Consider the following 96,499-nt stretch of genomic DNA (forward strand, 5'->3'; position numbering starts at 1 on the left):
CCCCGAAGGCATCCAGTATGTGCAGGACAAAATGCCGCAGTGTCACCTCTGGCTGGGAGCCATCGATCAGCGGCTGGATGCGCATTATTACATCATTCCCGGTTTGGGCGATGCCGGTGACCTGGCCTTTGGCGAGAAAATCTGATCAGAACCCTTCTTTTTTCTCATCAGCTTTTTCCTTTTTCTTTTCAACCACTTTTTTAGGCGCTTCTTTTGCGCCAGCCGCAGCTTTTGGTTGCGGTTTGGGCTTTTCTTTGGTTTTGTACTGATCCATGTACCGGTCCGTAAACTGCGTTTTTTCGAACACGTCCGCAGCAATGATGGAAATGGCCTTGCTTCCCGCTTTGCCGCCCGCCATGATGCGGTCGTTCAGTTCCTGATCCGACGTCAACAGCGCCAGTTGGGCCGTTGCGCCCCCCGACGATTTGTAATCCCAGTAGTACCAGACATCCGGCGAGGCTTCCAGATAAATCGTCGCTTCATCGCCCCCGTCGCTCTTCCGAATTTCGACAAAACCCTCCATTTCTGCGTTGATATCGACGTTATCAATATTGGAAACCCCAATCGGCCCGGTGCTGTAGAGTGCATTGTATTTGTCGGACCAGCGCAGATTGACATTCGAAAGCACCAGCGAAGCCACAAATTTGGGTGCAGCCTGCGTAATCGAAACGTGCTGGTTTTGCGCTTTGGTGCGGTACACATCCGTCGCTTTCTGACCGATAATGGCGGCCAGTTTAGCAGTTAACCGGTCGAGGTCGTCGTCGGCGGGTTCGTCGTTCTTTTCGTCCAGATTGGCTTTCACCATCTTTTCGGCAATGGCCGCGTTCACCGGCTGTGGAATGGGCAGCGCAAAACCGACCAGCGCATTCAACCGCAACGTCGAACTATCGACCTGCGCCCGGCCGGTGCCCGCGGCAAAAACAAAGTTGTTCGGCACCGAGCCCGTCATGCCGGTATTCATGACGTTAACCGGTCCCTGAAAATTCATTACCCCCGTGGCATCGTTGAACGTAAATGCCCCTTCGACATCTTCCAGCCCGGCGGCATCCTTCTTCACAATCCGGAAGACCTTGTCTTTCTCGTCGTAGGTCATGACACCGGTTGCCCGGTATAAATCATCATCCTTATCGCTTTCTTTCATCGATAAAAATGTCGGATACAGCCCGGCGGTGCCCCCACCCCGGAAATGCAAACCGGCGGTCAAGGGCTGATTGCCGTCATTTTTGAGCGTTTGATCGACTTTGATGCTGAAGGTTTCGCCAATTTTCTCCTTCATTGGAATCCAGTCACTGACCAGATTGGCCCGTTTTTTCAGCGCAATTTTAATCGCCCCTTCCAATTTCAGATCCTGCTCAGGCGCCATCATCGTGATGCTGCCTTTGAACGCTACCTTGGGAGCCAGCGTTACATTATCCCGTTCGTCGACGTCGGCGCGGGCCACGGTATAATACGTTTTGGCCAGTTCATTGCCATTTTTTCCTTTTCGTCCGACACTTCGGGTATTCGATGCCAGCGCCACCGGAGCGGCTTCTTTCAGTTCAAAACTCCCCATCTTGATGCTGGCTGTGTCGCCTTTGGCAGCAGCGAACTGATACACGGCTTCCCCGGAAAACCGGGTGCGTGATTGCACCTGAATGTTACCGCCTTTCAATTTGTGGAACAGGCTGGTCGTGTCCAGTTCCAGCCGGGCATTCTTGAGCGGCAGCATCTCCCCGTTCCGTTTGATGGTAATCAAGCCTTTTTCCGGGTAAATCCGGGCGTCGGCGGAGGTTACGTATGGCACCCCGCTGATGTTCAGCGTCGCTTTTTCCACATCATACACCGCCGATGTGGCATTGAACGTCAGTCCTTCCTGTTCCTCCGCGGTAGCCGTAAAGGTGGATGTTTTGGCTGCTTTCATCGTGATGGTTTTGGCCGCGATGTTCCACTGCGCTTTGCTGATCGACGTTTTATAAGCGGCATTCGGGAATTCCAGACTCGACAGCAGGGTGTCGCTGAACGAGGTTGTCGCATTGTTGGTGGCGATGGTCACGACGCCTTTCACCTGATTGAAATCCAGATCGACCTTCGTGCCCAGCAACATGGATTTCGTTGCGGTTCCCTGCTTATCGGCCACGACGCGGAATTGCGCATTGCCCGCCGTAAACCCTTCTTTGTTAAACTTGATGTTTTCAGACTGTGCTTCCGAATCCGCCCGTTTCACCGTGCCTTTTCCAAACAAACCGGCTGACCGAACCAGCAAATCGCCCTGCAAATTTGTCGTTCCGTTGTAAAAGCTAAAGTGGTCGGCTTTGGTGGAAATTTTCATGCTGTCGGCTTTGGGAAACCACTTCATGACGTAGTTTTTTAGGTTAACCGCCGGGAAATAGGCTTTTCCCACCAGCCCTTCTTTGATCTGTCCCGACTCGCCCGACGCCAGAACGGAATCCGGGGTCATCAGAATATCTTTGGCCGGTAAGGATGCGTTCAGGTGCGAAATAACGCCTTCGGCCCGCAACCCTTTCCGGTCCATCACCAGTTTACCGGTAAACTTCAGGTTGCCTTTTCCACCATAAAGCGGATAACCGGCCGCCGGAGCCGCGTGTTCGAAGCCCAGCGAATTGTCTGGCATCGATTTCAGCGTGGTTTTGATGGGCGGGAAAATCCCGTCGGAGAAGAACGTCCCGTCGAACGCAATGTCGCCTTTTCCCAGGCTGTCGTTGTCCACCGCCGGGACTTTGAAGTAGACATTTTTGTTGTAAATCAGATTTCCCCGGTTCGGCTGGTTAAAATAAACCGTCATCCCTTCCGGCATCAGCAGCCGTTGCGTGGTCTTTTTGTCTTTCTGCCGCCCCGATTTATTGCCTTTGTCGGCCAGGAAAACCGTACCCGGTTTTTCGTACTGAATATCACCGCCAATCTCCTGATTCTTCCCTTGTGGCGTGAAGGTAATCGAGTCGATTTTGGTCATGTTCATCGAAAACTGGTCATAATTGAACCCCAGTTCCTTGCCCGTATACCGCATGTTGCCGGATTTCAGTTGCCCAGTTAACGTAAACGCCCGGTTTTTACCAATCCGCAGGGTTTTGTCCGTCGGAACAGCGGTAATTTTCAATGAATCACTGATGCTAAACCGTTCAACGCCCCGAATGGTCAGGTATTTATCGTTCAGATTAATCGTTGCGTTGGTTGTGCTGTCGTTAGAAGGGTAGGTCGAGCGGATCAGGAAGTTGTCGTAATCTTTCCGGCGCGCATTCGCCAGAACATACAGAACACCCTTCCGGCTCAGGCGCATTTCTTCAGATTTGGGGTCCATGTCGATGTAGCCCAGTGCCACCATGCGATTCAGCACGTTGCGCATCACCGGCGGGCTAATCTTGGAATAGGTGGCCAGATCATCGGCAAAAAACGTCTGGGTTTTCTTGACCGTAACGTAGTTGGCCGCCAGTTGGAGCGGATGAAAGCCGAAGTCGGCCGACATCCCGGCATACCGCTCGGGATAGAAAAAGTCGAACGATTCAAACCGCACCGGCACTTCTTTTTTGGCACCAAGCTGGTAGAAATCAACCTTTTGACGCGGCAAATCCCAGCGAACAATTTCGGGCTGGATGTAGAATTTGTGGTAGCTATCGCTGAAATAGGTGTCGGAATACCCCGATTTTTCGGCTTTGCTCAAACGGGCAATACCGGTTTCGCGGTCATACCGGAAGGCGACACCGGGGTGATACAATGTATCGACTGCATCAATATAGCCGGTAAACGAAACCAGCGGACTGGAAATTATCGAATCGGCGAACTCAAACCGGCGGCTGCTGGCCTTGAACGCCGGTTTTCCCTTGTAACTGACTTGCAAAAGTGACGATTGCCCATTGGCCGCCGAACCGTATAATTTCGTTCCCGCCAGTGCAATACCGCCTTTGTAGGTGATGCCATTTCCCAGGTTGTTCAGCACGACGTCGTTGGACCACGACATAAACCGGGGGTAGGTCGGTCCTTGCCGGGCCACCCGCTTTTTGCTGTCAAACTCAAAGGTTCCTTTGATCGGTTTGGCGAGGGGCTTGTAGGTTAGCGTCACGTCATCCGCCGTGATTTTGGGATTGCTAACCATAAAACTGTAATCGGCCAGCGTCACAAACGTCTCCGGTTGCCCCGCCGATTCCCACGAAAACATACCGCCTTTCCCGACCCAAACACCGTCTTTCAACAGCAAGGCACCATCGGTTTTCTTCAAAACGACAGAGTCATTTGCCGTCGTCACGATCAAATCCGCGCCCTTGATTTCCAGAACCGGCCCGTTCAGCACCGGAATCGGCTTTCGCTCCGACCACGACATGAGCGGACTTGCCTTGCCGGTTGAATCCAGCGGCAAATCCCAGCCGTCGGAATCGTTCGGTTTGGTGGGTTGCGGCTTTTTAGACGAAGCAATCGTGTCGGCGGCTGATGTGGATGCGTTGCCGTTTGGATCGGCTAAACGAAGCGTGAACGTGCCGCCGTTGGCGTAAAGTTTGTTGTAGTTATTGATGTACAGAAACCGCTTTTCGGCAAATAACCGGACGGTTTCCAGCACTTTTGTCAGGCTTTTGGCATCGTATTTTTCAAATGATTTTTCAGCAATCGTCAGGTAATTGTCGACTTCGGCCGGGCTCACCTGCTGGGTAACGATGAGTTGGTACAGTGCTTCGTAAAACGGCGCAAACTGCTGGGCTGCCTGATAGCGTTTGGTGTTCATTTTCCGGCTCAACGCCATCACGCGCTCTTTCTGCGGAGCCGACAGCCGGTTTTCGGTGAATAACGTTTCGAGATTTTTTTCGACCTTTTGGGAATAGGCTCCCCCCGCGTTCATCAGTTTCTGTAAATCCGGCAGAAACTGCTCGGGGTTGTCCGACAGTTTAAACGTTTGCGCCGTTGCCGCCGTTGCCAGCAGGAGAAATATCGCTAAAATGCTGTATACCTGTCTCATCATTCCCGTACGGCACCCGGAACCTAAACGGGATCGACCGCCGGTCCGTGGGTACTTTTGATAAATCGTAGTGAAACCCACTTATTTTGGGACAATTGCCCGATTTTCGTCAACCCTTCGGCCAATCCTTTTTCCTCGATATCCAGTGCGTCCTGTTCGTAAAAACCGCTCACCAGCAACGTACTCTCCGGTTTCATCAGCCGGACGTAAACCGGTATATCCTCCAACAACACATTCCGGTTGATGTTGGCCAACACAATGTCGAACCGCTCTGCCGGATCTACTTCATGAATCGTGCCCTGAAAAACGTCGATTTGCGAACAACCGTTCAGTTCGGCATTTTCGCGGGCGTTTTCAATGGCCCACTCTTCAATGTCAAACGCGATCACCCGTTCAGCACCCTGCAAAGCCGACAAGATCGCCAGAATGCCGGTGCCGGAGCCAACGTCCAGCACGGTTTTTCCGGCCGCATCGACGCTCAGTTGATGTTCGAGCATCATCGCCGTCGTTTCGTGGTGGCCGGTTCCAAACGACATTTTCGGATTGATGACGATGTCGTACTGAAAACCGGCATCGGGTTCGTGAAACGACGCCCGAACGCGAATCCGATCCTGCACGTCGATGGGCTGGTAATTCCGTTCCCACTCTTCGTTCCAGTTCTTCTTTTCTAACGAATTGATCTGATAGGCTATTGCGGTTTGATTGGCGTATTTATCGATAACCGACTGGACCGCAGTTTCATCAAAATCAGATTCAGAAATGTAGGCATTCAGGCCTTCGTCGGTTTCCACGAAGGATTCAAAGCCTAATGCGCCCAGTTCGGCCATGAAAATGTCGGTATAATCGGCAGAAAGCGTCAGTTGTAGTTCCGTGTAGTTCATTCGGTAAAGAAAATAAAAAAGGACAAGCTTCCTGCCTGTCCTTTGTAAAACCTGTCAGGTCTTGAAGACCTTGCAGGTGTCTGTTGGTTTCGGTTAGCAATGAATTATCAGCGCACCAGTTCCATCAAATCCTTGTCGTTTACCTCTTTTCGAACATCGGCCATGTCGAGGAAACGCGTGTAGATGGTGTCCAGGGTTGGTTTGTCATACCGATAACCCAGCAATTCAAGCCGGTGTTTCAGGGCGTGACGACCACTGCGGGCCGTCAGCACGATCGACGATTCGGGAACGCCGACATCGTGCGGATTCATGATTTCGTAGTTTTCCGAGTGTTTCAGAAAACCGTCCTGGTGAATGCCCGACGAGTGGGCGAAGGCATTGCGGCCAACAATGGCTTTATTGGCCTGCACCGGCATATTCATCATTTCTGACACCAACTGGCTCACCGGGAACAACCGCTTGGCGTTGATATTGGTCTCAAAACCCAATTCTTTATGCACCTGCAACGCCATCACGACTTCCTCCAGCGACGTATTTCCGGCCCGTTCGCCGATGCCGTTGATGGTCACTTCCACCTGTCGCGCGCCTTGCTGAATCCCGGCCAGCGTGTTGGCCGTTGCCAGACCGAGGTCGTTGTGGCAATGAATGGAAATAATGGCTTTATGAACGTTCGAAACGTGTTCGTATATATATTTGATCTTATTTCCGTACTCATCCGGCAGACAGTAACCCGTCGTATCCGGAATATTCACCACTGTCGCTCCGGCGTTGATCACCGCTTCGGTGAGTCGGGCCAGAAACGCCAGATCGGCCCGACCGGCATCTTCGGCGTAAAATTCCACATCTTCCACATACGTACGGGCGTGTTTGACAGCCGCAATGGCCTGTTCCACAATCTGATCGCGCGTGCTGTTGAACTTGTTCCGAATGTGAATGTCTGACGAACCAATGCCGGTGTGAATCCGCTTGCGTTTGGCGTATTTCAGTGCTTCGCCGGCCGCATCAATGTCTTCTTTTTTGGCTCGAGAAAGCGCGCAGATCACCGGTTCGGTAACCGCTTTCGAGATTTCAACAATGGACCGAAAATCGCCCGGGCTCGAAACCGGAAATCCCGCTTCAATAATATCGACGCCGAGACGCTCCAGTTCTTTCGCCACCACGATTTTTTCTTCGGTAGATAATTGGCTACCCGGCACTTGCTCGCCGTCGCGCAGGGTGGTGTCGAAAATATAAATCCGTTGGCTCATGGTTAATAAGAGTAAATTGGGATAGAGTGTTCTCGCTGAATCAAAGTTTGGAAAGTAGTTGCTTTCCCATGGCTTCCGTACCTAAAATAAGGTCGGCAGCAGTGTTGGAATCCGCAATGTCGCGGGTCCGGAAACCGGCTTTCAATACCTGATCGACGGCATCGACAACGGCTTCGGCTTCGGCTTTCATACCAAACGAAATCTCCAGCATCAGAGCCGCCGACAACACCGACGCCAGCGGATTGGCAACGCCTTTGCCCGTAATGTCGTGCGCGGAACCGTGAATGGGTTCATACAAGCCCGTGGTGTCGCCGATGGACGCCGACGCCAGCATCCCCATCGAACCGGCAATCTGTGAGGCTTCATCGGTCAGAATATCACCAAACAGGTTGCCCGTCACGACCACGTCGAACCGGCGCGGATCTTTGATGAGCAACATCGCAGCGGCATCGATAAACTGGTGTTCCACTTCCACTTCCGGATACCGTTTGGCCACTTCCTGCACCACTTCGCGCCACAGTCGCGACGATTCCAGCACATTGGCTTTATCGACCGAGCAGAGTTTTTTACGGCGCGTCATAGCGGCATCAAACGCCTTGACAGCAATGCGTTCTACTTCGTAGCGGCTGTAGATCATCAGGTCATACGCGGTATCTCCGTCGTCTTTCCGTCCTTTTTCGCCAAAATACACATCGCCCGTCAGCTCACGAAAGAACAGAATATCAGCACCTTGCAGAAATTCCGGTTTGATGCTCGATGCCTGTAGCAGTTCGTCGAACAACTTGATGGGCCGCAGGTTGGCATACAAACCGAGTGCTTTCCGGATACCCAGCAAGCCTTGTTCGGGCCGGACTTTCGCCGATGGATCGTTGTCGTATTTCGGGTGGCCGACCGCGCCAAACAAAATGGCGTCCGACTGCTTCGACTTGGTGATGGTTTCTTCGGGAAGCGGACTGCCCGTGGCTTCGATGGCCGCGTGACCAATCAGCGCTTCGTCGTACGTGAATTCGTGGCCGAACTTCTCCGCAATGCGATCCAGAACCTGTTTCCCAACGGTGGTTACTTCCTGACCAATGCCGTCGCCGGCGATGACTACAATGTGTTTCTTCATTCCTCTTTCAATGAGCGAATGAGTGAATGAGCGAATGAGTGAATAGCTCCGCCAATACCTGCTTCCCGCGAAGCTATTCACTCATTCACTCATTCACTCATTAGAAATTAGCATGGGCTAGATCAAATTTTTTAACTTCTGAACTTAAACTCAACAGGTAATCGATGTCATCGTACCCATTCATCAAACACTGTTTTTTATAGGCATTGATGGCAAATGATTCTTTCAAACCGTTTTCCAGCACAATCTCCTGGTTCACCAGGTCGATGGTAATCTGGGTTTGCGAATCGGCTTCGATGGCTTTGAAGATTTCTGCCAGAAATTCGTCCGAAACCTGGGCGGGCAGCACGAAATTATTCAGGGAATTATTTCTGAAAATGTCGGCGAAAAAGCTGGAGATGACGACTTTAAAACCGTAGTCATGAATTGCCCAGGCGGCATGTTCGCGGCTGGAACCCATCCCGAAGTTTTTCCCCGCAACGAGGATTTTGGCACCGGCGTAGATTGGGTTGTTCAGCACGAAATCGGCTTTGGGCGTATTATCGGCCGTATACCGCCAGTCGCGAAACAGGTTGTCGCCAAAGCCTTCGCGCGTGGTGGCTTTCAGGAACCGCGCCGGGATGATCTGATCCGTATCGATGTTCTCAATCGGCAGCGGAGCCGCCGTCGAGACGAGTTTATGCATGGTTTCTTTGCTCATTCTGAATTTCTATTACACCAGTTCTCTTACATCCGTCACTTTCCCGGTCACTGCTGCGGCAGCCGCCATGATCGGGCTGGCGAGGAATGTCCGTGCACCTTGCCCCTGACGACCTTCAAAGTTACGATTGGAGGTCGAAATGCAGTATTTACCCGCCGGAACTTTGTCTTCGTTCATCCCCAGACAGGCCGAACAACCCGGTTCGCGAAGTTCAAAACCGGCGTCGATAAACACCTGATCCAGTCCTTCAGCTTTGGCCTGATTCGAGACCTGCACCGAACCCGGCACGATCCAGACCTCCACACCTTCGGCTTTGGTCTTGCCTTTCACAAACTCAGCCACCGTCCGCAGATCTTCGATCCGGGCGTTGGTGCAGGAACCGATGAAGACGTAATCGACCGGTTTTCCGATCAGTTCCATGCCCGGTTCCAGGCCCATATACGCCAGCGACTTCGTGTAAGACGCTAGTTCACTTTGTGGTATTTCGCTCAGGTTTGGTACGTGACTGTCCACAGCAATCCCCATTCCGGGGTTCGTTCCGTAGGTAATCATCGGCCCGATGTCTTCGGCTCTGTAGTTCAGTTCCACGTCAAATTCGGCACCGTCGTCGGTTTTCAATTTCCGCCAGCGTTCAACGGCCTGGTCGAAGGCTTCGCCCTGGGGGGCAAACCGCCGGCCGCGAATGTATTCGAACGTCGTTTCATCGGGGGCAATCAGTCCACCGCGCGCACCCATTTCGATGCTCATGTTGCAGATCGTCATCCGGGCTTCCATCGACAACCCGCGAATCGTATCCCCCGCGTATTCAACGAAATAACCGGTGGCTCCACTGGCCGATATTTGCGCAATGACGTAGAGAATAATGTCTTTCGACGTTACGCCTTTGCCCAGTTGTCCGTTGATATTGATCCGCATCCGCTTCGGCTTGTATTGCAGAATACACTGCGTGGCCAGAACCTGCTCCACCTCGCTGGTTCCGATCCCGAACGCGATGTTGCCCAACGCACCGTGGGTGCTGGTGTGGCTGTCGCCACAGACGATGGTCATGCCCGGCAGGGTCAAGCCCAATTCGGGACCAATAATATGAACAATGCCCTGGTATGGATGCCCCAGATCGTATAGTTCTATGCCAAAATCGGTACAATTTTTCCGCAATGTTTCCACCTGATGGCGCGAAAGCGCTTCCTTGATGGGCAGATGCTGGTCTTTCGTCGGCACGTTGTGGTCCGCCGTGGCCGTCGTCCGCGCAATGTTGAAAACCCCGATGCCGCGCTTCCGCAACCCATCGAAAGCCTGCGGGCTGGTGACTTCATGGATAAAATGGCGATCGATAAAAACGGCATCCGGTCCGTCATTCATCGCCTTGACGACGTGGGCGTCCCAGATTTTATCAAACAGTGTTGTGGGCTGGTTCATAAGGTACTTTCTTCTTGCTCGATAATAAAATCTATCCAGGCTTTATTATCTGGAATTTCATTTTGGATAGCATCCCAGATAATTTCATAGTCAATCCCCCAGTATTGATGAATAAGTCGATCTCGCAGCTTGGCAAAACCTGACCAATCGAATTCACGGTACGTATACCGTATTTCATCAGGAATATTTTTACAGGCTTCTCCGACAATTTCAAGACTTCGGACGAAAGCTCGGGTCAAATCGTCGTTGTTAATAAATTCGTCATACGACAGGTTTTCAGACCGATTCAGAATATAAGTCAATTCTTGCTGAATATGTCGTAGAAATTCAACCGTTGAACGGGACATATTCGATCTCTTTTTCTACTTCCTTCCTGACAAAATTGGCCATTCCTTCCCAAGTCAGTAAATCAACTTTTCGATTTAGTAACAATTCCAGATAATCAGCCAGTCTCATAAAGTTTCGAAACGTTTTTTTGCCTTCCTGAAACTCAACAACAAAGTCAATATCGCTATCGTCTTTCTGCTGGTTACGGACAAATGATCCAAATAAGCCTAAACGAGCGGCTCCAAACTGTTTCAGAGCCGATTGATGGGACTCAATTCGTTCTATCGCTTGCTCTTTAGTCTGAACGGTAGTTTTCATCTTGAATCGATTTCAAATCAAAAACTCAAACAAATCCGGCTTGTCGTTCAAATATTCAAACTGGATTTTGGCTTCGCGCATGCGTTCCAGCAAGGCCGCAAAATCCGCTTTGTGTTTTAGCTCGATACCGACCAGTGCCGGCCCCCGCTCGCGGTTGGTTTTCTTGGAATATTCAAACAATGTAATGTCGTCGGTTTCGCCCAGCACATCACTCAGGAATTCGCGCATCGCCCCGGCCCGTTGCGGAAACCGGATGATGAAATAATGCTTCAGCCCTTCATACAGCAGCGACCGTTCCTTGATTTCCTCCGTCCGGGTAATGTCGTTATTTCCTCCACTAATCAGGCAAACGACGTTTTTACCTCTGATTTCGTCTTTCAGAAAATCCAAAGCGGCAATCGTCAAGGCTCCGGCAGGTTCGGCCACAATGGCATCTTCGTTGTAAAGTTGCAAAATCGTGGTGCAAACTTTGCCTTCCGGTATCAGAATAACCTGGTCGAGGTTTTGACGGCATATTTCAAAAGTCGTGTTGCCAGGACGTTTGACGGCTGCCCCATCGACAAATTTGTCAATTTCGTCCAGGGCGACGATATGCCCGGCGTCGATCGATACTTTCATGGAGGGTGCTCCCAGCGGCTCGACGCCAATCAGTTTGGTTCTCGGACTCAACTGCCGAAAAACCGTCGATACGCCGGACGCCAGTCCGCCCCCGCCAATGGCCATCAGCAGGTAGTCGATTTTGAAATTGGAATCCTTGAAAATCTCCAGTCCAACGGTTCCCTGCCCTTCCATGACCTGCAGATCGTCGAATGGATGCACGAAAATGCTCTCGTGCGTATCGACGTATTCCATCGCGGCATGGTAGGCATCGTCGTAGGTGTCACCAATCAAAACCACTTCCACAAACTCTTTCCCGAACAGTTTGACCTGTTTTACTTTCTGATTGGGCGTGGTGGTGGGCATGAAAATAATCCCCTTGACGGCCATCTTTCGACAGGCATACGCCAGCCCCTGCGCGTGGTTACCGGCACTGGCGCAAACCACGCCTTTTGCCAGCGATTCGGCGGGCAGGCTGGCCATTTTATTATACGCTCCCCGAATCTTATAAGACCGTACGACCTGCAAATCTTCCCGTTTCAGGAAAATGGTGGCACCGTATTTATCGGACAGATTCAGATTTTCCTGCAAAGGCGTGTGCGCGATGACACCCCGCAATCGCTCAGCCGCCAGATAGATGTTGTCTACGTCCGGAAAGGTGATTGTTTTCTCCGCTTCTACCACGTTACAATAAGTTAAGACCGGTTTTCCGGTAATTTAAGAGTTTGGGTCGGGCCGCCCTTTTGCGGTTTGAAACCAGGTATTAAAGTTACGCAAGAAAGGGAGAATACGTCCCCTCCATGTCAACCACAAAAAAGTAGCCCGGCCCCAAAATCCTTAAATTTAGTTTCTTTCCGGACGCAGACTGCGAACGGCCGTACCAGCGCGCCACATTTCCGACTCGCGCAATTCTTTCAGTTCTTCTTCCAGTTTTTCGCGGTAATCAGACTGCGAGTTGCGGGTGATCGAGATGTTCGCCTGCTCACCGGCTTTCACAGAATTGTACAGTTGTTCAAAAACCGGCTTAGTGGCATCCCGGAACGGTTTCCACCAGTCGAGCGCACCGCGTTGGGCCGTGGTCGAGCAGTTGGCATACATCCAGTCCATGCCGTTTTCGGCAACGAGTGGCATCAGCGACTGCGTCAGTTCTTCCACCGTTTCGTTGAATGCTTCGGAGGGGGAGTGACCGTTGGCGCGCAACACGTCGTACTGAGCGGCAAAAATCCCCTGAATGGCGCCCATCAGTGTTCCGCGTTCGCCGGTCAAATCAGATGTTACTTCTTTATAGAAATTCGTTTCGAACAGGTAGCCCGAACCCACGCCGATACCCATGGCGATGGCCCGTTGGCGGGCTTTGCCGCTGGCATCCTGATAAATGGCGAAACTAGAGTTCAAGCCTTTGCCTTCAACAAACATCCGGCGCAGCGACGTTCCGGAGCCTTTCGGTGCCACCAGGAATACATCGACATCATCGGGAGGAATAATACCGGTCTGGTCTTTGTAAGTGACGCCGAAACCGTGCGAGAAATACAGTGCTTTGCCGGCAGTCAGGTATTTTTTAACAGTCGGCCAAAGCTCAATCTGAGCGGCATCCGATAGCAAAAAGCAGATAATAGTCCCTTTTTCGAGGGCTTCTTCGATTTCAAACAAGGTTTCGCCCGGCACCCAGCCATCACGAACGGCTTTGTCGTAGGTTTTACCTTTCCGTTGGCCAACGATTACATTGAAACCATTGTCGCGCATGTTCAGCGACTGACCCGGACCCTGAACACCGTAACCGATGACGGCGATGACTTCGTCTTTGAGGAATTCTCTGGCTTTTTCAAGAGGAAATTCTTCGCGGGTTACGACTTCTTCTTCAACTCCGCCGAAGTTAATTTTTGCCATTGCTTGACTGGTTTATTTTAAATTAAAATTGATTACTGCTTTATGGAAAACTAATTGAATACATCAGCGAAATCACGGCACTGCTCAGCAACACCACCCGCAACTGACTGCTTGTCAAATACCGGTGCAGAATGGCCAGCGCGAAAAAGAACGCCATGAAGCCAAACGACAGCGACCGCGTTCCGTCGGCCACCAAAACCGCCACGACCATCGTCAGCAGCCAGGCTCCTCCGAGCAACACCAGTTCCAGCCACTGCCGCCGAACGGCCAACGCCCAGAACGCCACCAGCAAAATGAGCCACATGCCTTCCAGCCCCCGCGCCATCTTGTCGCCCACGTAACTCATGCTCCAGGCCAGCGTGCGGGCCGACCAGGATGCGTCGTGGCCGATTTTCATGCCGTAGGTCAGTTCCAGCCATTTGCGAATACTGCCGTAGATGACCACACTTACCACCAGCGCCACCAGTGGAGCCGGAATCTGCCGAATGTCAAACTTCCGGGTTTGAACCACGGTTTTCAATATCGGCAAGGCATACCACAAACCGATGTACGACGAGTTGATCAACGCCCGTTCGTCGCACCAGAACGCTAGCTGCGTGAATAAAATGACCAGCAGCGGATTCCGGAAATACACGGCTAAGGCCATGAAACAGAACACATACCCGTCGCCGTGGCCAAAATAGTTGATAAAAAACGCGATCCCGGCATAAATAGCCGTAAAGCCCGTCAGGAAATAAAACGTCAGGACTTTATCCTGTAAAATTTTATAAACGATTCCGGTTACCGCCCACAGAAAAACCAACCCGAGCACAACCTGCAACAGATACAGCTTGGCAACGCCCAGCCGGAAAAAATGCACCAGCAGCGGAATCGTCAGCCGAAAGGTCTGGTTCGCTTCGTGTGTTCCAGGTTCATACGTATTGGGTTCGAACAGATGGCCGCTTTGCCGGATGATATCATCCCAGAAAAACCCATCCAATAGCCCCGGACGTCGTATTTCTTCGTATAAATACCGAAACCCGCGGTCGATAAAGATGCTGTTCAGCAGTAGCAGACTACCCATCGAAATCAAAAGAGCCAGGCTTACCAGTCGTATTTTCCAAAACCGGTTATCGAAAAAAACAGAAAGCCGTTGCTCAAGCTGATAAATCGGTGCCGCTAAAGAGGGTGGTTGCTGCTGCATGAACGTGCGTTAATTCGGCCGCAAATATCGCATTTCTACAAATAATATTCCCACTCATACTCAGGCAAATACTCGACCAGTCCCTTTTCGGTTTTACCAACCGCCACCCGGCCCGACCGCACGAACTCCAGAATACCGTGGGGTTTGATGTAACTGAAAAATTCAAAAATCTGCTTTTCCGAACCGGTTTTCTCAATCACGACGTAATCCAGTTGCCAATACACCACCCAGGCATTGAAATTCTTGTTGATGTATTCAATGTCCAGCGGTTTGGATCCCAGTGGCGTGGCAATCTTGAAAAGAGCGATTTCGTTCGACACGATTTCGTCGTTCAGGTATCCGAAAACCGCCATGACTTCGATGATTTTCCGAATCTGGCGTACTAATTTTTCAACCGCTTCCCGCGAGTCGTGCTTGATAACGATGGTAAAGCGCGAAACGCCCATTCGTTCGGTTTCCGAAACCGTCAGACTTTCGATGTTAATCCGCCGACGGGTAAAAATGATGGTAATCCGGTTGAGGAGACCAATCGTATTTTCGGTGAATATGCAAATGGTGTATGTATTCATATTTCGTTTAAACTTTAAACCGCACCGGCGGCCCGGCTCAAATGATACCTCATTCCAACCGAATATCCGCAACACTCGTCCCGGCGGGAACCATCGGGAATACGTTTTCCTCCTGTTCAACAATGATTTCCAGCAGATATGGGGTTTCGGAGGCCAGCAGCGTATCGAGTGATGCCGACAAATCTTCCCGTTTAGCGCACGTATGCCCCACAATGCCGAAGCCTTTCGCAATCGTGATGAAATCCGGATTCTGCAATTCCACGAATGAATACCGGCGTTCGAAAAACAACTGCTGCCACTGACGAACCATTCCTAAATAGTTGTTATTCAGAATGATAATTTTCACCGGGAGTTTATTCTGAGCAATCGTGCCCAGTTCCTGAAGCGTCATCTGGAAACAGCCGTCGCCGATAATGGCAATGACCTCGCGGCTCGGATCGCCCACTTTAGCACCAAAAGCCGCCGGAAGCGCAAATCCCATCGTTCCTAAACCGCCGGAGGTAACCAGACTGTGCGGTTTCTTAAATTCGTAGTAAGCCGACGTCATCATCTGGTGCTGGCCCACATCGGCCACCATCACGGCTTCGCCATTCGTCTTTTTCGACAGCAGGTTAATGGCTTCCGCCATCTTTATTTTTTCGGTCGTCGGAGCCAGTGCGGGCTGCGTAACCTTCTCCTCTTCAATGTCGTCGTATTTCCGAAACTCGTTGCGCCAGGCCGTATGGTCGTTCTCGTTCACCAGTGGCATCAGGCGGTTCAGCACCTCCTTCACGTCGCCAATCACCGGGGCATCGGCCTTGATCACTTTGTCGATTTCCGCCGGATCGATCTCAATATGAACCACTTTGGCCTGCCGGGCAAACAATTCGGCGTTGCCCGTTACACGGTCATCGAACCGCATACCAATGCCAATCAGCAGATCGCACTGGTTGGTCATCACGTTGGAACCGTAGTTGCCGTGCATACCCAGCCAGCCGGTATACAACGGATGGTCGTCCGAAAGCGCCGACTGACCCAGCAAGGTGGTAGCTACCGGAATACCGGTTTTTTCAACAAAAGCGAGCAGTTCTTTTTCGGCTTTGGAAATCAGCACCCCGTGCCCAACAAGCATATACGGTTTTTTGGCCTTGTTGATCAGCTCGGCGGCTTTTTCGACCTGGTCCTGTTTCGGTATCAACCGCGGGCGGTAGGTGCTTACTCGCTCACACTTTTTGTAGTGGAAAGACTTGGTCATCAATTCCACCTGCGCGTTCTTCGTAATATCGATCACCACCGGCCCCGGACGGCCCGACTGGGCGAGGTAAAAGGCTTTGGCAATAATCTCGGGAATTTCGTCGGCGCTGGTGATCTGGTAATTCCACTTCGTAATCGGCATGGTGACGCCAATGACATCGGTTTCCTGAAAGGCGTCGGTTCCCAACAGTTTCATGGCCACCTGACCCACCAGACAAACCATCGGCGTCGAATCGATCAGTGCATCGGCAATCCCCGTCACCAGGTTGGTCGCGCCCGGCCCCGAAGTCACCAGACAAACGCCGGCCCGACCCGTCACCCGGGCATAGCCTTCGGCGGCATGGGCGGCCCCCTGTTCATGACGCACCAGAATGTGGTTCAACCGGTCCTGATAATCGTACAGCGCATCGTACACCGGCATGATGGCACCACCGGGATAGCCGAAGATGGTTTCTACACCCTCTTCCACCAACGCCTGCATGAGTGCTTCGGCACCCGTCAGGGGTTTTAGCAATTTAGCAGACGGAACAGCCGGTTGCGGTTTTTCTGCCGTTAATTCAATGACCGTCGTATTCATCATATTGTCTGTTTATATTCAGTCGGTTAGCACGACTATTTGTTGATTTCTATTCGTTATTATTCATCCGTCACACACCCTTCACTCGCCGAGCTGACCAACTTCACATATTTACGCAGCACCCCATGCGAAGCGGCTGCCTCCATCGGCGGAACGGTCCAGTTGGCCCGGCGTTCGGCCAGTTCTTCGTCCGAAACGTGCATGTGAATCACATTATTGACGGCATCGATCGTGATTTTGTCGCCATCGTGAACCAGTGCAATGTTGCCGCCGTCCTGCGCTTCAGGCGTGATGTGACCCACCACAAAACCGTGCGTTCCACCCGAAAACCGTCCGTCGGTAATCAAAGCCACTTTATCGCCCAGGCCCAGACCCATAATAGCCGACGTTGGTTTCAACATTTCGGGCATTCCGGGACCACCTTTCGGGCCTTCGTAGCGAATGACCACCACGTGACCTTCTTCAATCTCTCTTTTCTGGATAAACTCCAGCAATTGCTCTTCCCGATCGCACACTTTGGCGATGCCTTCAAACCGTTCGCCTTCTTTGCCGGTAATTTTAGCAACGGCGCCCTGCGTGGCCAGGTTTCCGTACAGAATCTGGATGTGACCGGTTTTCTTGATCGGATTGGAGAAAGGACGAATGATTTGCTGGGTTTCGAAGTTCAGATCCGGAGCGTCTGCCAGGTTTTCGGCGATGGTTTTACCCGTCACCGTCATGCAGTCGCCGTGGAGATACCCCGCGTTATACAGATACTTCATCACCGCCGGAACCCCGCCAATCGCCAGTACATCCTCCATGTAGTATTTACCACTCGGTTTCAGATCACCCAGATACGGCGTCCGGTCGCTGATTTCCTGAATATCTTTCAACGTCAGCGAAACCCCGACAGATTTGGCAATCGCGATATAATGCAAAACCGCATTGGTCGAACCGCCGAGGGCCATCACCACCGTCATGGCGTTTTCAAATGCCTTTTTGGTCATGATTTCGCGGGGCGTGATGTTCTTCTCCAGCAGGTTCATCATGGCCGCTCCGATTTTGCGGCACTCTTCCTGCTTGCCTTCGTGCGTCGCCGGATACGAGGAACTGTTGGGCAGACTCAAACCCAGTGCTTCCATCGACGACGCCATCGTGTTGGCCGTATACATGCCCCCGCAGGCTCCTGCGCCGGGAATTGAATTCTGGATAACGCCTTTGTAATCTTCTTCGCTGATGTTGTTGGCAACTTTTTTTCCGTAGGCTTCAAATGCCGACACAATGTCCAGCTTTTGGCCTTTATAACTGCCCGAGCGAATCGTACCGCCGTAGACCAGAATGGCGGGGCGGTTAATCCGACCAACGGCCATCAGGGCACCCGGCATATTTTTGTCGCAACCCACCACGGCGATCACGCCATCATACCATTGGGCGTGAACCACCGTTTCAATCGAATCGGCGATCAGGTCGCGGGAAGGCAGTGAGTAAGACATGCCGTCATTCCCGTTGGTCATCCCGTCGGAAACACCAATCGTATTGAATACCAACCCGACTAACCCACTTTCGTTGACGCCTTTTTTCACATAAGCCGCCAGACCGTTCAAATGGATGTTGCACGGATTGCCGTCGTAACCGGCACTCGCAATGCCGATCTGGGGTTTTTTCATGTCATCTTCCGTCAGACCAATGCCGTAAAGCATGGCCTGCGCAGCCGGGTTGCTGACTTCCTGCGTCAGGGTGGCACTGTACCGGTTCAACTGGGTTTTGTCGGGGGCTATAGTAGTCATAATTTCAATTAGCGAAAATTCGCTGAAAGCGTAATTTAAGTCAAAGGAAAAAAAATGAAATGAAATACGCAAGACTTTTTGACGGATTTTTTAGCATTTTTTTTCACTATGCGTAGATACTATAGAATTGATTGTACTTTTGATAGACATAAAATAGAACTATACAATGATTACCGAAAACGCATCCCACTACGATCACCTGGAGCAAATGTCCGTGCAGGAACTGCTGACCAACATCAACGCGGAAGATAAAACTGTTCCTTTGGCCGTTGAGCAAGCCATTCCGCAAATTGAAGCCCTCGTAACGGAGATCGTCAAACGGATGAAAGAAGGCGGGCGGTTGTTCTATATTGGTGCCGGAACGAGCGGTCGGCTGGGCATTGTCGATGCGTCAGAGTGCCCGCCTACCTACGGGGTTTCGCCCGATCTGGTCGTCGGTTTGATTGCCGGTGGCGACCGCGCCATTCGCAGTGCCGTCGAAAACGCCGAAGACGATTCCGAACAGGCCTGGAAAGATTTGGCACCCTTTCACATCGACCCACTGGACACGCTCATCGGTATTGCCGCATCGGGCCGGACGCCTTACGTCATTGGCGGTTTACAACAGGCCCGCAAAGCCGGTATTCTGACGGGCTGCGTCGTTTGCAACCCCGGATCAGCGGTAGCCCAAGCCGCCGAATTCCCGGTCGAAGTGGTGGTTGGGCCGGAATTTGTGACGGGCAGCACGCGCATGAAATCGGGAACAGCGCAGAAACTGGTTCTCAACATGATTTCAACCTCGGTGATGATTCAACTGGGCCGGGTGAAAGGCAACAAAATGGTCGACATGCAACTGACGAATCACAAACTGAAAATCCGGGCCGCCAACATGGTGATGAGTGAAACCGGTGTGACGCGGGAACGCGCCGAGGAATTACTGGCAAATTATGGAAGTGTTCGGAATGCGATTTTGAATTCATCTCTATGAAAGCCATTATTCAAACTACGCTTCACCAACCGGCGCAATACGTTGACGTTGAAACGCCCGTTGCCGGACCGGGCGAAGTGATCGTGCAGATCAAAGCCGCTGCGATTAATCACCGGGACGTTTTTATCCAACACGGTTTGTACCCCAAAATGCAATTGCCGGTCATTCTGGGCTCCGACGGGGCCGGCGTCGTCATTGAAACCGGCGAGGGTGTCGATCCGGCCTGGCAATCGCAGGAGGTCATCATCAATCCCGCGCTGAACTGGGGTTCGAACCCCCACTTTTATGGCCCGGATTTCAAGATTCTGGGTATGCCCGACAACGGTACTTACGCCGAATATCTGAAAATTAAAGCCCACTACCTGCACCGGAAACCGGCTCATCTCACCTTCGAACAGGCAGCCGCCCTCCCCCTGGCGGGTTTGACTGCCTGGCGTACTTTGATGACCCGCGCTACCCTGCAACCCAGTCACCCGGAGCGGGTTCTCATTACCGGCATCGGCGGAGGAGTGGCTCTAACGGCCCTGCAATTCGCCGTGGCCGTTGGTGCGGAAGTCTGGGTGACGTCCGGTTCGGAGGAAAAACTGCAACGGGCGCTGGATTTGGGCGCCACCGGCGCAGTAATCTACCGCGATGCGGATTGGGCAAAAACACTGCTGGCCAAAACCGGGAGCGGCAAGGGCGGTTATTTCGACGTCATCGTTGACAGTGCCGCCGGGCCGGGGTTCGCCAAACTGGTCGATGTGGCCGCGCCGGGCGGACGGATTGTTTTCTACGGCGGCACAACTGGCAACATCACGGATGTGGCTCCCTCCAAAGTCTTCTTCAAACAACTGAACATCTACGGAACGACAATGGGCACCGACGCCGAATTTGCCGATATGACCCGGTTTGTCGACACAAATCAGTTGGTTCCCGTGCTGGATGAGGTGTTTCTATTGGCCGACGCCGAACAGGCGCTCCGGAAAATGGAAGCGGGGAAACAATTCGGAAAGCTGGTTTTGCAAGTTTCCTGAGCAAAGATTCAACGCCGGGTCGACTCCCGGACGATCAGCCGGGCCGGTAAAATCACCTCCTGAGCTTCGACGTTTTTCCGGGTCATGTGTTTCAGTAACAATTCACAACTGATTTTTCCGATCTCGAAAGCTGGTTCGGCCACAGTCGTCAGGGTTGGGGAGATAATCTGCGACATGGGGTCATTGGTAAAGCCGATGACGCCCACCTCTTTTCCAATCTGAACCTTGCGCTCTTTCAATGCCAGCATGGCGCCAATCGCTTTTCGGTCGTTGACGGCGAATAAGGCATCCGGTTTTTCGGCCAACTCCCATAACCGGGCCACATCTTCAAAACCGCATTCCTGCGAGAAACCGGAGTGAATAATCCAGTCGAATTGAACCGATAACCCGCTGTTTGTCAACGCATCTTCATAGCCTTTCCGGCGTTTGTGGGTAAACGTCAATCCATCGGGGCCGGCAAGGTGCGCAATCCGCCGATAGCCCTGATCGATCAGATGCTGCGTGGCTTCGTAGGCCCCGTGGTAATCGTCCTGCATGACTTTGGAAGTCAAAACCGCATCGGCAACCCGGTCAAAAAACACCACCGGGATTCCATTTCGGATCAATTCTTCAAAATGCGCATACGAATCGGCCTGGGACGATACCGACACCAGCAAACCGTCCAGACTGCTCAGGGAAAGATCCTGAAGAATCGCCTGCTCGCGTTCCGCCGAATCGTTGGTAATAAACACAATCAGGTTGTAGCCGTTGGCGTTGGCCACCTGTTCGATCCCGGTAAAAACCGTCGAAAAATAATAGTTGGTGATGGCGGGCATCAACACGCCAATGTGGTGCGACTGGCTTTGCACTAGCCCAATCGCGTTGAAGTTGGGCTTATAATTCAGTTCCACCGCCTTCGCCAGGACCTTTTCCCGCGTCTTCGGATTGACATCGTACGCATCCCGCAAAGCGCGCGAAACCGTCGACACCGAAATGGCCAATTCCCGGGCAATGTCCTTGATGGTAATGTAATGGCGTCGCATCAGTGGTTTTCGGTAACGTTCTCGCTACTTTATCCGGCAAATTAATTGATTCCGCCAACGAATTCTACTTACTTCGATTCCTGACTGATTCCGCTAGACCCTGATACCCATGAACAAGAAACGCCGGGATTTTCTGAAACTGACCGGATTGGCCGGTGCCGGACTCTCCACCGCGCCGTTTAGCTACGGTTTGCCGACCGTAACCCAGGCCCCGCGCCCGCCCAAACAGACGTTTAACATGTGTGGCTACAGTGCCCCAAAAATCGATACCGTTCGGATCGGTTACATTGGCGTTGGCAACCGGGGCGCCGGGGCGTTGCAGCGCATCGTTCACCTGGACAACGTAGTCGTTCAGGCGGTGTGTGACATTCGACCGGAACGCGTCGAGCAAGCGCGGAAGTCATTGGAAAAAACCGCCCACCGTCCCACCTATTACAGCGGGAAAGCTGATAGCTGGAAAGCCCTTTGCGACCGGAAGGACATTGACCTGATTTACATCTGCACACCCTGGAATCTGCACACGCCGATGGCGTTGTACGCGATGGAGCAGGGCAAACACGTGGCCTGTGAAATTCCCATTGCCACGACGGTCGACGACTGTTGGAAACTGGTGGAAACCTCCGAACGAACCAGGCGGCACTGCATGATGCTGGAAAACTGCTGCTACGATTTCTTCGAACTCCTTACGCTGAACATGGCGCGGCAGGGCTTTTTCGGGGAACTGGTTCACGTGGAAGGCGCGTATATTCACGACATTTTCGACTCCTTCTTTGATAAAAGCAAACGCTATGACCTCTGGCGGCTGAAAGAAAACCAGCGCAACGGCAATCTGTATCCGACGCACGGTTTAGGCCCGATTGCGCAGGTGCTCGACATCAACCGGGGTGATCAGATGGATTACCTGGTGGCGATGTCCAGTCAGGATTTTATGATCAGCAAAAAAATCAACGAGTTGGCGGCACAGGATGCCGATTTTAAGCAATTTCAGGGCAAATCATTTCGGGGTAACATGAACACGACCACCATTCGGACCAAAAAAGGCCGGACCATCATGTTGCAGCACGACGTCAGTTCACCCCGGCCATACTCCCGGCTTCACCTCGTCAGCGGGACGAAAGCCACTGCCCAGAAATATCCCCTGCCGGGCCGGATTTCGACGGGCCATGAGTGGTTGTCGGAAACCGCCTATCAGGAACTGGAAAAGAAATACCAGCCGGAAATCGTCAAACGTGTGGGCGAACTGGCCAAACAGGTCGGTGGCCACGGCGGCATGGATTTTCTGATGGACTGGCGACTCATCGACTGTCTGCGCAACGGCTTGCCGCTCGATCAGGATGTCTACGATGCCGCGCTCTGGAGCAGCATCGGGCCGCTCAGCGAATGGTCGGTTGCGCATCGGTCCAACTCCATCGACGTGCCGGATTTCACCGGCGGTTCCTGGAAAACCAATAAACCGGTCGACATCAGCCTGACCACGGGCGGCACCACCGGTATCAAAGGTTTGTAGACCGGAGGTAATGACGCCCTTCAAAACGACTTTTCTTAAACCCGAACCCCAAAAACCGTATTCCATCGTATTTATGAACATTCTGATTTCAAAAACCAGCGAAGAGCTTGGCACCATTGCGGGAAAGGAAACCGCTGATATCATCCGCCAGGCCATTGCCGACCGGGGGCAGGCGAACATCATCCTGGGAACCGGAACCAGCCAGTTCGCAACGCTCGAACAACTGATTCGGGAGGACATTGACTGGAGCCGCGTGGTGATGTTCCACCTGGATGAGTACATCGGTCTGCCGATTTCCCACCCGGCCAGTTTTCGCAAATACCTGCAGGAGCGGTTTCTGGCCAAGGTTTCACCCTTAAAAGCCAGCTACCTGATCGACGGCGAAATTGACCCTCAGGAAGAAATCCGGCATTTGGGTGACTTCATCCGTTTGCACCCCATCGACGTCGCCCTGGTCGGCATTGGCGAAAACGGGCATCTGGCCTTCAACGACCCCCCCGCCGATTTTGAGACGGAAGAACCGTATTTGATCGTCGATCTGGACACGGCCTGTCGACGCCAGCAGTTCAACGAAGGCTGGTTTCCGTCGCTGGAAGACGTTCCTGCTCAAGCCATTAGCATGTCGGTTCGGCAAATCATGAAATCACGGCATATCATCTGCTCAGTTCCGGATGCGCGAAAAGCCCAGGCGACCAAAGACACGCTGGAGCAACCCATCAGTCCACTTTTTCCGGCCAGTATTCTGCGATCTCACCCGGCTTGCTCTCTGTATCTGGACGAGTCTTCGGCCCACTTGCTGGCGGTAGAAACCGGTCAAAAGGAAGGCTGATCGAGACACGCGACACGCTCCCCGGATGGTTTGTTTCGAGGCAAATCCATCATTTGTACACCCAAACACAACCCTTTGATAATCAGGCGATCAGGCGCTATTAAATACCCCTTTTCTACAAAAAAGCTAAAACAGAGCGACTTATCCACATTCTCGTGTGGATAAGTCTTGATTTCATCCCATTTGTCCACATCGTTTTTCATCACCAGCTTCCTGATTACCTTTGTGAATAATCTGAGAATAAGGTGATAAGAGCGGATACTGCGGTACTGGAATTGCTGGAAAAACGTCGGGAAGCCGGGCTACTCCGGCGTTTGAAAAAGCCCGAAAACTTACTTGATTTTTGCTCCAATGATTACCTCGGACTGGCGCGGTCAGTGGCCTTGCGCGACGCCATTGCCCAGGCCGTTGCGAGCCACTCGGTCTTGCTAAATGGGGCCACCGGTTCGCGCTTACTGGCCGGGAATTCGGCCCTGGCCGAAGAGCTGGAAACCGAAATTGCCGCCTTTCACGACGCCGAAGCCGCCCTGATTTTCAACTCCGGTTATGACGCCAACATTGGCCTGCTGGCCAGCTTACCCCAACGGGGCGACACCCTGCTGACGGATGAGTTGATTCACGCCAGCATGATCGATGGTGCCCGACTGAGTGTTGCAAATCGCTTTAAATTCCGTCATAACGACCTGGAAGATCTTGAAAACCGCTTAAAACGCGCTACTGGCACGGTTTACGTCGCCATTGAATCCGTCTATTCCATGGACGGTGATCTGGCTCCCTTAACCGAAATCGTTGACTTGTGCGAACGCTACGAAGCCGCGCTGATTGTGGATGAAGCCCACGCAACGGGGGTTTTTGGTGTCAGAGGGACAGGGTTGGTGCAGGCACTCGGTTTGCAAAACCGGGTATTTGCCCGGGTTCATACCTTTGGCAAGGCGCTGGGTGTTCACGGGGCGGCTGTGGTCGGATCGGCGGCATTACGCGATTTTCTGATTAATTTTGCCCGCTCGTTTGTGTATTCGACGGCTTTGCCCCCGCACAGTTTGCTGGCGATTCAAAGTGTTTACCGGTTTTTGCCGCAAAACCAGCCGCTGATTGACCGATTGAAGGTCTTGCGGACCTATTTTCAGCAACAAATTCGGGAACGACTACCACACACGGAATGGACTTCGGTTGAAAGCCCGATCTTGGGGTTGATCGTGCCGGGGAATGACGCGTGCCGGGCAGTAGCCACGCAACTCCAGCAAGCCGGTTTTGACATCCGGCCCATCGTGAGTCCGACGGTTCCGGTGGGGCGCGAACGGCTGCGGATTTGCCTCCATACGTTTAATTCGGAATCAGAAATTGATTCGTTGGTGCAGACGTTAAAACATAGTAGTGGATAGGAACACGGATTGAACGGATGAAACAGATAAAAATCCGCGCCAATCTGTTCAATCCGTGTTCCTATCTCAAACCCTGGTAACATGCATAACCCGTTAAAACTGATCGTGGCCGGTATTGGCACTGAAATCGGCAAAACTGTGGTGTCGGCCATTGTTGTGGAAGCGCTGCAGGCTGATTACTGGAAACCGGTACAATCCGGTGCGCTCGAAGATTCGGATCGCGAAACCGTCCGGCGGCTGATTTCGAATCCCGTTAGCCAGTTCCATCCGGAAACCTACCGGCTGCGGGAACCCTTATCACCCCACGCGGCTGCAGCTATCGACGGCGTTGACATTTCGCTGACAGCCTTTGAATTACCTCAAACCACCAATCACCTGGTCGTTGAACTGGCGGGCGGTTTGATGGTGCCGCTGAATGACCAGGATTTGATAATCGACCTGGTGAAACAATTGAATCTACCGGTTTTGCTGGTTTCCAAACACTATTTGGGCAGCATCAATCATACCCTTTTGTCGGTAGAAGCGTTGCAAAACCGCTCTATTCCCATTGTGGGAATCGTTTTTAACGGCCCCGAAACCCCGGCAACCGAAGATTTCATTTTGAACTACACGGGCTTGACAAGTTTTGGGCGGATTGAGTGGGAAACGGAAGTTACGAATGGGTTTGTCAGTCGGAATGCGGGTAAAATGAGAACGTTATTTGAAAAATACGATGCCGGTTTATGATGAAGATAAAATAAAGCCGTCAGGTCTTCAAGACCTGACGGCTTTGAACTTGGGGGAATTGGCCGAACGCGACAAAGCCGTTATCTGGCACCCGTTTACGCAGATGCAAACCGCTCCGCTGCCGATTCCGATTGTTCGCGGCCAAGGAACGCTGTTGTTCTCGGCAGACGGAACGACGTACATCGATGCGGTTTCGTCCTGGTGGGTCAACACGCACGGACATAGTCATCCCTACATTGCGGAGAAAGTAGCGAAACAACTTCACACACTCGAACACGTCATTTTTGCCGGTTTTACGCATCAGCCGGCCGTTCAACTGGCCGAGCGGCTCTTGCCGATTTTACCGGACCATCAGAAGAAAGTTTTCTATTCTGACAATGGCTCGACGGCGGTGGAAGTGGCACTCAAAATGGCGTTTCAATACTGGCACAATGTGGGAAAACCGCGTCGGAAGGTCATTGCGCTGGAGGACGCCTACCACGGTGATACGTTCGGGGCCATGGCGGTTAGCGGACGAAGTGCCTTCACGGCCCCCTACGTACCGTTTTTATTCGATGTTGAATACATTCCTACGCCCGTTCCGGGACAGGAGCAGGCGGCTTTGGATCAAATGCAAGCGTTGCTGAGCGACGATGTGGCGGCTTTTATTTTTGAACCACTGATTCAGGGCGCGGGCGGGATGGTGATGTATCGACCGGAAATTCTGAGTCAACTCATCGAAATGGCCCGCAGCCACGGCGCGCTAATTATTGCCGACGAGGTGATGACCGGTTTTGGCCGGACGGGGAAATTATTTGCTTCGCATCATCTCAGCCACCAACCCGATCTGATGAGTTTGTCGAAAGGGCTGACCGGCGGAACGATGGCACTGGGTGTAACGACCTGTACGAACGCAATTTACGACGCCTTCAAATCCGAAGATAAATACAAAACGCTTTTCCACGGCCACTCGTTTACGGCCAATCCGCTGGCATGCACGGCGGCCCTCGCCAGCCTCGACCTCCTGCTTTCGGACGAAACCCAGGCATCCATTCAGCGAATCAGCCAGCGGCATGTAGTTTTTGCGGAACAACTTGGCCATAAACCGGGGGTCAAAAACGTTCGGCAGCGGGGCACCATTCTGGCGTTCGATCTGGATACCGATGGTCAAACCAGCTCCTATTTCAGCAATATCCGCGACATAGCGTATCAGTTTCTGCTCGAACAGGGCGTTTTGATGCGGCCGTTGGGGAACGTGCTGTATATTCTACCACCCTATTGCATAACCGATGAGGAGTTGACGACGGTTTATTCGGCCATCGATAAATTGCTTCACTATATCACCCAAAATGACCCGTCTCTACGGGACTCATCCCCCAATTAACGAACATATTTCCTACAAAATGGTCCCTCCCTACGGGAAGGATGGTAAAACCAGGCTTCCACACGAAAATCAAACAATCCCGTAGGGATGATCCATTTTGTAGAAACCACGTACACAGAATACCCAAAAATCCCGTAGGGATGACCCATTGTGTTGGCACGAAATAAACCGTCCCTACGGGCTTCCCCTCTATAAACGGACACGGTTGCTACAAAATGGTTCTTCCCTACGGGAAGGATGGCGCAACCGGGCTCATGGGTAAACCTAGGCAAGGTAAAATGGAAATCGAGGTTAGATTACAACGCGTACCACCGAATCAGCAAACCGCCCAAAACCGCTCCGATTATTGGCCCGACAATCGGTACCCAGGCATAGCCCCAATCCGACGACCCTTTTCCGGGAATCGGCAACAGGGTGTGCGCAATACGGGGTCCCAGGTCGCGGGCGGGATTGATGGCGTAGCCGGTGGTGCCGCCCAGCGAAAGGCCAATACTCCAGACCAGCACGCCCACCAAATACGGGCCTAAACCGATGGCGATGGTGCCAAGGGCTTTGGCGGAAATCCCGGCAATGCCGATGATGAGCGCCAGCGTGCCGATGGTTTCACTGATGACATTCCCCAGGGGATGGCGGATGGCCGGATCGGTGGAAAAAACCGCTAGCTTGGCCCCCGGATCGGGCGTGGCCGCCCAGTGGGGTAAATATTGAAGCCAAACCAGCACCGCACCTAAAAATGCGCCGATGAGTTGCGCCGGGATATAGGTCGCCATCTTGCTGAAATCACCGGTGGCCACGGCGAAAGCCACGGTAACGGCCGGATTCAGGTGTCCATCGATGCTGCCGAAGGCCTTGGCAACGAATACGCCCATCGTGACGGCAAAAGCCCAACCGGTGGTGATTACAATCCAGCCGGATGATTCACCCTTGGTTTTCTTCAGGACGACGTTGGCAACAACACCGTCGCCCAATAAAATTAAGATCATGGTTCCAACCAATTCACCAAGGAAGGGAGAAAGTTGCATACAAAAAAGGATGGGTTTAGGAGTACGGCGAAAAGCCTTATTAAGTCAATAAAATATTCGTTCTGTCATAAAGCCGCCAATATACAGGAATTTTACTTATTCTGGAGAGTGGTTTCGGGCGGTTCCGTTAACTTTGCGTTTTCTTTTTTACCTATGCAACTTTCCGCGCTTACCGCAGTATCCCCCCTCGATGGCCGTTACCGCCGTCAAATTGAATCGCTGGCTCCTTATTTTTCCGAATGGGGGCTTATCCGTTATCGCATTCGAATTGAGATAGAGTACTTTATCGAACTCTGCGAACTGCCCCTGCCCCAGTTGAAAGACATCGATCATGCGGTTTTTCCGAAATTACGGGGGTTGTACGAGAATTTTTCGGAAGCGGATGCGCTGCGGGTGAAAGAAATTGAACGCGAAACCAACCACGACGTCAAAGCCGTCGAGTATTTCATCAAAGAAAAACTCGCCGATCTGAATATCTCCGACCACCTGGAGTTCATTCACTTTGGCCTGACGTCGCAGGACATCAACAACACCGCCACGCCCCTCCTCCTGAGCGATGCGATGGCCAATGAAATCGAGCCGCAATACCGGGAAGTATTCATGAAATTGCAGGAGCTGGCGGAGAAATGGAAAAGCATTCCGATGCTGGCCCGCACCCACGGTCAGCCAGCCTCGCCGACCCGGCTGGGGAAAGAACTACTGGTTTTTTGCGAGCGGATCGAGAAGCAGCTTTTCATGCTATCAACCATTCCGGTATCGGCTAAATTCGGAGGTGCCACCGGCAATTTCAATGCCCATTGTGTCGCCTACCCGAACATCGACTGGAAATCGTTCGGCGATGATTTTGTGGAAAAACTGGGACTGGAACGCAGTCAGCACACGACCCAAATCGAGCATTACGACATGATGGCGGCTACGCTAGATGCCTTCAAGCGCCTGAATACGATTCTGATCGATCTCAACCGGGATATGTGGGCATACATTTCGATGAACTATTTCAAACAGCAGATCAAAGCGGGGGAAGTGGGCTCGTCGGCGATGCCGCACAAAGTCAATCCAATCGATTTTGAAAATTCAGAAGGGAATCTGGGGATTGCCAATGCGGTTTTTGAACACCTGTCGGCGAAATTACCGATTTCCCGGCTCCAACGCGACCTGACGGACTCAACGGTTTTGCGCAACCTCGGCGTTCCGTTCGCGCATTCGCTGATTGCCTTGAAATCGCTGCTGAAAGGCCTGGGAAAACTGCAACTGAACGAAGCCGCCATCCACGCCGATCTGGAAGAGAACTGGGCCGTGGTGGCCGAAGGCATTCAAACCATTCTCCGGCGCGAAGGCTATCCAAAACCGTATGAAGCCCTGAAGGACTTAACCCGGACCAATGAAAAAATCACGGCGGACACCATCGCCCGGTTTATCGACGGACTGAATGTGGCGGAAAATGTGAAAGTGGAATTACGGGCGATAACGCCATATAGTTATACGGGGATTTAACCCTGACAGCGGCCAGAGGCCCTGTCAGCGGTTTAAATCCCCGTCAATTACAAACCGCTGACAGGGCCGCTGGCCGCTGTCAGGGTTTGCTCAATTCCGTGGCCCGGAACTGGGCGGCTTTGATGCCCGCGATCAGCGTATCCGACAAACCGCCTTCTTCAAACCGTTTCAGAGCCGCTTCCGTTGTGCCGCCTTTGGAGGCCACGGCTTTGATCAACTCGTCCAGGGATTTATCGGCGGTATTGATCAAATGGAAAGCGCCGAGCATGGTTTGTTTCACCAGCAACGAAGCCACCGAATCATCGAAGCCCATTTGTTTCCCGGCTTCAATCATCGATTTTACGAGGTAGTAAAAATACGCCGGGCCGCTGCCACTGAGGGCCGTAACGGCGTCCAGCAAGGCTTCATCTTCCAGGAAAATGGACCGGCCCGTCGCATTGATCAGGTTTTCGACTTTCCGTAAATTGCTTAAATCCACTTCTTTGGCTGCCGTAAAACCGGTAATGCCCATGCCCAGCATCGCGGGCGTGTTGGGCATAGCCCGAATCACCAGCCGGTGATCGAGTTTTTCCTGAATGGTCGCAATCGGAATGCCCGCCATAATCGACAACACAACCTGTTGTGGTCGGATGGTCTCCCGGAGTGCTTCCTGTAAACTGTTAAAGTCCTGGGGCTTGACGGACAAAATAATCAGATCAACCTCGGAAACCCGGGAACTGACGGTATCGGCCACCACGCCGGCTTTCTCTGCTTTTAAGGCTTCGGAACGTTCTGCGCTTTTCTCGACAAGCAGCAAATCCTCTTTTTTTACCAGATCATATTGCAAAAAAGACTTGGCAAAAGCCATGCCCATGTTGCCGCAACCGACGATCGCAATCTTCATAATTAATGAGTTTACGGTTTTCGGTTTACAGTTTTCGGTGGCTGACGCATTCTTACCTGTGCGTGCGTCAGCCACCGAAAACTGTAAACCGTCCGTTATTTGTCCAGAATACTTCCCAGCTTTTGTACCAGTGCCTCACCCCGCAGGTTTTTGGCGATGATTTTCCCTTCTTTATCCAGCAGATAGGTGGTGGGAATAACCTGAACCGAATACTGCTGAGCAACCGCCGAACTGCCATTTTTCTTGCCTAAAACGTTGGTCCAGACCATACCGTCGGCTTCAATGGCTTTCAGCCAGGCGTTTTTGTTGTCGTCAAGCGAGATGCTGTAAATCTCAAAGCCCTTTTCCTTGTATTTATTGTACATCCGGACCACGTTCGGGTTTTCCTGACGACAGGGACCACACCAGGACGCCCAGAAATCGATCAGCACATACTTCCCGCGCAACGAGGACAGGCTCACCACCTGACCTTTCGTGTCTTCCAGGGTGATGTCCGGTGCCATCGCTCCTTCTACCACGGCAACCTGCGTGGCCTGGGCGGCCATTTCGCTCTTGGCCATCGTCACAAAGTTGATGAAGGCTTTGGCCTGTTTACCGGTCAGATTGGCTTTCTGCATCTGGTCGGCCAGCGATTCATACAGGGGGAAATGCTCTTTCGGGTCCAGGTATTTGAGCGCAATCATGGCCACACTGGACGTTCCCATTTGCGGAATCAGCGCCTTGATGGTGTCGATGACCTGTTTGTTGGTCGCCATCACTTCCCGATCAATCGCTTCGCCTTTCTTGAGGTCGTTTTTTTCGGCAGCAGCGGCCGCCTGCTTCTGCCACTCTTTTGATTTTTTCAGCATCATGGCATCGATGGCCACGATTTTGGGATAAAAATCCATGTTAACCGAGCCTTTGACCAGAAGCTTGTCTTTATTTTTCAGATCGGCCGTCACGGTCAGGTTTTCTCCTCCTTCCACCAGCAAGCTCGTGAATTGCTCATTGGCCAGGTTCAGTTTGTAAAAACTCCCGCCGTTCATTTCGTTGCCTTTCAGCGAAAAGCTCCCGCTGGCGTCGATCTGGGTGGAGTCAATCCGCTTCGACACTTTCTCGTTCGTTTCCAAATAGGCTTTGCTACCCGGTTTGGCGTTTTGAACCGTACCTTTTACGGTAAATTCTTTCCCGGCAGTCTGGGCAAAAGCCGCCAGTGGCAGGGCTAAACCGACTAAAATGACGAATCCGATCCGATTTTTTTTCATTTTACCTGTACGTTATAACGGAGAAGACAACGATTTTTGAAGCAACTCATTGGTCAGTTTGGGATCCGCGCTGCCTTTCGATTTTTTCATCACCTCACCCACAAACAGGCCCAGCAACCCTTTCTTACCCTTTTTGTATTCTTTGACTTTATCGGGCCAGGCTGCCAGCACCTCATCTACCAACGCTTGCAACGTATCGGTATTGCTGTTTTGCACTAAATTCTGCTCCTGCGCCACTTGTTCCGGCGATTTCTCCGGGTGTTCGATCAACACCGGAAAAATCCGCTGGCTGGCGGTTGAGAAACTGACTTTCCCCGAATCGACTAACGTAATCAATTCTGCCAGTTTTTCGGCCGATAGCGGAAACTGGCCATCCCGCAGCGATTTTTCGGACAACTGGGCTTTCACCGGCCCCATAATCCAGTTGGAAACCGCCTTATAATTCGTCGTTAACTGACTCACGGCTTCAAAATAATCCGCCAGTTCTTTTACGTCGGCCAGCAGGGCCGCATCGTATTCCGGTAAACCGTAGTGATTCAGCAGCTTATCATGACGTTCTTTCGGTAGTGCGGGCATGTTGGCGCGGATTTCGGCCAGCCATTCATCCGATACCAGAACCGGACTCAAATCCGGGTCCGGAAAATACCGGTAATCGTTCATGGTTTCTTTCATCCGCATCCCGTGGGTCAGGCCGGTTGTGGCGTCGAACATGCGGGTTTCCTGAACGATGGTGCCGCCGGTTTCGATCGTTTCCACCTGCCGCCGTAACTCGGACTCAATGGCCCGCTGGACGTTGCGGATGGAGTTCATGTTTTTGATCTCGACTTTCGTACCGAACTCCTCCTCGCCCCACAACCGCACCGAAACGTTGACGTCGCAGCGCAGCGAGCCTTCTTCCATGTTGCCGTCGCAAATATCCAGATAGCGCACGAGCCGCCGGACTTCCGTCAGGTACGCAGCCGCTTCTTCCGCACTGCGGATCACGGGGTCGGTCACCATCTCGATCAGGGGCGTTCCGGCGCGGTTATAATCCAGAACCGTATGCCAGTCGCCGTCGTGAATCGATTTGCCGGCGTCTTCCTCCAAATGAATGTGATGCAGAAAAACCGTCTTTTCAACCACCTGCCCGTCAGCATCCTTGAATTTCACCGGCACTCCGCCCCCCACGCAAATCGGGGTTTTGTCCTGCGATAGCTGATAGCCTTTCGGCAGGTCGGGATAGAAGTAGTTTTTACGGGCAAAAAGATTGTAGGACGTAATCGCCGACTGACAGGCCAATCCCATCCGAACCGCCAGTTCGACGGCTTTGCGGTTGAGTTTGGGCAAGGTACCCGGATGCCCCAGCGTGATGACGCTGATGTTGGTATTGGGTTCGCTGCCAAACTGATTGGAATCGGCGGCAAAGATTTTCGTCGCCGTCAGGAGCTGGCAGTGAACTTCCAGACCAATTACCAGCTCGTAGTTGGCCAGCACCGCAGCGGATACCGTCTTTTCAGCCGTTTCAGAAACCATGAAGCTATGTTGTGGTAAGATTTATGGTTTCCAGTTTACGGTTTACGGTTTACGGTGGCTCACGCGTCCTAATCGTGCGTCAGCCACCGCAAACCGCAAACCGAATACCGTAAACCGTTACTCTGCAAAGATACGGTTTAAATCTCATTTCACTATTCAGGGGACTACTTGTAAAAAACCGCTTTTTGTTGAACAATTTCGATACAAACGATCATTATAAAAACAACTTTTTCAATCCCTATTTGGCACTAATGTATTGTATACAAATAAGTTATAAATTTATTATCGAAATATTATGAATGCCATAAAAGCAATTTGCAAATTATTGAATTGTACTTTGTCCATTTATCAAAACATAATACAACCATGAAAAGGAAAATTTACAAGCACATGAATCTAAAAAAAGCCTTGCTGATGCTGGCACTGGCGGGCGGTTTTTCCCTGAATTCGGCGCAGGCTCAAACGCTGGAAGATCTGCCCCGGACGGCGAAGGAGGATCCGGCCTTGCAGTTGGCATTTCGGGAAGTGAGTAATCTAAAGTTCCGGATTGAAGTCACCCAGCCGTTCCAGCTTCTTCACGATGCCGTCAGCGTGTTTATTCTCAGCAACGACCGGCAAATTTTATTTGCCAATACGTATTCCCACCACGCGCTGAGAATCACGACGTTTGATCTTTCTACCTTACAGGATGGAACGTATGGATTTGAAGTGCGCTCGGGCAGCAAACGGGTGACGCAGTTGTTTGATATCAAAACCAAATCAAAACGGGTGGTTCTGGCCCGGAATAACTAACGTCTGGAGTACAAAATCGGCTCAATGCAAGGCAATTGGGCCGATTTTTACTGCCCGCTCCACCGAAACCGCACGTAGGTCTGGGCCAGCAGCGCGATTTTTTTCATGTCCGGCACCCGGATGCGCTCCTCCTGGATCCGGGAAGCGGGAATTTGCTTGATTTTGTTGAACAGGGTCTGGTAGTAGGTATACGCCAGATGAACGCCCATCCGGGCTCCGCGGGGGAGGTTCAGAATACCGGCGTAGGCTTCGTCAAAATCCTGCTGAATGTCCTTCTCGATGAGCCGCTTGGCATCTTTCGTAAACTCGCTGAAATTGACACCCGGAAAATAGACCCGTCCCCGGTCGATGTAATCGTCTTTCAGGTCGCGCAGGAAATTGACCTTCTGAAAAGCCGCCCCCAGCTTGCGCGCCGGTTCTTTCAAGCGGTCGAACATCGCCAGGTCACCTTCACAGAACACCCGCAGACACATCAACCCTACCACTTCGGCCGAGCCATAAATGTATTCCTGATAGCTGTTGTCCGTGTATTGGTTAACATACAGATCCATTTCCATGCTTTTCAGAAAGGCGTCGATCAGTTCCCGGTCAATGCTATATTCCCTGACAACCCACTGAAACGAGTGTAAAATGGGATTCAGACTGATGCCGTCAGCAATGGCTTCGTAGGTATCTTTCTTGAATTTTTCCAGCAAGTACTTTTGGTCGTAGTTGTAAAACGTGTCCACGATTTCGTCGGCATACCGGACAAAACCGTAGACGGCATAAATCGGAAAATGGAATTTACGGTCCAGGGTTTTAATTCCCAACGTGAATGAGGTGCTGTAATGTTCGGTGATCAGCTTGCTGCACTCTAACGCGGTTCGATTGAATAACTCGATCATAAGGGTTCGTTGGTGGGCTGTACCTCTTCTGACAGACGCAGGAACAGCTAGTCGTTCGTATTTTTTTAAGTCAAGCTCGTTGCCCGAATTCTTTGGTGACTTCCTCTGCCACCACCAATCCGGAAATCAGCGAAGGCGGGACGCCTGGTCCCGGAACAGTCAATTGTCCCGTGTAAAACAGGTTGTTAACGCGTTTACTCTTCAATCCCGGCTTCAAAATAGCCGTCTGCCTCAGCGTGTTTGCCAGTCCGTAGGCATTGCCCCGGAAGGCATTGTAGTCGGCGATGAAATTGCTGTGGGCGTAGCTGCGTTTGAAAACGACGTGATCCCGAATGGTTTCACCCACATACGCTTCCAGCCGGTCCATCACCAGGTTGTAATAATATTCCCGCGTTTCTTCGGGGTCGTTCAGATCCGGGGCCACCGGAATCAGGATGAACAGATTCTCCATGCCCGCCGGTGCCACACCCGGGTCGGTTTTCGACGGGGCCGAAACATAAAACAGCGGTTTCGTCGGCCACTGCGGTTTTTCGTAAATTTCGTGGGCATGTAACCCAAAATCTTCATCGAAAAACAGGTTGTGGTGCTGCAAACGCGGTACCCGCCGGTCAACACCCAGGTAAAACAGCAACGACGATGGCGCCATCACCCGGCTTTTCCAATACCGGTCGTCGTAATTTTGATAGCCGGGTGTCAGCAATTTGCTGTCGACATGCTGATAATCAGCCCCGGCCACCACCACATCAGCCTCAAAAGTTCCCTGGTAGGTTTCAACTTTGTTGGCAATACCATTTGTTACACTAATTTGTTTGACCGGATGGTTCAATAAAATTTTCACGCCTTTCTCCTCGGCCAGTTTCACCATCGCCTTCACGATTTCGTGCATGCCGCCCATCGGATACCAGGTTCCCATCGTTATTTCGGCATAGTTCATCAGGCTGTACATCGCGGGCGTGTTGGCCGGCGTTGCTCCCAGAAACAAAATCGGGAATTCCATCAACTGCAAAAGCCGCTCGTTCGTGAAATATTTACGGACGTGGCTCGAAAACGATTGAAACACATCCAGCCGCATCACATCCTGCAATAACTTCAGGCTCATGAATTCCGACACCCGCCGACTCGGTTTCCAGACAAACTGATTGATCCCGACATCGTACTTATAAGCCGCCTGCTCCAGAAATTCGAGCAACCGCCGACTGGCCCCCGGCTCCATTTGTTCAAAAACCGCCTGAATATTTTCGACACCTGCGGGCAAATCGACGGCATCGTTGGCCCCAAAAACGACGGTATAGGACGGATCGAGTCGCACGAGGTTGTAATAATCCGACGTTTTTTTACCAAAACGCCCAAAATACGTTTCGAACACGTCGGGCATCCAATACCAGCTTGGCCCCATGTCGAACCTAAAACCGTCTTGCTCAAACATCCGGGCGCGACCACCCGCCTGGCTGTTTTTTTCCAGAATCGTAACATCAAACCCTTTGTCGGCCAGACTCGTAGCCGCCGACAAACCGGCAAAACCGGCTCCTATCACAATGACGCGTTTTGACATGTCTAAAAGTTTAGCTCCCAACCTATCTACTAAAGACCGGGCGGGGGTAATAAACGCAAAAAAGACGGATTGAAAAATCCGTCTCTCGCTCTAACCAAAAAAGTTAGACGGAAACCATCTAACTTTTCGGAACCTTCCTCTTTTTTAACCAAAAACTACTCAATCAAATGTCTTTTGAGATGTTAGAAGATAGACAAGAGAGTAAAGACCTGTTCTATTTACTTGATTCCTTTTGTCTTTACTCTCTTGTCTATCCTCTTTACTCTAGCTCACGCCTGATACGCGTAAACTTTTAATTTATCTTTCAGCTCTTTACGAGCGATGTGGATGCGGTTTTTAACAGTTCCGATGGGAATATCCAGACGGGCTGCAATTTCGTGGTATTTAAAACCCCGGAAATGCATCATAAACGGTGTCCGGTAGGTATCATCCAGTGCATTGACGGCCCGGTTGATGTCGTCCTGTGCAAAAGACGAATACGCGGTGTTGTCGGTGCTACTTTCCATCGAATTGATGTAGTGCAGATTGTCCGTCGTGTCGATGAACGTATTTTTCCGCACCATTCTCTGGTAGTTGGTGATGAACGTATTTTTCATGATGGTATACAACCACGCTTTCAGGTTTGTACCATCCGTATATTTATCGCGGTTCGTAAAAGCCTTCAATAGAGTGTCCTGCAATAAGTCGTTTGCATCTTCAACATCCTTCGTCAAACGCAGAGCAAATGGCTTCAGCGACTTTGAAACTTTGCCGATGTTGTAGGTAAATTCAAGTGCTGTCATGATCTATAAGTCGTTTTTTGTTGAATCAATTCTGTATATCCAGTAGACAACAATGTAACCAAATCTTACTTTTTTTTGATTGACCAGCGATCCAACAATTTAACCAACTGAAATACAGTATTTTACATATACCGAAACGAGTAAACGGGTAACCATGCCAAACGATGTCAAAGAACAAACTGTAGAAAAAACACCACAGTGTGTGGAATCGCACACCACACTTTGTTTAATCTTTCCCAAAAATAGTTAAACAAAACTTACAAACAAGGTTTTTGTCCACTTTCTCAGCATTTCATTTGAACTAGCGACCGTAGAATTAACCAGTCTGTATATTGCAACGCAGTTGCAAAAAATGTAATTTTGCAACTTGCAAGAATTTGTAACTCTCTGAAAGTGAATCGAAACCAGTATAGATACTTTCGCATAACACTTACATTTCTGTGGGTGTGCATTTTACGCCCCACTTTCGCACAGGATCCCTGCGATTGTTTTATCAAAGGCGTTGTGCTCGACCGCGAAAGCCGCCAGCCCATTCCGGGTGCGGCCGTTTTTATTAAAGAATTGCAGAAAGGAACCGTTACCGATGCCAGCGGACACTACCGGATCGAACCCTTGTGTCAGGGAACCTATACGCTGGTCAGCCGCATTCTGGGCTACCAGGAAGTCACCCAATCGGTTGTTCTGGTTCACACCTCGGAGCAAAATGTGCTGCTGACGGAAGACGATATTCACTTGCAGGATGTCAACGTAACCGCTCAACGCGCCAATGCCCTCACCAGCCAGACCATCTCACAACTGGAAGGCAAAGCCCTCGATCAGACCCGTGGCCAATCGCTGGGCGATGCGCTCCGCACCATGACGGGCGTGACCACCCTCCAAACCGGTTCGTCGATCACGAAACCGGTTATTCACGGTATGCACAGCAACCGCGTTTTGATCCTGAACAACGGCATCCGGCAGGAAGGCCAGCAGTGGGGGTCGGAACATGCGCCGGAAATCGATCCGTTCGTAGCCAATCGCCTGACCGTGATCAAGGGCGCTGCGGGCGTACGGTTTGGCTCCGATGCCATCGGAGGTGTCATTCTGGTCGAACCAGCGCCTTTGCCGACCCTCAAAACCGTTCACGGTGAACTGAATCTGGTGGGCTTTACCAACGGACGGCAAGGCGTTGCATCGCTGCAAACCGAAGGCGGTTTTGGGAAAGGCTTTGGCTGGCGGGTGCAGGGGACGCTGAAACGGGGTGGCAACGTTCGCACGCCAAATTACTTTCTGGACAATACCGGCATTTCGGAGCAAAACTTCTCCGGGTCGCTGGGATACCGCTCCACCCGGTTTCGGTCCGAAGTGTATTACAGCCGGTTTTCCACCAAACTGGGTATCTTTTCCGGTTCACACATCGGTAGCCTGACCGACTTGCAAACGGTTCTGGACAATGGCGAACCGCTGATCAAATCCGGCTTCAGCTACGCCATCCGCCGACCGAATCAGCAGATTGCGCATGATTTACTGAAATGGCGAACCGCCTGGAAACCGGCTTCCGGCGGTGACCTGAGCCTGACGCTGGCCCGGCAGTTCGACGACCGGAAGGAATATGATTTGCACCGCCCCAGAAACGATTCCGTGGCGGCTTTGAACCGCCCCGAACTGCGGTTCCGGCTCACGACCTACACCGGCGATCTCGTTTTTGAACACAAACCCGTTGCCAATAAACTGACGGGGAGCCTGGGCGTCAGCGGTTTTTACCAGTACAACATCATGAACGGGCGGCCGCTGATTCCGAACTTCCGGACTTACAACGCCGGGCTTTTCTGGATTGAGAAACTGAAAGTCAACCGCTGGGAGTACGAAGCCGGGCTGCGTTACGATTACCGGCACATGCAGGTGTTCCGCTATGAAAAACAGGTGCTGGAAAAACCGCTATTTGTGTTTCAGAATTTTTCGGGAACGCTGGGCGCGACGTATTCCCTGTCCGACCAGTGGACCACCCGTTTCAACGCCGGAACCTCCTGGCGCGCGCCCAACGTGAGCGAATTGTTCAGCGACGGGGTTCACCACGGCGCAGCCGCTTACGAACTGGGCGACCGTACACTCCAGCCCGAGGTAGCCTACAACCTGAATTTGAGTACGGAATACACCGGCAAAAAAGTACAGGCCGAGGTCGGTTTTTTCTACAATACCGTTCGGAATTACATCTATCTGAAACCGCAGGCCGAACCCATTTTGACCATTCGGGGCGCATTTCCATCCTTTAAATATACCCAAACCGACGCGCTTTATGCCGGGCTGGACGCCAGCGTTCAGGCGGTTTTGTTGCCCAAACTGAGCGGAACTTCCAAGTTGTCGTTGCTGTATGTGCAGGATTTGGCGCTCGATCAACCGATTGTGATGACACCGCCCAACCGCTGGGAAAACGGGCTGCGGTATGATGTGGGCAAGTGGAACAAATTGCAGGAGTTTTTTGTGGGCATCGGAAATTTGTGGGTCGCGCGGCAAAACCGCGTCCCGGAAAACAGTGATTTTCTGCCTCCTCCCCCTGCCTATTCGCTCTGGAACCTGACCGCCGGTTTTGCGCTCCCGGTGTCGGCCCATCATCAGATTGATGTAGGCTTCACCCTGACGAATCTGTTCAATACCGTGTACCGCGATTACCTCAACCGGTTTCGGTATTACGCCGATGATCCGGGCCGGAATGCGTCGGTGCGGTTAAAATGGAAATTTTAAGGAGCATAATAAAACGCCAGCGGATCAGGATATTGAAAAGAATATCCTATTGTCTTGATCAACTTTTCCGGACTGATGATTTTAAACGGTGACGGTTCCGACGGTTCTGCAAAGGTCGGGGTTTCGTAGCCAAAATCGTCGCAGTTTTTCCGGTATACCGCTTCGCGCGTCGGGTGTTCGGGCGCAACCACGCTGAAGGTTTGGCCCGGCTGCGGATGGTTGACCAAAGCCCGGATCACGCCAATGCCATCATCGCGGTGAATGTAATTGACGGGAACCGAGCCCGTTGTCAGGTCTTTTTTCCCGGCCACATAACGCCCCGGAATACGGTTATAGCCCAGCAATCCGCCAAATCGCAAAACCGTTGAATTTTCCAACCCCAGAATGAGTTGCTCGGCTTCGACAAAAGCCGGAGCCACAGCTTGATCAGGCGTTACAACGTCGTTCTCCACCACTTCGCGGTTCAGATCCGGGTAAACGGAGGTCGAACTTACATAAATTGTATACGGTATTTTCGCCCCCGACTGGCGCAAGGCATTGACCACCGCCTGAATCTGTTGCGGATGAAACCCATCGCCCAGTTTGCCAGCTTTGGGCGGAATGTTAATAATCAGCACATCGGCTTCCAGAAAATCCGCCAGATCGTCGCCCGCCGGTTCCGGATTGAAATGTAATTCGTAGGGTTTGATCCCCACTTTCCAGAAACCCGGCAGTTTATCTTTGGACGTCGTACTGCCTTTCACGATGTAGCCCTCATTCAGAAACGGCTCGGCCAGTGGAAAACCCAGCCAGCCACAGCCTAAAATACTAATGGTTTCGACGCTCATTTGGTGTTTTGTTCAGCGAGGTTGAGAAATCCGGCGGTGAGTTCTTCGATGGGTGTCTGGCTGTTGGTCAGCAGAATCACGGCGGTTTGGCGCGACGGGTTGAAGGCGACGTACGTCACAAAACCGCCCGTTCCGCCCTGGTGCCAGAACCACGGGCGAGACGTTTCGGTTCGCCGATGCCAACCCAAACCGAGGGTCGTGGCTCCGTTTACAAAGGTCGTTTCCTGCGTTTTTTTCATCGCTTCCGTGATCTTTTTGGGTCCTTTGCCCAACTCCGCTTTTACGAATTGAAACAAGTCGTTAACCGACGAGCGAATGCCGCCCGCGCCTACCAGTGCCTGAAACTCCCAGGATGAAGCCGGGTTTCCTTTCCCATCATTCCCCTGCGCGAATACTTTTTTGTCGGCCTCGCTCAGCGTAATCACGGTATGCGCCATGCCCAGCGGTTTGGCAATCCGCTCCTGAATCAACGCTTCATACGATTTCTTGTTCACCGTTTCCAGAATCGTGCCCAGCAGCCCGACCGCCAGATTGGAATAGTCGTATTCTTTGCCCGGCTGACGCAATAAGGCAGCGGTTTTGAGATAAGTATACAGCAATTTCCGGTCGTAGTGTTTGTAGGGGTTGGTCACATCCGTCGCCGTCGAAAACAAATTGGACGGAAGCCGGGGCAAACCGGAGGTGTGGTTAGACAAGGTTTTGAGCGTCACCGGAACCCCATCTTTCTGCAAAGCCGGAATCGAGTCGGGCAGGTATTTATTGACCGGATCATTCAATTTGACCAGTCCGCGCTGAACGGCATCAGCCAGAAGCGTCGCTGTGAAGGTTTTGCTGATCGAGCCAATTTCAAAAAGCGTGTTGGCATCCGGAATTCGACCGTTGCCTTTGGCAGTTTCGCCGTAGCCGTAGGTAAACAGGCTATCGTTTCGCAGAATGCCAAGGCTCAGGCCGACGGTATTTTGTTTTTTGATATACGCCTGGGCCACCGCATCGACCTGCTTATCAAAAGCCGTCCGCAACGGATTGCTGGTTAAAACCGGCGCGGTTTTGTCGGCGACATCGGCTTCGTAGGGCTTGAAAAGGAAGGTATAAATTTTGCCGACTTTATCCCGGCTGATGTAGAAGTCGATTAAACCGTTGTCGAAAACCGCTTTGTACCGCGCAACGCCATCTTTAACGCTTCTTCGCTCCGCAGATTGCCACTGGCCCAGTTGCGCTTTCAACCCCTGCGAAATCTGGGTAAACTGGGTGGCCGAAATCTGGACGTGAAACGCTTCCCCCATCAGGGCATACAGCGAGTCGGGTTGCTGGGCATTCAAATACCGCTTGGAACGCTCCGTCAGCGAGTCGAGGGGGACGGTTTCGGGCGTTTGCGCCACCGCCGACCAGGTAACCAAAAGGAGAAGAAGGATACTGTATTTCATAGCAAGAGGACGTGGAATCACCAAAAATAGCACATCCGGGCGATAACGCTGGAATAGGGCTGGGAATGAATTCGTTAAACGAAAGTCAATAGTAGCCAAAATGCTATTTTAACGACATTCGAGACGCATTTTGAATCAAAACAATTAGCTATACAAAAGCTAATAAGCGGAAGAATCATCTTTATTTTAAGAAAAATATTTGCTTTTTATGGTATGAAAACTATATTCACAAACAAATCTATCTTAGTAGCCTATTATACTAATCTTTATAAGTTTATAAACCCACCGTAACGATTTATTAATTATGAAAGAGGAAGTGGCGCTAATACCGGGCATTTACAACTATTGCGATTCTTGGTGTGAACGTTGCCCGTTTACGAAACGGTGTCAGAATTTTGCGTTACAATATCCCGACGGACTGAAGCAGCCGAACATGGACGCGGAAACGCTGGTGAAACGGCTCATGGAAACGCTGGAACTGACCAAATCCTACGTTGACAAAGCCCGTCAGCAACGGCTGTTGCCCGAACACCGGGCCGTTGAACAGGAAACCAAAGCCGTTACATTCCAGACGGAAGGATCGGTTCGGAATCCGCTAACGGCCTTGTGTGACGAGTACCTGCGCCAGACGGCGGAATGGCTGAAGCAGGAAAAAGATCTGCTCGAACAAGCCGGTCACCAACAAGCCTTTGAAACGAATCTGGGCTTGCGGACGGAGGCCGAAGTAACGTTGCTACTGAAAACGCTGAAAGATGCCTGGGAAACCCTCAAATGGTACCGAACGCTGATTCCGGTCAAAGTGGTTTCGGCTTTGCAGATCAATAACGGGATGACGCCGGATGCGGTTCTGAGGGCCTATTTCAACGGAAAAGCGAAACTGGTGTTGGTCAGCATCGACTACTCGCTGAAGGCCTGGCACACCCTGCTGGAAAATTATCCCGAAAAAACCGATGATGTGCTGGACATGCTGATTCTGCTGGATCGCATCCGGCGGCAAATGGAAACCACCTTCCCGGAAGCCCGGCATTTCCGGCGACCGGGGCTGGATTAACCGGTTAATCATTCCGGCTTCACAACCCGCCGAATGTCGCACTTGTACAATACCGGCACCGGGCAGACTGCTACTTTTGACTCGTCCATAAACTTCTGTATGACGATGAAAAAGCTGGTATTTCTGTTCTTCCTGGGTGTTCTGAGTGCTTTAATAGCCGACGAGCCGGTTAGCAAACTCAATGGTGCTTACCGCCAAACAACGTATAAATTCGGAAAAATGACCGACTGGCGCACCCGCGACTCGGTCACGGTGATCAAGGTTTTTAAAGACGGTTACTGGTTTTCGGGCTGGTATGATGACAAACGGCAGGGACGAAAGGCGTTCGATGGCGTCGGCGGAGGTACGTATGCGTTGAAAAACGGCAAATATCTGGAGAAAATCGCCTATTACTCTTGGGATTCAACCGCCGTGGGCAGCGTGCTGGCGATGGATTATCAGGTTGATTCAAAGGCGTTTAAACAAACCGGCTTTCTGAACTCTGAAAAATATAAAAACTACGAAGTCAGTGAAATCGACGAACGAATAACCCCCAAAGAACCCCTGAAAAATAACGGACTGGAAGGCGTTTGGCTCATGCAGGAAGGAACCTGGGGCAAAACCCGCCTGGGAGAAGGACCGTATAAAGGCATCAGCGTCGTGAAGATTTTCAGTTATCCCCTGGTCGTGTATGCCTATTATAATCCAAAAACCGGCCAGTTTAACGGGGCAGGTGCCGGAACGTACCAGTACGATGGGAAGGTTTTGACCGAAACCAATGAATTTTTCTCCTGGGATCAGAGCCAGAAGGGCGTGAAAAACGAATTCAAGGTTACGAAGCAAGGCGAAACCTACCAGCAGGAAGGCTGGAAAGGCACGCTGCGGGAAGTATTCGCCCGAGCGAAGTAACCGATTCAGGGTGCGCCGGAACGCCCTAGTGATGATTGCAGGGAAGTAGGCCCCACTTTGAATAGAAAGTACTACTTTTGCCGTGTCTTTTAAGGCGTGCTTTTAAGATAATAGAGGACGACCTCACCATTGTGGGAAACGGATTCGGGACGGCCCGGTTTATAAACAAAGGTTAAAGTATGTCCTGGATTTATTTAGTTTTCGCTGGGCTGTTAGAGGTCGTTTGGGCCTACTCCATGAAACAGTCGGATGGTTTTACCCGCCTTATTCCATCCTTCATTACCATCGTTGCCATGATTGCCAGTTTTGGTTTGTTGGCCTTAGCAATGCGAACGTTACCACTGGGAACGGCCTACACCATCTGGACAGGCATTGGGGCCGTTGGCGCATTCATTCTTGGAATAGCCTTTCTGGGTGAACAGGTGAGCGTTACGCGCATCGTAGCCGCCGTGTTGATTGTGGCCGGACTCGTTCTGATGAAACTGTCTTCGGGCCACTAAGAACTGAAAACCAGCCAGATACCAAGCGACTGTCCTGGGTCTGGCTGGAAATAAAATTCAAACGGAGACACGACCCCAATTCCCGGCTTATTCCTGCGGTTTTCCGCCCGATAACTTGCCCGCTTTCGGAGCCACACCGGGCTGCGTGATTTCGAAGTTTTCTTTCACTTTGGCATCGGCCACGATCTTTTTCACATCGTCCAGCAGTTTTTTAGCGTCGTAGACAATTCCGTCTTTCACGGTGTATTTCACCCCGCCGACCCGCGTCACTTCATTTTTGTCGTTCAGGTGAATCGCACCGGTACCGTACAGAACCTTCAGGTTAGCCAGCGGATTTTCTTCGGTAATCACGAAATCAGCCAGCTTGCCGACTTCCACGGAACCAATCTGATCGGCCATCCCGAGTGCTTCAGCGCCTTTCAGCGTGGCCGCCCGGATGACTTCGAGCGGGTGAAAACCGGCTTCGCGCAGCAGTTCCAGTTCGCGGATGTAGGCAAACCCGTAGAGCTGGTAAATGAACCCGGAATCGGAACCCGCCGTAACGCGGCCACCCCGGTTTTTATATTCGTTTATAAACGCCATCCAGAGCTGGTAGTTGCGTTTCCAGGTTACCTCCTGCTCCGTTCCCCAGTTGTGCCAGTAGGAACCGTGCGAAATCCGGCTGGGGCCGTAAAACCGCCAGAGGGCCGGGAGTGTATATTCGTCGTGCCATTCGGCCCGGCGGGCCAGCATCAGTTCGCGGTTGGCTTCGTAGATGTTGAACGTCGGGTCGATGGTGAAATCGAGCGCAATCAGTTCGTCCATCACCTTGTTCCACTTTTCCGTTCCGGGTTTAGCAGCTTGTTGCCAGAGTTTGCCGGCTTCCTCGAAGCGGTTTTGTTCGTTGTTGTAATTGTAATCAGCGGGATAGCTCTGAATGGTCTTGTCTTCAAACAGCGCTTCGGGCAATCCATACCAGTGTTCCATCGACGTCAGACCGGCTTTGGCCGTCGCCAGGGCGTTCATCCGGGCCACTTCCAGTTGGGCGTGGTGGCAGGCCGAGCGCAGGCCCAGTTTTTTGTTTTCTTCCAGAGCCGCCTTGAACACTTCCGGTTCAGCCCCAAAAAACTTGATGCCATCGGCTCCTTTTTTAGCGTTCTCGCGCACCCAGGCGCGGGCTTGTTCCGGCGTCGAAATGATTTCTTTGGCTCCCATGCCAAACGACGTATAGGCTTTGATGCGCGGGGCCGTAATTTCGTTGCGCTCGCTTTTGCCCCGATGGTCGAGCACCCAGTCGAGGCCGTTGCCCGCCGACGGGTCGCGAATGGTGGTGATGCCGTGGCCGAGCCACAGCTTGAAAACGTATTCGGAGGGCGTTCCCTGCGCCTTGCCGCCAATGTGGCCGTGCATATCGACAAAACCGGGCATCAAATACATGCCTTCGCAATTCAGTTCTTTGTCGCCCGCACCGGCCTGCGGACGTCGGGCCGCGTCGATCGGAACACCGGGATAGCCGACCTGCCGGATCTGGGTGATGCGGTTTTTCTCCACCACAATGTCGACCGGACCCATCGGGGGCGCACCGGTGCTGTTGATGAGCGTAACGCCCCGGATGATGAGTCGTTTGTGGGGGCCATCGCCTTCGTTGCGGGCGGGGGCATTGGTGACCTGGGCCTGTAGGCGGGAAAGGGAAACGAGGACGACGACGAACGTGAACAGTCGGGTAAAAACGCGGTTCATACCGTAAGGATGGGGTTGATGAATCAGCAGAGTAAGCAAGATACAGAGTTTGTTGGTACATTTGATTTTCGGAAACACGGTTTTCGCCGTCAACCGGAAAAAGCTGTGATTCAGATAAATATTGAAAGATAAAGTACAAATTATTCCGGATCAGATGCCCCAAAGGCAAACAACTCACCGTAGGCGACGTTTTACAAAAAACCATTTTCCGATCCTTCACCGGCCCGACGATTTGGCCCCGGTAATCGGATGACTGTTACGCTCTTATGAAAAAAAATCTTTTTAGCTGCGTGTTGCTCCTCACACTCGCAGCCTGCTCGTCCGACAACAGCAAGGAAGCGGACCCCACCACGGCGAAAGCCGAACCGCTTTACACGCTGATTTTCCTCGACAAGTCCGTCAGCGTCAATGCCAACAAAGCCTTTGTGTCCCAGAAATACCAGGGTGCGGTCAACGAGATCATCGAGCAAAACATCCGCAACAAGGGCGATAAACTCGACGTCTATTTCATCCACGAAAACACCTCGAAAGCCCGCGCGTTGTCGGTGACCGCCCGCTCCGAAATGGAGGACGTCAGCAGTGCCAACGCCACCGACCGCGAAGCCGCCCAAACCAGTTTCGATTTGTCGCTGGGCCGCGAAAAAGCCGCCATCCGCCAGCGCGTTTTGCAGCAACTGGCCGCACCGAACGCGTCGTCGTCGAACAAAGAAACCGACATTTGGGCCAGTTTGCCCGTAATTGCCAAAGCCAACGAGAGCGGTGCCACCGTCAAAGTGTATTACCTCAGCGACATGGTCGAGAGCGTATACAGTGCCGGACGACGGGATTTTCACAAAACGCCCCCCAAAGACAATGCGCAGGCAGATAGCTGGGCCAAAGCTGATGCCGAACAATTGAAACGCTACACGATTGGAAGTCCGGAGGTGTCGATGGTTCTGCCGTTTGCGCCGAATGCGTCGGTGAAAGAAAACAATCCGGCCGTGACGCAGTATTGGCAAACGTTGTTTCAGGAATTGGGCGCGGGCAACGTGGAAGAACAATGAAAACCGGTTTTCGCTTAGTTGACCCGGCTGAGCGAATTGATAAAAACCGCCATCTCTTCGACATCCAACACCCGGTCGATGGGGGCATTCTGGATGGCGTGCTGGGGCATAAAAGCGGCCTGAGCGGTTTCCGGTTTTTGGGCAATAAGGACTCCTCCCCTCGCTTTAATGAGATTCAATCCGGCGGTGCCGTCGGCGTTGGCACCTGAAAGAAGAATCCCGACCAGCGAAGAACCGTAGACATCGGCGGCCGATTCAAACGTCACATCCAGCGAGGGACGGCTGTAGTTTACCTTCTCGGAATCATCAAGCGAAAACACTTCGTCTTTTTCAATCAAAAGATGATAATCCGCCGGCGCCAGGTAGATGGTGCCGGGAACCACCGGATCTTTGTCTTCGACTTCTTGTACCCGAATTGTTGTTCGGGAAGACAACAGATCGGCCAGCGACGAATCCGTCGAATTCTTGCGGTGCAGAACGATCATAATAACCAACGACAAGGGAGACGATAAGGCAGGAAGTAGTTTTAACAACACTTCGATGCTCCCGGCCGAACCGCCGATAACGACGGCTTTACAGGCATTGATCAGCTTATTTTCCGCCATATTTTTTCTTTATTCAACTGCCGGTATTTTGCTTTAATCGATGAGAAATTCAACGTTTCTTTCGAGCCTAACGCCAGATAACCAAGCGTTCCGATGCTTTCGTCAAACAGGTTTAAGGTGCGCTCCTGCAACTGTTTATCAAAGTAGATCAATACGTTGCGGCAGAGAATGAGATCGAACTCATTAAAAGACCGGTCAGAGACTAAATTGTGCGTCGAAAAGATCATTTTCTCGGCTAATGATTCGTCAAATTTAACCTGCCCGTATTGCGCGGTATAATACGCCGAAAAGTCGTTTTTTCCGCCCGATTCGATGTAATTTTCGGAGTACTGTTTCATTTGAACCAACGGAAAAACCCCTCGGCGCGCTTTTTCAAGAACCTGCGGGTTTAAATCCGTCGCATACAGCAGGGATTTGTGGAGCAAATTGGCTTCTTTCAACACAATCGCCATCGAAAACACTTCTTCCCCGGTCGAACAGCCCGCGTGCCAGATCCGGATGAACGGTTTGGCCGCCAGGGTCGGTATGATTTCCGTTCGCAGTGCCTTATAAAACAGCGGGTCCCGGAACATTTCAGTAACTGTTACCGTCAACCCTTCAATCACCCGTTTCAGGTAACCCGGATCGGACTTCAGGCGGTATCGAAACTCGGCAAAACTGGGGAATTTATCCAGCAGAAATAACCGGCTAATCCGGCGTTTCAACGATGCCCGCGCATAGTTGGTGAAGTCATAACCGTATACTTCAAACAGATCATTCAACACCAGATCAATATCAGCCTCCTCAATCATCCTCCAGTGATTAAACACGTGACAGCAGTTGCAACAACCGATCGACATCCACCGGTTTCGAAATATAATCCGTGGCACCGGCCCGCAGGCATTTTTCCCGATCGCCAACCATGGCCTGCGCCGTCACCGAAAAAATGGGTGTTTTGGCTCTCTTTTCGATGTTTTTGATGCGCGGAATGGCTTCATAGCCGTCCATTTCCGGCATCATCATATCGATCAGAATCACGTCCACCTCTTCGTCGGTTTTCAGGAGGTCGAGGGCATCCTGTGCGTTCGTACACGAAATACAATCGAAGGCTTTCGCCCGTAACGTAGCGCTCAGGGCAAAAATATTCCGTGAATCGTCATCAATGATCAATACCCTTTTTTTACTCATGATCTCCTTTTTATTGAATTCTGTTCATCCCGTGAATGGCCCGTTTCAGGAACGCTCGTAGAGCCAGACCCGCAACAGAGACATCAGTTGGTCGATGTCCACCGGCTTGGTGATGTAATCGGATGCCCCCGCCTGAATACACTTTTCCCGGTCGCCGGTCATGGCTTTGGCCGTCACGGCAATAACCGGCAGGTTCTTCCACTGGTAGTTCTCCCGGATTTTTTTAGCGGTTTCATAACCGTCCATCTGCGGCATCATCATATCCAATAAAACGACATCGATCGCCGGGTATTCCTGTAATTTCTGAAACGCTTCTTTTCCATCCAGCGCCGTGATGACGTTCATTTTATAATTCTCCAGGGCCTTCGAAAGCGAGAAGATATTCCGCACGTCGTCGTCGGCAATCAGTACGGTTTTGTTGGCAAGAACCTGACTCAAAGCACCCAGTTTTTTATAATCGCTGTGTACCGAATCTGTTTTTTTCGTGTCTTCTACCAGATGCAGAAAAAGCGATACCTCATCCAGCATCCGCTGGTACGAATGGGCGGTTTTTATAATAATAGAGTCGGCGTATTTTTTGATTTTTAATTCCTCGGCTAATGACAGACTTTTGCCGGTAAAGATGATGATCGGCAGATTTTCCAAACCCGGATTTTTCTTGGCTTCTTCCAGCGTTTCATAGGCTTTTACATCCGGAATGCCCATATCCAGAATCACGCAGTCAATTTCGTCGATCTGCAAGGCATTGACGCCTTCAGACACGTTGCTTCTCAATTCCGAATGGATGTTAAAGGTCTCCAGAAAGTAGGCCAGGGCCTTGGCGTGTCGTGGATTATCTTCAATAATCAGCACCTTTTTACTCGTCCGGTTCAATACGTATTCAATCTTTTTAAATACTTCATGCATTTGCTCAAACGCCACCGGTTTATCCACAAAATCGACGGCACCTTTCAGCAAGCTTTCGTTCTTTAATTTGTGCGACGACATGATGTGAACCGGAATGTGCCGGGTTTGCGGATCGGCTTTCAGCGCATCCATTACCTGCCAGCCGCTCATGATGGGCAACTGAATATCCAGCAAAATACCGAGCGGTTTGTAGATACCCGCCAGTTTCAGTCCTTCGTCCCCCCGAACAGCCACGATGCCTTTGTACCCTTTCCGGCGGGAATAATCGAGCAGCGATCTGGCAAAGTTCGTGTCGTCTTCCACAATCAGAATGGTTTTATCCCGCTCCGTAATGGTATTCCGGTCGTCGGGAATGCTTTCTGGAATGGTGGTACTGAGGTATTTGTTCGCCGGCTCGGCTTCTTTAACCGGCATCGGCTCCGGGCTGCGGGTTACATACGGGGCTGGACTTCCCGAAATCGCATCCGACGGTTTGCCTGTCAGGGGAATATTCACGGTGAACTCACTCCCCTCATTCACTTTACTGGAAAGTACAATTTCGCCACCCAGCAGTTTTGCCAGTTCGCGGCTGATGGACAGGCCCAAACCGGTTCCGCCGTACTTTCGTTTGGTGGAGCCATCGGCTTGCTGAAACGCTTCAAAAATAAGCTGCTGTTTTTCGGGCGGAATCCCAATCCCGGTGTCTTTCACCACAAAACTGAGCGTCGAATCCGTCGGAGTCAATCGTTTTACAGTCAGTGTGATACCGCCTTTTGAGGTAAACTTGAGCGCATTGGAAATCAGGTTTTTCAGAATCTGCCCCAGTCGCATTTTATCGGTTTCAATGACCGAAGGCACATTTTTCTCAACGGTAATGGTAAAGTCCAGGCCCTTCTCTTTCGCCAGCGGAGCAAACAGCGCCTGAAGCTCATCGGTTATTTCAGGAATCGAAACGTCCAGGTATTCGAGCTTCATCTGACCGGCTTCGATCTTGGAAAGATCCAGAATTTCGTCGATCAGCCCCAGCAAGCCGTTGCCAGACGACTGAATCACTTTGGCGTAGTCGATCTGGTCGTCCGACAGATTTTCCTCGTTGTTCTCGGCCAATAACCGGCTCAGGAGCAGAATCGAGTTGAGGGGCGTCCGGAGTTCGTGCGACATATTGGCCAGAAACTCCGACTTATACCGCGTCGTCAGCTCCAGTTCTTCGGCTTTCCGCTGGATTTCTTCATTCTTTTCTTCCAGCAGGAAGCTCCGTTCTTCCAGTTCGGCGTTGGTTTGCTGCAATTCTTCCTGCTGCACCCGCAATTCCTCTTCCGAAGCCTGAAGCTTCAGCGATTGCGCTTCCAGTTCCGCGTTGACGTTTTCCAGTTCATTGTGCTGGGCCTGCAATTCCTCCGACTGGGCCTGCGTTTCTTCCAGGAAGTTCTGCAACTTCGCGTAATCCAGCGCGGCATTGACCCCGATGGCGATGGTTTCCAGATTGGCTTCTAGAAACTCGACCTCCAACGTATCCGGTTTTTTCAACAGCCCGATCTCGATCACGCCAATACACCGGTACGCATACACCAGCGGAACGATGACCAGGGCGACGGGGGGCGTGTTTCCCAGCGACGAATTGACGCTGATATACTGCGGTGGAAGATCGTGAATAATCACCGGTTTTTGGCTTTTAATCACCTCGCCGATCAGCCCTTCCCCAATCCTGACGCTAGCCGGTGCCTGGGTTGCCGCATAGGTTCCGGCCAGTTTAAAGCTGGAATCATCATCAATAATGTAGACTGTACCAATGGGTGCGTTGATGTAGCTGGTCAGCGTGGCAATTAGGTTGTTCGCCAGTTTTTCCAGATCGCGCTCGCCCCGGATGGCTTCATTGAGTTGAACCGTTCCGGCTTGTAGCCAGTTTCTATTTTTTAAATCCGTAAACGTTGTTTCCAGCGACTCGGCCATCTTATTGAGCGCTTTGGCAATTTGGCCCAGTTCATCGTCCTGGTTATCCTGGCTCCGGGCCGCATAATTTCCGTCGGCAATGTCGGAGGTAATGTCTTCCATGACAGAAATCCGCTCGGCGGTTTCCCGGTATTTTTCTTCAGCCCGTATCTGTTGGGCAATGCGGGTATCCAGATCCCTTTTTATGCGGATATACGCACTGGCCGTAATCAGGATAGAGACCAAGGCGGCCACGACGAGTAAGTATGGCGTGTAGGTAATGTAAATTTGCTGTTGCTCCAGGCGCTCGTTGAGCAGGTTGTTTTCATCCGTTTTTATCCGGTTAACCAGAGCACGGAGATCGTCCATTATTTTTTTCCCCCGAACCATTTCCGCATGACGCGAAACCGTATCACTGATAAATCCTTTGTTCCGGCGACTTATTTCAATAACCCGGCGCATCTGGACGAATTTAGCATCATATAACGCCTTGGTTTCCAATAAACTTTTTTGCTGCGCCGGATTATCACGGGTCAGATCCCGTATTGTATTATAACTTATTTCGACTTTTTCGTATGCCCCGTTATAGGGCGTTAAAAACGTAGGATCACGGGTTAACAGATAGCCCCGCTGACCGGTTTCTGCATCTTTCACATACGAAATAATGTTCTCGGACTCGATCAGGATCTGATTGGTGTGATTAACTAATTTGGAATTGCTGATCAATTTCTGGGTACTATAAAACGACGCCACCAGGCTGATCAGCAGCAAGAATATGGAGATCGAAAAGACAATCTGTAATTGTCGGATGACGGAATTGGAGAGGGTTTGCGGCATAGGTATGCTCTTGAAAATCGCTTATGGTTGACGTGTTGCCTTATTCGTTAACCTGATGGACGGGCAGAATCAGAATAAACTGGCTTCCTTCATTGACCCGGCTTCGGGCCGTAATGAGTCCATTGTGTTTATCCATATTTTTCTTGGCAATGGCCAGGCCAATACCGGTGCCCTCGTAGCTGGCCCGGTCGGTTAATCGCTGAAAAATCACAAAAATGCGATCCATAAATTTTTCATCAAAACCTATTCCATTGTCAATCACCACAATGCGGCAAAAATTACCATCAGGTGACGGTTTGCTATCAATTTCTTTTTCTTCGATCAATTCCGCACGAATGTGAATGACCGGAGCGATTTCTTTCTTGGAAAACTTCAGCGCATTGCTGATCAGATTTTGAAAAACTTGCCGAATCCGCCCCGGAATGGTATCCAGAACCGGCAGCGGATCGACCGTAATGACGGCCTTGCTTCGGCTGATAACGTCCTCAAAATCGGCCAGGATTTCTTTCAGTAAACTGTTCAGGTCCGTCGGTTGAAACAGAGCGGGTGTCGATAATTGAGAATACGACAGCAAATCATTGATCAATGTAGACATCCGCGCCGACGAATTAATGGAGCGGTCGAGGTAAGCCGTTGCTTCAACATTACCGGTTAAATATTTTTCTTTAATCAGATCGTTCAGAATCTGTATTTTCCGAAGCGGTTCTTTTAAATCATGCGAAACAACCCACGTAAATTGCTGCAATTCGTGGTTGCTTCTTTCCAGTTCCAGATTTTTAATCAGCAGTTCTTTCGTTCGCGCTTCTACTTTTTGCTCGAGTAAATCGGCGGCCAGTTTCTGCGGGTGAATATCCGTAAACGTGCCGACCCAGCGTACCAGTATTCCCTGCTGTTTGATAGGTAATATGCGCAGCAAGTGGTAGCGATACTCGCCCGTTGTCAACTCTTTCAGGCGGATTTCACGCGTGAATTCAATCCCATTTTTAAGATAGTTTTCCCACTCCTTACAAACGTCATCGTCGGCGTGGGTTTGCGGAAACGTCGTTGAATCGACAGAATAGCGAAACCAGTGCTCGTTGACGTATTCGATCCGGCCATCCGGTGCAATCGTGAACGCCATTTGCGGCAGTGAAGCCAAAACGGATTGCAGTTCCTGCATACGCCCGGCAATTTCTTCCTGCGCCTGCTTTCGGACTTCGATTTCTTTCTGTAACGATTTGTGGGTTTCTTTTAACTCCTGCTGTTGCTTATAGAGCCGATGCAGGGTTTTTACTTTTAAGACCAGAATATCCGGATCAACCGGTTTGGTTAAATAATCGACACCGCCGGAGGTATAGCCTTTGGTAATGAACTTTTTCTCGGTATTGACCGCCGAAAGAAAGATAATGGAGGTATCTCTCGCTTTGCTAAAGCCGGCAATGGCGTTGGCCACTTCAAACCCATCCATTCCGGGCATTTGAACGTCCAGAATGATAACGGCATAGTTGGTCTTCAGCACTTTTTTCAGTGCTTCCTCACCCGATTCGGCCGAATCGACCGAAAAGCTGTGCAACTCAAGAATTTTCTTTAAGGGTAAAATATTTTCCGGCCTGTCATCAACAATTAAAATCATACACCATGCAGGTTTTCAGGCAACAAAAAGGCCGTTCACGTGTTTCCGTTTCCTCTTAAATGGAAACGTGAAGATAGGGTGTCAGGACGGGTGCATCCAAATCTGGCGATGGGCAGTAGATAAATAAATCGGTATTTCGATTCTTTATCCACCCCCACCGCCAGATTATGCGTTCGGTTTGCCCGCCGGTCAGAGATCGTCCGTTAAAGTGGCCCCGTTCAGGTTTTCCACCTTCCCTTCGTCGCCGATACTCATGAATTCGGTATTGCCACTGAAGAAGTTTAGTTTGAATAGTCCGAGTGCAATGACCCCGGTTTTACCGCTGATGTTCAGCCCCAGTTCCTTCGTTGTTTTCATACTAAAACCGACGGAAGCGCTGCCGACATTGAAGGTTTTTAACGCATTGCCTTCCGCACCAATCGTCACTTCCGTTCCGCCTTCGACGGTTGAGAGAATCAGGGGATTTTGCGCAACGAACACCTGGAACACAACTTTGAACTTGTTCCGCCAGTCGTCGGCTTTTTTGAGTTGCTTCGCAACCTGATTCACGTTTTCGATCACCGAGACCGTGATGATGGGCGCTTTGACCAGGAAGGATTTGTCCTGGTGAAATTTGTAGGTAACATTCGCTTGAAGCTCGCCCTGCGGATTCAGGTTGATGGCGGCTCCCGTGCTGGCATCGACTACGGTGGTGTTATCCGACACAAAACTCAGGGTGGCTTCCGGCCCGGTTCCCTCCGTGAAAGTGACATCGAAATCATCCTGGATATTGCCTAATTTCTGGAATACCCCGTCTGAAATCAGGCCATAATCACCGAGCTTGTACGGTGTTGTAATTGGCACCCAGGCGGCATGTACATTAAGCTGCCGCTCAATAATGGATTCGAATTGTGCTGCAAGTCCCATGTCTCTTTTTGGTTAAGGATTTGATTGGTAAAGGCTGGTAAGTATACGGTTTTTAAAATCGTATTCACCAATCAATCAGGAGGTTTTGACTGAACGGTTAAGCCTGAAGAGAGCCTTCCAACGCCGGTCTTTCTTCTGCCGAACAATGTCGCAATTTTACAATATCGCCGTTTCAACGTGCCGTAGTTTTGATCCGTCAACCAAAACATACATTCACACCATGAAACAAATGATTTCATTCCTCTTTTTACTGACAACGGTTTCAGCGCAGGCGCAATCCCGACTCTGGACCGCAGCCGACCAGAAGTATACGGTCGAAAACCTGAAACGCACCCGCGATGAGCTGATTCGGGAAACGGAAAATTTGACCGATGCCCAGTGGCATTTTCACGAAACGCCCGGACGCTGGTCGATTGCCGAGGTGGTGGAGCATCTGGCGCTCTGGGAAATTATCTGGGCGCGCGAAATCAGCATCGGAGCCCGCAGCAAACCGCAGCCCGAACTGAACCAGACCAGCCGGCCCGACAGCTATTACACTAATTTCATCATGGAAGATACCCCGCACAAAGCGCCGGACATCGCCAAACCAACGGGTTTTATTCGGGGAAAAGACAACCTGACCTTTTTCAAACGGCTTCGCGATCAGGCGATTGGGTATGCCGATACGACCAAAACCGACATGCGGGCTCATTTTGAATTTACGGCAGCCGGTAATTCACCCCGCAACATGCACCAGGTTTATATTTACCAGTGGGGCCACGTCGACCGCCATCTGCGGCAAATCCGGAAGGTGAAAGCGCATCCGGGATATCCGGGCAAGTTGTAATTAAAAGTTGTATCGCAGAGTTTAGCGGAGAACATCAGAGTTACGCAGAGAAAATTTTAATAAAACTCTGCGTAACTCTGATGTTCTCCGCTAAACTCTGCGATACAATCTCCTTATTTCTTTTTGATCACGAACTCCACGCGCCGGTTGGTTTGTCGGCCCTCGTCAGTGTCGTTGCTGGCCACAGGTTTGGCTTCGCCGTAGCCTTTGCTGGCGACGCGGTCGGGTTCGATGCCTTTGCCAATGAAGTATTCACGAACGGCATCCGCGCGATCCTGGGAGAGTTTCAGGTTGATTTCGTTGGAACCCGTGTTGTCGGTATGCCCGCCTACTTCGATGACCATCTTCGGGTTTTCGTTGAAAGTGGCCACCATCCGATCCAGTTCCGGGAACGACTCGTCGCGCAGAACGGCTTTGCCGACGTCGAAGAAAATGTTGTTGAGCCGCACGGCGCGACCCACTTCAATCGGAATCAGGGTCAGTTCTTTGCCTTTTATTTCCTGAAAACCTTTCGTTTCCCGAAGATCTATGTTGCCGCCTTCGGAAATAAAACTGGGCGCAACGGCCCTCATGCTGTACTGTTTGCCGTAGGGCAGCACGATTTTATACTCGCCCGTGACGGGGTCAGATGTCGCTTCCCCCGCTTCAAGTCCGTCGGGCAGCGTCTGGTAAATCACGCGGGCTTCGATGGGTTTACCGGTTTTCTGGTCAATTATTTTTCCGCTCACCAACGCCACCGGATCGGGGCTGGTCGCGGGTGGGGCGGTTTTATCGTTCGGGTTGGCAGTATCGATGAGTTTGATCCGAACAATATCACCTTTGCCCAGCGTGTTTTTGAAACTCGTCATGTAGGCATATTCGCCCGAAGCCGCCACCGAATAATAAGCATCATACCCATCGGTATTGATGGCCGACCCCAGATTGACCGGTTTCGACCAATGTTTCCAGGTTTTGTCGACGCGCTTGGCAACATAGATATCGTTGCTGCCCGAACCGCCGGGCCGGTCGCTGGAGAAATACAGGGTAGCCCCGTCGGCCGCCAGGAACGGCGTGGTTTCGGTGCCGTCCGTATTGATTTCGGGGCCGAGACTCATCGGTTTGCTCCAGGAACCGTCTTTCTGACGCAGGCTAACGTAAATATCATCTTCCTTACTGTTCTTTTTCTCACTGAATGCCATCACCAGCACTTTGCCGTCGGCCGAAAGATAGCCGCAATCGTACTGTCCTTTACTGATTTTCTCGTAACCGGGGATGTTCAGCTTTTGCGGAGCCGACCAGCCCGTGGCGGTTCGTTTGCTGGTCGAAAAACCGCGCGTTTCGTACGTGCCGTTCGCATAAGCGCCCTTGATGAGCATCGTGTTTCCGTCGGGCGTAATGCTGTATGCGCAATTATACTCATCCTTGTTGAGTGGCGGAGCCATCCGTTTGGCCGGTCCCCACGTATTGCCCTGCCCCAGTTCAGAATACCAGATGTCCTGGCTCCCTTTGTTGCCGTGCGTGTTCTGGGGGTGGCTGATTCGGGCAAAAAATAGTGTTCGCCCGTCGGGAGAAATGACCGGATTGACTTCATTATATTCCGAATTGACCTGATTTCCCAGACTTTCTGCTTTTGATGCTGGATTCTGCTGCGCAACAGCCACCGGTATGGTCATACCTAGAAGCCCCGTCAGCGTAAGTTCCCAAAATTTCATTGACTACGGTGTAGAAGTTAATATAAGAAGAACGAAGAACCAATCGGGATTAGTTTACCGCATGTCTAAGTCAAATCAAATGCCACGTTCATTTATCGGCCTGCTTTTTGCTGCGAATATTTATAAAAATGGCTTCCTAAATCCAGTTTATATTAACTATTTTTTTCACCTTTATATTCTTAGTTATATTTACCGAGATGGACCCCTTTAAAAGAAGAAAAAAGAAACCTACGCCATTCCATGCGGTGTCGTCCCCGCGTGAACTATTGCGGTTACTGATCAATGTCGTGCTGTGCGTAACGGGCCTGGTATTTGGCTTTATTTACTTAATTAAGGGGCTGGTAATAGGCTGGTTACTGATCGCAGCTTTCACCTTTTTCCTGCTGGTTCAATTCTCCGGGCCGACCGATTACGATATTTAAATCGCCTGTTCCCAGAATTCTTCAATCTTCATGAGCAACTCATCGATCGAATCCGATACGATAAGTAATTCCCGGTTTTCGGCTTTCAAAAAACCATCACTTACCATGCGATCCATTTGCAGGAGGAGCAGATCGTAAAAACCGTTGACATTCAGAACCCCAACGGGGCCTTCATAGAGTCGGAGCTGGCGCCAGGCCAGAATTTCGAAGAGTTCGTCGAACGTGCCATAGCCACCAGGCAGTGCAATCACCCCTTTGGCAAACTGCACCATCTTGAACTTCCGCTCGTGCATCGTTTCAACAAAGTGTAATTCGGTCAAGGTCTCGTGAGCGACTTCCAGCGCGGCCAGAAAATTGGGAATAACACCCGTCACTTGTCCGCCGTTTGTCATCACGGCATCGGCAACTGCGCCCATCAGGCCCATGTTTCCGCCACCGTAGATGAGCCGGATTTCGCGTTCCGCAAATTTCTCGCCCAATTCCCGGGCGACTTCTTTATAGACAGGATTCGATCCGGGGTTCGACCCGCAGTAGACGACGATGCTTTTCATTCCACAAAAATACGATTGTGAAACGGGATTTCGCGTTACTTTTTCGGGCAACTATTTGGTCAGGGTGTTGCTGAGCGCCCGCCAGTCGATTTTCTTCACAATTTCGCTGGCCACATCGAGGGGCGCCTTGATCGTTACGATCATGTTTTCGATCAGCGTACCGCCTTTTTTATAGGAGTAATGGTAGAGCTTGTCTCCGCGCGGGTTTTTCTGAAGGTTATTTTTCCAGTTGCCGAGCAAAACCACGGTTTCGGGCCGGGCAGCAATGCCCGCATCATTGGGTTTCAGGATGATCTGGAGGGCCAATGGAGCACCGTCGACGGGAATGGTTTTGTAGGAAGCCGCAAACCGGTTGCTGATGGGTTCTTCGACCCGGTAATTCCCGGCATTCATTTCAACGTTGATATCCACCGTCGATTTGGCCAGATCGGTCGTCCGGTTCGGGTCCGATTCTTTATAAATGGAATCCGTGCTCATCACAAAAGACCGCTGTTGTTGCGTGATGGTATCGCCAATTGCCTTGGCACTATCGGCGCGGGCCTTCTGCTGGTCGGCGGCCGATGCCTGTAGGAACGACAGATCGTAGCGATCTCCACAGATGCGGAAAATCTTGCCATATTCATCACTCAATTCCAGTTTGCCGAGCGAATGCCGTTCGTCGAACACCTGCCAGTTGCCCGCCGGTGGATTTTTCCTGAACTGGTTCTGCAATTCTTTCACCACCTTTTCGTAGGCGGCATTTTGCTGGGGCGTGGCCGGATCACACTGCGCCCGGGTCTGGTGGATACTAATGATCTGTATTACAAGGAGTATTGAGAGTAGTTTTTTCATGGGGCTGCAAATCTAATGATTCATCCTAACAACTGGTCTGGTTCAGAAAAGTTATGAGTTGTCGGTCTCGCAACAAAAAAGTCAGACCGGAAAGCCTGACTTTTTGAGTACAAAAATGATGGATTAGCTGACAATCGAATCGATTAGCCAGGTTACGACGGATACCAGAATACTGAACAACAACGCAGCGATGAATCCACTGACCTGAAAACCGCCCACCAGATAATCCGTCAGGTATACCATCAGCACGTTAATGACCAGATAAAACAGCCCCAGCGTGATGATCGTAATGGGAATGGTCAGAAAAACCAGAATGGGCTTCAAAAAGGCATTGAGCAAACCCAGTACAATGGCGACAATCAAAGCCGTGCCGAAACCGTCGACACCGACACCCGGAATGACATAACTGGCCACAATAACAGCGACGGCGCTGATGAGAATACGTATGATAAGACCCATAGTGCGTTTAATGATTAAAGTTTGACGTCTAAAGTTGTATGAAAAAATAAGCAACTCCAATCTTCAAACCGGAAACTTTAAACCATTGTTTGCCAAATTATTTCGTATGTCGCTGCTGCAATACCGCAATCACCTCGTCCAGATCAATATTTTTCTGCTCGAGCAGGATTAAATAGTGATACAGCAGGTCGGCGGCTTCGCCTTTAAACAGGTCGGCATTGTCATCTTTGGCTTCGATCACCAGTTCAACGGCCTCTTCGCCCACTTTCTGGGCAATTTTGTTAACGCCTTTTTTGAAGAGCGATGCCGTGTATGATTTTTCCGTCGGATTTTCCTTGCGATCTCGGATAATTCGCTGTAAATAATTGAGGAACAATCCTTTCCCCTGATTTACTTCATCAAAACAAGTATCGGCACCGGTGTGGCAAGTGGGTCCGGCGGGATGTACTTTGATGAGCAGCGTATCTCCATCGCAGTCGATCAGCATCTCTTTGACGTGGAGGAAGTTATTGGACGTTTCGCCTTTGGTCCACAGGCGTTGCTTGCTGCGGCTAAAAAACGTCACGATATTTTCCTGTACGGTTTTTTCGTAGGCTTCCGCGTTCATGTAGCCCAGCATCAGTACTTTCCCGGTTTCGGCGTCCTGAATGACGGCGGGAATCAGGCCGTCAGTATTTTTTAAAAAGTCAATGTTCATAATTTTCGTAATTCTAACCTTAAGCTGTCGTTCGCATCGGAATTCCCTGCTGGCTCAAAAACCGTTTCAAAGCCGGTATTTCGATTTCTTTGAAGTGAAAAATACTGGCGGCCAAACCGGCATCGGCTTTTCCGGTCGTGAACACATCCACAAAATGCGCCATCGATCCGGCTCCACCCGACGCAATGACGGGAATGTTGGCCGCGCCCGAAATCTGCGCCGTCAGCTCAATGGCAAAACCGGCTTTGGTTCCGTCGGTATCCATTGAGGTCAGCAGAATTTCGCCCGCGCCCCGGTTTTCGATTTCTTTCGCCCAGGCCAGGGTTCGCAATTCGGTCGGTCGGCGACCACCGTGCGTGTGAACGATGTGTTCGCCGTTAACAAACCGGGTGTCAATCGCGACCACAATGCACTGACTACCAAACTCCTGCGCCAGTTCATCAACCAGATCCGGATTCCGAACCGCCGACGAGTTGATCGAAATTTTGTCGGCTCCGGCGTTGAGCAGGGCCGAAACATCGGCAATCGATGAAATACCGCCCCCGACCGTAAACGGAATATTGACGGTGTGAGCCACCTTCCGAACCAGCTCGATCAGCGTTTTGCGTTCATCGACCGTGGCCGTAATATCCAGAAAAACCAGTTCGTCGGCACCTTCGCGGGCGTAAATCGCGCCCAGTTCCACCGGGTCTCCTGCGTCGCGCAGGTTGACGAAATTGGTGCCTTTCACCGTCCGCCCGTCTTTGATGTCGAGGCAGGGAATGATGCGTTTTGTGAGCATAATTGAGGGAACTGTTTCGCGGAGTTGAGCGGAGAAGAGCAGAGTTAAGCAGAGAAATTTATAATAAACTTCGCTTAACTCCCTTTTTTCTCCGCTCAACTCCGCGAAATAACTCATTTTAAAAACATCGATAACTCTTTCAAGGTAACTCTCCCTTCGTAAATCGCTTTGCCGACGATGACGCCGAACAGATTCATGTCGGCCAGCACTTCCAGATCCTGCATACCACTGACGCCCCCGCTGGCGATGATGTTCAGATCGGGAAAACGATCCTGCAAATTCCGGTACAGGTCGAACGAAGGCCCTTCCAGCAAACCGTCTTTAGCCACGTCGGTGCTAATGATGTATTTGACGCCTTTTTCCACATACTTTTCCACAAAGTCATACACCCAGACCTGCGTATCCTCTTCCCAACCGCTGACAGCAATTTTCTCGTTCTTCGCATCCGCGCCCAGAATAATCGTTTCCGGGCCAAACTGCGCCAGCCATTTTTCGAAAACGTCCGGTTTTTTAACGGCAATGCTTCCGCCCGTCACCTGTTTGGCACCACATTCAAACACCATCCGCAAATCCTCGTCGGACTGTACGCCACCACCAAAGTCGATGTGCAGCCGGGTTTTGGCGGCAATCAGCTCCAGCACTTTCCAGTTGACGACGCGTTTTTCCTTCGCGCCGTCCAGATCGACCAGATGCAAACGGGTCAAACCGGCGTCTTCAAACTGTTGTGCCACTTCGAGTGGTCGGGCATTGTATTCTTTTTTCTGGTTGTAATCGCCCTGCGTCAGCCGAACGGCTTTGCCTTCAATCAGGTCGATGGCGGGTATAATGTGCATAATAGACAAGAGAGTTGAGACAAGAGAGGATAGACAAAAATGGTGAGAATAAAGTCTCTATTCTCTGGTCTAACTTCTCTGGTCTATATCCAAAAAATTCTCCAAAATTCGCTGGCCGACGTTTCCGCTGATTTCGGCGTGAAACTGGGCAGCATAAAAATTATCCCGGTGCAACATCGCGCTGAATGGACGGACATAGTCGCAGACCGCGATGGTTTCCGGGCAAACGTCGGCGCAATAGCTGTGGACGAAATAGACATACGGATTTTCAATAATGCCTTTGGTCAGCGGACCTTGCAAATCAGTCAGGTTGTTCCAGCCCATATGCGGCACTTTGAAACCGGGTGTGGCCGGAAACCGCCTTACATCGACATCGAAAACGCCCATGCAGGTCGTGTTACCCTCTTCGGAATACCGGCAGAGCAATTGCATGCCCACGCAGGTTCCCAAAACCGGCTGCTTCAGCGACGGAATGACTTTGTCCAGACCCCGCTGCCGCAGATACGTCATGGCGGTACTGGCTTCCCCTACGCCGGGAAAGATCACCTTGTCGGCCGAGCGAATTTCGGCTTCGTCGTCGGTCAGCAGGTAACTGGCGCCGATGCGCTCCAGGGCATACATGACCGACTGCACGTTGCCGGCGTTGTATTTGATAATGACGGTTTTCATAACAAAAAACCCGGCTCGTGGCAGAACCGGGTTTGGTATCGGGAATTCGTTGTTTCTTGTTCAACCCCAAAAACGCATCCGTTCTGCCGTGCTAACAGACAGAATGATGATGGTTGCGGAAGGCTTTTGCGGGATTCATGGGACAAATGTAAACCGGCTGATGCTAAATTCAAAATTACTTGCAGGTTGCCAAAATCTCGCCAGCCAGTTTCTTCGCCAATTCCTGGTTGGCTTTTACATCCGTACCAACGGAAGAAATCACCTTGAATGTTGTACGATCCTTCAGAACGACCAGTTGGCTACCTGTTAAATCCCAGGCTGCGGCATCACCCACACCGGTTATGGTTTCGTAGCCTTGCGTATTCAGTACGGTATTCCCAACCGCATTGCCTGTGGCCTGTTCGGCGGTGGAAACTCCCTTCTCCTTGAGTTTTTTATCAATCAACGCTGCGGCTTGTTGTTTTTCGGCTTCCGTTGCAGTGCGATAAAAGCTTTTGAAATACTTGACCGGATCCGGATAACGCTTGCTATCCACTTCGTTGATCCAGCACAGGCCGATTCGGTTATGATCCGGAACGTCCATTTCGCGCCCTGCAACGGTCATTTTACGGGTTCGGCCACTTTTCCAGACATACTCGTAGGTATCTCGTTTGGCATATTTAGGCTCTGATTTGCGGTATTTTAATTCCGCTTTCGACAGATCGCCCTTGTAATGTTTTTGGATGGCCGCTATTGGCAATAACTGATCCATTTTAGTCTGATACCCCAGAATACAATCCTGGGCATAACTACGGAATCCACCGATAAAACCGGTCAAAATAATAACAAGGAATGCTTTTTTCACGCTTAACCGTATTCGGATGGGTTTAGGAGTTGATACGATGATCCGAATTGTAAATATGTCAATTTAGGTCTAATTAACCGCGCTGTTCTTTTATACTTTTTGCCGACGGGGACCATTCACTATCAATTCATTGGCTAGAACAGACTTCCCTGCACAACCTCCGGCCGGATGGTTGGCTCCTGCAAATTCAAGCCGCAAACCGCATTGAGTTTCCGAATCCAGTAGCGAATCAGTTCGGGCGCGGTGTCGTTGTCGCCCCCGCCGTGAATGAAAAGGTAGGCGGTTTGCAGGCCGTTTTGAAACCAGATTTTCAATCGCTCCACCCAGGCGTCGGCGCGTTCGTAATCGGTGGGATGGCCTTCATTGGCGACAAAACGCAGCACCAGCCTCGGACTCGTCAGGCTCATGTGCATAACATCGCGCCGTCCGGCTACGTCCGTGATCACCAGGTCGCGGTGGAGCACATGCAGCCGTTCGAGCGTCCGCTGCCAGATCGCCGGTTTGGCAAACCAGTCGGGATGCCGGAACTCGACGGCCATTTCCAGATCGTCGGGCAGGTTTTTCAGGTAGGTTTCCAAAACCGGCCATTTGTCCGGCCCGAAGTTGGGCGGCAATTGCAGAAACGTCGTTCCCAGAAATTCTTCCAGACTTAAAACCGCATTGACAAACTCCTCGGTCAGCGATTCAGCCGCCACCAACGCCCGGTCGTGGCTGATGGCCTGCGGAAATTTGGGGCAATACACAAACCGGGGCCGAATCGGCGAGCCGGCAGCTTCTGTTTTCCACTTCTCGATCATGCCCGGCGTCGGACTGTGGTAATGCGTGCTGTTCAGTTCAATGGTGTTAAACTGACGGGCGTAGTGGTACAGAAAATCCCGTTCTTTGGTTTGCGAGGGGTAAATCCGGCCCACGTAGTTTTTATTGGCCCAGATTGGTCCACCGATGTACACTTCCGGAACCGCCGTCGGCTCGACCTTGTCCCAAATCGTCTGGTTGAACAGCGAATCGGGCGGCAGCGTGAAGTCGACCCGGTCGACGGAGGGCAGTTTTCCAAAGTCCATGCGCGTAAAGAGATGGTCGTTTGAACGTAAAACTAGCAAACTCGGTATTTCGTTTTCGCGCCCGTTCTGAATTGACTAATTTTGTGGAGAAAAAGACAAGAGAGCTGAGACAAGAGAGTAAAGAGTTATCCAAAGCGTTAAGTCTTTACTCTCTTGTCTAGCCTCTCACATCGCATTGACATGATTTCGAAGACGTATAATCCCACAGACATCGAGGCCAAGTGGTATCAGTATTGGCTGGATAACCGCTTTTTTCATTCCACACCCGACGACCGCGAACCGTATACCATCGTCATCCCGCCCCCGAACGTAACGGGGGTGCTGCACATGGGTCACATGCTGAACAATACGATTCAGGATGTGCTGATACGGAAAGCCCGGATGGAAGGCAAAAATGCCTGCTGGGTTGCCGGTACGGACCACGCGTCGATTGCAACCGAAGCGAAAGTCGTGGCCATGTTGAAGGAACGCGGGATCGACAAGTTGTCGATTGGCCGGGAAAAGTTTCTGGAATATGCCTGGGAGTGGACCTATAAATACGGCGGCATCATCCTGTCGCAGCTCCGCAAACTCGGTGCGTCCTGCGACTGGGACCGGACGCGCTTCACGATGGAACCGGCGCTCTACGATGCCGTGATCGAAACCTTCGTCGATTTATACAACAAAGGACAGATTTACCGCGGCATCCGGATGGTAAACTGGGACCCACAGGGCCGGACGGCGGTTTCGGATGAGGAAGTCATTACCAAAGAAGTGCAGCAGAAACTGTGCTACATCCGGTATGAAATTCAGGGTAGCCATTCAGACGGTGCCGGGTCGACGCTCGAAAAAGACTATGTGACCATTGCGACGGTTCGGCCGGAAACCATCATGGCCGACGTAGCGATTGCCGTTCACCCGGACGACGAACGCTATGCCCACCTGCACGGCAAAAAAGTCCTGATTCCGTTGATTAACCGTGCCATTCCAATCATTACGGATGAGTACGTCACAATGGATTTTGGTACGGGCTGTCTGAAAGTAACGCCCGCCCACGACCCGAATGACTACGCGCTGGGTGTAAAACACAATCTGCCGGTTATCGACATTCTGAACGACGACGGCACGTTGAACGAAAAAGCGCAGATTTTCGTCGGCGTAGATCGATTTGCCGCCCGGAAAGCCATCATCAAGCAATTGGAAGAAACCGGCCACCTGGTCGTTGCGGAGGATTACAAATCGAACGTCGGATTCTCGGAGCGCACCAACGCCGTGATCGAGCCGAAACTGTCGTTGCAGTGGTTCCTGAAAATGGGCGACTTGTCGAAACCAGCACTGGAAAATGTCCTGAACGACACGATTCAACTGCATCCGGCCAAGTTCAAGAACATGTACCGTTCCTGGATGGAGAACGTTCACGACTGGTGCATCAGCCGCCAGTTGTGGTGGGGCCACCAGATCCCGGCTTTTTACATGAAAGACGGGCGGATTATCGTGGCGAAAACCAAAAAGGAAGCCCTGCGGATTGCCCGCGAAAAATACCAGTTGTTTGCGTTGAGTGAAGCGGATCTGACGCAGGATGAGGATGTGCTGGACACCTGGTTTTCGTCGTGGCTCTGGCCCATGGCGGTTTTTAAGCCTTCGTACGACCCCAACGACCCGAAAGCTGCACCGGGCGACCTCGATTATTATTACCCGACCAACGATCTGGTAACAGCCCCCGAAATTCTGTTTTTCTGGGTGGCCCGGATGATTATCGCCGGCTACGAATACCAGGGCCGTGAACCGTTCAAAAATGTGTATCTGACGGGAATCGTTCGGGATAAGCAGGGCCGAAAAATGTCGAAATCGCTCGGCAACTCGCCCGATCCGCTGGATTTGATCGATCAATTTGGGGCCGACGGCGTTCGGACGGGCATGTTGTTCAGCTCACCAGCGGGCAACGATTTGCTGTATGACGAGAAACTGGTAGAGCAGGGCCGGAATTTCTGCAACAAAATCTGGAACGCGTTCCGGTTGGTCAAGGGATGGAAAGTGAGTGACGATACGAGCGTTGTTGAGCCACCGTTGGCGGTTTTGTGGTTCGAATCGAAACTGAACCAGACGCTGATCGACCTCGAAGATCATTTCAGCAAATACCGCATGTCGGATGCGCTGCATACGGTTTACAAATTGATCTGGGATGATTTCTGCTCGCAATACCTCGAAATGATCAAACCGGGGTATGAGCAACAGGATCAGGTTCGGCCTATCGACAAGGTTACCTACGATGCGACCATCGACTTTTTCGAACGGCTGATGAAGCTGGCCCACCCCTTCATGCCGTTCATTACGGAGGAAATCTGGCAGGAAATCAGTCAACGGAACGAAGGTGAAAGCATTTGCGTATCGAAGTATCCAACCCCCGGAACCGTTGATAAATCGCTGCTCACCGACTTCGACATGCTGTTCGAGATCATTTCCACCGTTCGGAATGTTCGCAACAGCAAGCAGATCAATCCCAAAACCGAGTTACCCGTAGCCATCAAAACGGACGATAAAAACCGGTTTACGCCCTTGGAAGGTTTGATTCGAAAGCTGGCGGTGGTTTCCGACATCAGTTACGTGACTGAAAAAGCCGACGGCCTTTCATTCATGATCCGCAGCGTCGAATTTTTTGTCAACATCGCAGGCGAAATCGACGTGGAACAGGAACGGGCGAACATTGAAAAGGAGTTAGCCTATACCAAAGGATTTCTGGAGTCGGTTTTAAAAAAGCTTTCGAACGAGAAATTCGTGGCCAATGCCAAACCGGACGTTATCGACCGCGAGCGGCAGAAACTCGCCGATGCCGAAGCGAAAATTAAAACGCTGGAGGAAAATCTGGCGGCACTGTAAGAGAATTTCAAACGTAAAATGATGAACGCTAAATGTAAAAGTTAGGAGGCTAAGCACTCATTAACTTTTACATTTAGCGTTCATCATTTTACATTTGAAATTCTTTTTTATTCCTTCAAAATCTTCACCTCCACCCGCCGGTTCAGCCGCTTGGTTTCCTCGCGCGAATTATCGGCAATCGGTTTGCTACCCCCATACGCCTGGGTTTGAATCCGCGACGGCGCGATGCCTTTGTTGGTCAGGTAGCTTTTGACGGCATCGACGCGTTTCTGCGACAAAGCCACGTTCAATTTCGGATCGCCCACATTGTCGGTATGGCCAGCCAGTTCGATTTCCATCGTGGAATTTCGCTTCATGATCGACAACAGGGAATCCAATTCAGGATATGATTCCGGTTCAATTTCATACGCCGACTGCTTGAACAGCAGGTTATTCAACCGATACGTCCGGCCCGCTTCAACCTTTGAACCAAAATTTTCCACTTTTTCGATCGGTGCCGGTTTGGGCGTTTCTTTTTTCGGTGGCGTCTGGGCCACGACCGAATCTTTCGGAACCGGTTTTGAGGCCGGTTTTTGAACGGGTGGCGTTGTTGGCCTGGGTTTCGGTTTTATCGGCGGTTTCCGGACGGGCGGTTTGGCATTTCGCAGATCGTCTTTGTATGCGATTATACGCAAATCATAAACATTGTAGGGTTGTTGCGAATGTGTCCCATTTCGATAATAACGCACATCCTCCTCAACCAGATCAACCAACTGCACCCCTTTGCCAGGTCGTTCAAAATGCGCTTCACAGGATATTTTGACCGCAAAATCAAACTGGGCGGCCTCCGGTTGGTCTAAAATAGCAACTTCTTCAATTTGTCCATTTTCCAAAACCGCCTTTATGTTTTTAATGTAGAGCAGGGCATATTCACGGTTTCCCTTTTTATCGTATAGCCGCCAGGAATTGGGATGGCCCGGGCCGTATACCGTTTGAGAACTGTGTGCATACTGCAACCGGGGGCGGGGTGCCCTTGTCTGCTTGTCAGACACAAAATAAACAATCATTTTATGGTTGGTGTACTCCACTTTTGTAACCTGCCCACCGCCATCCACCATTCGTTGAGGAGGATTAAGATCACGCTGAATGATTTTCTGAGCCTGAGCAGGCAATAGCCAACCCAGGCTGAGCAACCACAAAATCAAAAAGCTCCGTTTTATCATGTCGTTCATCACCTCTCGCCCGTTGTAACGTATAGAACCGCTCTTACTAAACGCGGTCTTTTTTACTTTTTGTTAACAAAAAGTAAAAAATTATTCTTTTATTTCTAGTTATTTCGCTTAAAATACTATTTACAGTATTTTATTGGCGATATTGATAGGACTACGATCGGAACCCACAATTCCACACACATGAGCAAGTGCATTTTTTTAGATCGCGATGGCGTTTTGAATGAAGACCGGACTGACTACGTTTACCGGGTTGAAGATTTTATTATTCCGACAGGAGTCGTTGAAGGCCTGCAACTCCTGAAAAACGCCGGTTATTTACTAATTGTCGTGACCAATCAGGCCGGTATTGCCCGCGGCCTCTACTCGCGGAACGATGTCATGCGGTGTCATCAGTATCTCCAGGATCAGTGCGGCAACCTGATCGACGACATTTATTATTGCCCGCACCACCCCGATTTCGATTCGCAGTCGCTGCTGCGGAAACCCGATTCGTTGATGCTGGAAAAAGCCATTGCCAAATACAATATCGACGTCAGCCAATCCTGGATGATTGGCGACGCACCCCGTGACATACAGGCGGGCAAGCGGGTGGGCGTCCGGACCGTACACATTACACCAAAAATACCGGAGCTTCCTGTTGGTGATCAACAGGCTCCCAATCTGCTGGAAGCGTCAAAAATGGTGGTAAACGCTGCCTGCTGATTAAGCGAGTTGTTCGGTCGAAACCGGTTGCTTCTGCTGCAGGTGGCTGTCATAAGCCGGACACGCTCTGCGCGCACAGGAACCGAGCGATACAAGGGCCATCAGACCCAGAATGATGCTGATCTTTTTCATTGCTGGTTAAATTTTTCTGTCCACAAAAACCGGGTGGCTTTTGTGGACAGGGCAAAAACTGTGCTATTTTAATTTTCCTGTTTTTCTAATTCTTCAACGGGTTGCTCTTCTTCTTCAGCGGCTTTGGCCGCTTCAATGTCGAGCGTCACCGGCGTTGCGGTTTGGCGATACCCCAGAATTTTCAGCATCACCTCGCTATCCTGTTCGGGCGCAAAAAGCCGCGTGGTCAGATTACCCTCACTATCCCGGTCCACAATCACATGCTGCGGAGCGGGAATGAGGCAATGCTGAATACCACCATAACCACCCAGTGATTCCTGATACGCACCCGTGTGGAAAAACCCGATGTACTGGTCTTCCGTATCCCGTTCAAAAATGGGCAGGTATAAATCGGCGCTGTGGGCTTCCGTATTGTAAAAATCGTGTGAGTCGCAGGTCAAACCGCCCAGATTGACTTTCTGATATGGGTTATCCCAGTTATTGACCGACAGCATGATGTATTTCTGACCCAAACCCCACGAATCGGGCAGTTGCGTAATGAACGAACCGTCGATCATATACCACAACTCTTTATCGTTCTGCAATTTCTGGTCAATCACTTTGTATATAACGGCGCCACTCTCTCCTACCGTATAACTTCCGAACTCCGTGAAGATGTGCGGCACCGGAACGTTGCTCTTGTTGCAGATCCACTGAATGCTTTCTACGATTTGATCGACCATCGCCTGGTAGTCGTACGTAAACTGGAACGAGGTCTGAATCGGCATCCCCCCGCCAATATCGATGGAATCGAGATCGGGACAGATTTTGCTCAGTTCACAGTATTTATACATAAACCGGCTGAGTTCGCTCCAGTAATAGGCGCTGTCTTTAATACCGGTATTGATGAAAAAGTGGAGCATCTTCAGCTTGAACTTTCCGCTGTTCTGAATTTTCGTGCGGTAGAGTTCATTGATATCGCTGTAGCGAATGCCGAGCCGGGAGGTATAAAAGGCAAAGTTCGGTTCTTCGTCGGTGGCAATCCGGATGCCCAGATTAACCGTCTCAGCCGTTACGCCCTCTTCGTAGGCTTCAATTTCTTTCAGATTATCAAGCACCGGAACCACGTTGTAGCCGTCGTTCAGCAGTTCGCTGATGTATTGGGTATACAGCGGTCTTTTGTAACCGTTGCAGATAATAAACGTGTTCTTGTCCACCTTCCCGTCTTTGTGCAATTCCCGGATAATTGGAATATCGAAAGCCGATGAGGTTTCTAAGTGGATCTTGTTTTTTAAGGCTTCTTCGAGCACAAAACGAAAATGCGACGACTTCGTGCAGTAACAGTATGTATACGTTCCCTTGTAATTATACCGCTTCATCGCATTCTTGAACAACATGCGGGCGTGTTCAATGTGCTCGGTAATTTTGGGCAGGTACGTCAGTTTAAGCGGTGTTCCATACTGCTTGATAATTTCCATCAAAGGAACGTTGTTGAACAGCAGATGATTGTTTTCAACTTTGAATTCGAGAGTCGGAAATTCAAAGGTCTGTTCGATCAGGTCGTTGTAGCTTTTCATCCTTTCGGCAGAAGCATAAAAGAGTTTTGTTGGTTTCGAAAAAAGACTGCGAAAATGGCATAAAAAGAGCAGCTTTGCAATGGGGCAGGAACCGGTTTACAAAAACAAAATGTAACACAGACTGCACGCCTGATTGTCAAGCTGCTGCGTGAATGTCTACTCGCAGTACTGAAAACGAAAAAACGGGGGTTTTGATTCGGGAGTTCGTGTTAAATTTTACGGCCTCGTCGCCAGGGTTCGCTAAAAGAACGACCGGTTTTCCAGCCATCTCGTCAACTTTTCGGTTTCAAATGAAAAGAACTTGTATTTTTAGCGCCACATATTCGACAGAATGAAGCCATTGACCATTCATTTTATTTCCATCGGCGGCAGCGTCATGCACAATCTCGCGATTGCGCTGCATCAACAGGGACACCAGATCACCGGCTCCGACGATGAAATTCACGAACCTTCCCACGCCCGGCTTAACCAATATGGTTTGCTGCCCGAGCACATCGGCTGGCATCCCGACGCCATTCACAGCGGACTGGATGCCGTCATTCTGGGCATGCACGCCCGGGCCGATAACCCGGAATTGCAAAAAGCGCAGGAACTGAACCTGCCGGTTTATTCGTACCCGGAATTTGTGTACCAGCAAAGCCAAAACAAACAGCGTGTCGTTATTGCGGGTAGCCACGGCAAAACCACGATTACGGCCATGATTCTGCATGTGCTGCACTACCATAAGCGGAATTTTGACTATCTGGTGGGTGCGCAGATCGAAGGATTCGAGACGATGGTCAAACTGACGACCGACGCGCCCATTATCATCATCGAAGGGGATGAATACGGCACCTCCCCGATTGACCCGCGTCCGAAGTTTTTGCATTACCATCCGCACATGGTCCTCATCAGCGGGATTGCCTGGGACCATGTCAATCTGTATCCGACGTATGAACAGTATGTCCACCAGTTTGAACTCCTGGCCGATGCCATGTCGAAATCCGGTACCATCGTTTTCGACGATACGGACGATATGCTGGATGTCATTGCGTTGAAGGAACGGGAAGATGTGACCCGCCAGCCGTATGATGTGCATCCGTACCGAATCGAAAATGGCAAAACCGTATTGGTCTCCAAACAACACGGCGACATCCCGGTTCTGGTTTTTGGTGAGCATAATCTAAAGAACATCAGTGGTGCGCTGGCCATTTGTGATCACCTCGCCATTACGGAGGAAATGTTCTACGCGGCCATTCAGACGTTCAAAGGTGCCAGCAAGCGGCTGGAAAAAGTGAAAGACGATGGCTCAAGCCTTGTCTTCCGGGATTTTGCCCACGCTCCTTCCAAAGTAGAAGCGACCACGGCGGCTGTGAAAGCCCAGTTTCCCGACCGTCGGCTGGTAGCCTGTGTCGAGTTGCACACCTTTAGCAGTTTGAACAAAACCTTCCTGAAGCAATACCGGGATAAACTGGACAAAGCCGATGTAGCCGTCATTTTTTACAGCCCGCACACACTGGAAATCAAACACCTCGACCCGATCGACGCAGCCGAGATTGCAACCGCTTTCGACCGCCCCGATTTACAGGTCTTTACAGATTCCGCAGCTTTGGAAACGTATTTGAAAAGCCTGGCGAATGACCAGCCCACGGTTTACCTGTTTATGAGTTCCGGAACGTTCGGCGGTCTAGACCTGAAGACTTTATAGTACCCATGGACTTTAGTCCGTGTGATTCTGGCGACATAGAGAAGTTCTACTTATATCAGGATCACACGGACTAAAGTCCGTGGGTACATTCGTTAATTTCCTTTCAATAAATACGCCACCAAATCCGCGAGTTGCTGTTCCGAAAGCCCCAGCGAAGCCGGGTCGGGCATCAGGCTCGTGCTGTACTGCTTGCGGGAAGCAATATGGGCCGTCGGCAGCGTATGCTTCTGTCCGGCGGCATCTTTCACTACTAAGGCTTCCTGTCCGTCGCTAATCAGAAAACCGTAGTAGGTCTGACCATTTTTGGTGGTAATCAACCACGGTTCGTAGCCGAATGCCAGGCCCGCACTGGGATTCAGGATCGCATCCAGTAACCCAGTGCGATCAAACTTCTGATGAATCTTCGTCAACTCCGGGCCAATGTCTTTCCCCTGCTGACCATGCCGGTGACAGGTCGCGCAGTTCGCTCTGAAAACCGTTAGTCCGGCGGTTTCATTACCAGACAATGATTCGATCTTTTTCTGCGAAAACGTCACCGAACCGCCGGGGCGCGTAAAGTAGTCTCCCGCCATCGTCCGCACACTTTGATCGGAATTGGTAAAAATCACCTCGCTGATCGCCGGTTTCAGATTTTCGGGCAATTTCTTCTCAGCCGCCAGTCCCACCAGCAGTTTCCCGCCTTCCGGACTAGCCGCCATCTCTTTCGCCAGTTTCACTTTATCGTCCGCACTGGTATATTCTTCCATCAGTTTTTGCCGCATGGCCAGAGCCTTCTGTTCCGGTTCCGACAATTTCGGCGGCATCACCTCATCCCAGTTCAGCAAATTCGCCCAGTCGTTCGACCGGCGGAAATTGACCCAGTACTCGCCTTGCTGTGCAACGGTTTTGTCCGCCTGTTTCGACAAATCGATCATGGCCCGGGCGGCTGCGGGGTCTTTCATGAATCCGAGGGCCACTATAGCCTGTTTACGGGCATCAGCCGTCAAGGTTGGCGCCATAGCCCGTTGCTTCATCAACTCCGCTGTGCTGGCCGGATGAAGCCGCCAAATCAGGTTGGCGGTTTTCTGATCCCACTGAACGGGATTCGCCGGAATGGTCGGTTTCAACGCGGCATACAAGGCTTCTTCTTTTTGATCGGCTGCCATGCCAACGGCTTCCAGATAAAACCGGTCAATGCCATCGTAGCCATTCGCCAGTTTGACCAGCAAGTCTTTGCACTGCTCAAACGGCACATCGCGCAAGGCAATGGCCACTTCCCGACGCACCGCCGACGACGGATCATCGACTACCTTGCGCGCCAGCGCCACGGCATCGGGTCGCATTTGCTTCAACGCCCGGAACGCGGTTATTCGCAAATCTACCTGATCCGACTTCAACAACTCCTCAACCTTCCGTTGCCCTTTCGGCCCCAGTTGAGAAAGCAGCCAGATGGCGCGGGCGCGGTGATACGGGTTCGGATCGGTCAACAGTTTGGAAACCGGTTTTACGGCTTTGTCTCCCTGTGCTTTCAACTTCTCGAAACCCAGCAAGCGGATGTTGGTGGCGGGGTTCGTCAGTGCCAGAATCTGCCCTTTCGTTTTGTCGGTATTGATCACCGGCACTTTCAGGTTTTTACCTTTGGGCGTAATGCGGTAAATCCGTCCGTACCCTTTCTTGTCTTTCATCTGGTGTCCACCCACCACCGGATCGAACCAGTCGGCGATGTACAAGGCCCCATCGGTTCCAACCGTCACGTCGCTCGGGCGAAACCATTTCCGGATGTCGTCGGTGATGTCGTTCCATTTGTAGTTTTCGTCCACTTTCGGAAAGGTGCTGATGAAGTCGGTCCGGGGCATCCGGTAGCCGGCGCCCTGCGGTTCGGGTTTGTAGCTAAAAATCACGTTCCGACCCGCTTCGGCACTCAGCAACATGCCCCGGTAGTTGGCACCGAGTTGGTCGCCTTCGTAAAAAACCACGCCCGTTGGCGACCCGGCCCCGCTGATGTCACCCGCCGGAATCACGCCGGGATCTTCCTGATGCCAGTGGGCGGTTGGGATGTCCTGACCCGGCCGCTGGTCGCCCTGCCAATACCGGGTTCCGTCCTGGCTGAAATAGCCCATGTTGGCGCCTTCCATGAGCCAGCTCGTCCGGCACGCGACCACCTGATCGTCGTTGTCGTTCTGCCACATGTTGCCGTAGGAATCGAGGGCGGTTTCGTAATTGTTCCGAAAATTATGCCCCATCACTTTCAGCCCCGTTCCGTCGGGGTTGATGCGCAGGGCTAGACCGCCCACCCAAACCCGTCCGTCGTCGCTGACCCGATTGCCTTTGTTGAGTTTGTTGTAGGGCGTTCCACCGGTATAGAGACTCCCCGACCGGAGCGTCCAGCCGGATTTGTCGGTGACGATATGCGGCCCGGCATTTCCGGTATTGAAGTACCATTTCCCATCCGGTCCGGCCACCAGGGCATGCAGTGAATGGTCATGATCGAGGCCCCCAAAACCGGTCAGAAAGACCTCTTTTTTGTCGGGTTTATCATCGCCGTTTTCGTCGGTATAAATGATGAGATTTGGTGCAGCGGAGACGATGGTTTTGTTGCCAATAACCGCAATGCCCAGGGGCGACACCAGGTCTTTATCTTCGACATAGACCTTCGACTGATCGGCTTTTCCGTCGCCATTGGTATCTTCCAGAATCATGACGCGCTCGCCGTTCGGGTGGTCGAGCCGGGTTTCGGGTTTGTTGTTAAAGTTCCGATAGTTGACGGCCTCCGTCACCCAGATCCGGCCCCGGGCGTCGACGTCGATATTCGTCGGGTTGTAGAACATCGGAGCTTCGGCCCAAACCGTCGCTTCCAGATCGTCGGGCAGATAGAGTGTATTGGAGTCGGATCCGACGATCATTCCCCGGCGGGCAGGCTCGCCAGATTCCGGAAGTTGGCTGACGGCATGAGGAGCTTGTTGCCATTGAGGAAGGCCCAAAACCAGGGTTCCCAACAAAATCGATGCGCTTAAAAACCGGGGCGGGGCAGGAATAGTAACCTTCATCTTTTAGTGTTCCACGTGGAATAATTACCTGAAAAACAACATTTAAGACCAATCAAACTTATTATAATAAGTACTAATTACAGAAAACCGTGGAACAGTAACATTAATCCGCTACGCCAGAATTTCTCTTACAAACTTATTATTATAAGTGTAACTTTCCAACATGTTTTTCCCCTCTGGCACAGCACCTTCGATGTGAACCCAACCGCCGTACTGAATGTCGTCGATGGCCTTCCGAACCTCCGGGTAATTCACCTTGCCCTGCCCGAGGAGGTAGCTATTCTCTTTAAAGTGGAATTCACAGATTTGTTTTTGCTTCCCAAGCCACCGGATTTCCTTTAAAATGTCATATCCCATAACCGTGGAATTACATACATCGTAATATACCTTCACGGCGGGCGATGCCACCGCGTCGATGATGGCCATGTGTTCTTCGGCACTTAACCACGATTCGATAGCAAGAACAATGCCCGCTTTTTCGGCTTTGGGAGCCACTGCTTTCAACCGTTCAATCACTACTTGGGTCCCCTGCGGATCGTTCTTCAAATCACCTTTGTTAAAGAAGGCAAGCAGGATGTTTTTGGCACCAAGGGCTTTGGCCACCCCGACACTATCCTGCACCCATTGCTCGGCACGCGGATCGGACTTGTAGGGAATGTTGTTGAGTTCGCCCAGGGCCAGACCACCGATCTGAACGCCGGTTCGTTTGGCGGCTTCACGCCAGGCTTTCTGGAGGTCTTTCCGGCGCAGGTGCATGTCGTTTTTTTCGGAGCCCAGATTCACCTGAATGCCATCTAGGCCGATGGTTTTGGCCACGTCGAAGGCTTCGATTTTACTGGATTGACCGATCGACCAGTCGCAGGCCCCGACCCGAAACCGTTGGTTGTTTGGGTTTTGTAAACTACTTTTAGCGTTCAATACGGGCAGGGAAGCCGTAGTGCTTAACCCAATGAAACCCAGGGTTTGCCGAAGAGCCGTACGTCGGTTCATGAATGTTTAGGAATAGATTTGTTCAAAAGTACAGGCTAAAAGTTATATTCACTCGTTGCCAGCGGGTTAGGCTAAAAAATATTTTAATTCCTTTCCAACCGTCAGACTTGCGTTGGGGTCAGTAGTGTTGCATTAGTATGTTGGATGAACGAGCGTTAGTTGACGGCTGTCGACATAAGGACCGAACTGCTCAGCGAAAACTCTACGAGTTATTCGCCCGGAAGCTCTTTGTGGTCAGCCAACGGTATACCAAAAACCGCGACGACGCCGAAGACGTGCTGCAGGATTCCTTCGTGAAAGCGTTCCAACATATTGATACATTTCGGTTTGAGTGCCCGCTGGAAGCATGGCTGAAACGCATTGTGATCAATACGGCACTGAAGCACATCCGCAAACAAAAGCCCTGGCAGAACCCGGCCGAGTTGGAGGACGTGCCGCCCAATACATTACCGCAGACGGAAGACAGCCTATCGGGTCTGCACTACCAGCAACTACTGAAGATGGTGCAGGAACTCCCGCCGGGATGCCAGGCCGTATTTAACCTGTACGCCATTGAAGGGTATACACACCCGGAAATTGCGGAATTATTAGATATTTCAGAAGGTACATCCAAATCGCAGTTTTCGCGTGCCCGCATGCTGCTGCAACAAAAGATTCAGAACGAGCGTCCAATTCCGAAATGAGTCTCTCTAAAGAAGAAGAATTAAATGAAGAGTGGCGAAGTATCTTCGAAGATGCTGCCGAAAGCCCATCCGATGAGCTTTGGGACAGGATTGCGCGTCGGTTAGACGAAGAAGAAACGGAACCGATCATACCACTCTGGCCCCGGGCAAAACCGTGGTTCTACAGTGTGGCTGCGGCCATTATGGCTCTTTTAATCGGCTGGTGGGCCCTACAATCCATCGGCACGACGGATACGACTCAGCCGGTGGCTGGCCAAAGCGGTTCGTCATCCAGAGCAACGGCGGATCAACTCGCCAAACAAGAAAAAGCGACGACCTCGTCCGACGCAGACCGCAAGCCCGAATACGCTGGCAAAACCGATGAAACCCTGGCTGCCAACCGCCGGGTTAATTCTAAAAATACGCCATCCGGTACCCCGGCTGTCCCCGAACTGGAACACTCGGAAACCGCCACGACGATTGATCAAATGATCAAAGACCAGTCCGTTTTGACGGGAAAACGAAAAACCGCTTCACCGGAAGGGCTTGCCGCCCGGAAACCGCAAACCGTCCCTTCGGCCGATCATCAGCCGGATGCTGACGCGATCCGGATCGCTGAAAACCGCCGGACGAATCAACCTTCGAAATCCAGCCAGGGAACCGGAACCAATCTCCTGGACCGTACGCCCGGTGCTTTCCAGGCGTCAGAACGGATCACAAAAACGATACCACCCATCCAAACTGCCCTACCGGACGAAACCGGCAGCGGGGTTGCTGATACACGATTGGCCTACGAAGCTTCGTACATAAAAAGCAAGCTGGTAGCCCTGAAGAACCCGGCTCCGATTAGCCGGATCATCTGGTATCGCGCTCCGGAAACCACGATCGAACCGCAGGAAAAAGGCCGATCGAAAAACGAGTACTGGGCGGCTTTAACGGCAACACCCATGTCTTTCAATCCGATGACCAGCGTTCAGTCCACTTTCAACCAAGCCTACGGTGCCAGCAATGCGGTTCAGCAGAGCAGTCGCCTGGCGGTTTCTCCGCTGCAAAACCAGGCGCAGATTTCGATGGCGTGGCAGGCCAGTTCCGGTCTTCAGTTTAGCAAACATTGGTCGGTCGAAGCCGGGGTTCAGTATCTGAATGGCCGGTCGCAGGCGCGGAACAATGCAACGGTCACCAACGTGTTTACGAACCAAACCGAAAATCTACTCGTAAACGCCATCCGGAACAGTAGTCCGTCGGTTCCGCAGTTGGCGTCGTCCCCGAATACAAACTTTTTGCCCTCCTACGCCGACAAAGCGAATCTGAACAATCCGTCATCGCTGGTGGTGGTGCCTACGCCCTCTGATCAGGTGGTCTCCAACGACTTTCAGTATTTGCAGGTTCCGGTTCAGATCGGCTATCACATTTTGCCTGAGCGCAAGATCAGCTATTCCGTACTGGGTGGTTTGATGGCCAATGTGTTTCTGAAAAATACGGTCAATGGCGCTTTGGAAGTTAACCCCGGCGATCAGGTCTACCGCCCCATGTCGCTGGCGGGTACGGCCGGTTTACGCGTCAGCTACCACCCCACCCACCACTGGTCCGGTTCGTTGACGGGGTCCTACCAGCAATCGCTGCAAAATGGTACGCAATCAGACACACAACTCCAGGTTCGGCCACAGGCCGTCGGGGTTGGATTTGGCCTGAATTACCACTTCTAAAAGTTAGTTATCAGACAAATCCTCATTTTTCTTCTCTTTTTTTCAACCCCCTTCCAACCAATTCTTTTCCAATCGGGTCTTTGTACTGTGAGCGCTCCACATGGTTTAACAAAACCCGATTGTGATGAGAAGAATACCTTTTGTTTCCAGCCTGTTGATGGCAACGGTTTCGCTGTTGACGATAACCGGTTGCCAGAACGATACGACACCGAATAATCCGGGAACCGGCGGTTTAACGTCGACTCCGGAAGCGCGTGCCTTTGCTCAAAAAACCAATGATTTTTCCTTCGACTTTCTGAAGCGCGTCAACGAAGACCAGAAGAAGGACGAAAATATTTTTGTTTCACCGCTAAGTCTGCACATGGCCCTCGGCATGTTGCTGAACGGGGCCGCGGGTCAGACGGCGGATGAAATGAAAAAAGCGATGCACCTGGAAGGGGTTTCGCTGGCTGATGCAAACCAAACCTATGAGTTTTTATTGAAAGGGTTGCCCACCGCTGATCCGAAAGTAACAACAAAACTGGCCAATTCAATTTGGTACCGCAACGGTTTTTCCGTTGAACCGTCGTACCTCGACGTCACGAAGAAAACGTTCAATGCCCAGATTTCGGGCGAGGATTTCAACAATCCAACCCCGGTTATCAATAAAATCAACCAGTGGGCCAGCGACAATACCAACGCCAGGATTAAGAACGTAATCCAGGAGATCAAGCCCGAGCAAGTCCTGTTTCTGCTCAATGCGCTGTATTTCAAAGGCGACTGGAAATACCAGTTTGAGACGAAAAATACCTTTGATTCTCCCTTTACCCTGGTTTCCGGTTTGCAGAAACAGGTGAAGATGATGAACATGACGACCAGCCTTCGCCACGCGTTCCGCCCCACCTACGGAGCTTTTGAACTGCCGTATGGCGATGGAACGTATTCGATGACGGTTTTGGTGCCAACAGAAAACTCCTCGGCAGACGCCATCATCAATACCCTGAACGCAACCGAATGGGCCGACCTGCAGCAGGCCATGCGCGAAAGCAAAGTGGCAGTGGGTTTGCCGAAGTTTACGATGGAGTATGAAGCAACCCTCAACGACGCATTGTCGAGAATGGGAATGCCGTCGGCTTTCTCGAACGCTGCCAACTTTTCAGGCATCAGCACCGGCCAGGGTTTGCAGGTGAGTTACGTGAAGCAAAACACCTACGTGGCCGTCGATGAGAAAGGAACCGAGGCCGCTGCCGTAACCAGCATCGGCGTTGAAGTTACTTCGGCGGGACCATCACTCATTTGCGATCGTCCTTTTGTCTTTTTGATTACCGAGAAAGGAACGGGTTCGGTCTTGTTTATGGGTAAAATCGTCAATCCGGAAACAACACTGCCATGAAAATCATAGCCATTTTAGTTGCTGGTATTCTGTTCATCGCAGCTTCCTGCAACGATAAAACCAAAGCGACCATTCAACCTCTGTCCACCACCGCCATTGCCGGTACGTATAAACTGATTGAACCAGCTTCCAAATTTGCGGTGACGCTGGTGCTGACCCCCGATTCGGCGAGCAGCGAAATCACCAACCGGATTGCTTACAAGATCGGCGGGCGTTCATCAGTCAACCACTACTTTGCCACGCTGACGGGTTCATCGGCTTCCAGTGCCGTACAGATGAGTGCCATTGGCGCCACCAAAATGGCCGGCCCTCCGGATGCCATGCAGTTTGAAACCGATTATTTCAAAAAACTACAGGCCGTAAAACGGTATGAATTCGCCGGTAACCGGCTGCGGCTGATTTCCGAAGGAGAGGCTTCCGGCGAACTGGTTTACGAAAAAGAAAAATAATACAACCTGAAAAATACGGAGCGAGGCCGGTATTGATCCACACCAGCCGGTCTCCTCCAGTAAAAACTTTGACCTCTGATTCATTGTGCAAACCGGATTGCCCGGCGGCTCTGCCTGCCGGGCAATTTTTTTATGCCTCTATTCCAACTCTTTCATTGTCAATAGGGTCAGTGAAGCATATCCCTAAACAACCTGTTGCTATGAGACGTACACTTTACTTCCTGCTCGGAGTTCTGCTGGTGGGGCTGAACGGCTGCACCGACAAATGCAAAGAAACCCGCACTTTCCGACAATTCACACCACGAACATTTACGGTTGCCCAAATCCGCCAGGGCGTACAGACTGAACAACCCCGGACGCTCGTCAATCCGGGTAAAATTTACACCAAAGACGGTTTTTTGCTGATTAACGAGATCAAAGAAGGCATTCACGTGATCGACAACCGCAATCCGTCGGCTCCGAAAACCGTCGCGTTTTTGCGCATACCAGGCAACGGCGACATGGCCATCCGCAACAACATTCTGTATGCCGACAGTTTCATGGATCTGGTGGCCTTCGACATCCGCGATCCGCAAAACATCCGTGAGCTCAACCGGGTCACCGATGTTTTTCAAAATGGACAGTTCGACGGCGGCTACTGGAGTCTGAACGCCCAGCAGGAGATTATCAACGACCAGAAAGTGGAGTACGTTACGCAAACTGTCAATACGGATTGCGAAAGCAGTGTCAATAACGGCGGTTGCACCAACTGCTTTTGGGCTACCGATATGCGGGGTGGTATTCAGAATTTCAACAGTGCGACCGGTTCACCCGCTCCCAGCACAAACGGTACGGGCGGCTCGATGGCCCGGTTTACGCTGTATGACAACTACCTATATACCGTCAGCCAGTCGGAAATGCAGTTGTTCGACATCAAAACCCCGTCGGATCCGAAGAAAGGCAACAAAATTAACATGGGTTGGGGTATTGAAACGATCTTTCCCTACAAAGATAAACTGTTCATCGGCGCCCAGTCGGGCATGCACATTTACGACAATAGCAACCCCGAAAAACCGGTACGGATGTCGACCTTCGAGCACGCCCGCGTTTGCGACCCCGTGGTGGTTCACGAAGACAAGGCTTACGTAACGCTGCGTTCGGGTTCCACCTGCCAGGGATTCACCAACCAACTCGATGTGGTGGATGTATCCAATCTGTATAGCCCTCGTCTGCTGAAGAGTTATGCGATGAAAAATCCGCACGGTTTGGGCATTGACTTTCCGAATTTGTTCATCTGCGAGGGGGCTTACGGTCTGAAAACGTTCAATGCGAGCGATGCCATGAAAATCGACCAACTGGAGCACCTGGAAGGATTTCAGGCCTACGATGTGATCCCGCTCGGGAAATCACTACTGCTGATTGGCCGGGACGGTTTTTACCAATACGACTACAGCAATCCGCGCAAACTGAAGCTGTTGAGCAAAATTCCCGTACAACGGCCTTATCCAGCCAGCTAACCAACTCGCTCATGAAAAAGACTGGTAGCAAAACTGTTTGGCTGCTGTGCCTGTTTGCGCTTCCGCTTTACGCACAAAAAAGCCCGTTTAAGCCCGTTTTTACGAACATGACCGAATTCGGTGTCTTGTTTGGACAAGTCCGTTACAACGTCAATACGGCCGCTGAAAACGTCAGTAAAAGGCAGAACATCACCGCCCAGACGTTTAATGGCGTTCAACTCCGCCCTAAACTGGCGGTGGGCGGAACGGTGGGTGTCGATTGGTATAATGCGGCCCTGCTGATGCCGGTGTGCGCGGGGATTCGTTATGATCTGGCGCAACCAGGCCAGAAGAATCTGCGGGTTTTCACCAGCCTGGATACCGGCTACGGTTTTGCGTGGTTGAATGAAGATCCGACGGGCTACGAAACCCGGGGCGGCTGGGTGATTGCTCCCGGTATTGGCTTCCGAATCGGGCGTCCGCAGAATGCCAATTTCATTCTGTCGCTCAATTACAAACGGCAGGAAGCCAATGCCGACAAACCGCTGGGCTGGAATGAAATTTATAAATACGAAAACCGGGTTTACAACCGGATTGCTTTTCGACTGGGTGTCAGTTTCTAATCCATGAAAGCAGTACATCCTTTCGACAAAATAGGAAAGCCGGCAAAACGCGCGTTAGCGAATGCAGGGATACACACGCTGGAAGAATTGACCAGACTGCGTGAAGCGGAATTACTCCAGCTTCATGGTGTCGGGAAAAAAGCCCTGCAAATTCTCAAAGCTGCTCTAAACGACCACAACCTTTCTTTTGCGCAATCGGAATCCTAATAAAAAAGCCCCGGTTTGTGTGCCGGGGCTCCTGTTTTTTAAGCCATTTCAAATTTGCTCTGGTTCCGTTTCCGCTCGTTTTCATCGAGGAAAATTTTACGAATCCGCATCGACTTCGGTGTCACTTCCAGATACTCATCTTTCTGGATGTATTCCATCGACTCTTCCAGTGAGAACGTGATTTTCGGAGCAATCCGGACGTTGGTATCGGAGCCGGAAGCCCGCATGTTGGTCAACTGCTTGGCGGTTTGAACGTTCACGACAATATCATTCTGACGGTTGTGTTCGCCAATTACCTGACCGGTGTAGATTTCGTCACCCGGTTCGATGAAGAAAACACCCCGATCCTGCAATTTATCGATCGAATAGGCCGTAGCTGCTCCGCTCGTCATCGAGATCAGCGAGCCGTTGATCCGCTCCGGAATAGCTCCTTTATACGGTTCAAAGCTCTTGAAACGGTGGGTCATAACGGCCTCACCGAATGTAGCGGTCAGAACGTTGGAACGCAAACCGATCAAACCACGCGACGGTATTTCAAACTCTAAGTGCTGTAAGTCGCCTTTCGGTTCCATAATCAGCAACTCGCCTTTCCGCTGGGTTGCCAGCTCAATCACTTTTCCGGCTGTTTCTTCCGGAACATCCACTACCAGTGTTTCCACCGGTTCCAGGCGGTTTCCGTGATCGTCATATTTGAACAACACCCGGGGCTGACCAACCTGCAATTCGTAGCCTTCACGACGCATGGTTTCGATCAAAACCGACAAGTGAAGAATCCCGCGTCCGTAAACCAAAAACCGGTCTTCGCTGTCGGTATTTTCAACCCGCAGGGCGAGGTTTTTCTCAATTTCCTTGTATAACCGCTCCCGCAAGTGGCGCGAGGTTACAAACTTGCCTTCTTTGCCAAAAAACGGTGAGTTGTTGATCGTAAACAACATGTTCATCGTTGGCTCATCGACGGCAATCCGTTCGATGGCTTCCGGGTTTTCCAGATCGGTCAGCGTATCGCCAATCTCGAAATCTTCCAGACCGGTTACGGCACAAATATCACCACACTGCACTTCCGACACCTTTTGTCTGCCAAGGCCCTCGAACGTCTGCAGTTCTTTAATTTTCACTTTCTTGATCACATCGCCAACTTTCACCAGCGCCATGTTGGCCCCTTCTTTCAGCGTTCCGCGAACCACCCGCCCAATGGCAATCCGACCCACAAAGGCCGAATAATCAAGCGACGTGATCTGCATTTGCGGGGTTCCTTCAGTAACCGGCGCAGGTTGGATATGCTCAACGATGGTATCCAGCAGGTAGGTGATGTTATCGGTCGGTGTTTTCCAGTCCGGACCCATCCAGCCTTGTTTCGACGATCCGTAAACCGTCGGAAAATCCAATTGCTCTTCCGTTGCACCCAGGTTGAACATCAAGTCGAACACTTCTTCGTGAACTTCTTCCGGGCGGCAGTTTTCTTTATCAACTTTGTTAACAACCAGAATGGGTTTCAAACCCAATTGCAGGGCTTTGCCCAATACAAACCGTGTCTGCGGCATAGCGCCTTCAAACGCATCGACCAGCAGACAAACGCCATCGGCCATTTTCAGTACGCGCTCTACTTCTCCGCCAAAATCGGAGTGACCCGGTGTATCGATGATGTTGATTTTAACATCATTGTACCGGACTGAAACGTTTTTGGAGACAATGGTGATGCCCCGCTCCCGTTCCAGATCGTTGTTGTCTAATATCAGGTCACCAAACTCCTGGTTGTCCCGGAAGAGCTTGGAAGCATGAATAATTTTGTCAACCAACGTAGTCTTACCGTGGTCAACGTGCGCTATAATAGCTATGTTGCGAATGGATTGCATACTTTTTTGAGACAATAGCACTTAGACAAGAGAGCACAGAAACCAGCAAACTCTTCGGTCGTTTCGCTATTCTCTTTTGTCTTTTCAATTAAAGTGCAAAGATACGGATTTTTTAGCTGAATAGTAGTATTTTACAATTTATTAACCTACTGAAAAACAAAAAGCCGGGTTGCCCCGGCTATAAGTACAATTTACGATCCGTACGAATTAAAACTTTGGGCAACCACACGCGTTTTTCTTGCGAAACAATCCCCACATGAAGCCTTTTTTCTTCTTATAACCGCGCGCTTTCTTCCGTTTATAGACTAACTCACTTTTTAGTTCGCTCCCGGCTGATTTTACAACGGCTGCTTCAACCGGTGCTTCCAGTGGCAGCAGCATAGAGAGTGTGACACCCAGCAACAATAGCTTTTTCATACGTTTTATCGGCCTTTCTATTTCTTTAAACGCAAAGACTTACGAAAAGTACGTAAAAAAGAGCAAGTTTTTTCTATTCCTCCCCGTTGATTTTAACTCATTTACCAGATCAATCCCGTTTAAAAACTAAAAAACCGCCCCTTTCGAGACGGTTTTTGAAGTTCTTACCGGGGTCCGCGACTCCGTTGTGAACGATATCCATATTGCTGCGGAGCCCCGCGACGGTAGCTATTGCGGTATTGAGGGGCACGATACCGGCGGGGATGCGACTTGTAAACGACCCTCGGCGGAGGGGTTACGATAATCGGCGGACGACGGTAACCATACCGGTATGGGCTATATCCATACCCGTAACTGGGTCCATAGCCATAATCGGTCCTGACACCGACACCCACTGAGGGCGCACAACTGGTCAGCACAAAACCGATCAGGACAATCGCCAGCATTGAAATCAGATTATGCGTTTTCATGATGATAACAGTCTACAGGTTCACTTTATCAATGTCTGTTAGACTCGTTTGGTACACCTAGGTTTAACGCATAAACTGAAAAAGTTGTTCGTTTTTCGGAGTCAACCCCTAAACCCGCAGCTAGACTTTTAGCTTGGTTTTCAGATAATTCAAGGTAATCTGGTAGGCATCCGCCGTGGCTTCTTTATTATAACCCGGGTTACTCGGATTGGCAAAAGCATGGGGCGCATCGTACATCTGGATGGTCGTTTGCTTGCCGGCTTCCTTCATGTTTTTCTCAAACTCGGCTACGGTTGCGGGCGGAATTCCGGAGTCTTTGGCACCAAAGATGCCCAATACGTCGGTATTCAGCGTTTTCAACCGCTCCACGTTTTTTTCCGGTTGTCCATAATACATCACACAACCAACGGTTTGCTTTCCGCCCAGAATGGCCGATTGCAGCGACATACCCCCGCCGAAGCACCAGCCGACACTGGCAATCTGCGCCTGTGGTCCTACGTAGGCAATAGCCCCCTGCATGATCGCGCCCAGCCGTTCGCGCGGCACCTGCACCAATTTCGAAGCTTCTTCGCGCGTGGTGGCCACTTTACCGTCGTACATGTCAACGGCCAGCACATTGACATCTTTCAGGTCGTTGTACAGTTTTTCGGCTTCCTGCTTGATGTAGTCATTCAGGCCCCACCACTCCTGATAAACGAGCAGCCATTTGTTGGACGGATTGGCCGCCTTGAGCAGAAAACCGTTGGCTTCGGTGCCATCCGCCGTTTTGAATTTTACCATTTCACCGGCCGCACTCTGGTAGGTGAACGGAAGTGGTTCTTCGTGCAGCATCACAAACGATTGGTTACTGGCCAGCAAAGCCATGTCATTCGATACCTGAGCAACCGGCTGGTCGCAGCAGGACGGGGTCTGGGAAAACGAGGTCAGCGAGACGAAAAGTCCGCAGGAAAAAAGGAAAATCTTTTTCATAGTGCAATAGGTTTCTGAACCGGGATTAAGCTGATTTTTCTGATTACACTGATTGTCTACGTCAGAACCGGGTTGATTGTTTTGAGTCTTCCGATTAAAATCAGTGTAATCAGAAAAATCAGCTTAATCCCGGTTCAGACTTTCTTCAATTCAAAAATGGTGATTTCCGGTAAGATTCCGACCCGGCCCGGATAGCCTAAATAACCGTATCCACGATTTACATAGAGATATTGTTCCCCTTCCTGATACAAACCCGCCCATTGTTTATAGACGTATTGCGACGGACTCCAGCGGACATTTCCGATTTCGACTCCAAACTGCATCCCGTGGGTATGACCCGCGAACATGACGTCGATGTCCGAAAATTGCGGCTTCACCTGGGCATCCCAATGGCTGGGATCGTGGGAGAGCAACAGCTTCACCGGGGCGTCTTCCGTTCCCTGGCGGGCCTTCTCTAAATTCCCGTATTTGGGCCAACGCCCCGAACCCCAGTTCTGGATACCTACTAAAGCAATTTTGTCGCCATTTTGTTCTAAAATGCGGTTTTCGTCCATCAACAGATCCCAACCGAGCAGTTTGTGAGCGGCTTTCAGGTTGTTCAGATTTTGGGTTTTCGCCTGTGCATTCGGCCAGTTCACATAGTCGCCGTAGTCGTGGTTGCCCAACGTCGAATAAACCCCCAGCGGTGCCTTCACTTTATTGAAGATGTCGATGTAATTTTCCACCTCATCCGCCGTGTTGTTGACCAGATCACCTGTAAAAAAGACAACATCCGGTTTTTCGCGCAGTAGCATGTCAACGCCCCCTTTCACGGCCACTTTATTGAAAAAACTACCGGAGTGAATATCCGAAAGCTGGGCAATTTTCATTCCGTCGAAACCCGACGGCAGGTTTTTGAGCGACAGCCGGATGCGCCGGATGCGGTAATCGTGTGCGCCGGAAACAATCCCGTACGTAAACGCCACCAGCGGTACAGTTCCCGCAATGAGGGCGGTTTTCATCAGAAACTCGGAGCGCGGAATGACGTTCGTAGCCGGAATGTTGGGTTGCGACGTGTCGTTGACCGCAGCACGGATGTCGGGGCTGTAGAACAGAGAAGCCACCCACCGAACAAAACGACCCAGATCGTCCACGAAAATGAACAGAACGGCAAAGACTTTCGAAAAATAGGGAATCAGAATGGCCGTCCAGATAAAACCACGGGCTACCCGGCCAACGGCATCGGGCGGTAACAACTGCATGGTCAGATAGGTAACGATGGTGACGCCCGTAAAACCCCAGTAAAGCATCGAGACGATCCGCTGGGTGTTTTCGGTGGCCGAACGGGTGACGGTTTTGATGGCTTGAAATACGTACCAGTCAATGAGCAGTAGGATGGCGGATACGACAAAAAAAAGAACGATGCGGTTCATAATGGTGCATAAAGAAAACCCACAGCGTTAACAGACACTGTGGGTTTTTGGTTTACAGTTAGTACTTTACTTATTCGTTTACCAATTCCGGCTCACGTTCCTTCTTCGCTATTCTTTCCTTGAATTTATCCCGGATTCGTTCGTTCACCCAGTACATACAGGGCACAATGACCAGCGTCAAAACCGTCGAGAAGGTTAAGCCGTAGATGATGGTCCAAGCCAGAATGTTCCAGAATACGGCGCTATCGCCCCCAATGATGATGTGCGGGTCCAGATTTTGGAACAGCCCCACAAAATCGACGGTTAAACCCACCGCCAGCGGAATCAGACCCAGAACGGCCGCTGATGCCGTCAGCAATACCGGCGTCAACCGGATACCGCCCGCATCGATGATGGCCTGACGCAGTGGAATGCCGCGTCCGCGCAATTCTTCGATGAACTCGATCAGCAGAATACCGTTCTTCACCACAATCCCCGCCAGGGCGATAATACCGACCCCGGACATGACCACCGAGAACGTTTTGCCCGTTACCATAAAGCCCAGCAACACCCCAATCAACGAAAGAATGATCGTGAAGAAGATAATCAGCGGTTTTACGGCGGAGTTGAACTGCGTAGCCAGAATCAGGTAAATCAGCAACATGGCCAATCCGAAAGCCGACACCAGGAAGTTCATCGACTCCTGTTGATCCTCCTGCTCGCCACCCATCCGGACGGTGTAGCCATTCGGCACTTCGGTATCGGTTACTAACTGCTGAATTTCCTGAACGATCTCGTTGGCATTGTAACCCGGCACCACATCCGAACTGAGCGTAATGACCCGCTCCTGATTGATCCGGTTAATCTGGCTAAACGTCGTCGAATAGGCAATGTTGGCTACCGACTGAATCGGAACCTGACGAAGCTGCCCCCCCGCATTCATGTCGCGGTAAACGATGTTCAGACTCAGCAGTCGTTCAATCTGGCTGCGGTCATCCTGTTTCAGACGAACCATAATCGGGTATTCGTCTTTCGCATCCCGGAACTTCGACACTTCCGTACCAAACAAGGCCGTCCGAACCGCCAGCGCAATCTGCGACGACGAAATGCCTTCACGCTCGGCTTTATCGCGGTCGATGTTGATAACGATTTCCGGTTTGTTGGTAATCAAATCCGACTTCAACTGATCGATTCCTTTGATGCCCGATGCGGTAATCCGTTGCCGAAGCTGTTTTTCCAGTTTTTGCAGGGTTGCAAATTCTTCACCGGCAATTTCAATGGCAATGGGTTTACCAGTCGGTGGGCCGCTGTTTTCGCGCTCAACCGAAATCTCGGTACCCGGAATGCCCTGCATGGCCGCCCGAACCTTGTTCAGGATCGTTTCCGTTGATAGTCCGTGCCGGTTTTCACCCTTGACAAACGCAATCGTCACTTTCGATTTGTGCGGAGTAGCCGAGCGGTCGGGGTTAAAAGGATCACCCGCGTTTTTTCCTACGTTGGCAATCACCGAGTTCACAATATCCGTTGCTTTATTTTCATCAAGTACCTTGAAAACCCGTTTCTCAATGATTTTTGTCACTGAATCCGTCACGCGCGAATCCGTCCCGATCGGCATCACATTGTAGACGTACACATAATCCGGATCACCGCTGGGGAAGAAAATTACTTTCGGCGGGAAAACACCCATCAGGAAAAACGTTCCGACCAACAGCATAAATACCGCAACAATGGTCCAGATTGGTCGCCAACCCGTTAAGATCCATGAAATCAGCTTACGATAACCATTTTTCAAGGCTGGTAACAAACGTTCCTGAAACGGCACAATAATCTTCGGTGTCAGCACATAGTGATTGAACGCATACAAAATCAGCACAAACAGGAACAAATTCCCAATGCCCCGGTCGATCACATAACCCAGTCCTGCCAAAACCGCCAGAATCATCAACGGCCGACGAATCGTGGCAAACCCCTGATTGTCTTCGTGATTATCCTCATCGTGCCGTTTCATAAAGGTGACGGCAAAAACCGGGTTCATCACATAAGCGACAAAAAGCGAAGCAAACAGGGTCAGAATGAGCGTTAAAGGCAGAAACTTCATGAACTCACCCACAATGCCCGGCCAGAATAACAGCGGGAAGAAAGGAGCAATGGTCGTCAGCGTTCCGGAAAATACCGGGATGAACACCTCGCCCGCAGCCGCTTTGACAGACTTCTTGATGTCCCAGTCTTTGTGCTCATTGAATAACCGGTGCGTGTTTTCGATGACCACAATGGCGTCGTCCACCACCAGACCCAGACCCAGCAGAAAACCAAACAGAACGATGGTGTTCAACGTAAACAGGGTGCCGACCGCCGGGCCAACAATAGGCATACAGACGAAGGCTACCAAAGCCGACAAGGGCACCGATAAACCGACAAAAATAGCGTCGCGAACGCCCATGAAGAACATTAAAACCAGCACCACAAAGATGAAGCCCAACACAACGGTGTTGATCAAATCGTGAATATCGGCGCGGGTCCGTTCTGATTGGTCAGCCGTCACCCGAATGTCGAGTCCGGCCGGAAACCGGTTTGCCTTGTATTCCTTAATGGTTTCTTCAATCTGGTCAGCGGCCGCAATCAGGTTGGCCCCTGAGCGCTTGATGACGTTCAGCGTCACAACGGATTTGTTATCCAGTCGGGCAAAATCCTGCTGCTCTTCAAAGCTATCCTGCACATCAGCCACATCGCCCAGACGAACCGTAGCACCCGTCGCCGTCCGGATCTGGAGATTCTGCAACTGCTTCATCTCACTGAACTCGCCTTTCACCCGCAACGTCCGGCGTACACCCGCCACATTCAATTCACCACCCGACACGTTGATGTTTTCGCCCTGAACCGCCTGCTGAATGTCGAAGAAGGCTAAACCGGCCGATTGCATCCGTGGCAAATCCACATTGATTTGAATTTCGCGTTCCAATGCGCCCACAATATCCACCCGGCTGATCTGCGGCATGGCTTCAATGGCATCCTGCATGTCCTCCGCGTATTCTTTCAGCCGCTTGAGCGAAAAATTACCGGCGAGGTTGATGTTCATGATCGGAAACTCCGAGAAGTTCACGTCCTGCGCCGTTGGCCCCGCATCCATTTTCTGGGGCAAGTCCTGCTTGGCTTTATCGATCGCATCCCGCACCCGTTGCAACGCTTCCGGTACCTGAACATCCGGGTTAAATTCGACCAGGATCACCGACACGTCCTGCAACGCGTTCGACTTGATCTTTTTAACGCCCGAAATCGACTTTAACTGCTTCTCAATCGGTTTGTTAATCGTGTTTTCAACATCGGCCGGGGCCGTTCCCAGGTAAATGGTGTTGACATAAATCTGCGGTATTTTAATATCGGGGAACTGCTCTTTCGGCAGGTTATTATACACAAACAACCCGCCCAGTGTAATGATGAACGTGAAGATGTAAATAGCCGTCCGGTTTTCGACGCACCAGTTGGTAAAACCGAGGGTTTTGTATTGTTCAAATTTCATGGCCTTGGTTAGATGGGATGGAAGCCCGGATTGAACCGTAATCCGGGCTTCGATCTGTTTTTAGAAATTTATCGGTTGTCCATCAACTAACTCCTGATAGCCTTGCGTAATGAGCTGATCGCCGGAATTCAGCCCGGTAATAATTTCAACTTGTCCGCCGTAGCTCAACCCGGTTTTTACCTGACGGGCCTTGGCCAGTTTTTTGTTTCCTTCTGAAACCGCCACGTAGACCAGTTGGCCATTTTCCGTGTTTTGAACCAGGTTTTGATCAATGACGATCGTTTTTGCTTTCGAAATATCGTTGATCTTTACCTGCGCCAGCATGTTCGGTTTCAGGCTGTTATCTGATGGCAGCGGGGCCTCGATGCTGAACGTCCGGGACAACGGATCGACGGTTGTTGAAACGAAACTGATGCGAGTGGTGAGTTCTTTGTTAATGTCCGGGAAACGCACGACGACGGCATCCCCTTTCCGAACGCTACCGGCATACGAATCGGCCACTTTGGCGACCACTTTCAACTGCGACAGGTTCACCACCCGCACAATGCCCATCCCCGGCATAGCCGTTTCACCGGTTTTCACATTCACCTGATCCACGATGCCCGAAATCGGTGAGGTTACACTCGATTGCGACAATTGAACGTTCAACGTAGCTAGGCGTTTTTCCAGCCCTTCTTTGTTGTTTTTGGCCTGCAGATACTGAATTTCCGTCCCGATCTGCTGTTTCCAAAGGCTGGCCTGTTTTTCAAAAACCGTGTTGGCTAACGACAATTGATTACGAACTTCTTCAACGGATTCGCGCAGAATCTGATCGTCGATTTTAGCCAAAACCGTACCGGCTTTCACCGCATCGCCTTCCTTGACATAAACCGCCGTGACAGGTCCGCCCGATTTAGGCGTTACCTGAACATTGTTTTTGGCATCGATCGTACCCTGCAATTCCACAAAATGCTTGAACGTGGTTACCGATAAGGGTGCCACTACCACCTCTTTTACTTTTACCTGTTCAGCCTGGGTCGGGTCCAGTTTAGAAACTTCCGATTCCAATGCCTTGATTTTGGTGGTCAGTTCGGTCTGCTGCGTTTTCAAATCGGCCAATTCCTGCTTTTTAGAAGCCAAATCAGACTTCTTTTCCGATGAGCAGGAAAGAAGTAAGGTGGTTGCCAATCCGATTATGTAGTATGCTTTCATATTGGTTATCAATAAAACTGCTTTGAACAGTGTGAATGTGAATTAAGATTACTGACCGGTGTACAATTTCCCTAAGGCTTTATCAAGATCGACTTTCGTGATCATGTAGTCCAGGAGTGAAGCGAAGTAATTGGTTTGCGATTCCCGGAAAGAGGTTTCGGCGTTCAATACTTCAATGTTTGAACCAACGCCTTCTTTGTATTTAATTCGGGTTACCCGCACGATTTCCTGCGCCAGATCCAAATTCCGTTTCTGGTTTTGAAGTGTTTGCAGGTTATTCGACAACATAACGGTTGCCTGCCGGATTTGCAGATCGATGGAGTTTTTAAGCAATTCGCCACTTTGCCGGGCCTTATCGACGGTTATCTTCCGTTGCTGGGCTGCATACCGCTTCTGAAACCCGTCAAAAACCGGGATATTAAGGTTTACCGAAATAGCTGCTGAATTGAACCATTGTGTCGTCCAGAAATCACCAAAACTGTTCCGTCCGTTGTTATGACCATACGTCGCGGCCGCCGTCAAGCGCGGATAATACTGCTTTGCAATGCTTTGTAGGTCCAAATCGGCCAGATTGATCTGCGTTTGCAAGGTCGAAAATTCGATGCGCTGGCCATAATCGAAAGCCGAATCCAAAACCGCTGCCCGATCCAGATCACTTTGACTGTAGGTTTCGATCCGATCTGTCAACTGAATGGGCGAGTTAATGGGCAAGCCCATCTGGAATTTCAGTAGATAATAGCTCAGATCGACCAGGTTCTTCACATTCTGCCGTTCCGTTTTTAAGTTGTTTAACTGTACTTCCAACCGGTCTACATCAATTTTTTCGACAAATCCCTGGGTATTCATCGCCCGGGTTTCGCGCAACAGCGTATCGACCCGGGAAATATTCAAATCCAGCAGCTTCATGCGTTCTTCACTGACCAGAACACCGTAGTAGGCTTTAGCGACCTGTTCGGCTACGTTGATTTTCGAAGCCGTAATGTTCTTTTGGGCCAGTTCCCGGTAGGTCGAAGCGGCTTTCAACCCAATTTTATACGAAGCATCAAAAAGCAACTGATTCACGTTGGCCGAAACGTTTCCCTGAAGTTTTACCCCAAACGGAATAGCCGTTACATCATCTCCACTGCTGCCACTACCGCCGGTTGAATCGGCCGGAGCACCAAAACCGCCCGCAGGAAAGATAAATTTCTGAATAATGGCATTATACGTAACCGTACCGCCCACATTGACCTGCGGCAAAGCGAGTCCTTTGACTTCTTTAATACGGGCTTCGGCACTCAGCGCATCCAACTGCGTATTTTTGACATTCAGGTTTTGTTGCGTTGCAAAGTTGATCGCATCATTCAATGAGAACTCGCGTGGGATCTGCGCTACTGCCGAGCCGAAAAAACCGAGTGTCAACGCTAAACTATAGAGTGGTTTATAAAGTCGTAGAAGCGGGGTCATTCTGGTGTTCTTTAACATATTGGTTGTAGATAAGGATTCCTTTTTCGGTAAGTATGCCGCGAACAAAATGATGCAGTAATTGAATCTGGACTTCTATCATGGCCGTTACACCCCGGGGAAACACATCGGTGTCAAATGCCATGCGTATCAATTCCATTCGCAATCGGGCCATAATCTCTACATCGATTTCGGGTCTGTACAACGCTTGCTCAATACCCCTTTTCAAGTTGTTTCGAATCGATTCGAGCAAAAATTTCTCTTTGAATTCCGTACAAACTTCCCACGCTCTTGGATAATGGCGCTGCACATCGATCCACAAGGCAGGATTCATTTCGGCTAAATGTTGCCGCATCATCTCCGACGCCAGCAGGATTTCTTCAATCGGGTCATGAGCCATTGCCATGTAGCAACTTACATTTTCGCGGTTTTTATCCAGCCGATACAGCATGACCTGGTACACAATGTCATCTTTATCGGTAAAATGCTGATAGAGTGTTTTTTTGGAGATACCAATATCCCGGGAGATGTCGTCCATGGTAATACTACGGGTACCGAATTTCCAAAATAAAGCTTCAGCCTTTAACAGAATTCGTTCTTTGATCTCCAACGCTATAGGACTATTTTAAGCCATAAACTGAGGAAACTATTTTAAAGTTCATAGTTTCCTCAGTTTCTTATAGGCACTGGTATTGGACAGGTATGACAAAGGTCAGTTTCTCACTGATTTTTATCAATAATTAAGGCGTGAAGCGGCTAATTTCCCGGATGAACCACGGGTTTTTCAGAGACGAAAGGTAAATGCCCGGTTTTTATTAGATTGATCCTGGAGACTTATGAAAATTAGGCAGGGTAATCAAGGTATATATTAAATTACAATTTGACTAATAAACATAACTTTTCATATATTTCTGTAAAAAAGTTCACAAAAAAAGCTCCCCGCAATAGCGGGGAGCTTGGGTAATCTGTGGTGGCGGCAACCTACTCTCCCGGAAGTGACTCCAGTACCATCGGCGTAACGGGGCTTAACGGCTCTGTTCGGTATGGGAAGAGGTGTTCCCCCGCACCCTTGCCACCATCCCAGCTC

General features: G+C 51.0%; 82 protein-coding genes and 1 rRNA gene (1 of these 83 only partly in view). 27 read left to right on the plus strand and 56 right to left on the minus strand.

Annotated features, from left to right (window positions below; genetic code table 11):
* On the plus strand, positions 1-145 hold the final stretch of the coding sequence (gene upp / locus DUE52_RS19475) for a uracil phosphoribosyltransferase (RefSeq protein ID WP_114407713.1). Its footprint begins 500 nt before the window's first position; 145 of the gene's 645 nt are visible here — the last part of the coding sequence; its start codon lies beyond the left edge, outside the window; the stop codon is at positions 143-145.
* Here the strand turns inward: upp and DUE52_RS19480 are convergent, their stop codons facing one another.
* The 14 genes from DUE52_RS19480 to ilvD form a co-directional block, all read right to left on the minus strand.
* Positions 146-4,942, minus strand: a complete 4,797-nt coding sequence (locus DUE52_RS19480) for a hypothetical protein (protein WP_229312230.1) — start codon at positions 4,940-4,942, stop codon at positions 146-148.
* A 20-nt stretch (positions 4,943-4,962) separates the two neighbouring features.
* Positions 4,963-5,820: a 50S ribosomal protein L11 methyltransferase gene (gene prmA, locus DUE52_RS19485; protein ID WP_114407714.1), complete on the minus strand. Its 858-nt coding sequence runs from the start codon at positions 5,818-5,820 to the stop codon at positions 4,963-4,965.
* Between the two features lie 107 nt (positions 5,821-5,927).
* Positions 5,928-7,067: a 2-isopropylmalate synthase gene (locus DUE52_RS19490; RefSeq protein ID WP_114407715.1), complete on the minus strand. Its 1,140-nt coding sequence runs from the start codon at positions 7,065-7,067 to the stop codon at positions 5,928-5,930.
* Positions 7,068-7,107: 40 nt separating this feature from the next.
* Entirely contained in the window at positions 7,108-8,178 is a 1,071-nt protein-coding gene (gene leuB, locus DUE52_RS19495; RefSeq protein WP_114407716.1) for a 3-isopropylmalate dehydrogenase, read from the minus strand.
* 100 nt (positions 8,179-8,278) lie between these two features.
* Positions 8,279-8,878: a 3-isopropylmalate dehydratase small subunit gene (leuD, locus tag DUE52_RS19500; RefSeq protein ID WP_114407717.1), complete on the minus strand. Its 600-nt coding sequence runs from the start codon at positions 8,876-8,878 to the stop codon at positions 8,279-8,281.
* 12 nt (positions 8,879-8,890) lie between these two features.
* The gene (leuC, locus tag DUE52_RS19505; RefSeq protein WP_114407718.1) at positions 8,891-10,294 is read right to left on the minus strand and encodes a 3-isopropylmalate dehydratase large subunit; all 1,404 of its coding nucleotides are present in this window, start codon (positions 10,292-10,294) and stop codon (positions 8,891-8,893) included.
* On the minus strand, positions 10,291-10,641 hold the full coding sequence (locus DUE52_RS19510) for a HepT-like ribonuclease domain-containing protein (protein ID WP_114407719.1): 351 nt from the start codon (positions 10,639-10,641) through the stop codon (positions 10,291-10,293). Before DUE52_RS19510 ends, leuC begins: the two co-directional genes overlap by 4 nt.
* Positions 10,622-10,939 (minus strand): nucleotidyltransferase family protein, encoded by a 318-nt coding sequence (locus DUE52_RS19515; protein ID WP_114407720.1) that lies wholly within the window; start codon positions 10,937-10,939, stop codon positions 10,622-10,624. The genes DUE52_RS19510 and DUE52_RS19515 overlap by 20 nt, the downstream gene beginning before the upstream one ends.
* A 12-nt stretch (positions 10,940-10,951) precedes the next feature.
* Positions 10,952-12,220 carry a threonine ammonia-lyase IlvA gene (gene ilvA / locus DUE52_RS19520; protein ID WP_114407721.1) on the minus strand — a complete coding sequence of 423 codons (1,269 nt, stop codon included), beginning with the start codon at positions 12,218-12,220 and terminating at the stop codon, positions 10,952-10,954.
* 159 nt (positions 12,221-12,379) lie between these two features.
* Positions 12,380-13,423, minus strand: a complete 1,044-nt coding sequence (ilvC, locus tag DUE52_RS19525; protein WP_114407722.1) for a ketol-acid reductoisomerase — start codon at positions 13,421-13,423, stop codon at positions 12,380-12,382.
* A 40-nt stretch (positions 13,424-13,463) separates the two neighbouring features.
* Positions 13,464-14,606 (minus strand): hypothetical protein, encoded by a 1,143-nt coding sequence (locus DUE52_RS19530; protein ID WP_114407723.1) that lies wholly within the window; start codon positions 14,604-14,606, stop codon positions 13,464-13,466.
* Between the two features lie 35 nt (positions 14,607-14,641).
* Positions 14,642-15,175: an acetolactate synthase small subunit gene (gene ilvN / locus DUE52_RS19535; RefSeq protein WP_114407724.1), complete on the minus strand. Its 534-nt coding sequence runs from the start codon at positions 15,173-15,175 to the stop codon at positions 14,642-14,644.
* A 49-nt stretch (positions 15,176-15,224) separates the two neighbouring features.
* Positions 15,225-16,988: a biosynthetic-type acetolactate synthase large subunit gene (ilvB, locus tag DUE52_RS19540; RefSeq protein ID WP_114407725.1), complete on the minus strand. Its 1,764-nt coding sequence runs from the start codon at positions 16,986-16,988 to the stop codon at positions 15,225-15,227.
* A gap of 56 nt (positions 16,989-17,044) precedes the next feature.
* Positions 17,045-18,751 (minus strand): dihydroxy-acid dehydratase, encoded by a 1,707-nt coding sequence (gene ilvD / locus DUE52_RS19545; RefSeq protein WP_114407790.1) that lies wholly within the window; start codon positions 18,749-18,751, stop codon positions 17,045-17,047.
* 166 nt (positions 18,752-18,917) lie between these two features.
* Between ilvD and murQ the strand changes: the two genes are divergently transcribed.
* Positions 18,918-19,718: an N-acetylmuramic acid 6-phosphate etherase gene (murQ, locus tag DUE52_RS19550; protein WP_114407726.1), complete on the plus strand. Its 801-nt coding sequence runs from the start codon at positions 18,918-18,920 to the stop codon at positions 19,716-19,718.
* Complete coding sequence (locus DUE52_RS19555) at positions 19,715-20,734, plus strand: zinc-binding dehydrogenase (RefSeq protein WP_114407727.1); 1,020 nt, start codon at positions 19,715-19,717, stop codon at positions 20,732-20,734. Before murQ ends, DUE52_RS19555 begins: the two co-directional genes overlap by 4 nt.
* Positions 20,735-20,742: 8 nt before the next feature.
* On the opposite strand, the gene DUE52_RS19560 is transcribed toward DUE52_RS19555, so the two are convergent.
* Positions 20,743-21,756, minus strand: coding sequence for a LacI family DNA-binding transcriptional regulator (locus tag DUE52_RS19560; protein WP_114407728.1), 1,014 nt, complete (start codon positions 21,754-21,756; stop codon positions 20,743-20,745).
* A gap of 109 nt (positions 21,757-21,865) precedes the next feature.
* On the opposite strand from DUE52_RS19560, the gene DUE52_RS19565 reads away from it, so the two are divergent.
* From DUE52_RS19565 to bioA, 5 genes are all read left to right on the plus strand, one after another.
* Complete coding sequence (locus tag DUE52_RS19565; protein ID WP_114407729.1) at positions 21,866-23,263, plus strand: Gfo/Idh/MocA family protein; 1,398 nt, start codon at positions 21,866-21,868, stop codon at positions 23,261-23,263.
* 73 nt (positions 23,264-23,336) lie between these two features.
* A complete protein-coding gene (locus DUE52_RS19570; RefSeq protein WP_114407791.1) occupies positions 23,337-24,092 on the plus strand; it encodes a glucosamine-6-phosphate deaminase in 756 nt (251 codons plus the stop codon).
* 245 nt (positions 24,093-24,337) lie between these two features.
* Complete coding sequence (locus DUE52_RS19580; protein WP_114407731.1) at positions 24,338-25,474, plus strand: aminotransferase class I/II-fold pyridoxal phosphate-dependent enzyme; 1,137 nt, start codon at positions 24,338-24,340, stop codon at positions 25,472-25,474.
* A gap of 81 nt (positions 25,475-25,555) precedes the next feature.
* On the plus strand, positions 25,556-26,200 hold the full coding sequence (bioD, locus tag DUE52_RS19585) for a dethiobiotin synthase (protein WP_114407732.1): 645 nt from the start codon (positions 25,556-25,558) through the stop codon (positions 26,198-26,200).
* A 49-nt stretch (positions 26,201-26,249) separates the two neighbouring features.
* Positions 26,250-27,563, plus strand: coding sequence for an adenosylmethionine--8-amino-7-oxononanoate transaminase (gene bioA / locus DUE52_RS19590; RefSeq protein ID WP_114407792.1), 1,314 nt, complete (start codon positions 26,250-26,252; stop codon positions 27,561-27,563).
* A 296-nt stretch (positions 27,564-27,859) separates the two neighbouring features.
* On the opposite strand, the gene DUE52_RS19595 is transcribed toward bioA, so the two are convergent.
* A complete protein-coding gene (locus tag DUE52_RS19595) occupies positions 27,860-28,585 on the minus strand; it encodes an MIP/aquaporin family protein (RefSeq protein WP_114407733.1) in 726 nt (241 codons plus the stop codon).
* 153 nt (positions 28,586-28,738) lie between these two features.
* Here DUE52_RS19595 and purB point away from each other — a divergent pair, with 153 nt between their 5' ends.
* Complete coding sequence (gene purB, locus DUE52_RS19600) at positions 28,739-30,079, plus strand: adenylosuccinate lyase (RefSeq protein ID WP_114407793.1); 1,341 nt, start codon at positions 28,739-28,741, stop codon at positions 30,077-30,079.
* Positions 30,080-30,158: 79 nt separating this feature from the next.
* On the opposite strand, the gene proC is transcribed toward purB, so the two are convergent.
* From proC to gatB, 3 genes are all read right to left on the minus strand, one after another.
* Positions 30,159-30,962, minus strand: coding sequence for a pyrroline-5-carboxylate reductase (proC, locus tag DUE52_RS19605; RefSeq protein WP_114407734.1), 804 nt, complete (start codon positions 30,960-30,962; stop codon positions 30,159-30,161).
* A 95-nt stretch (positions 30,963-31,057) separates the two neighbouring features.
* The gene (locus DUE52_RS19610; protein ID WP_114407735.1) at positions 31,058-32,206 is read right to left on the minus strand and encodes a TlpA disulfide reductase family protein; all 1,149 of its coding nucleotides are present in this window, start codon (positions 32,204-32,206) and stop codon (positions 31,058-31,060) included.
* Between the two features lie 12 nt (positions 32,207-32,218).
* Positions 32,219-33,718 carry an Asp-tRNA(Asn)/Glu-tRNA(Gln) amidotransferase subunit GatB gene (gatB, locus tag DUE52_RS19615; RefSeq protein WP_114407736.1) on the minus strand — a complete coding sequence of 500 codons (1,500 nt, stop codon included), beginning with the start codon at positions 33,716-33,718 and terminating at the stop codon, positions 32,219-32,221.
* Positions 33,719-34,084: 366 nt separating this feature from the next.
* On the opposite strand from gatB, the gene DUE52_RS19620 reads away from it, so the two are divergent.
* A complete protein-coding gene (locus tag DUE52_RS19620; protein ID WP_114407737.1) occupies positions 34,085-34,510 on the plus strand; it encodes a hypothetical protein in 426 nt (141 codons plus the stop codon).
* Positions 34,511-34,557: 47 nt separating this feature from the next.
* On the opposite strand, the gene DUE52_RS19625 is transcribed toward DUE52_RS19620, so the two are convergent.
* The 3 genes from DUE52_RS19625 to DUE52_RS19635 form a co-directional block, all read right to left on the minus strand.
* The gene (locus DUE52_RS19625; protein ID WP_114407738.1) at positions 34,558-35,394 is read right to left on the minus strand and encodes a phytoene/squalene synthase family protein; all 837 of its coding nucleotides are present in this window, start codon (positions 35,392-35,394) and stop codon (positions 34,558-34,560) included.
* Positions 35,395-35,464: 70 nt separating this feature from the next.
* A complete protein-coding gene (gene crtID, locus DUE52_RS19630; protein WP_114407739.1) occupies positions 35,465-36,946 on the minus strand; it encodes a bifunctional phytoene desaturase/3,4-desaturase in 1,482 nt (493 codons plus the stop codon).
* Positions 36,947-37,215: 269 nt separating this feature from the next.
* Positions 37,216-37,728 (minus strand): RNA polymerase sigma factor, encoded by a 513-nt coding sequence (locus DUE52_RS19635; protein WP_114407740.1) that lies wholly within the window; start codon positions 37,726-37,728, stop codon positions 37,216-37,218.
* Between the two features lie 444 nt (positions 37,729-38,172).
* Here DUE52_RS19635 and DUE52_RS19640 point away from each other — a divergent pair, with 444 nt between their 5' ends.
* Positions 38,173-40,449 (plus strand): TonB-dependent receptor, encoded by a 2,277-nt coding sequence (locus tag DUE52_RS19640; protein WP_229312231.1) that lies wholly within the window; start codon positions 38,173-38,175, stop codon positions 40,447-40,449.
* Here DUE52_RS19640 and DUE52_RS19645 read toward each other — a convergent pair.
* Both DUE52_RS19645 and DUE52_RS19650 read right to left on the minus strand, forming a co-directional pair.
* Positions 40,446-41,276 (minus strand): Rossmann-fold NAD(P)-binding domain-containing protein, encoded by an 831-nt coding sequence (locus DUE52_RS19645; protein ID WP_114407741.1) that lies wholly within the window; start codon positions 41,274-41,276, stop codon positions 40,446-40,448. The genes DUE52_RS19640 and DUE52_RS19645 overlap by 4 nt on opposite strands.
* On the minus strand, positions 41,273-42,700 hold the full coding sequence (locus DUE52_RS19650; protein WP_114407742.1) for a serine hydrolase domain-containing protein: 1,428 nt from the start codon (positions 42,698-42,700) through the stop codon (positions 41,273-41,275). The genes DUE52_RS19645 and DUE52_RS19650 overlap by 4 nt, the downstream gene beginning before the upstream one ends.
* 304 nt (positions 42,701-43,004) lie before the next feature.
* Between DUE52_RS19650 and DUE52_RS19655 the strand changes: the two genes are divergently transcribed.
* The 3 genes from DUE52_RS19655 (at position 43,005) to DUE52_RS19665 (ending at position 45,139) form a co-directional block, all read left to right on the plus strand.
* On the plus strand, positions 43,005-43,751 hold the full coding sequence (locus DUE52_RS19655) for a hypothetical protein (protein ID WP_114407743.1): 747 nt from the start codon (positions 43,005-43,007) through the stop codon (positions 43,749-43,751).
* 105 nt (positions 43,752-43,856) lie between these two features.
* Positions 43,857-44,639: a hypothetical protein gene (locus DUE52_RS19660; protein WP_133299878.1), complete on the plus strand. Its 783-nt coding sequence runs from the start codon at positions 43,857-43,859 to the stop codon at positions 44,637-44,639.
* Positions 44,640-44,875: 236 nt separating this feature from the next.
* Positions 44,876-45,139 carry a DMT family transporter gene (locus DUE52_RS19665; RefSeq protein ID WP_445475075.1) on the plus strand — a complete coding sequence of 88 codons (264 nt, stop codon included), beginning with the start codon at positions 44,876-44,878 and terminating at the stop codon, positions 45,137-45,139.
* Positions 45,140-45,226: 87 nt separating this feature from the next.
* On the opposite strand, the gene DUE52_RS19670 is transcribed toward DUE52_RS19665, so the two are convergent.
* On the minus strand, positions 45,227-46,858 hold the full coding sequence (locus tag DUE52_RS19670) for an amidohydrolase family protein (RefSeq protein WP_114407795.1): 1,632 nt from the start codon (positions 46,856-46,858) through the stop codon (positions 45,227-45,229).
* Positions 46,859-47,124: 266 nt separating this feature from the next.
* Here DUE52_RS19670 and DUE52_RS19675 point away from each other — a divergent pair, with 266 nt between their 5' ends.
* The gene (locus tag DUE52_RS19675) at positions 47,125-47,901 is read left to right on the plus strand and encodes a hypothetical protein (protein WP_114407746.1); all 777 of its coding nucleotides are present in this window, start codon (positions 47,125-47,127) and stop codon (positions 47,899-47,901) included.
* Positions 47,902-47,915: 14 nt separating this feature from the next.
* On the opposite strand, the gene DUE52_RS19680 is transcribed toward DUE52_RS19675, so the two are convergent.
* The 6 genes from DUE52_RS19680 to DUE52_RS19705 form a co-directional block, all read right to left on the minus strand.
* Positions 47,916-48,506 (minus strand): chemotaxis protein CheB, encoded by a 591-nt coding sequence (locus DUE52_RS19680; protein WP_114407747.1) that lies wholly within the window; start codon positions 48,504-48,506, stop codon positions 47,916-47,918.
* Entirely contained in the window at positions 48,488-49,297 is an 810-nt protein-coding gene (locus DUE52_RS19685; RefSeq protein ID WP_114407748.1) for a CheR family methyltransferase, read from the minus strand. Before DUE52_RS19685 ends, DUE52_RS19680 begins: the two co-directional genes overlap by 19 nt.
* Positions 49,298-49,307: 10 nt before the next feature.
* Positions 49,308-49,673, minus strand: coding sequence for a response regulator (locus DUE52_RS19690; RefSeq protein WP_114407749.1), 366 nt, complete (start codon positions 49,671-49,673; stop codon positions 49,308-49,310).
* Between the two features lie 45 nt (positions 49,674-49,718).
* Positions 49,719-53,324 carry a response regulator gene (locus DUE52_RS19695; protein WP_114407750.1) on the minus strand — a complete coding sequence of 1,202 codons (3,606 nt, stop codon included), beginning with the start codon at positions 53,322-53,324 and terminating at the stop codon, positions 49,719-49,721.
* Positions 53,325-53,364: 40 nt separating this feature from the next.
* Entirely contained in the window at positions 53,365-54,936 is a 1,572-nt protein-coding gene (locus tag DUE52_RS19700; protein WP_114407751.1) for a hybrid sensor histidine kinase/response regulator, read from the minus strand.
* Positions 54,937-55,125: 189 nt separating this feature from the next.
* A complete protein-coding gene (locus DUE52_RS19705; protein ID WP_114407752.1) occupies positions 55,126-55,842 on the minus strand; it encodes a hypothetical protein in 717 nt (238 codons plus the stop codon).
* A gap of 220 nt (positions 55,843-56,062) precedes the next feature.
* Between DUE52_RS19705 and DUE52_RS19710 the strand changes: the two genes are divergently transcribed.
* Positions 56,063-56,668 carry a DinB family protein gene (locus tag DUE52_RS19710; RefSeq protein WP_114407796.1) on the plus strand — a complete coding sequence of 202 codons (606 nt, stop codon included), beginning with the start codon at positions 56,063-56,065 and terminating at the stop codon, positions 56,666-56,668.
* 113 nt (positions 56,669-56,781) lie between these two features.
* Here the strand turns inward: DUE52_RS19710 and DUE52_RS19715 are convergent, their stop codons facing one another.
* The gene (locus DUE52_RS19715; RefSeq protein ID WP_229312234.1) at positions 56,782-58,320 is read right to left on the minus strand and encodes an OmpA family protein; all 1,539 of its coding nucleotides are present in this window, start codon (positions 58,318-58,320) and stop codon (positions 56,782-56,784) included.
* Positions 58,321-58,556: 236 nt separating this feature from the next.
* Between DUE52_RS19715 and DUE52_RS32130 the strand changes: the two genes are divergently transcribed.
* On the plus strand, positions 58,557-58,781 hold the full coding sequence (locus DUE52_RS32130) for a hypothetical protein (protein ID WP_133299879.1): 225 nt from the start codon (positions 58,557-58,559) through the stop codon (positions 58,779-58,781).
* Here the strand turns inward: DUE52_RS32130 and DUE52_RS19720 are convergent.
* The 9 genes from DUE52_RS19720 to DUE52_RS19760 form a co-directional block, all read right to left on the minus strand.
* Positions 58,778-59,332 carry an LOG family protein gene (locus DUE52_RS19720; RefSeq protein WP_114407797.1) on the minus strand — a complete coding sequence of 185 codons (555 nt, stop codon included), beginning with the start codon at positions 59,330-59,332 and terminating at the stop codon, positions 58,778-58,780. The two genes, DUE52_RS32130 and DUE52_RS19720, sit on opposite strands and share 4 nt — an antisense overlap.
* Before the next feature lie 51 nt (positions 59,333-59,383).
* Positions 59,384-60,163, minus strand: coding sequence for a hypothetical protein (locus DUE52_RS19725; protein ID WP_114407754.1), 780 nt, complete (start codon positions 60,161-60,163; stop codon positions 59,384-59,386).
* A 123-nt stretch (positions 60,164-60,286) separates the two neighbouring features.
* On the minus strand, positions 60,287-60,622 hold the full coding sequence (locus DUE52_RS19730; protein ID WP_114407755.1) for a phage holin family protein: 336 nt from the start codon (positions 60,620-60,622) through the stop codon (positions 60,287-60,289).
* A 97-nt stretch (positions 60,623-60,719) separates the two neighbouring features.
* On the minus strand, positions 60,720-61,319 hold the full coding sequence (gene hisIE, locus DUE52_RS19735) for a bifunctional phosphoribosyl-AMP cyclohydrolase/phosphoribosyl-ATP diphosphatase HisIE (protein WP_114407756.1): 600 nt from the start codon (positions 61,317-61,319) through the stop codon (positions 60,720-60,722).
* Positions 61,320-61,338: 19 nt separating this feature from the next.
* The gene (gene hisF, locus DUE52_RS19740) at positions 61,339-62,100 is read right to left on the minus strand and encodes an imidazole glycerol phosphate synthase subunit HisF (RefSeq protein WP_114407757.1); all 762 of its coding nucleotides are present in this window, start codon (positions 62,098-62,100) and stop codon (positions 61,339-61,341) included.
* Between the two features lie 113 nt (positions 62,101-62,213).
* Positions 62,214-62,933, minus strand: a complete 720-nt coding sequence (gene hisA / locus DUE52_RS19745) for a 1-(5-phosphoribosyl)-5-[(5-phosphoribosylamino)methylideneamino]imidazole-4-carboxamide isomerase (RefSeq protein ID WP_114407758.1) — start codon at positions 62,931-62,933, stop codon at positions 62,214-62,216.
* 69 nt (positions 62,934-63,002) lie between these two features.
* Complete coding sequence (gene hisH, locus DUE52_RS19750) at positions 63,003-63,602, minus strand: imidazole glycerol phosphate synthase subunit HisH (protein WP_114407759.1); 600 nt, start codon at positions 63,600-63,602, stop codon at positions 63,003-63,005.
* Positions 63,603-63,777: 175 nt separating this feature from the next.
* Positions 63,778-64,446 (minus strand): hypothetical protein, encoded by a 669-nt coding sequence (locus DUE52_RS19755; RefSeq protein ID WP_114407760.1) that lies wholly within the window; start codon positions 64,444-64,446, stop codon positions 63,778-63,780.
* 134 nt (positions 64,447-64,580) lie between these two features.
* On the minus strand, positions 64,581-65,507 hold the full coding sequence (locus DUE52_RS19760; protein ID WP_114407761.1) for a DUF72 domain-containing protein: 927 nt from the start codon (positions 65,505-65,507) through the stop codon (positions 64,581-64,583).
* A 180-nt stretch (positions 65,508-65,687) separates the two neighbouring features.
* On the opposite strand from DUE52_RS19760, the gene DUE52_RS19765 reads away from it, so the two are divergent.
* Positions 65,688-68,363 (plus strand): valine--tRNA ligase, encoded by a 2,676-nt coding sequence (locus DUE52_RS19765; protein ID WP_114407762.1) that lies wholly within the window; start codon positions 65,688-65,690, stop codon positions 68,361-68,363.
* 107 nt (positions 68,364-68,470) lie between these two features.
* On the opposite strand, the gene DUE52_RS19770 is transcribed toward DUE52_RS19765, so the two are convergent.
* Positions 68,471-69,574 (minus strand): OmpA family protein, encoded by a 1,104-nt coding sequence (locus tag DUE52_RS19770; protein ID WP_114407763.1) that lies wholly within the window; start codon positions 69,572-69,574, stop codon positions 68,471-68,473.
* Positions 69,575-69,754: 180 nt separating this feature from the next.
* Here DUE52_RS19770 and DUE52_RS19775 point away from each other — a divergent pair, with 180 nt between their 5' ends.
* On the plus strand, positions 69,755-70,276 hold the full coding sequence (locus tag DUE52_RS19775; RefSeq protein ID WP_114407764.1) for a D-glycero-alpha-D-manno-heptose-1,7-bisphosphate 7-phosphatase: 522 nt from the start codon (positions 69,755-69,757) through the stop codon (positions 70,274-70,276).
* On the opposite strand, the gene DUE52_RS32960 is transcribed toward DUE52_RS19775, so the two are convergent.
* Entirely contained in the window at positions 70,277-70,408 is a 132-nt protein-coding gene (locus DUE52_RS32960; protein ID WP_255472175.1) for a hypothetical protein, read from the minus strand.
* A 68-nt stretch (positions 70,409-70,476) separates the two neighbouring features.
* Positions 70,477-71,964, minus strand: a complete 1,488-nt coding sequence (locus DUE52_RS19780) for a type III PLP-dependent enzyme domain-containing protein (RefSeq protein ID WP_114407765.1) — start codon at positions 71,962-71,964, stop codon at positions 70,477-70,479.
* Positions 71,965-72,295: 331 nt separating this feature from the next.
* Here DUE52_RS19780 and DUE52_RS19785 point away from each other — a divergent pair, with 331 nt between their 5' ends.
* The gene (locus tag DUE52_RS19785) at positions 72,296-73,651 is read left to right on the plus strand and encodes a UDP-N-acetylmuramate--L-alanine ligase (RefSeq protein WP_114407766.1); all 1,356 of its coding nucleotides are present in this window, start codon (positions 72,296-72,298) and stop codon (positions 73,649-73,651) included.
* Between the two features lie 92 nt (positions 73,652-73,743).
* Here the strand turns inward: DUE52_RS19785 and DUE52_RS19790 are convergent, their stop codons facing one another.
* Positions 73,744-76,677 (minus strand): PVC-type heme-binding CxxCH protein, encoded by a 2,934-nt coding sequence (locus DUE52_RS19790; protein WP_374755912.1) that lies wholly within the window; start codon positions 76,675-76,677, stop codon positions 73,744-73,746.
* A gap of 111 nt (positions 76,678-76,788) precedes the next feature.
* Positions 76,789-77,667, minus strand: coding sequence for a sugar phosphate isomerase/epimerase family protein (locus DUE52_RS19795; protein WP_114407767.1), 879 nt, complete (start codon positions 77,665-77,667; stop codon positions 76,789-76,791).
* Between the two features lie 137 nt (positions 77,668-77,804).
* Here DUE52_RS19795 and DUE52_RS19800 point away from each other — a divergent pair, with 137 nt between their 5' ends.
* The 7 genes from DUE52_RS19800 (at position 77,805) to DUE52_RS19830 (ending at position 84,161) form a co-directional block, all read left to right on the plus strand.
* Entirely contained in the window at positions 77,805-78,350 is a 546-nt protein-coding gene (locus DUE52_RS19800; RefSeq protein WP_114407768.1) for an RNA polymerase sigma factor, read from the plus strand.
* Positions 78,347-80,035, plus strand: coding sequence for an anti-sigma factor (locus tag DUE52_RS19805; protein WP_114407769.1), 1,689 nt, complete (start codon positions 78,347-78,349; stop codon positions 80,033-80,035). The genes DUE52_RS19800 and DUE52_RS19805 overlap by 4 nt, the downstream gene beginning before the upstream one ends.
* 124 nt (positions 80,036-80,159) lie before the next feature.
* Positions 80,160-81,407, plus strand: a complete 1,248-nt coding sequence (locus tag DUE52_RS19810) for a serpin family protein (RefSeq protein WP_114407770.1) — start codon at positions 80,160-80,162, stop codon at positions 81,405-81,407.
* Positions 81,404-81,856 (plus strand): META domain-containing protein, encoded by a 453-nt coding sequence (locus tag DUE52_RS19815; RefSeq protein ID WP_114407771.1) that lies wholly within the window; start codon positions 81,404-81,406, stop codon positions 81,854-81,856. Before DUE52_RS19810 ends, DUE52_RS19815 begins: the two co-directional genes overlap by 4 nt.
* Positions 81,857-82,056: 200 nt before the next feature.
* Positions 82,057-83,352: an LVIVD repeat-containing protein gene (locus tag DUE52_RS19820; RefSeq protein WP_114407772.1), complete on the plus strand. Its 1,296-nt coding sequence runs from the start codon at positions 82,057-82,059 to the stop codon at positions 83,350-83,352.
* 11 nt (positions 83,353-83,363) lie between these two features.
* Positions 83,364-83,954, plus strand: a complete 591-nt coding sequence (locus tag DUE52_RS19825; protein WP_114407773.1) for a hypothetical protein — start codon at positions 83,364-83,366, stop codon at positions 83,952-83,954.
* 3 nt (positions 83,955-83,957) lie between these two features.
* On the plus strand, positions 83,958-84,161 hold the full coding sequence (locus DUE52_RS19830; RefSeq protein ID WP_114407774.1) for a helix-hairpin-helix domain-containing protein: 204 nt from the start codon (positions 83,958-83,960) through the stop codon (positions 84,159-84,161).
* Between the two features lie 38 nt (positions 84,162-84,199).
* On the opposite strand, the gene typA is transcribed toward DUE52_RS19830, so the two are convergent.
* From typA to rrf, 10 genes are all read right to left on the minus strand, one after another.
* A complete protein-coding gene (gene typA, locus DUE52_RS19835) occupies positions 84,200-86,014 on the minus strand; it encodes a translational GTPase TypA (RefSeq protein ID WP_114407775.1) in 1,815 nt (604 codons plus the stop codon).
* Between the two features lie 207 nt (positions 86,015-86,221).
* Positions 86,222-86,431 (minus strand): hypothetical protein, encoded by a 210-nt coding sequence (locus tag DUE52_RS19840; RefSeq protein WP_114407776.1) that lies wholly within the window; start codon positions 86,429-86,431, stop codon positions 86,222-86,224.
* Between the two features lie 164 nt (positions 86,432-86,595).
* Complete coding sequence (locus DUE52_RS32135) at positions 86,596-86,901, minus strand: hypothetical protein (protein WP_133299880.1); 306 nt, start codon at positions 86,899-86,901, stop codon at positions 86,596-86,598.
* A 120-nt stretch (positions 86,902-87,021) separates the two neighbouring features.
* Positions 87,022-87,870 (minus strand): dienelactone hydrolase family protein, encoded by an 849-nt coding sequence (locus tag DUE52_RS19845; protein ID WP_114407777.1) that lies wholly within the window; start codon positions 87,868-87,870, stop codon positions 87,022-87,024.
* Positions 87,871-88,004: 134 nt separating this feature from the next.
* The gene (locus tag DUE52_RS19850) at positions 88,005-89,282 is read right to left on the minus strand and encodes a metallophosphoesterase (RefSeq protein WP_114407778.1); all 1,278 of its coding nucleotides are present in this window, start codon (positions 89,280-89,282) and stop codon (positions 88,005-88,007) included.
* Between the two features lie 70 nt (positions 89,283-89,352).
* On the minus strand, positions 89,353-92,778 hold the full coding sequence (locus tag DUE52_RS19855; RefSeq protein ID WP_114407779.1) for an efflux RND transporter permease subunit: 3,426 nt from the start codon (positions 92,776-92,778) through the stop codon (positions 89,353-89,355).
* A gap of 60 nt (positions 92,779-92,838) precedes the next feature.
* Positions 92,839-93,969 carry an efflux RND transporter periplasmic adaptor subunit gene (locus DUE52_RS19860; protein ID WP_114407780.1) on the minus strand — a complete coding sequence of 377 codons (1,131 nt, stop codon included), beginning with the start codon at positions 93,967-93,969 and terminating at the stop codon, positions 92,839-92,841.
* Positions 93,970-94,017: 48 nt separating this feature from the next.
* Positions 94,018-95,415: a TolC family protein gene (locus DUE52_RS19865; RefSeq protein WP_114407781.1), complete on the minus strand. Its 1,398-nt coding sequence runs from the start codon at positions 95,413-95,415 to the stop codon at positions 94,018-94,020.
* Complete coding sequence (locus tag DUE52_RS19870; protein WP_262510999.1) at positions 95,390-96,022, minus strand: TetR/AcrR family transcriptional regulator; 633 nt, start codon at positions 96,020-96,022, stop codon at positions 95,390-95,392. Before DUE52_RS19870 ends, DUE52_RS19865 begins: the two co-directional genes overlap by 26 nt.
* Before the next feature lie 358 nt (positions 96,023-96,380).
* Positions 96,381-96,492: ribosomal RNA gene (rrf, locus tag DUE52_RS19875) — 5S ribosomal RNA — on the minus strand.
* Positions 96,493-96,499: the final 7 nt, after the last annotated feature.

This window comes from Larkinella punicea (assembly GCF_003334855.1).
Classification (GTDB): domain Bacteria; phylum Bacteroidota; class Bacteroidia; order Cytophagales; family Spirosomataceae; genus Larkinella; species Larkinella punicea.

Bases quoted from the DNA above. Each gene is read 5' to 3' on its own strand.
- leuB (WP_114407716.1), bottom strand. From the start codon at position 8,178: ATGAAGAAACACATTGTAGTCATCGCCGGCGACGGCATTGGTCAGGAA.
- DUE52_RS19860 (WP_114407780.1), bottom strand. From the start codon at position 93,969: ATGAAAGCATACTACATAATCGGATTGGCAACCACCTTACTTCTTTCC.
- hisIE (WP_114407756.1), bottom strand. From the start codon at position 61,319: ATGAACATTGACTTTTTAAAAAATACTGACGGCCTGATTCCCGCCGTC.
- DUE52_RS19820 (WP_114407772.1), top strand. From the start codon at position 82,057: ATGAGACGTACACTTTACTTCCTGCTCGGAGTTCTGCTGGTGGGGCTG.
- DUE52_RS19765 (WP_114407762.1), top strand. From the start codon at position 65,688: ATGATTTCGAAGACGTATAATCCCACAGACATCGAGGCCAAGTGGTAT.
- DUE52_RS19685 (WP_114407748.1), bottom strand. From the start codon at position 49,297: ATGATTGAGGAGGCTGATATTGATCTGGTGTTGAATGATCTGTTTGAA.
- DUE52_RS19635 (WP_114407740.1), bottom strand. From the start codon at position 37,728: ATGACAGCACTTGAATTTACCTACAACATCGGCAAAGTTTCAAAGTCG.
- DUE52_RS19610 (WP_114407735.1), bottom strand. From the start codon at position 32,206: ATGAAAAAAAATCGGATCGGATTCGTCATTTTAGTCGGTTTAGCCCTG.
- DUE52_RS19530 (WP_114407723.1), bottom strand. From the start codon at position 14,606: ATGCAGCAGCAACCACCCTCTTTAGCGGCACCGATTTATCAGCTTGAG.
- DUE52_RS19815 (WP_114407771.1), top strand. From the start codon at position 81,404: ATGAAAATCATAGCCATTTTAGTTGCTGGTATTCTGTTCATCGCAGCT.
- DUE52_RS19670 (WP_114407795.1), bottom strand. From the start codon at position 46,858: ATGAACCGCGTTTTTACCCGACTGTTCACGTTCGTCGTCGTCCTCGTT.
- purB (WP_114407793.1), top strand. From the start codon at position 28,739: ATGCAACTTTCCGCGCTTACCGCAGTATCCCCCCTCGATGGCCGTTAC.
- DUE52_RS19705 (WP_114407752.1), bottom strand. From the start codon at position 55,842: ATGGGACTTGCAGCACAATTCGAATCCATTATTGAGCGGCAGCTTAAT.
- hisF (WP_114407757.1), bottom strand. From the start codon at position 62,100: ATGCTCACAAAACGCATCATTCCCTGCCTCGACATCAAAGACGGGCGG.
- gatB (WP_114407736.1), bottom strand. From the start codon at position 33,718: ATGGTTTCTGAAACGGCTGAAAAGACGGTATCCGCTGCGGTGCTGGCC.
- hisA (WP_114407758.1), bottom strand. From the start codon at position 62,933: ATGCACATTATACCCGCCATCGACCTGATTGAAGGCAAAGCCGTTCGG.
- ilvC (WP_114407722.1), bottom strand. From the start codon at position 13,423: ATGGCAAAAATTAACTTCGGCGGAGTTGAAGAAGAAGTCGTAACCCGC.
- DUE52_RS19510 (WP_114407719.1), bottom strand. From the start codon at position 10,641: ATGTCCCGTTCAACGGTTGAATTTCTACGACATATTCAGCAAGAATTG.
- DUE52_RS19620 (WP_114407737.1), top strand. From the start codon at position 34,085: ATGAAAAGGAAAATTTACAAGCACATGAATCTAAAAAAAGCCTTGCTG.
- proC (WP_114407734.1), bottom strand. From the start codon at position 30,962: ATGAAGATTGCGATCGTCGGTTGCGGCAACATGGGCATGGCTTTTGCC.
- crtID (WP_114407739.1), bottom strand. From the start codon at position 36,946: ATGTCAAAACGCGTCATTGTGATAGGAGCCGGTTTTGCCGGTTTGTCG.
- DUE52_RS19805 (WP_114407769.1), top strand. From the start codon at position 78,347: ATGAGTCTCTCTAAAGAAGAAGAATTAAATGAAGAGTGGCGAAGTATC.
- DUE52_RS19675 (WP_114407746.1), top strand. From the start codon at position 47,125: ATGAAAAAAAATCTTTTTAGCTGCGTGTTGCTCCTCACACTCGCAGCC.
- DUE52_RS19695 (WP_114407750.1), bottom strand. From the start codon at position 53,324: ATGCCGCAAACCCTCTCCAATTCCGTCATCCGACAATTACAGATTGTC.
- DUE52_RS19725 (WP_114407754.1), bottom strand. From the start codon at position 60,163: ATGAAAAAACTACTCTCAATACTCCTTGTAATACAGATCATTAGTATC.
- DUE52_RS19730 (WP_114407755.1), bottom strand. From the start codon at position 60,622: ATGGGTCTTATCATACGTATTCTCATCAGCGCCGTCGCTGTTATTGTG.
- DUE52_RS19720 (WP_114407797.1), bottom strand. From the start codon at position 59,332: ATGAAAAGCATCGTCGTCTACTGCGGGTCGAACCCCGGATCGAATCCT.
- DUE52_RS19690 (WP_114407749.1), bottom strand. From the start codon at position 49,673: ATGAGTAAAAAAAGGGTATTGATCATTGATGACGATTCACGGAATATT.
- DUE52_RS19595 (WP_114407733.1), bottom strand. From the start codon at position 28,585: ATGCAACTTTCTCCCTTCCTTGGTGAATTGGTTGGAACCATGATCTTA.
- DUE52_RS19790 (WP_374755912.1), bottom strand. From the start codon at position 76,677: ATGAAGGTTACTATTCCTGCCCCGCCCCGGTTTTTAAGCGCATCGATT.
- DUE52_RS19490 (WP_114407715.1), bottom strand. From the start codon at position 7,067: ATGAGCCAACGGATTTATATTTTCGACACCACCCTGCGCGACGGCGAG.
- DUE52_RS19625 (WP_114407738.1), bottom strand. From the start codon at position 35,394: ATGATCGAGTTATTCAATCGAACCGCGTTAGAGTGCAGCAAGCTGATC.
- DUE52_RS19645 (WP_114407741.1), bottom strand. From the start codon at position 41,276: ATGAGCGTCGAAACCATTAGTATTTTAGGCTGTGGCTGGCTGGGTTTT.
- DUE52_RS32130 (WP_133299879.1), top strand. From the start codon at position 58,557: ATGGACCCCTTTAAAAGAAGAAAAAAGAAACCTACGCCATTCCATGCG.
- murQ (WP_114407726.1), top strand. From the start codon at position 18,918: ATGATTACCGAAAACGCATCCCACTACGATCACCTGGAGCAAATGTCC.
- DUE52_RS19665 (WP_445475075.1), top strand. From the start codon at position 44,876: ATGAAACAGTCGGATGGTTTTACCCGCCTTATTCCATCCTTCATTACC.
- DUE52_RS19565 (WP_114407729.1), top strand. From the start codon at position 21,866: ATGAACAAGAAACGCCGGGATTTTCTGAAACTGACCGGATTGGCCGGT.
- DUE52_RS19775 (WP_114407764.1), top strand. From the start codon at position 69,755: ATGAGCAAGTGCATTTTTTTAGATCGCGATGGCGTTTTGAATGAAGAC.
- DUE52_RS19785 (WP_114407766.1), top strand. From the start codon at position 72,296: ATGAAGCCATTGACCATTCATTTTATTTCCATCGGCGGCAGCGTCATG.
- DUE52_RS19555 (WP_114407727.1), top strand. From the start codon at position 19,715: ATGAAAGCCATTATTCAAACTACGCTTCACCAACCGGCGCAATACGTT.
- DUE52_RS19560 (WP_114407728.1), bottom strand. From the start codon at position 21,756: ATGCGACGCCATTACATTACCATCAAGGACATTGCCCGGGAATTGGCC.
- leuD (WP_114407717.1), bottom strand. From the start codon at position 8,878: ATGAGCAAAGAAACCATGCATAAACTCGTCTCGACGGCGGCTCCGCTG.
- DUE52_RS19780 (WP_114407765.1), bottom strand. From the start codon at position 71,964: ATGAAAAGCTACAACGACCTGATCGAACAGACCTTTGAATTTCCGACT.
- DUE52_RS19710 (WP_114407796.1), top strand. From the start codon at position 56,063: ATGAAACAAATGATTTCATTCCTCTTTTTACTGACAACGGTTTCAGCG.
- DUE52_RS19825 (WP_114407773.1), top strand. From the start codon at position 83,364: ATGAAAAAGACTGGTAGCAAAACTGTTTGGCTGCTGTGCCTGTTTGCG.
- DUE52_RS19515 (WP_114407720.1), bottom strand. From the start codon at position 10,939: ATGAAAACTACCGTTCAGACTAAAGAGCAAGCGATAGAACGAATTGAG.
- DUE52_RS19655 (WP_114407743.1), top strand. From the start codon at position 43,005: ATGAAAGAGGAAGTGGCGCTAATACCGGGCATTTACAACTATTGCGAT.
- DUE52_RS19570 (WP_114407791.1), top strand. From the start codon at position 23,337: ATGAACATTCTGATTTCAAAAACCAGCGAAGAGCTTGGCACCATTGCG.
- bioD (WP_114407732.1), top strand. From the start codon at position 25,556: ATGCATAACCCGTTAAAACTGATCGTGGCCGGTATTGGCACTGAAATC.
- ilvN (WP_114407724.1), bottom strand. From the start codon at position 15,175: ATGAATACATACACCATTTGCATATTCACCGAAAATACGATTGGTCTC.
- DUE52_RS19480 (WP_229312230.1), bottom strand. From the start codon at position 4,942: ATGATGAGACAGGTATACAGCATTTTAGCGATATTTCTCCTGCTGGCA.
- DUE52_RS19800 (WP_114407768.1), top strand. From the start codon at position 77,805: ATGTTGGATGAACGAGCGTTAGTTGACGGCTGTCGACATAAGGACCGA.
- DUE52_RS19855 (WP_114407779.1), bottom strand. From the start codon at position 92,778: ATGAAATTTGAACAATACAAAACCCTCGGTTTTACCAACTGGTGCGTC.
- DUE52_RS19840 (WP_114407776.1), bottom strand. From the start codon at position 86,431: ATGAAAAAGCTATTGTTGCTGGGTGTCACACTCTCTATGCTGCTGCCA.
- prmA (WP_114407714.1), bottom strand. From the start codon at position 5,820: ATGAACTACACGGAACTACAACTGACGCTTTCTGCCGATTATACCGAC.
- ilvB (WP_114407725.1), bottom strand. From the start codon at position 16,988: ATGATGAATACGACGGTCATTGAATTAACGGCAGAAAAACCGCAACCG.
- DUE52_RS19680 (WP_114407747.1), bottom strand. From the start codon at position 48,506: ATGGCGGAAAATAAGCTGATCAATGCCTGTAAAGCCGTCGTTATCGGC.
- typA (WP_114407775.1), bottom strand. From the start codon at position 86,014: ATGCAATCCATTCGCAACATAGCTATTATAGCGCACGTTGACCACGGT.
- DUE52_RS19830 (WP_114407774.1), top strand. From the start codon at position 83,958: ATGAAAGCAGTACATCCTTTCGACAAAATAGGAAAGCCGGCAAAACGC.
- DUE52_RS32960 (WP_255472175.1), bottom strand. From the start codon at position 70,408: ATGAAAAAGATCAGCATCATTCTGGGTCTGATGGCCCTTGTATCGCTC.
- DUE52_RS19850 (WP_114407778.1), bottom strand. From the start codon at position 89,282: ATGAACCGCATCGTTCTTTTTTTTGTCGTATCCGCCATCCTACTGCTC.
- DUE52_RS19845 (WP_114407777.1), bottom strand. From the start codon at position 87,870: ATGAAAAAGATTTTCCTTTTTTCCTGCGGACTTTTCGTCTCGCTGACC.
- DUE52_RS19660 (WP_133299878.1), top strand. From the start codon at position 43,857: ATGAAAAAGCTGGTATTTCTGTTCTTCCTGGGTGTTCTGAGTGCTTTA.
- hisH (WP_114407759.1), bottom strand. From the start codon at position 63,602: ATGAAAACCGTCATTATCAAATACAACGCCGGCAACGTGCAGTCGGTC.
- DUE52_RS32135 (WP_133299880.1), bottom strand. From the start codon at position 86,901: ATGAAAACGCATAATCTGATTTCAATGCTGGCGATTGTCCTGATCGGT.
- DUE52_RS19650 (WP_114407742.1), bottom strand. From the start codon at position 42,700: ATGAAATACAGTATCCTTCTTCTCCTTTTGGTTACCTGGTCGGCGGTG.
- DUE52_RS19795 (WP_114407767.1), bottom strand. From the start codon at position 77,667: ATGAACCGACGTACGGCTCTTCGGCAAACCCTGGGTTTCATTGGGTTA.
- DUE52_RS19715 (WP_229312234.1), bottom strand. From the start codon at position 58,320: ATGACCATACCGGTGGCTGTTGCGCAGCAGAATCCAGCATCAAAAGCA.
- DUE52_RS19865 (WP_114407781.1), bottom strand. From the start codon at position 95,415: ATGACCCCGCTTCTACGACTTTATAAACCACTCTATAGTTTAGCGTTG.
- ilvD (WP_114407790.1), bottom strand. From the start codon at position 18,751: ATGACTACTATAGCCCCCGACAAAACCCAGTTGAACCGGTACAGTGCC.
- DUE52_RS19770 (WP_114407763.1), bottom strand. From the start codon at position 69,574: ATGAACGACATGATAAAACGGAGCTTTTTGATTTTGTGGTTGCTCAGC.
- DUE52_RS19700 (WP_114407751.1), bottom strand. From the start codon at position 54,936: ATGATTTTAATTGTTGATGACAGGCCGGAAAATATTTTACCCTTAAAG.
- DUE52_RS19810 (WP_114407770.1), top strand. From the start codon at position 80,160: ATGAGAAGAATACCTTTTGTTTCCAGCCTGTTGATGGCAACGGTTTCG.
- DUE52_RS19760 (WP_114407761.1), bottom strand. From the start codon at position 65,507: ATGGACTTTGGAAAACTGCCCTCCGTCGACCGGGTCGACTTCACGCTG.
- leuC (WP_114407718.1), bottom strand. From the start codon at position 10,294: ATGAACCAGCCCACAACACTGTTTGATAAAATCTGGGACGCCCACGTC.